The sequence below is a fragment of the Pseudoxanthomonas kaohsiungensis genome (genome assembly GCF_010211765.1).
Classification (GTDB): Bacteria; Pseudomonadota; Gammaproteobacteria; order Xanthomonadales; family Xanthomonadaceae; genus Pseudoxanthomonas; species Pseudoxanthomonas kaohsiungensis.
The window spans coordinates 455,140-544,566 of sequence record NZ_PDWO01000001.1 but is presented as its reverse complement, the minus strand read 5'-3'; the positions used below and the strand labels follow the sequence as shown (position 1 = coordinate 544,566).

78 protein-coding genes, 1 tRNA gene and 1 pseudogene (1 of these 80 only partly in view) are annotated in these 89,427 nt (G+C 70.1%); 40 read left to right on the top strand and 40 right to left on the bottom strand.

Going from position 1 to position 89,427, the window contains the following annotated elements; all coding sequences use genetic code 11:
* Positions 1-851 precede the first annotated feature (851 nt).
* The 7 genes from CSC66_RS02450 to CSC66_RS02420 form a co-directional block, all read right to left on the bottom strand.
* The gene (locus tag CSC66_RS02450; RefSeq protein WP_162375768.1) at positions 852-2,075 is read right to left on the bottom strand and encodes an MFS transporter; all 1,224 of its coding nucleotides are present in this window, start codon (positions 2,073-2,075) and stop codon (positions 852-854) included.
* 85 nt (positions 2,076-2,160) lie between these two features.
* Positions 2,161-2,415 carry a hypothetical protein gene (locus tag CSC66_RS02445; RefSeq protein ID WP_162375767.1) on the bottom strand — a complete coding sequence of 85 codons (255 nt, stop codon included), beginning with the start codon at positions 2,413-2,415 and terminating at the stop codon, positions 2,161-2,163.
* Positions 2,416-2,490: 75 nt separating this feature from the next.
* Entirely contained in the window at positions 2,491-3,135 is a 645-nt protein-coding gene (locus CSC66_RS02440) for a hypothetical protein (protein ID WP_162375766.1), read from the bottom strand.
* An 11-nt stretch (positions 3,136-3,146) separates the two neighbouring features.
* Entirely contained in the window at positions 3,147-3,785 is a 639-nt protein-coding gene (locus CSC66_RS02435) for a HupE/UreJ family protein (RefSeq protein ID WP_379655899.1), read from the bottom strand.
* A gap of 95 nt (positions 3,786-3,880) precedes the next feature.
* Positions 3,881-7,051, bottom strand: coding sequence for an efflux RND transporter permease subunit (locus CSC66_RS02430; protein WP_162375764.1), 3,171 nt, complete (start codon positions 7,049-7,051; stop codon positions 3,881-3,883).
* 9 nt (positions 7,052-7,060) lie between these two features.
* A complete protein-coding gene (locus CSC66_RS02425; protein WP_162375763.1) occupies positions 7,061-8,296 on the bottom strand; it encodes a biotin/lipoyl-containing protein in 1,236 nt (411 codons plus the stop codon).
* A complete protein-coding gene (locus CSC66_RS02420) occupies positions 8,293-9,543 on the bottom strand; it encodes a TolC family protein (RefSeq protein WP_162375762.1) in 1,251 nt (416 codons plus the stop codon). Before CSC66_RS02420 ends, CSC66_RS02425 begins: the two co-directional genes overlap by 4 nt.
* A gap of 276 nt (positions 9,544-9,819) precedes the next feature.
* Between CSC66_RS02420 and CSC66_RS02415 the strand changes: the two genes are divergently transcribed.
* From CSC66_RS02415 to CSC66_RS02390, 7 genes are all read left to right on the top strand, one after another.
* On the top strand, positions 9,820-9,972 hold the full coding sequence (locus tag CSC66_RS02415; RefSeq protein WP_162375761.1) for a hypothetical protein: 153 nt from the start codon (positions 9,820-9,822) through the stop codon (positions 9,970-9,972).
* A gap of 475 nt (positions 9,973-10,447) precedes the next feature.
* Positions 10,448-10,573 (top strand): hypothetical protein, encoded by a 126-nt coding sequence (locus CSC66_RS17680; RefSeq protein WP_274381848.1) that lies wholly within the window; start codon positions 10,448-10,450, stop codon positions 10,571-10,573.
* An 88-nt stretch (positions 10,574-10,661) separates the two neighbouring features.
* Positions 10,662-13,190: a bifunctional aspartate kinase/homoserine dehydrogenase I gene (gene thrA, locus CSC66_RS02410; RefSeq protein ID WP_162375760.1), complete on the top strand. Its 2,529-nt coding sequence runs from the start codon at positions 10,662-10,664 to the stop codon at positions 13,188-13,190.
* Positions 13,187-14,125, top strand: a complete 939-nt coding sequence (locus CSC66_RS02405; RefSeq protein ID WP_162375759.1) for a homoserine kinase — start codon at positions 13,187-13,189, stop codon at positions 14,123-14,125. The genes thrA and CSC66_RS02405 overlap by 4 nt, the downstream gene beginning before the upstream one ends.
* Positions 14,126-14,510: 385 nt before the next feature.
* Positions 14,511-15,800 (top strand): threonine synthase, encoded by a 1,290-nt coding sequence (gene thrC, locus CSC66_RS02400; RefSeq protein WP_162375758.1) that lies wholly within the window; start codon positions 14,511-14,513, stop codon positions 15,798-15,800.
* Positions 15,801-15,977: 177 nt separating this feature from the next.
* Positions 15,978-17,078 (top strand): L,D-transpeptidase, encoded by a 1,101-nt coding sequence (locus tag CSC66_RS02395; protein ID WP_162375757.1) that lies wholly within the window; start codon positions 15,978-15,980, stop codon positions 17,076-17,078.
* Positions 17,079-17,225: 147 nt separating this feature from the next.
* Positions 17,226-17,933, top strand: coding sequence for a murein L,D-transpeptidase catalytic domain family protein (locus CSC66_RS02390; RefSeq protein ID WP_162375808.1), 708 nt, complete (start codon positions 17,226-17,228; stop codon positions 17,931-17,933).
* 174 nt (positions 17,934-18,107) lie between these two features.
* Here the strand turns inward: CSC66_RS02390 and CSC66_RS02385 are convergent, their stop codons facing one another.
* Positions 18,108-19,511, bottom strand: coding sequence for a GntP family permease (locus tag CSC66_RS02385; RefSeq protein WP_162375756.1), 1,404 nt, complete (start codon positions 19,509-19,511; stop codon positions 18,108-18,110).
* Positions 19,512-19,681: 170 nt separating this feature from the next.
* Between CSC66_RS02385 and CSC66_RS02380 the strand changes: the two genes are divergently transcribed.
* The 3 genes from CSC66_RS02380 (at position 19,682) to CSC66_RS02370 (ending at position 26,009) form a co-directional block, all read left to right on the top strand.
* On the top strand, positions 19,682-21,892 hold the full coding sequence (locus tag CSC66_RS02380) for a TonB-dependent receptor (protein ID WP_162375755.1): 2,211 nt from the start codon (positions 19,682-19,684) through the stop codon (positions 21,890-21,892).
* Positions 21,893-22,011: 119 nt separating this feature from the next.
* Positions 22,012-25,374 carry a PAS-domain containing protein gene (locus tag CSC66_RS02375; RefSeq protein ID WP_162375754.1) on the top strand — a complete coding sequence of 1,121 codons (3,363 nt, stop codon included), beginning with the start codon at positions 22,012-22,014 and terminating at the stop codon, positions 25,372-25,374.
* A 146-nt stretch (positions 25,375-25,520) separates the two neighbouring features.
* On the top strand, positions 25,521-26,009 hold the full coding sequence (locus tag CSC66_RS02370; RefSeq protein ID WP_162375753.1) for an NUDIX hydrolase: 489 nt from the start codon (positions 25,521-25,523) through the stop codon (positions 26,007-26,009).
* Positions 26,010-26,311: 302 nt separating this feature from the next.
* Here the strand turns inward: CSC66_RS02370 and CSC66_RS02365 are convergent, their stop codons facing one another.
* Both CSC66_RS02365 and CSC66_RS02360 read right to left on the bottom strand, forming a co-directional pair.
* A complete protein-coding gene (locus tag CSC66_RS02365; RefSeq protein WP_162375752.1) occupies positions 26,312-26,977 on the bottom strand; it encodes a response regulator transcription factor in 666 nt (221 codons plus the stop codon).
* 12 nt (positions 26,978-26,989) lie between these two features.
* The gene (locus CSC66_RS02360) at positions 26,990-27,748 is read right to left on the bottom strand and encodes a 3-hydroxybutyrate dehydrogenase (protein ID WP_162375751.1); all 759 of its coding nucleotides are present in this window, start codon (positions 27,746-27,748) and stop codon (positions 26,990-26,992) included.
* Positions 27,749-27,882: 134 nt separating this feature from the next.
* Between CSC66_RS02360 and CSC66_RS02355 the strand changes: the two genes are divergently transcribed.
* From CSC66_RS02355 to CSC66_RS02320, 8 genes are all read left to right on the top strand, one after another.
* Complete coding sequence (locus CSC66_RS02355; protein ID WP_238394213.1) at positions 27,883-29,745, top strand: D-(-)-3-hydroxybutyrate oligomer hydrolase; 1,863 nt, start codon at positions 27,883-27,885, stop codon at positions 29,743-29,745.
* 918 nt (positions 29,746-30,663) lie between these two features.
* Positions 30,664-31,278: a CDP-alcohol phosphatidyltransferase family protein gene (locus CSC66_RS02350; RefSeq protein ID WP_162375750.1), complete on the top strand. Its 615-nt coding sequence runs from the start codon at positions 30,664-30,666 to the stop codon at positions 31,276-31,278.
* Between the two features lie 60 nt (positions 31,279-31,338).
* Positions 31,339-32,877, top strand: coding sequence for a poly(R)-hydroxyalkanoic acid synthase subunit PhaE (locus CSC66_RS02345; protein WP_162375749.1), 1,539 nt, complete (start codon positions 31,339-31,341; stop codon positions 32,875-32,877).
* Positions 32,874-33,959 (top strand): class III poly(R)-hydroxyalkanoic acid synthase subunit PhaC, encoded by a 1,086-nt coding sequence (locus CSC66_RS02340; protein ID WP_162375748.1) that lies wholly within the window; start codon positions 32,874-32,876, stop codon positions 33,957-33,959. Before CSC66_RS02345 ends, CSC66_RS02340 begins: the two co-directional genes overlap by 4 nt.
* Positions 33,959-34,384: a YfeK family protein gene (locus CSC66_RS02335; protein ID WP_162375747.1), complete on the top strand. Its 426-nt coding sequence runs from the start codon at positions 33,959-33,961 to the stop codon at positions 34,382-34,384. Before CSC66_RS02340 ends, CSC66_RS02335 begins: the two co-directional genes overlap by 1 nt.
* 31 nt (positions 34,385-34,415) lie before the next feature.
* Complete coding sequence (locus CSC66_RS02330; RefSeq protein ID WP_162375746.1) at positions 34,416-34,625, top strand: PspC domain-containing protein; 210 nt, start codon at positions 34,416-34,418, stop codon at positions 34,623-34,625.
* Positions 34,626-34,678: 53 nt separating this feature from the next.
* Complete coding sequence (locus tag CSC66_RS02325; protein ID WP_162375806.1) at positions 34,679-35,107, top strand: hypothetical protein; 429 nt, start codon at positions 34,679-34,681, stop codon at positions 35,105-35,107.
* Positions 35,108-35,258: 151 nt separating this feature from the next.
* Positions 35,259-35,492, top strand: a complete 234-nt coding sequence (locus CSC66_RS02320; protein WP_162375745.1) for a hypothetical protein — start codon at positions 35,259-35,261, stop codon at positions 35,490-35,492.
* Positions 35,493-35,565: 73 nt separating this feature from the next.
* Here CSC66_RS02320 and CSC66_RS02315 read toward each other — a convergent pair whose 3' ends face one another.
* The 14 genes from CSC66_RS02315 to CSC66_RS02250 form a co-directional block, all read right to left on the bottom strand.
* Entirely contained in the window at positions 35,566-35,853 is a 288-nt protein-coding gene (locus CSC66_RS02315) for a DUF3247 family protein (protein ID WP_162375744.1), read from the bottom strand.
* Between the two features lie 117 nt (positions 35,854-35,970).
* Positions 35,971-36,056: transfer RNA gene (locus CSC66_RS02310), tRNA-Leu, on the bottom strand.
* Between the two features lie 37 nt (positions 36,057-36,093).
* Positions 36,094-36,687 (bottom strand): cysteine dioxygenase family protein, encoded by a 594-nt coding sequence (locus tag CSC66_RS02305; protein WP_162375743.1) that lies wholly within the window; start codon positions 36,685-36,687, stop codon positions 36,094-36,096.
* 75 nt (positions 36,688-36,762) lie between these two features.
* On the bottom strand, positions 36,763-37,902 hold the full coding sequence (gene metX / locus CSC66_RS02300) for a homoserine O-acetyltransferase MetX (RefSeq protein ID WP_162375742.1): 1,140 nt from the start codon (positions 37,900-37,902) through the stop codon (positions 36,763-36,765).
* 189 nt (positions 37,903-38,091) lie between these two features.
* Positions 38,092-39,156, bottom strand: coding sequence for a tetratricopeptide repeat protein (locus tag CSC66_RS02295; RefSeq protein ID WP_162375741.1), 1,065 nt, complete (start codon positions 39,154-39,156; stop codon positions 38,092-38,094).
* On the bottom strand, positions 39,150-39,575 hold the full coding sequence (locus CSC66_RS02290; RefSeq protein ID WP_162375805.1) for a cytochrome c-type biogenesis protein: 426 nt from the start codon (positions 39,573-39,575) through the stop codon (positions 39,150-39,152). Before CSC66_RS02290 ends, CSC66_RS02295 begins: the two co-directional genes overlap by 7 nt.
* Positions 39,576-39,655: 80 nt before the next feature.
* Positions 39,656-40,246 (bottom strand): DsbE family thiol:disulfide interchange protein, encoded by a 591-nt coding sequence (locus CSC66_RS02285; RefSeq protein ID WP_162375740.1) that lies wholly within the window; start codon positions 40,244-40,246, stop codon positions 39,656-39,658.
* Between the two features lie 10 nt (positions 40,247-40,256).
* Positions 40,257-42,179: a heme lyase CcmF/NrfE family subunit gene (locus CSC66_RS02280; protein WP_162375739.1), complete on the bottom strand. Its 1,923-nt coding sequence runs from the start codon at positions 42,177-42,179 to the stop codon at positions 40,257-40,259.
* A 99-nt stretch (positions 42,180-42,278) separates the two neighbouring features.
* Positions 42,279-42,758 carry a cytochrome c maturation protein CcmE gene (gene ccmE, locus CSC66_RS02275; protein ID WP_162375738.1) on the bottom strand — a complete coding sequence of 160 codons (480 nt, stop codon included), beginning with the start codon at positions 42,756-42,758 and terminating at the stop codon, positions 42,279-42,281.
* The gene (gene ccmD, locus CSC66_RS02270; protein WP_162375737.1) at positions 42,755-42,931 is read right to left on the bottom strand and encodes a heme exporter protein CcmD; all 177 of its coding nucleotides are present in this window, start codon (positions 42,929-42,931) and stop codon (positions 42,755-42,757) included. Before ccmD ends, ccmE begins: the two co-directional genes overlap by 4 nt.
* On the bottom strand, positions 42,928-43,677 hold the full coding sequence (locus CSC66_RS02265) for a heme ABC transporter permease (RefSeq protein WP_162375736.1): 750 nt from the start codon (positions 43,675-43,677) through the stop codon (positions 42,928-42,930). Before CSC66_RS02265 ends, ccmD begins: the two co-directional genes overlap by 4 nt.
* Before the next feature lie 330 nt (positions 43,678-44,007).
* Positions 44,008-44,712, bottom strand: a complete 705-nt coding sequence (gene ccmB, locus CSC66_RS02260) for a heme exporter protein CcmB (RefSeq protein ID WP_162375735.1) — start codon at positions 44,710-44,712, stop codon at positions 44,008-44,010.
* The gene (gene ccmA / locus CSC66_RS02255) at positions 44,709-45,347 is read right to left on the bottom strand and encodes a heme ABC exporter ATP-binding protein CcmA (protein WP_162375734.1); all 639 of its coding nucleotides are present in this window, start codon (positions 45,345-45,347) and stop codon (positions 44,709-44,711) included. The genes ccmB and ccmA overlap by 4 nt, the downstream gene beginning before the upstream one ends.
* Before the next feature lie 142 nt (positions 45,348-45,489).
* Positions 45,490-45,987: a DUF3293 domain-containing protein gene (locus CSC66_RS02250; protein ID WP_162375733.1), complete on the bottom strand. Its 498-nt coding sequence runs from the start codon at positions 45,985-45,987 to the stop codon at positions 45,490-45,492.
* A gap of 70 nt (positions 45,988-46,057) precedes the next feature.
* On the opposite strand from CSC66_RS02250, the gene CSC66_RS02245 reads away from it, so the two are divergent.
* The 5 genes from CSC66_RS02245 (at position 46,058) to CSC66_RS02225 (ending at position 49,780) form a co-directional block, all read left to right on the top strand.
* Positions 46,058-47,215 carry a pyridoxal phosphate-dependent aminotransferase gene (locus CSC66_RS02245; protein ID WP_162375732.1) on the top strand — a complete coding sequence of 386 codons (1,158 nt, stop codon included), beginning with the start codon at positions 46,058-46,060 and terminating at the stop codon, positions 47,213-47,215.
* An 88-nt stretch (positions 47,216-47,303) separates the two neighbouring features.
* Positions 47,304-48,104 (top strand): amidohydrolase, encoded by an 801-nt coding sequence (locus tag CSC66_RS02240; protein WP_162375731.1) that lies wholly within the window; start codon positions 47,304-47,306, stop codon positions 48,102-48,104.
* A 178-nt stretch (positions 48,105-48,282) separates the two neighbouring features.
* The gene (trxC, locus tag CSC66_RS02235) at positions 48,283-48,729 is read left to right on the top strand and encodes a thioredoxin TrxC (protein WP_162375730.1); all 447 of its coding nucleotides are present in this window, start codon (positions 48,283-48,285) and stop codon (positions 48,727-48,729) included.
* 17 nt (positions 48,730-48,746) lie between these two features.
* Positions 48,747-49,247 (top strand): OsmC family protein, encoded by a 501-nt coding sequence (locus CSC66_RS02230; protein WP_162375729.1) that lies wholly within the window; start codon positions 48,747-48,749, stop codon positions 49,245-49,247.
* Positions 49,248-49,333: 86 nt separating this feature from the next.
* The gene (locus CSC66_RS02225) at positions 49,334-49,780 is read left to right on the top strand and encodes a hypothetical protein (RefSeq protein WP_162375728.1); all 447 of its coding nucleotides are present in this window, start codon (positions 49,334-49,336) and stop codon (positions 49,778-49,780) included.
* A 167-nt stretch (positions 49,781-49,947) separates the two neighbouring features.
* Here CSC66_RS02225 and CSC66_RS02220 read toward each other — a convergent pair whose 3' ends face one another.
* The 3 genes and pseudogenes from CSC66_RS02220 to CSC66_RS02210 form a co-directional block, all read right to left on the bottom strand.
* Positions 49,948-51,537 carry a pseudouridine synthase gene (locus CSC66_RS02220; RefSeq protein ID WP_162375727.1) on the bottom strand — a complete coding sequence of 530 codons (1,590 nt, stop codon included), beginning with the start codon at positions 51,535-51,537 and terminating at the stop codon, positions 49,948-49,950.
* Between the two features lie 29 nt (positions 51,538-51,566).
* A pseudogene (gene scpB, locus CSC66_RS17775) lies at positions 51,567-52,460 on the bottom strand (SMC-Scp complex subunit ScpB); the annotation flags it as partial.
* The gene (locus tag CSC66_RS02210; RefSeq protein WP_162375725.1) at positions 52,432-53,346 is read right to left on the bottom strand and encodes a segregation and condensation protein A; all 915 of its coding nucleotides are present in this window, start codon (positions 53,344-53,346) and stop codon (positions 52,432-52,434) included. The gene CSC66_RS02210 and the pseudogene scpB, both read right to left, overlap by 29 nt.
* A 632-nt stretch (positions 53,347-53,978) precedes the next feature.
* On the opposite strand from CSC66_RS02210, the gene CSC66_RS02205 reads away from it, so the two are divergent.
* The 8 genes from CSC66_RS02205 (at position 53,979) to CSC66_RS02170 (ending at position 67,146) form a co-directional block, all read left to right on the top strand.
* Entirely contained in the window at positions 53,979-55,022 is a 1,044-nt protein-coding gene (locus tag CSC66_RS02205; protein WP_162375724.1) for a LacI family DNA-binding transcriptional regulator, read from the top strand.
* Positions 55,023-55,080: 58 nt separating this feature from the next.
* The gene (locus CSC66_RS02200; RefSeq protein ID WP_162375723.1) at positions 55,081-58,062 is read left to right on the top strand and encodes a TonB-dependent receptor; all 2,982 of its coding nucleotides are present in this window, start codon (positions 55,081-55,083) and stop codon (positions 58,060-58,062) included.
* A gap of 136 nt (positions 58,063-58,198) precedes the next feature.
* Entirely contained in the window at positions 58,199-59,830 is a 1,632-nt protein-coding gene (locus tag CSC66_RS02195) for a glucoamylase family protein (protein WP_379655900.1), read from the top strand.
* Between the two features lie 47 nt (positions 59,831-59,877).
* Positions 59,878-61,128 carry a sugar ABC transporter substrate-binding protein gene (locus CSC66_RS02190; RefSeq protein WP_238394226.1) on the top strand — a complete coding sequence of 417 codons (1,251 nt, stop codon included), beginning with the start codon at positions 59,878-59,880 and terminating at the stop codon, positions 61,126-61,128.
* A complete protein-coding gene (locus CSC66_RS02185) occupies positions 61,125-62,003 on the top strand; it encodes a carbohydrate ABC transporter permease (protein ID WP_162375722.1) in 879 nt (292 codons plus the stop codon). Before CSC66_RS02190 ends, CSC66_RS02185 begins: the two co-directional genes overlap by 4 nt.
* Before the next feature lie 25 nt (positions 62,004-62,028).
* Positions 62,029-62,865: a carbohydrate ABC transporter permease gene (locus tag CSC66_RS02180; protein WP_162375721.1), complete on the top strand. Its 837-nt coding sequence runs from the start codon at positions 62,029-62,031 to the stop codon at positions 62,863-62,865.
* Positions 62,866-63,301: 436 nt separating this feature from the next.
* Positions 63,302-66,382: a discoidin domain-containing protein gene (locus CSC66_RS02175; RefSeq protein WP_379655902.1), complete on the top strand. Its 3,081-nt coding sequence runs from the start codon at positions 63,302-63,304 to the stop codon at positions 66,380-66,382.
* 83 nt (positions 66,383-66,465) lie between these two features.
* Complete coding sequence (locus tag CSC66_RS02170; RefSeq protein ID WP_162375719.1) at positions 66,466-67,146, top strand: hypothetical protein; 681 nt, start codon at positions 66,466-66,468, stop codon at positions 67,144-67,146.
* A 98-nt stretch (positions 67,147-67,244) separates the two neighbouring features.
* Here CSC66_RS02170 and eda read toward each other — a convergent pair whose 3' ends face one another.
* The 5 genes from eda to zwf all read right to left on the bottom strand — a co-directional run bounded on the left by eda (position 67,245) and on the right by zwf (position 73,257).
* Entirely contained in the window at positions 67,245-67,904 is a 660-nt protein-coding gene (eda, locus tag CSC66_RS02165) for a bifunctional 4-hydroxy-2-oxoglutarate aldolase/2-dehydro-3-deoxy-phosphogluconate aldolase (RefSeq protein ID WP_162375718.1), read from the bottom strand.
* Positions 67,905-68,176: 272 nt separating this feature from the next.
* Positions 68,177-70,090, bottom strand: coding sequence for a phosphogluconate dehydratase (gene edd, locus CSC66_RS02160; protein ID WP_162375717.1), 1,914 nt, complete (start codon positions 70,088-70,090; stop codon positions 68,177-68,179).
* A gap of 4 nt (positions 70,091-70,094) precedes the next feature.
* On the bottom strand, positions 70,095-70,823 hold the full coding sequence (pgl, locus tag CSC66_RS02155) for a 6-phosphogluconolactonase (protein WP_162375716.1): 729 nt from the start codon (positions 70,821-70,823) through the stop codon (positions 70,095-70,097).
* A complete protein-coding gene (glk, locus tag CSC66_RS02150; protein ID WP_162375715.1) occupies positions 70,820-71,809 on the bottom strand; it encodes a glucokinase in 990 nt (329 codons plus the stop codon). The genes pgl and glk overlap by 4 nt, the downstream gene beginning before the upstream one ends.
* Before the next feature lie 2 nt (positions 71,810-71,811).
* Positions 71,812-73,257 (bottom strand): glucose-6-phosphate dehydrogenase, encoded by a 1,446-nt coding sequence (gene zwf, locus CSC66_RS02145; protein WP_162375714.1) that lies wholly within the window; start codon positions 73,255-73,257, stop codon positions 71,812-71,814.
* Positions 73,258-73,668: 411 nt separating this feature from the next.
* Between zwf and CSC66_RS02140 the strand changes: the two genes are divergently transcribed.
* Positions 73,669-74,748: an ABC transporter ATP-binding protein gene (locus CSC66_RS02140; RefSeq protein WP_162375713.1), complete on the top strand. Its 1,080-nt coding sequence runs from the start codon at positions 73,669-73,671 to the stop codon at positions 74,746-74,748.
* 101 nt (positions 74,749-74,849) lie between these two features.
* Here the strand turns inward: CSC66_RS02140 and ygfZ are convergent, their stop codons facing one another.
* Positions 74,850-75,728, bottom strand: coding sequence for a CAF17-like 4Fe-4S cluster assembly/insertion protein YgfZ (ygfZ, locus tag CSC66_RS02135; RefSeq protein ID WP_379655903.1), 879 nt, complete (start codon positions 75,726-75,728; stop codon positions 74,850-74,852).
* A gap of 41 nt (positions 75,729-75,769) precedes the next feature.
* On the opposite strand from ygfZ, the gene CSC66_RS02130 reads away from it, so the two are divergent.
* From CSC66_RS02130 to CSC66_RS02110, 5 genes are all read left to right on the top strand, one after another.
* Positions 75,770-75,946, top strand: coding sequence for a DUF1674 domain-containing protein (locus CSC66_RS02130; protein WP_162375711.1), 177 nt, complete (start codon positions 75,770-75,772; stop codon positions 75,944-75,946).
* Between the two features lie 54 nt (positions 75,947-76,000).
* The gene (gene sdhC / locus CSC66_RS02125; protein ID WP_162375710.1) at positions 76,001-76,393 is read left to right on the top strand and encodes a succinate dehydrogenase, cytochrome b556 subunit; all 393 of its coding nucleotides are present in this window, start codon (positions 76,001-76,003) and stop codon (positions 76,391-76,393) included.
* Positions 76,390-76,791 (top strand): succinate dehydrogenase, hydrophobic membrane anchor protein, encoded by a 402-nt coding sequence (gene sdhD, locus CSC66_RS02120; protein ID WP_162375709.1) that lies wholly within the window; start codon positions 76,390-76,392, stop codon positions 76,789-76,791. Before sdhC ends, sdhD begins: the two co-directional genes overlap by 4 nt.
* A 24-nt stretch (positions 76,792-76,815) precedes the next feature.
* Positions 76,816-78,606 (top strand): succinate dehydrogenase flavoprotein subunit, encoded by a 1,791-nt coding sequence (gene sdhA / locus CSC66_RS02115; RefSeq protein ID WP_162375708.1) that lies wholly within the window; start codon positions 76,816-76,818, stop codon positions 78,604-78,606.
* Between the two features lie 98 nt (positions 78,607-78,704).
* A complete protein-coding gene (locus CSC66_RS02110) occupies positions 78,705-79,487 on the top strand; it encodes a succinate dehydrogenase iron-sulfur subunit (protein ID WP_162375707.1) in 783 nt (260 codons plus the stop codon).
* Between the two features lie 725 nt (positions 79,488-80,212).
* On the opposite strand, the gene CSC66_RS02105 is transcribed toward CSC66_RS02110, so the two are convergent.
* The 7 genes from CSC66_RS02105 to cyoA form a co-directional block, all read right to left on the bottom strand.
* Positions 80,213-80,758 (bottom strand): response regulator transcription factor, encoded by a 546-nt coding sequence (locus CSC66_RS02105; RefSeq protein WP_162375706.1) that lies wholly within the window; start codon positions 80,756-80,758, stop codon positions 80,213-80,215.
* Positions 80,751-82,106, bottom strand: a complete 1,356-nt coding sequence (locus CSC66_RS02100) for an ATP-binding protein (RefSeq protein ID WP_238394211.1) — start codon at positions 82,104-82,106, stop codon at positions 80,751-80,753. The genes CSC66_RS02105 and CSC66_RS02100 overlap by 8 nt, the downstream gene beginning before the upstream one ends.
* Entirely contained in the window at positions 82,081-82,902 is an 822-nt protein-coding gene (locus CSC66_RS02095; RefSeq protein ID WP_162375704.1) for an SURF1 family protein, read from the bottom strand. The genes CSC66_RS02100 and CSC66_RS02095 overlap by 26 nt, the downstream gene beginning before the upstream one ends.
* Positions 82,903-82,931: 29 nt before the next feature.
* Entirely contained in the window at positions 82,932-83,354 is a 423-nt protein-coding gene (cyoD, locus tag CSC66_RS02090) for a cytochrome o ubiquinol oxidase subunit IV (protein WP_162375703.1), read from the bottom strand.
* On the bottom strand, positions 83,354-83,995 hold the full coding sequence (cyoC, locus tag CSC66_RS02085; protein WP_162375702.1) for a cytochrome o ubiquinol oxidase subunit III: 642 nt from the start codon (positions 83,993-83,995) through the stop codon (positions 83,354-83,356). The genes cyoD and cyoC overlap by 1 nt, the downstream gene beginning before the upstream one ends.
* The gene (cyoB, locus tag CSC66_RS02080) at positions 83,988-85,961 is read right to left on the bottom strand and encodes a cytochrome o ubiquinol oxidase subunit I (RefSeq protein WP_379655904.1); all 1,974 of its coding nucleotides are present in this window, start codon (positions 85,959-85,961) and stop codon (positions 83,988-83,990) included. The genes cyoC and cyoB overlap by 8 nt, the downstream gene beginning before the upstream one ends.
* A gap of 97 nt (positions 85,962-86,058) precedes the next feature.
* Entirely contained in the window at positions 86,059-87,114 is a 1,056-nt protein-coding gene (gene cyoA / locus CSC66_RS02075; protein ID WP_238394210.1) for a ubiquinol oxidase subunit II, read from the bottom strand.
* A 198-nt stretch (positions 87,115-87,312) separates the two neighbouring features.
* Between cyoA and CSC66_RS02070 the strand changes: the two genes are divergently transcribed.
* From CSC66_RS02070 to CSC66_RS02060, 3 genes are all read left to right on the top strand, one after another.
* Positions 87,313-88,656: an MFS transporter gene (locus CSC66_RS02070; RefSeq protein ID WP_162375700.1), complete on the top strand. Its 1,344-nt coding sequence runs from the start codon at positions 87,313-87,315 to the stop codon at positions 88,654-88,656.
* 274 nt (positions 88,657-88,930) lie between these two features.
* Complete coding sequence (locus tag CSC66_RS02065) at positions 88,931-89,200, top strand: FAD assembly factor SdhE (protein WP_202935575.1); 270 nt, start codon at positions 88,931-88,933, stop codon at positions 89,198-89,200.
* A gap of 28 nt (positions 89,201-89,228) precedes the next feature.
* On the top strand, positions 89,229-89,427 hold the 5' portion of the coding sequence (locus CSC66_RS02060; RefSeq protein ID WP_338016010.1) for a hypothetical protein. Its footprint extends 179 nt past the window's final position; 199 of the gene's 378 nt are visible here — the first part of the coding sequence; its start codon is at positions 89,229-89,231; the stop codon falls past the right edge of the window.

The following is an 89,427-nucleotide window of genomic DNA, read 5'->3' as shown; positions in this document are numbered from 1 at the left end:
CGATCTGGAACAAGCCCCCGATCCACTGGACCGCCGCCATGAACCAGTTCGCGATACTGTTCGGTGACCGCATCGAGCGGGCAGTACCTTGATCACTGCCCTGCACACAAAAAATCGGACACCCCCCCAGCCCCCGCCCCCCGGTTCCGTCGTCGAGCTGCCGCGCCCCCGCGCGCAAGCCTCCCAGCCTCGCGATCAAGTCCTTAAGCCTTGAGCACAAGCCTCGAAGCCTTTGCACACGACCTTCAGAGCCGTGCACGCGAGCCGGCGAGCTCCGGCCGTGGGGCTTTCCGGCTTGCGCGCGAGGCAAAAAGGCTTGCGCGCGACGCTCCGGGCCCTGCGCGCAAGCCCCGGAACCTTGCGTTCGCAAGGCAGAAAGCCTCGCGCGCAAGCCAAATTACCTTGCGCAGAAACTGGCGAGCCTTGCGCGCAAGGCGAAAAGCCTTGCGATCGGAGCTCGCCTGCCTTGCGCGCAAGCCAAAGAGCCCCGCCGCCGGAGCTCCAAGCCTTGCGCGCAACGCCGGGAGCGTTGCGCGCGGGCCTGCGAGCCCGCCGTCCGGACCGGAAAGGCCCGCGCTCCGGTGCGGCGACCCCGGACCCGGCGCCCAACCGATTGCGATCGGCGTCCTGCTGGGCGACGGCCCGGACGAGCGCCATGGGTGGCCGCTGTGGAATCAGCCATGGTCTGTGCTGAATGGCCAGACTCTCGCTGACGTCCGAAACACTGTCCGCCCCGCTGGGTCGTTGTAAGGAATGATGCTCGATGTCCGCTTCCGACCCAAAGCAGACATCAGGGACCTGATCGAACGCGGGTTGTTGAGCGCTCCTTTCTTCGGGCCCATCGGCTTGGGTCAGGCCGAGGAAACCCGTTCATCCCCGCGACGCCAGGTAATCGAGGCGAACAGCGTTCCCAGCACTGCCATTGAGGCTAAGCCCAGCAGGGCCACAGCCAAGCCGAATCTGGCGCCGATCCACCCGGCCAGCGGGTACGCGATCAGCCAGCACGCATGCGACAGGGAGAACTGCGCGGCGAACAGGAACGGCAGATCCTCTTCGCTTGCCGACCGGCGAAGCAGCCGGCCACCGGGCGTGACCAGCGCCGCATATGCAAGTCCCAGCGCTGTCCATGTAGGGACTACGAGTGACCAGCGGACATGGCCGCCGGATACGAACCAGTACGACGCTGCCGCCAGCAGGAGTGCCGCCATGGCGGCGCCGCCGACGAGCATCACCTGGCGATCGGAGCGGCGATCGAGCACCCATGGCAACGACAGCGCCATCAGCATCGATCCGATGCCGAAGGCGGCAAGCAGCCACGCGACTTCGCGCTCCCCCCCGCCAAGCTCACTGCGCACGATCACCACCGTATTGACGAACACCATGGCGCCGCCGGCTGCAGCGCAGAGGTTGAGCGCCAGCAGCCCGCGCAGTCGGGGCGTGTGCAGGTAGATGCGCATGCCGCGCAAGGCGCGGTGGTAAGGGCTGCCTGTGCGCGAGGCCGCCTGCGCGACCGGGAAGGCCGTGGTCACGACGAGCACGGCCGACAGGACGAATCCGATCGACGTGCCGGCGAACAGGCCATGGAAACTGACCAGGGTAAGTAGGGCTGCAGCCAGTGCCGGGCTCAGCAGGCTCTCCAGGTCGTAGGCCAGCCGCGACAGGCTCAGGGCGCGGGTGTAGTCGCGTTCCTCCTTGAGGATTTCGGGAATCAGTGCTTGGAATAGCGGGGTGAAGCAGGCTGATGCCGATTGCAGTAGCGCGATGAGCACATAGACCTGCCAGATCTCGGTCACGAATGGCAGGGTCAGCGCTACAGCCGCGCGCACCAGATCCAGAGCAACGAGTACGGGCTTGCGCAGGTTGAGCGGCACCATCGCCCCGGACAGGGGAGACAGCAGGACGTAGACCACCATCTTGATTGCCAGCGCGGTGCCCAGAACTGCACCGGCCGACGGCCCGGCCAGATCGTAGGCAAGCAAGGCAAGGGCGACGGTGGCCAAGCCGGTGCCGACCAGTGCGACGAGCTGGGCGGTGAACAGCCGTCGGAATTGCGGGTGACGCAGCACTTCAAGCATGGTGGCGCTTCCGAAGTGGCATGGTGCGAGCTTGCTGGAATGGTCCGGCCCGATGCCGGGCGGCATTCGCCGCCCGGCAGTTCGATCAGACCGGCTTCTTGGCGTTAGCGGCTTTTTCGCCCGCCTTCTTCTCCGCCTCGCAGCGGGCCTTGAGCTCTTTCACCTTCGGATCGCTGGCGTCCGCCGAGTAGCGCGAGTCGGCGAGCTGGGCGCAGGTGGTGGCCTTGGGCTTGGAGGGGGCCGTTGTCTCGGCCGGATCGTGCAACGCCGGGTCATGAGCTTGAGCGGCGGCAGCGGACAGGCCGAGGGCCATGGCACAAACGAGCATGTTGAGCTTCATGGAACTTCTCCAATAGTGGCGGAACAACCGCCGGACGGGGCCGCTTGTGCGGCAGAACGATGCACTAGATGCGCATCAAGGCTTGTACAGGTCGGATTGAAATCCGCTCACATCCACGGTGACGGTCACCGGTTGCGTGCCACGGTTTTGCCAGAACCAACCATGGGTTCCCTCGAAAGGCGCGATGAAGGTGCCTGCCGATTCGCGTTGCGCGGCTTCCACGGCGTAGGTGGTCCAGGCATTCTTCACCTCTGGGCGTTCGCCATGCATATCGACCGCAACGTCGCCGTTTGCAACCCAGTGGAACACCATGCCGTCACCGGCCTTGAGCTTGGCCTTCACCTCCGCTCCCTTCCCCGGCTCGAGGGTCACGGTGAAGGATTGCTGATGGGGCGTACCGCTGCTGGCGGAGAACGCGGAGGCATCCAGCGTCTGGCCGTCGAAAGCACCAAATGTCGCCTGCGCCCGGGCAGCCAGCTGGCTGTTGAGCTTGGCCTCGTCGGCTGATGCCGGTGCGGCAACGGGAACGACGGCGGCCGGGGCTTCACTCTCACTCAGCGTCGTCAGCCCAAGGCGCTTGCCGATCCCGGTGGGATCGATGCCGAACTCGGCCGGAAGGACGATCGTGACCAGGATCAGGCCAGCCACGATCAGTGACAGGAGCGTGGCCCGCATCAGCTGGCGGTTGGTGGGATGTACGTAGTTAGGAATGGTCGACATGGGTCTCTCGGTCAGGAAGCGAAGAAGCCGGTGATCTGGTAGCCAATCAGCACGAAGCCGGCGGTCATCAGCACGGTGTTGGCGGCGAAGGCCTGCTTGAGGAAGCGCGGACTGCGCCGCCAGAAGGCCATGACGATCAGGATGGCGGCCAAGGCCATCAGCTGGCCGACCTCGACACCGACGTTGAAGGCCAGGATGTTGGTCACCAACCCATCCTCCGACAGCTGCAGGTCCTGCAGTTTGGTAGCCAGCCCGAGCCCATGGAACAGGCCGAACACCAGCACGGCGACCTTGGTGTTGGGTTGGAACCCGAACCACTTGCGGAACGCGCCGAGGTTGTCCAATGCCTTGTAGACGACCGACAGGCCGATGATTGCGTCGATGATGTACGGATTGACGTGGAAGCCGCCCAGCACGCCGATCAACAGCGTGATGCTGTGGCCGATCGAGAACAGCGTGACGTAGATCGCCACGTCCCACATCCGATACAGGAAGAACACCACGCCGAACAGGAACAGGATGTGGTCGTAGCCGGTCACCATGTGCTTGGCGCCCAGGTACAGGAACAGCAAGGGCTGGGGCCCGGAGTTCTGTTCAAGGAAAGCCTGGTCACCACCGCTGACGCCATGCGCCCAAGCCAGCAAAGGCATCAGCGTCAACATGAGGAGGATCAAGGGCGACCATCGCCCGGGTCTGTGCTTGGAAAGCAAGTCGAACTCCTTGGATTGATAGACAGGGTGCGGATTCATGCCATCTCCGCAGCGGATACGGCAGCGGCACTGCGCTCGCGATGGATGAGGCGGTACAGCGCCGGCAGGACCAGCAGGGTGAGAAGCGTCGAGGAGATGATTCCTCCGATGACCACGGTGGCCAGCGGCCGCTGGACTTCCGCGCCGGTGCCGACGTTGATCGCCATGGGCACGAAGCCCAGGCTGGCCACCAGAGCGGTCATCAGCACCGGACGCAGTCGCGTGAGCGCGCCCTCGACGATCGCGTCATGCAGGCCCCGTCCGTCCTGCCAGAGCTTGCGGATGAAGCTCACCATCACCAGGCCGTTGAGGACCGCCACGCCCGACAGCGCGATGAAGCCCACGCCGGCGGAGATAGAGAACGGAATGCCCCGCAGCCACAGGGCGAGGACGCCGCCGGTGAGCGCCAGCGGCACGCCGGTGAAGACAATGGTCGCATCGCGCCCCGAGCCGAAGGCCATGAACAGCAGCCCGAAGATCATCAGCAGGACCACCGGCACGACCACCGTCAACCGTTGGCTGGCCGAGATCAGCTGCTGGAACGTACCGCCATATTCGATCCAGTAGCCTTCCGGCATCTCCACTTCGGCAGCGACGCGCTCCTGCAGTTCCTCCACGAACGAACCCAGGTCGCGGCCACGCACGTTGGAGGTGACGACGACGCGGCGCTTTCCGTTCTCCCGGCTGACCTGGTTGGGACCCAGTTCGATAGCGATGCTCGCGACCGCGTTGAGCGGCACCGTGCGTGGCATGGAGTCGGCGCCTGCGCTCTGCCCGTCCTGCGACGGCACTGCGATCGGAAGTGCAGCCAGCACCTTCAAGTCTTGGCGTTTGCCTTCGGGCAAGCGAACGATGATGTCGAAGCGGCGATCGCCTTCGAACAGCTGCCCGGCATTGGCGCCGCCCAGCGCCGCGGCGACCGTGCCCTGGACATCGGCGACCGACAAGCCGTAACGCGCCAACGCAGCGCGATCCGGGTCGATCACCAGCAGCGGAAGTCCGGTCACCTGCTCGAGCTTGACGTCGGCGTTGCCTTCGATGCGGGCGGCCAGGTCTTCCACCTGCGAGCCGATCGCCTCCAGCTGCTCCATGTCGTCGCCGAACACCTTCACCGCCACTTCGGCACGGACACCGGCGATGAGTTCGTTCATGCGCATCTGGACCGGCTGGGTGAACTCGTAGTTGTTGCCGGGAACCTTGCGGACGGCCTCTTCGAGTTCGGCGACCAGGGTGGCCTTTGACTTGCGCGGATCCGGCCATTCGCTGCGGTCCTTCAGCAGGACGAACGTATCGGCCACTGACGGCGGCATCGGGTCGGTGGCGACTTCGGCGGTACCGATCTTGGCCACCACCTTGTCGACCTCCGGGAACTGCTTGATCCTAGATTCCAGCTGCTCCTGCATCTTGATGGCCTGGGTCAGGCTCGTGCCCGGGATGCGCAGCGCGTGCAAGGCAATGTCGCCTTCATCCAGGTTGGGGATGAACTCGGTGCCAAGACGGGTGGCGAGCAAGCCGCACAGCACCACCAGGACGGCGGCACTGGCCACGACGGCCACGCGCATCGCGAGCACCTTCTCCAGCAGTGGTGCGTACACGCTGGAGAGCGCCCGCATGACCCGGGTCTCCTTTTCCTCCACCTTGCCGGTGACGAACAGCGCCACCGCCGCCGGGACGAAGGTCAGGGAAAGCACCATAGCCGCGGTGAGGGCCATTACCACCGTGATCGCCATCGGGTGGAAGGTTTTGCCCTCCACGCCGGTGAGGGCGAAGATCGGCAGGTATACCGCCGCGATGATGAACAGGCCGAACAGGCTCGGCTTGATCACCTCGGCGCTGGCCACGGCAGTTAGGTCGAACCGTTCCTCGCGGGTCAGCAGGCGACCGAGCTGGTGCTGGCGTTCACCGAAGCGGCGAAGGCAGTTCTCCACGATGATGACTGCACCGTCGACGATCAGGCCGAAGTCCAGCGCACCCAGGCTCATCAGGTTGGCCGAGACGCGGTTTTGGACCATGCCGGTGATCGTCAGCAGCATCGCCACCGGGATCACCGCAGCAGTGATGAGCGCGGCGCGGATATTACCGAGCAGCAGGAACAACACCACCACCACCAGCAAGGCGCCTTCGAGCAGGTTCTTGCGGACCGTGGCGATGCTGCGGTCGACCAGGTTGGTGCGGTCGTAGATGGCCTTGGCGGACACGCCGTCCGGCAACCCGGCATCGATCAGCTTGAGCTTCTCGCCGGCGCGCTGGGCCACTTCGCGGCTGTTCTCGCCGACCAGCATGAACACCGTGCCCAGGACCACCTCGTGCCCATCCTTGGTCGCAGCACCAGTCCGCAGCTCCGAGCCTTCATGGACATCGGCCACGTCGCTGACGCGAAGCGGCAAGCCGTCGCGCATCGCCACGACCACCTCGCGTAGCCCAGCCTCATCGCCGATCTGGCCCGGGATGCGGATCAGGTTCTGCTCACCACCCCGTTCGATGTAGCCAGCGCCGGTGCTTGCGTTGTTCCGCTCCACCGCCGACAGCAGGTCATCCACGGTCAGGTCGAACGCAATGAGCTTGGCCGGATCGGGCGTGATGTGGAACTGGCGGACGTTGCCGCCGATGGTGTTGACCTCGGTGACGCCCTTGAGGTTGCGCAACTGTGGCCGGATCACCCAGTCCTGCAACGTGCGCAGGTCGGTCGGCGTCCATGGCGTGCCATCGGCCTTGAGTGCACCGGCATCCGCTTCCACCGTGTACATGAAGATCTCGCCCAGGCCGGTGGCGACCGGTCCCAGCGAGGGCTTCACGCCAGCCGGCAGCTGCGATGCGGCTTGTTGCAGCCGCTCGCTAACCTGCTGTCGGGCGAAATAGATGTCGGTTCCATCCTCGAACACCACCGTGACCTGGGACAGGCCATAGCGCGAGATGGAGCGTGTGTACTGCATGCCGGCCATGCCGGCCAGGGCGGTTTCGATGGGGAAAGTCACCCGCTGTTCGGCCTCCAGGGGCGAATAGCCGGGTGCTTCGCTGTTGACCTGCACCTGGACATTGGTGATGTCCGGTACCGCGTCGATCGGCAGCCGGCCGTAGCTCCACACGCCCAGTGCCGATACCGCCAGCACCAGCAGCAGAACCAGCCAGCGATGCGCGATCGCGGCTCGTATGATTCGTTCCAGCATGTCGGATCCTCAGTGGTCGTGGCTGGCGCCGGACTTGTCGACGTCGGCCTTGATCAGGAAGCTCTGCTCGGAGACATAGGCAGTGCCCGGCTTCAGGCCACCCAGCACTTCGGCGTACTCTCCGTCGCGCGCGCCCAGCTCCAGCATTCGCACCTCGTAGGTGTCATCGACCTGGGCGAACACCACGGTGAAATCGCGGAACCGCTGCAATCCGGATTCCTTCACCGCCAGCGGCACTTCTTTCGAGTCCACCGTGACCTCGGCCGAGACCGCCATGCCTGGCCTCCAGCGTCCGTCCGGATTGGGAATGCTGGCGCGGGCGACCACGCTCTGGCCCGACGCGAGCGGAAGCAGGCTGGCCAGGGTGCCGTCCACGCTCTTCTCGCCGGTGGCCGAGGTGATCCGGACGGGTTGACCGGCCGCGATCTTCTCCGCATCGGCGCCGATCGCGCGCAGTTCCACCCACACGTCCGCAAGGTTGGCGACTTCGACCAGCGTGTTGCCGTCGGCCACGTCGCCGACATTGGTGAAGCGGTTGAGGACCACGCCATCGAACGGGGCGGTGACCGGATAGGTCCGCATGCTGTCGTTGCCCTCGACCGTCACCAGCGTCTGGCCGCGCTTGACCGCGTCGCCCTGCTGGACGTGGACCGACCTGACGACACCGGGAAAGCGTGCCTTCACCTCGGCCAGGCGGTTGGCATCGACGGCGACATTGCCCATCAACTGGACGGTCTCGCGGATGGTCGCCGCGCCGGCCGGCTCGACCACCACGCCGGCCTGGCGGGCGGCGTCGGCGGCGATAGACGTCCGGCCTTCGTAGGAAGCGTAATCCCAGCGATGCTTCTTGCCGGCATGTTCGGCGGTGACTTCCACGTCGAACGAATGCGGCTCGGTGACCGTGCCGCTGCCGGTCAGGAACTCGCCTTCGGGCTTGAAGGTGAACACGTTGTTCTCACCATCGAGACGCTTGAGGGTGATGGTCGGCACGACACTGTCGGCCGGCAGGGGCTTGCCGTCCTGATAGGCGTAGAGGCGGAACTGCGGCGGCACGTTGGTTTCGAAGATGGTGACCTCGAGGGCGAAATCGCCATCGCGCAGCATCCGGCCACGGTGCGGGCCGCGTTCGTAATCGCCGGCGGGCGCGGCGGCGGCGGTTCCCTCACCACCCTCGGCGGCGGGCGTATCGCGCTGGCAGGCCGCCAGTGAAAGGGTGAGCAGCAGGGCTGTGATCAGACGGTTCATGGAGTGGTGTCCTGCGGGATGGCGGTGAGGCGGTCCACCTCGACCATCAGGGTGTGGTAGCGGGCGTAGGCTTCGACGAGTCGCCCACGCAGTTCGAAGAGGGTCTGCTGCGCCTGCGAGAGCGACAGGAAGGAGAATCGGCCGGCTTCGAAGCCACGCCGGGTCAGTGCCAGGGCCTGCTCGGCCTTGGGCAGCATCCGGCTGGTAAGGGCTTCGACCTCGGTCCGCGCGTGCCGCAGCTCCTGGTAACGCTCGAACAGCTCCTGCCGGCGCTCGGACTGGCCGGCCTGCTGGCGCGCTTCGACCGCCGCGAGCTGGGCGTCGGCTTCGGCGATGGCCAGGTTGGCGCGTGGCCGGCTACCGAGCGGGACCGCCACCGACATTACCAGGCCCTGGTCGTCGAACGCCTCGAGCCGGCGCACGCCGAGCGAGACATTCACGTCCGGACGGGCACTGGCCTCGGCGACTTTGCGACGGGCGGCAATGGTGCGTGCTTCCAGCTGCAGCGCATGTTGCTCGTCGGTATCGGGCAGCCGGGCGGCCAGCGCTTCGAACTCCGGCAGCGGCGGCAGTGCTTCGAGTTCGCCCTGGGCTTGCCCGAAGTCGGCGGCAGTGCCTCCCCAGGTTGCCGCCAGGGCATTACGCGCACTGGCCAACTCGTGTTCGGCGTGTTCGCGTTCGAGTTCGGCCGTGGCCAGCGCGATGTCGGCCGCGGCCAGGTCCGACTCCGGATTGCGCGCGGCCTGGACCCACGAGGCTACCTCGCGGCGGGTACGCTCGGACTGGGCCACGCGCTGCTCGGCAAACTCCAGCCGCTTCTGGTCCAGCACGACCTCGATGAACCGCCCCGCGGTGCGCTGGGTCATGTCCAGGCGCGCGCTCCAGATGGCGTTCTGTTGCTGGTCGACTTCGGCTGCGCCGAGTGCCTGCCGGGCTGCGCGCTTGCCGCCCAGCTCGATGATCCGGCCGATGCGCAGGGTGGATTCGGCCGAATCCATGCCGCTGAGCGTGCCGGTACCGGCGACGTTTTCAAGCTCGCCGCCAAGAGTGAACTGGGGCGCCATACCTTCGCGGCGGGCACGTGCTTCCACGGCCTGCAACTGGGCCGACTCGGCCGCCACCAGGGGATTGGAGTCCAGAGCGCGGGCAATCGCCTGCTCCAGACGCAAGGGTTCAGCGGCGCGTGCGCACGGCACCGCGCCGCAGGTCCCGGCCAAGGCCAGGACCCACAACAGACGCAAAGTCACGGAGGACCTCCATGTGATCGACAGGACGACAGCAATGGACAGGCCCGCACGGGGCCTGCACGGGCGTCAGACGATCGGAGGTCGGAACGGAGAGCTGGGTTGCTTGGAGGGTGGGGCCGGCCTTTCCACAGCCGCCGGCGCGATGCCAGAAGACCGCTCGTCAGCCATGTGCCAGCTGGCCAGGATGCCGCTCGCACTGCCGGCATCGGCCTGGTGCATCAAGCCGTGGGCACCCTTGGTATGGTCCGTATCCGGCTGCGGGTCAGAGTCACCCGAATGGCCGTGATCGTGGCCGTGATCGTGGGCAAGGCCGTGGTCGGCAGCTTCAGACGCCGCGTGCACAAGGCTATGCACACCCCCGATCTGGTTGAGCACAGGCCGCACCAACAGCCCCAATACCAGCAGTGCCAGGAAACCGGCACGCAGTAGGGAGGCGATTGAGGGCGCGGAAGGGCTCACTACATCAGGCTAGCGCCATTGTGGCGGCCTGTCGAATGACAAGATGTCCCAGCACGCGGAGAGCCACCGTGTCCTTTTGCCGAAAGCAGACATTACTTACATCTCGATCTGACGTTAAAGAGCGATCGACGCCAGGGTGCAAGGTGTGCGTCGCGATGGGCCGAGTCGACGCCTGGCAGTTCCTCTACGCCCATGCGGTCGTTCCTTACGGTTCAGCAGTGGGCACCTCGGACGAAGCCTCACGAGCGTCCCGATCCCGACGGCTGGTCGGAAACACTTCCACGACATAGCGGCGCATTCAAGGCGTCCGAGCGCCGCCGCGCACGCCGGCTTTCCCCGTCCCGCCGCTAACTGTTTCTTTCGCAACGTAAAAAATCCGCGCATGTGGCGCCGCAACACTTGACAGTCCCCCGTGCGGTCGTGTCCTCTTGGCAGCATGTCGAAGATGAATGCCAACGCCAGCCAGCGTCCGCCCAAGGGGCCGCGGCAGGCGTGCGCATCGATCATCGGCATTACCACCATCACCGCCACCGGTATTACCCGCCCGGTGCGGTCCGTCGTCTTCGTGTAACCCGCGAAACCACGGCCCCGCACCTGGATCAGGTAGCGGGGCGACCCGCCACCGGATGCGCGCGGGGCCTCCCTGACCGAGGTCCTCCATGCCGTCGCATGCCGTAGAAGCACAAGCCCGTCCCGCCGCAGGCGCCGTCGCACCGGCGCGTACCGTCGTGCACAAGTTCGGCGGTACCTCGGTGGCCGACGCCGAACGCTACCGCCATGTCGCCCAGCTGCTGCTGGCGCGCGGCGAGTCGGTGCAGGTCGCCGTGGTGTCGGCGATGAAGGGCGTGACCGATGCGCTGATCGAACTGGCCGAGCTGGCCGCGGCCACCCCGGTCGGCGCGACGACCCCGGAATGGCGCGAGCGCTGGCACGAGCTGCGCGCGCGCCATCGCGGCGCGGCCGTGGCGCTGCTGGCCGAGCACGCCGGGCCGGCGGTGGAGTGGCTGGACCAGCGCTTCGACGAACTGGCCCAGGTGCTGGGCGCGCTGAGCGTGATCGGCGGGCTGCCGGGCGAGGTCCTGCAGCGGGTGCAGGGGCAGGGCGAGGTGTTCTCGGCCAGGCTGCTGGGCGAGCACCTGCGCTCGCTGGGCGAGGACTGCGCGGTGCTCGACGCGCGCGAGGTGCTGGTGGTCAGCCATGGCGAGCTGGGCGTGGACGTGGACTGGGAGCTGAGCGCGCAGCGGCTGGCGCGCTGGCGCCAGCTCAACCCGCAGGCGCGGGTGGTGGCCACCGGCTTCGTCGCCCGTGATGCGCAGGACCGGATCACCACCCTGGGCCGCAACGGCAGCGACTACTCCGGCGCGATCTTCGCCGCGCTGTTCGAGGCCGACGAACTGCACATCTGGACCGACGTCGACGGCGTGCTCTCGGCCGACCCGCGGGTGGTGCCCGAAGCGGTGCAGCTGGAATCGCTCAGCTACGACGAGGCCTGCGAACTGGCCTACTTCGGCGCCAAGGTCGTGCACCCGCAGACCATGTCGCCGGCGATCGAGCGCGGCCTGCCGATCATCATCCGCAACACCTTCCAGCCGGAGCACCCCGGCACGCGCATCACCTCCGAGCGCGATTTCAGCGGCCCGGTGAAGGGCCTGACCCTGAGCCCGAACCTGGCCCTGGTGAACCTGGAAGGCACCGGCCTGATCGGCGTGCCGGGCACGGCCGAGCGCGTGTTCGCCGCGCTGCGCAACGCCAAGGTGTCGGTGGTGATGATCTCGCAGGGCTCCTCGGAGCATTCGATCTGCTGCGTGGTCAAGCAGGAGGATGCCGACCGCGCGCAGGCCGCGCTGGTCAACGCCTTCGCCCACGAACTCACCGTGGGCCAGGTGCAGCGCGTGCAGCAGGTGCCGGGGATCAGCGTGCTGGCCGCGGTCGGCGACGGCATGGCCGGCCAGCCCGGCGTGGCCGCGCGCCTGTTCGAGTCGCTGGGCCGGGCCCAGGTCAACATCCGCGCGATAGCCCAGGGCTCCTCGGAGCGCAACATCTCGGTGGCGATCGACAGCGACCATGCCACCCGTGCGCTGCGCGCGGCGCATGCCGGCTTCTACCTGTCGCCGCAGACCTTCGCGGTCGGCGTGATCGGCCCGGGCAACGTCGGCGCGACCCTGCTGGACCAGCTCCTGGCCGCGCGCGGTGGCCTGCTCGAGCGCGCCAACCTCGACCTGCGCCTGCGCGCGATCGCCTCGCGCGGGCGCCAGCTGCTGGACCCGCGCGGCATCGAGGGCGACTGGCGCGGCCGCTTCCAGGCCACCAGCGAGCCGGCCGACCTGGACCGCTTCACCGCGCACCTGCTCGACTCGCACCTGCCGCACGTGGTGATCGTCGACTGCAGCGCCAGCCCGGAGGTCGCCGACCGCTACCCGCAATGGCTGGCCGCCGGCATCCACGTGGTCACCCCGAACAAGCAGGCCGGCGCCGGGCCGATGGACCGCTACGCGGCGATCCGCGAAGCGGCCGCGGCCAGCGGCGCGCGCTTCCGCTACGAGGCCACCGTCGGCGCCGGCCTGCCGGTGATCTCCACGCTGCGCGACCTGCTCGACACCGGTGACGCGGTGACCTCGATCGAGGGCATCTTCTCCGGCACCCTGGCCTGGCTGTTCAACAAGTACGACGGCAGCGTGCCGTTCTCGCACCTGGTGACCGAAGCGCGCGCGCTGGGCTACACCGAGCCGGACCCGCGCGACGACCTGTCCGGCACCGACGTGGCGCGCAAGCTGGTGATCCTGGTGCGCGAGGCCGGGCGCGCGCTGAGCCTGGAGGACGTGGAGGTCGAGAGCCTGGTGCCCGAATCGCTGCGCCAGTCCAGCGTGGAGGACTTCATGGCGCGGCTGCAGGAAGTGGACGCGGCGTTCGCCGCGCGGCTGGCCTCGGCCCATGCCGCCGGCCAGGTACTGCGCTACGTGGCCCGGCTCGATGCCGACGGCCGCGCCAGCGTCGGCCTGGTCGAACTGCCGCGCGAGCATGCGTTCGCCAACCTGCGCCTGACCGACAACATCGTCCAGTTCACCACCCGCCGCTACTGCGAGAACCCGCTGATCGTGCAGGGCCCCGGCGCCGGGCCGGAGGTCACCGCTGCCGGCGTGTTCGCCGACCTGCTGCGGGTGGCGGCCGGGCGCGGGGCGCGCCTGTGAGCGCAGCGACGGGCGCGCAGCGGCAGGCGAGGGCGTTTTCGCCGGCCTCGGTCGGCAATGTCGCGGTGGGGTTCGACATCCTCGGCCATCCCTTGGCCGGGGTCGGCGACACCGTCACCGCGCGGCGCATCGACGAGCCGCAGGTGCGGATCGCGGCGATCCGCGGCGCGCCGTTCCCGTTGCCGCTGGAGGCCGAACGCAACACCGCCGGTGCCGCATTGCTGGCGATGCGCGAGGCGCTGGCGCTGCCGTTCGGGTTCGAGATCGAGATCGACAAGGGCATCGCGCTGGGCTCGGGCATGGGCGGCTCGGCCGCCTCGTGCGTGGCCGCGCTGGTGGCGGCCAACGCGCTGCTCGATGCGCCGCTGCCGCGGCAGGCGCTGTATCCGTTCGCGCTGGCCGGCGAGGCGGTGGCCAGCGGCGGCCGCCACGGCGACAACCTCGGGCCGATGCTGCTCGGTGGGCTGGTGCTGGCCACGGCCGACCGCCTGGTGCGGATTCCCGTGCCTGAAAGCTGGCACAGCCTGCTGGTGCATCCGGAGGCGGTGCTGGAAACACGCCGCGCGCGCGAGGCGCTGGCCGGCAGCTACGAGCTGAAGGAGTTCGTGGCGCAGAGCGCGAACCTGGCCCTGGTGCTGGCCGGCTGCCATGCCGGCGATGCGCATTTGGTGCGCGCCGGCTTGCGCGACGTGCTGGTGGAGCCGCGGCGTGCGCCGTTGATCGCCGGGTTCGACGCGGCCAAGGCGGCGGCGCTGGAGGCCGGGGCGATGGGCGCGAGCATTTCCGGCGCCGGGCCGAGCGTGTTCGCGTGGTTCGAGTCGCGGGAGCGGGCGGAAGCGGCCGCGCCGGCGGTGCAGGCGGCTTTCGCGGCGGCCGGGTTCGAGAGCCAGGCATGGGTGTCGGCGGTGGATAGTGCGGGGGCGGTGTTGTTGTGAGGGTTTTTGCGTGGCCGCGTGGCCGCGTGGCTGCGTAAGGCGGGGTTCGCGCTGCCGCGCGAGTTACTTTTCTTTGTTTGTGCAAAGAAAAGTAACCAAAAGAAAGCACAGCCGGGGACGCGGTCCGCCCGGCTGCGCCGGCCGGTTCCCTGTGCTTCTCGGACGACGGGGCACGCTGCCCAAACTCGCTGCGCTCAGACAAGGGCAGCTCTTCGGCCCCGTCGTCCTGCGATGCTCGGCTCGCTTTACCGGCGGGGAAGGTCAAGAGCGAAGATCAACGGCAACGGCAACGGCAACGGCGAGTGCGACTGTAAGTGCATAAGTGGATGCAACATCGACGGCGCTCGATCAAAGGCCTGTCGAACCTTCAAACCGATGGGACGCCATGAACTTCATTTCCACCCGCAACAATTCCCCCGCCAGTTCGCTCAGTGACGCCATCGCTGCCGGGCTGGCGCCCGATGGCGGGCTCTACGTGCCGGAGAAGCTGCCGGTCGCGCGCAACCTGGAGGCCGGCGCGGACCTGGCCGCCACCACTGCCACGTTGCTGGCGCCGTTCTTCGAGGGCGACGCGCTGGCGCCGGAGCTGGAGGCGATCTGCCGCGAGGCGTTCGACTTCCCGGTGCCGCTCGAGCCGCTGGCCACGCCGGGCGACCACGTGCTGGAGCTGTTCCACGGCCGGACCGCGGCGTTCAAGGACGTGGGTGCGCGCTTCCTCGCTGCCTGCCTGGCGCGCATCCGCCGCGGTGCCCCTCGGCCGCTGACCATCCTGGTTGCCACCTCCGGCGATACCGGCGCGGCGGTGGCCGCCGCCTTCCACGGCCAGCCGGGCCTCCGCGTGGTGGTGCTGTACCCGGACGGGCGCGTGTCGCCGCGGCAGGCGCACCAGCTGGGCTGCTTCGGCGGCAACGTCACCGCGCTGCGGGTGGCCGGTTCGTTCGACGATTGCCAGGCGCTGGTCAAGCGCGCGCTCAACGACGCGGAACTGCAGGCACAGGTGCCGCTCAGTTCGGCCAACAGCATCAGCCTGGGCCGGCTGCTGCCGCAGATGAGCTACTACGCGCACGCGGCGCTGTCGCATCGCGCCGCGACCGGCCGCGAGCTCAACTTCGTCATCCCCACCGGCAACCTGGGCAATGCGATGGCCGCGATCCTGGCCCGCGCGCAGGGCGTGCCGATCGGCCGGATCGTGCTGGCGACCAACGCCAACACGGTGCTGCCGGACTACTTCGCCGGCGACGACTACGCGCCGCGCGCCAGCGTGGCGACCCTGGCCAATGCGATGGACGTGGGCGCGCCGAGCAACTTCGAGCGCCTGCGCTGGCTCTACGCCGGCGACGATGCGGCATTGCGCGCCGCATATACCGCCATTGCCGTGGACGACGAGACCATCCGCGCCACGATCCGCTCGCGCTGGCAGCAGTACGGCGAGGTGTTCTGCCCGCACACCGCCACTGCCGTGCACGTGCTGGAGACGCTGCGCGCCGACGGCGTGGACGGCGACTGGGCGGTGGCCGCCACCGCGCATCCGGCCAAGTTCGAATCGGTGGTCGAGCCGCTGGTCGGCCATGCGGTCGAAGTGCCGCCGGCGTTGGCCGAGCTGCTCGCCCGGCCAGCCCAGGCCACGCCGGTGCCGCCGGAGTACGCCGCGCTGCAGGCGCACCTGCTGGGCTGAGGCCGGCCGCGCTTGCGGCCCGCGAGGGTGATGGCCCGCAACCCGGGCACGGACGAGGGGGGCGAGGTGACCAGGCACCCATGGCCTGCCCGCGCCGCCTGCACTAGGATCGCCGTCAGCCACGCCGCCCGCAGCGCACGCACCTCGTGCCCCCGGGCGGCACACTCCGGAGGACGCATGGCACCACGGTCCGGCAGCACGTTCGAACCCACCCGCACGCGCCGCCTGCTGCGTGCCCTGGCCGCCTCGCTGCTGCTCGCCGCCACCATGGCGCTGGCCCAGGACGCGCCGCGCGGTCCGCTGGACCTCAAGCCCGGCGAATTCCTCTGGCATCCGGAGATCGCGCCGGAGGGGCCGGTGGTCCTGGTGGTCAGCCTCGACGAGCAGCGCGCCTACGTCTACCGCAACGGCATCGCCATCGGCGTGTCGACGATCAGTTCGGGCAAGCAGGGCAAGGACACGCCGACCGGCGTGTTCACCATCCTGCAGAAGAACAAGGACCACAAGTCCAACCTCTACAACAACGCGCCGATGCCCTACATGCAGCGGCTGACCTGGGACGGCATCGCCCTGCATGGCGGCGCGCTGCCGGGCTACCCGGCCTCGCACGGCTGCGTGCGCCTGCCGCATCCGTTCGCAGCCAAGCTGTTCGGCATCACCCGCAACGGCGACACGGTGGTGGTATCGGACGCGCGCGCCGCGCCGACCACGCTGGTGTATCCGGCGGTACTGGCGCCGGTCTCGGCCAAGGGCCTGCCGCTGGCGGTGCCCGAAGCGGGCGGCCCGGGCTACAGCTGGGACGACACGCTCGCCCCGGCCGGCCAGGTCGGCGTGGTCGTGAGCCTGTCGGACAAGCGCGTCTACGTGCTGCGCGGCGGCGTGCCGATCGGCGAGGCGCCGCTGGAGCTGCTGGACGGGGACCTGGGCTTCCACGGCACGACCCTGTTCGTGATGGGCGAGGGCATGGGCGCCAATGCCAGCGTGCTGGATCCGGCCCGCCCGGGCCACCGCTGGACCGCGTATCCCATCCTCGCGGATGCAGGTCCGCAGAGCGCGGGCGCGGGCAGCGCTGCCGCTGCGTCCGCGGCTCCCGTCGACCTGCTCGAGCGGCCGAGCCTGCCGGTGCGGCTGCCGCCGGACTTCGGCCGGCGCCTGTACGACGTCCTGGTCCCCGGCACCACGGTGCTGGTCACCGACCTGCCGGCGATGCGCCCGCTGGACGCTGAACAGCAGCCGCAGCCGGTGTTGGAATCGGACGGGGATGGTCCAAACTCCTGAGTGCGGGTCGGGCATGCGTCGGGCCGGTGCCTGTTTCCCTGGACGTGCGTGCGCATGAAGTCGACCCCGGTTCCCGCGGCCCGCTGGCTGGCCCTTGTTCCCCTGCTGGTGCCGGCCGCCGGCAATCCGTCATCCCACCGATCGGCCATGCCGCCCCCGGCGACCGTGGCCCACGTTCCGACGCCCGACCGGGCCGTCCCCGACCACCTGGCCGGCGTGCTGGCGGAAGCGGCGCCGGCGGCCAGCCGGGAGGTCCTGGCGCTGGCGGCACGGGCGATGTCCTGCGCCTTGCGCCACCCGGAGTTCGGCGTCGATCCGCAGCGGCTGGGCGTCATCGACTACTCGCGACCCTCGACCGAGCCGCGGCTGTGGATCTTCGACCTGGCCCGGCAGAAGCTGCTGTTCGAGGAGTGGGTGGCGCACGGGCGCAACAGCGGCGAGAACCTCACCGCGCGCTTCTCCAACCGCGACGGCAGCTACATGACCAGCCTGGGTGGATTCACCGCGCAGGAGACCTACATGGGCGGCAACGGCTACTCGTTGCGGTTGCGTGGCCTGGAACCCGGCTTCAACGACCGCGCCCGCGACCGCGCCATCGTCATCCACGGCGCGCCCTACGTGAATCCGGCCGCGGCGAAACTGCAGGGCCGGCTGGGCCGCAGCCTGGGCTGCCCGGCGGTGCGACCTGCGGTGGCGCGGCCGCTGATCGATTCGCTCCGCGACGGCACGTTCGTCTTCGCCTACTACCCGGACCGCGACTGGCTGCAGCGCTCGCGCCTGCTCAGCGGCGATTGCGGCGGTGGGCCCGCGCCGGCCGTGCACGCCGCATCGAACGCGCCTGCCAGCGCGCATTGACGGCTTATTCCGAAGGCTCTTGTAGAGCGGGGCTTGCCCCGCTGCCGTTGATCTCGCACGAACGCAGCGGGGCAAGCCCCGCTCTACGGGCGTTAAGGCCGAACAGCAGCGGGGCAAGCCCCGCTCTACGTGCGCCGGGGCCGAACAGCAGCGGGGCGAGCCCCGCGTTGCAGGTCAGACCCAGCCGGTGGCGTAGAACACGGCGATGATGAAGAACACCGCCAGGGTCTTGATGATCGTGATGGCGAAGATGTCCTTGTAGGACTGGCGGTGGGTCAGCCCGGTGACGGCCAGCAGGGTGATCACCGCGCCGTTGTGCGGCAGGGTGTCCATGCCGCCGGAGGCCATCGAGGCGACCCGGTGCAGCACGTCCATCGGGATGCCGTAGGCCTGCGCATTGGCGATGAAGGTGTCGCCCATCGCCGCCAGGGCGATGCTCAGGCCGCCGGACGCCGAGCCGGTGATGCCGGCGAGCACGGTGATCGACACGGCCTGGTTGACCAGCGGGTTGGGGATCGCGCCCAGCGCGTCGGCCACCACCAGGAAGCCGGGCAGGGCGGCGATCACCGCGCCGAAGCCGTACTCGGACGCGGTGTTCATCGAGGCCAGCATCGCGCCGTTGACCGCGCTCTTCGTGCCTTCGGCGAAGCTCGCCGCGACCGGCTTCCAGGCGAATGCGAGCACGGTCAGGATGCCGACCAGCAGCGCGCCCTGGACCGCCCAGATCGCGGCGATCCTGGCCACGTCCTGCACCACCGGTGCGGGGTTGCCGATCACCGAGGGCACGAACTCGTGCGAGGCCCCGTACAGCTGCGGGATCCAGCGGGTGAACAGGAAATTGGCCACGCCGACCAGCAGCAGCGGCAGGACCGCGATGAAGGGATGGGCCAGGCGGTCGCCGCGGAACGGTTCGGGTTCGTTGCGCAGCTCCACCCCGCTGGCGTAGCCGTCGCCGTTGCGCACCGCCACCCGCCGGCGCCACTCCAGGTAGGTCATGCCCAGCGCCAGGATGAACACGCCGCCGAGCGTGCCCAGCACCGGTGCGGCCCACGCGGTGGTGCCGAAGAACGCGGTCGGGATGATGTTCTGGATCTGCGGCGTGCCGGGCAGCGCGTCCATGGTGAAGGTGAACGCGCCCAAGGCAATCGTGCCGGGGATCAGGCGCTTGGGGATGTCGCTCTGGCGGAACAGCTCGGCGGCGAACGGGTAGACCGCGAACACCACCACGAACAGCGACACGCCGCCGTAGGTCAGCACCGCGCAGACCAGCACGATCGACAGGATCGCCCGCTGCGCGCCGACCAGCTTGATGGTCGCGGCCACGATCGACTTGGAGAAGCCCGACATCTCGATCAGCTTGCCGAACACCGCGCCCAGCAGGAACACCGGGAAGTACAGCTTCAGGAAGCCGACCATCTTGTCCATGAACAGGCCGGTGAACATCGGCGCGACCAGCGACGGGTCGGTCAGCAGCACCGCACCCATCGCCGCGACCGGGGCGAACAGGATCACGCTGTAGCCGCGGTAGGCCACCACCATCAGGAATGCCAGCGCCGCCAGCACGATCAACAACGACATCGCGGACCCCGCCCGCCTCCCATGGCGGATGCGGGGCAGTATCCGCAGCGATCCGGGCGCGGCCCACTGTACCAACGGACGATGCCGCGGCCGCGGCGCTTCCCGCAGGATGCGCAGCATCGGCGGCATGTGCCCGCCGCCATGTCTGCACTTTGGGAGGAGGGGACAGAATGAAGCGCAAGTATCTGAGCCTGGCGATCGGTGTCGTGCTGGTGGCCCCGGCCATGCCGGCCTGGTCGCAGGAGGAAACGGGCGGGAGCCCGGCCGAGGTCAAGGCCACCCAGCTGGACACGGTCACGGTGACCGCGCGCAAGCGCGAGGAAACCCTGCAGGACGTCCCGGTCGCGGTGACCGCGTTCACGCCCGAGGCGCTGGACACCCTCAACATCAAGGACTTGGGCGACCTGGACAGCCAGGTGCCGAACCTGACCATCTACGCCGCCCGCGGCTCCACCAGCACGGTCACCGCCTACATCCGCGGCATCGGCCAGGCCGATCCGCTGTGGGGCGTGGACCCCGGCGTGGGCATCTACCTGGACGACGTCTACATCGCCCGTCCGCAGGGCGCCCTGCTGGACGTGTTTGACGTGGAGCGGATCGAGGTGCTGCGCGGCCCGCAGGGCACGCTGTACGGCAAGAACACCATCGGCGGCGCGATCAAGTACATCTCGCGCGGCCTGCGCGAGGAGACCGCGGGCTTCGCCTCGCTCACCGTGGGCAACTACAACCAGCTGGACGCCAAGGCGGGCATCGGCGGCTCGATCGGCGACGGCGTGCTGCGCGGCCGGATCGCGGTGGCGAGCATGACCCGCGACGGCTTCGGCGAGAACCTGGCCAACGACCAGCCGGTCAGCGACAAGGAGATCAACGCGGTGCGCGCCCAGTTCGGTGCTTTCGCCAGCGAGGACTTCGACGTGCAGTTCTCGCTGGACTGGATGGACGACCAGTCCGGCGTGCGCGGCGCCAAGATGCTGGCGCCCAACCCGCTGGCACCGGCGTACCCGCCGCTGGACGACCGCTACGACATCCGCAGCGGCATGGGCAACGTCAACGACACCACCATGAAGGGGGCGTCGATGACGGTGAACTGGCACCTGGACGAAGACTGGGCGCTGAAGTACGTGATCGCCAAGCGCGAGTCCGACACGCATACGATGATCGACTTCGACACCACGCCGCTCAAGCTGGTCGACGTGGAGGCGTTCTACTACGACGAGCAGGTCAGCAACGAGCTGCAGGCCAACTTCGACGCCGGCGGCCGCGCCCGCGGCGTGATGGGCCTGTACTGGTTCAACGGCGACGCCGGTGGCCAGGTGCTGAACTATTTCTCGAACCCGCTGGCGCCGCCGGCGCTGACCAACCCGCTGTTCGGCGACACCCAGGGCTACGTCAATACCAGCAGTATTGCCGCGTACGCCGACTGGACCTTCGACCTGACCGACCAGCTGAAGCTCGACGTCGGCGCGCGCTACACCGACGAGGACAAGCACGCCGTGGCGCTGAACCGGTTCTACACCACCCCGGAGTACACCACCGCCTGGGGCACGGCCGCCAACTTCGACAAGACGGTCAACTTCAAGAACTTCTCGCCCAAGGCCTCGCTGGACTACCAGTTCACGCCGGACATCATGGGCTACCTGTCCTTCAGTCGCGGCTTCAAGTCCGGCGGCTACAACATCCGCGCCAACACCACCGCGGTGCCGCGTTCGGGCGAGCCGTTCCAGGACGAGCAGGTCGACAGCTACGAGATCGGCAGCAAGATGTCGTTCCTCGACCAGCGGATGTTCCTCAACCTGGCGTACTTCTACAACCAGTACGAGGACATCCAGCTGTCGGTGTTCACGTCGTACACGCTGCCCAACGGCAGCCAGAGCTTCTTCGGCGACTTCACCAACGCCGGCAAGGGCACGGTCCAGGGCGTGGAGGTGGAATACCAGTTCCTGCCGACCGAGCACTGGCTGATCAGCGGCAACCTGGCCTGGCTGGACGCCGAGTACGACGAGTTCATCAGCGGCGGCGTCAACATCGCCGACTCGCAGTACTTCACCAACGCCCCGGAGTTCTCCGGCGCGCTCAACGCCGAATGGCGGACCGCGCTGGACAATGGCGGCAACCTCTCGGCGCGGGTGACCTACGCCTACCAGAGCGAGGTCTGGCCGACCACCGACCTGAGCCCGGCGATCAAGCAGGACGGCTACGGCCTGGTCAACGCGGGCGTGATCTGGAACGTCAACGACGCCTGGACGCTGTCGCTGCAGGGCACCAACCTGGCCGACGAGGAGTACCGGACCACCGGCTACAACATCGCCGCCTATGGCGTGCTGACCGGCTTCTACGGGCCGCCGCGCCAGTACAGCCTGATGGCGCGCTACGACTTCTGACCGCGGCGTCCCCTCTCCGCTACAGGGCACGGCGGCGGGCTTCGGCCCGCCGCCGTCGCGTTATGCTGGGGACCAGGGTTTTCGACGGGGATCCGAGTGCACCGCGACGCTGAGGCGCCATGCTGAGCCTGTGGCTGGTGGCACTGGCCGGCCTGCTGTGGCTGGCGCTGATGTTCGGCACCGCGCTCTACGGGGAGCGGCATCCGGCGCTGTTCGCGCGCCGCTGGCGCCATGTCTACGCGCTGTCGCTGGCGGTGCACTGCACCAGCTGGACCTTCTACGGCACCGTCACCCAGGCCGCGCGCTACGGCTGGCCGCTGCCGCCGACCTTCGTCGGCGCGATCCTGTTCTATGCCCTGGCCATGGCCTTCATGGTCCGGCTGGTGCGGCTGGCGCGCGAGACCAACGCCACCTCGCTGGCCGACCTGATCGCCACCCGGCTGGGCAAGGACGCGTGGCTGGCGGCCACGGTCACCGCGGTGGCCGCGCTGGGGCTGATCCCGTACATCGCCCTGCAGCTGAAGGCGGTGACGATGAGCTTCGCCACCCTGACCCGCAGCGCGGCCGAGGGTGGTCCGATATGGCGCGATGGCGCACTGTACGTGGCCCTGGCCATGGCCCTGTTCGCGATGCTGTTCGGCACCCGCCGCGCCAGCGCGGCCGAGCACAACCGCGGCCTGGTGCTGGCGATGGCGTTCGAGTCGCTGTTCAAGCTGGCGGCGATGCTGGCCCTGGGCGCGTTCGTCTGGTTCGGGCTCGACGCCCTGCCGGCCGCGAACGTGCCGCCGCCGCCGGCCTCGCCGGCCGGGGGCTTCCTGCCGCTGGTGCTGCTCGGTGCGCTGGCGATGTTCATCCTGCCGCACCAGTTCCATGTCGGCGTGGTCGAGTGCCGCGACGAGCGCGACGTGCGCACCGCGCGCTGGCTGTTCCCGCTGTACCTGCTGCTGATCGCCGCGCCGACCCTGCCGCTGGCCCACGCCGGCCGCGCGCTGCTGGGCGACGCGGTGCCGTCGGACATGTACGCGCTGGCGCTGCCGTTCTCGCAGGGGCACGAAGGCGTGGCCCTGTTCGCCTTCCTCGGCGGGCTCAGCGCCGCTACCGGCATGGTCGTGGTCAGCACGCTCACCCTGAGCCTGATGATCGGCAACCACTGGTTCGCGCCGGGCCTGCTGCGTGGCGCGTGGGCGCGCGGCGAAGGCGGCGACCGGCGCGGCGACCTGCTGCTGCTGCGCCGCGCCGGCATCGCCGCGATCATGCTGCTGGCCTGGGCCTACAGCCGGCTGGTGGCCGGCAGCGAGGCGCTGGCCGATGTCGGCGCGCTGTCGTTCTCGGCGCTGGCCACGCTGGCGCCGGTGCTGGCATTCGCGGTGTGGCGCCCACAGACCTCGCCGCGCGCGGCGATCCTCGGCGTGGTCGGCGCCTTCCTCACCTGGGCCTGGGTGCTGCTGGCGCCGACCCTGGCCGCCGCCGCCGGGCTCGACGCGCACTGGCTCGAGCACGGGCCGTTCGGCCAGCGCTGGCTGGCGCCGAACGGCCTTTTCGGGTTGACCGGGTGGAGCCCGCTGGGACGCGCGGTCGGCGCGAGCCTGTTCGTCGGCACCCTGGCCACGGTGCTGGCGATGGCCTGGCGGCGCGAGACGCCGCACCGGGCCAGCCGCAACCTCGACGCCGATGCGCTGCGCGACGCCGGCCGCCGCTTCCTGTCCGGCGAGAAGGTCGCCGAACTGCTGGCCCAGGCGCCGCGCAGCGGCCCGGTGCCGGCGCTGGTCGAGGCGCGGGTGGAGCGCGAGCTGTCGGCGGTGCTCGGCGCCGCCTCGGCGCGCCTGCTGCTGGACGCGGCGCGGCGCGAGAGCGGCGACCTGGAAACGGTGGCGGCGATCGTCGGCGAGGCCTCGCAGGACCTGCGCTTCAACCAGCAGGTGCTGCAGGCGGCGCTGCAGAACATGAGCCAGGGCATCAGCGTGATCGACCGCGAGCAGCGGCTGGTGGCCTGGAACCGGCGCTACGCCGAACTGTTCGGCTTCCCCGACGAACTGCTGCAGGTGGGGCGGCCGATCGCCGACCTGACCCGCTGGTCGCTGCAGCGCATGGCCGCGCCCGGCGGCGACGAGCGGCAGCTGGCGCGGTCGGTCGAGAGGCGCCTGGCATTCATGCGCAGCGGCCATCCGCACCTGACCGAGCGCGTGTTCCCGGATGGCGGAATCGTCGAGATCCGCGGCAACCCGATGCCCGGCGGCGGCTTCGTCGCCACCTTCACCGACGTCACCGCGTTCCGCCGCGCCGAGCAGGGGCTGCTGCGCGCCAACGAGACCCTGGAGCAGCGCGTGGCCGAGCGCACCGCGCTGCTGGAGTCGGCCAAGCAGGAAGCCGAGCACGCCAACGACGCCAAGAGCCGCTTCCTGGCCGCGATCGGCCACGACCTGCTGCAGCCGCTGCATGCGGCGCAGCTGTTCGTCGATTCGCTGTCGCAGCAGCTGTCCACCGCGCCGGACCCGCGGGCGCCCGTCGCCCCGCCGCGGGAAACCCTGCGCCAGCTCGGCGGCGCCCTGGATTCGACCACCGACCTGCTGACCGGCCTGCTCGACATGTCGCGGCTGGAAGCCGGCGGGCTGGTGCCGGCGCCGCGCGCGTTCCCGCTCGACGAGGTGCTGGCGCCGCTGGCCGAGCAGTTCCGCGCGCTGGCCGGCGAGCGCGGGCTGCGCTTCGCCTACCGGCCGACCACCGCCTGGGTGCACAGCGATCCGCAGCTGCTGCGGCGCGTGCTGCAGAACTTCCTCGCCAACGCGGTGCGCTACACCGCGCGCGGCCGGGTCGTGCTCGGCGTGCGTCGCAGCGGCGGGCGGATACGCATCGAGGTGCACGACACCGGGCCGGGCGTGCCGGAAGCGGCGCGCGAGGCGATCTTCGAGGAATTCCGCCGCGGCGAGGACGCGGGCGGGCAGGGTCTGGGCCTGGGACTCTCCATCGCCGACCGCATCGCCCGGCTGCTGCAGGCGCCGTTGACGCTGCGCGGTGGCGAGGGCCGCGGTTCGGTGTTCGCGGTGGACGTGGCGCGCGTGCAGCCGCCGGCCGCGTCCATTCCGGTGAAGGCGGGTGGTGCGCGCGGACTTGCCGGTCGACGCATCCTGCTGGTCGACAACGACGCCGACGCACTGGCGGCACTGGCCCAGCTGCTGGCCGGCTGGGGCTGCGAGGTCGCCACCGCCGCCGAGGGCGAGGGCGCGGCCGCTGCGCTGGCCCGGCAGCCGGCCGACCTGTGGCTGTTCGACTACCACCTCGACCGCGGCGACACCGGCGTGGCCCTGGCCATGCGCCTGCGTGGCCGCTACGGCCCGGCGCCCTGCCTGATCCTCTCGGCCGATGCGGGCGAGGCGACCCGCAGCGCCGTGCACGAGGCCGAGCTGTCCCTGCTGCCCAAGCCGGTGCGACCGCTGGCGCTCAAGTCGGTGCTGGACCGGATGCTCGCCGCCACGCGCCTGTAGGAGCCGATTCATCGGCGACCCTTCGTCGCTGGCCGTGCGATGGGTCGACATCCCGGACGCCTCGGGTCGCCGATGAATCGGCTCCTACAAAAAGGCGGGGTGCCGTGGGCCCGGTAGAATCGCGGTCTTTCGCTGCAGGCCATCCCATGCCCTACACCCCCATTGTCGCCACCCTCGGCTACGTGCTCTCGCCCGATCGCAAGCGGGTGCTGATGGTCCACCGCAACGCGCGGCCGGACGACCACCAGCTGGGCAAGTACAACGGCCTGGGCGGCAAGATCGAGCGCGACGAGGACGTGGTCGCCTGCATGCGCCGCGAGATCCGCGAGGAGGCCGGGATCGAGTGCGAGTCGATGCAGTTGCGGGGCACGATCAGCTGGCCGGGCTTCGGCAGGAACGGGGAGGACTGGCTCGGCTTCGTCTTCGTCATCGATGCCTTCAGCGGCACGCCGCTGGAGCGCAACCCGGAGGGCACGCTGGAGTGGGTCGAGGTGGAGCGGATCCTGGAGCTGCCGCTGTGGGACGGCGACCGCCAGTTCCTGCCGCTGGTGTTCGACGCCGATCCGCGTGCATTCCACGGGGTGATGCCGTACCGCGACGGCAGGATGCAGTCATGGCACTGGTCGCGCCTGTGAGTGGATGTTCCACGACCTGAGCGCTTGTCCACACCGGGTGTGGATGAAATCTGGAAAACGGTGTGGATAACCGCCGCGGCGCCTTGCGTGGCAACGCTGTCAAGATGCATGGCGAAAATTTGACCAGGCCATGGCGGGCAGGTGCCCGGGTTCTCCACACCGGGTGTGGATGGCGGCGGGAGAAGCGTGTGGATAACCGCCGGAGCGCCTTGCCTGGCGGGCGCGTCAAGTAGGTTGGCGGAAAAATGACCAGCGCATGACGGCAGCCCTGCATGCCGGCGGAGGTTCCACGCGCCGGAAGTTCAGGCCTCGAGTTGCCGGCTGGGGTCGCTCAGTTCCAGTTCGCGCAGGACCACGCCGGCCTGCGTGCGGTTGCGCACGCCCAACCGCTCGAAGATCGCCGACAGGTGCGCCTTGACCGTGCGCTCCTGCACCTCGAGGCGGTCGGCGATCTGCTTGTTGAGCAGGCCCTGGGCGACCAGGGTGAGCACGCGGAACTGCTGCGGCGACAGGCTGGCCAGGCGCGCGGCCAGTTCGGTGTCCTGGTCCGAGGACTGCGCGCGCGCCACCGCCGCGCGCAGCGACGCCGGCAGCCACTGTTCGCAGGCCAGCACGCTGCGGATCGCATCGCGCAGCTCGTCCAGTCCCGAGCTCTTGGGCAGGTAGCCGGCGGCGCCATGGTCGAGCGCGCGCCGGACCACGCGCGGATCGTCGTTGGCCGATACCACCACCACCGCCACCTCGGGGAACTGCGCGCGGATCGCCGCCAGCCCGGCCAGGCCGTGGTTGCCGGGCATGTGCAGGTCCAGCAGGACCAGGTCCACGTCGCCGCGCGACTCCAGCGCGGCCAGCACGCCGTCGAGCGATTCGGCCTCCAGCACCTGCAGCTGGGCCACGGCGTCGGCCGCGGCACCGCGCAGGGCGGCGCGGAACAGAGGGTGGTCGTCGGCGATCAGCAGGGTCGGCATCGGGCGGCGCGGTTACTGCACCGTCCAGCCGCCGTCCAGCACCAGCGTCTGCCCGGTCATGTTGCGCGCGGCCGGCGAGATGAGGAATGCGGTGGTGCCGGCCAGTTCGTCCATCTCGATGAACACGCCCTTGGGCATCGGCTTGAGCATCACCTGGCTGACCACGTCGGCCTCGGAGATGCCACGGGTGCGGGCCTGGTCGGCGATCTGCCGGTCCACCAGCGGGGTCTTCACGTAGCTGGGGCAGATCGTGTTGATGGTGATGTCGGTGTCGGCGGTCTCCAGCGCGATGACCTTGGAAAAGCCAACCAGGCCGTGCTTGGCCGCGATGTAGGCGCTCTTGTACGGGCTGGCGACGAGGGCGTGGATGCTGCCGATGTTGACGATCCGGCCGAAGCCGCGCTCGCGCATGCCCGGCAGCACCGCGCGGGTGAGGCGGGCCACGCCGACCAGCATCACCTGGACCAGGAAGTCCCACTTGGCAAGCGGGAACTCCTCCAGCGGCGAGACGTGCTGCAGGCCGGCGTTGTTCACCAGCACGTCCACCGGACGCGAGATCGCCGCCAGCGCCGCGGCCACGCTCTGGTCGGAGGTCACGTCCAGCGCCACCGCTTCGGCCGAGTCGCCCTTGCCGCGGATGTCGGCGGCGGTCGCTTCGGCGGCGTCCAGGGCCAGGTCGCTGACGATGACATGGTGGCCGGCGGCGGCCAGTTCATGGGCGATGCCGGCGCCGATACCGCTGGCCGCGCCGGTGATGAGGATGCTGCGCATGGGAGTGTCCGGGCTGGGCGATCTGTCAGGGCCAGCTTAGCAAGCCATGCCCAGCCGGGCTTGGTACCAAAGTACGATGACGGCCGGCCGGCGCGGCCGGTAGCGTGCCAGCATCCCTCATGCCGGGTCCCGCGATGACACGCCTGCCGCGCCTACCGTTCCTGACCATGTTCACCAGCCTGCTCGGTGCCAGCGTGCTGGCCGCCTGCAGCAGTGCTTCCCCCCGCGACAGTGCCGCCGGGTCGGCCCATCCCATGATCGAACCGCAACGCGTCACCGAACATCGCGGCAGCGACGACCTGCTCACCGCCGGCCTGGGGCTGGACGGCCTGCGCGCGATGGCGCCACCGGCGTTTGCCGACGCGGACAATCCGACCGCGGCCGAGCTGCGCCGGCGCGCGATCTGGGCCAACTGGCGCGGCATCGCCGACCTGTCGCCGGCGGGCGGCTACGGCACGGTGTACGGCAGCGTCGCTCCGGTGCCGGGGCGGGAGTATTCGGCGCTGGCCACCTTGCCCGGCGCGACCCAGCCGCACCGGGTGCTGGTGCAGGTGCCGGACGCGTTCCACCCGCAGAGGCGCTGCGTGGTCGTGGCACCGGCCTCCGGTTCGCGCGGCGTGTATGGCGCGATCGCCGTGGCCGGTCCGTGGGCGCTGCCGAAGGGCTGCGCGGTGGCCTACACCGACAAGGGTGCCGGCACCGACTATGTCGACCTGGACGCGGGCATCGGCGTGCGCCTGGACGGCACGCCGGGTCGGATCGGCGAGGCCACCGACCTGGCCTTCGTGCCGCAGGTTCCTGCCGGTGCGAGCGGGGTGGCGTTCAAGCACGCCCATTCGCAGGACAACCCGGAGGCCGACTGGGGCCGGCACGTGCAGCAGGCGGCGCAGTTCGCGCTGTCGTCGCTGGACCGGGCCTTTCCGCACGCGGCGCCGTTCACCTTCGACAACACCCGCATCATCGCAGTCGGCATCTCCAACGGCGGCGGCGCGGTGCTGCGGGCGGCCGAACTGGATGGCGACTGGCTCGACGCGGTGGTGGCGGGCGAGCCGAACGTGTTCGTCGACGCCCATGGCGGCCGTCCGCTGTACGACTTCGCCACCGAGGCCGCGCTGCTGATGCCGTGCGCGCTGCTGCACCTGCCCGCCGACAGCCTGCCGCAGCCGCCGCTGCGGACCCAGGTCGAGCCGCTTTGGGCGCTGCGTTGCGCCACGCTGCAGGCCAGCGGGCTGGTGCAGGGCGGCGACACCGCCGCCCAGGCGCGCTCGGCCTACGAGCGGATGCGGGCCACCGGCTGGACGGACGAGGCCTTGAAGGCCGGCGCGCTGAGCGTGGGCTTCGACCTGTGGCGCTCGGTGGCGGTGACCTATGCCTCGGCCTACGGTCGCCATGGGGTGGGTGCGCATCCGTGCGGCTTCGCGTTCTCGGCGCAGAACCCGGACTTCAGTCCGCGCGCGGCCACTGCGGCCGAGCGTGGCGTGTGGTGGTCCGATGCGGCGGGCATCCCGCCGGGCAATGGCGTGGGCATCGTCGACGTGAAGCTGGCGCCGCCGGACTTCACCCGCGCCGGGCTGCAGTGCCTGCGCGACCTGTACGACGGCAAGGGCCAGGCCGCCGACGGCGTGCGCGCGGGCATCGCCGCCACGCGTGCGTCGATGCCGCGCGCCGACGTGCCGGTGCTGGTCGTGCATGGCACCGACGACGGGCTGGTGCCGCCGGCGTTCACCAGCGCGCCCTATGTGGCTGCCGCGCGCGAGGCGGGCCGCACGCAGGTGCGTTACTGGCAGGTGCGCAACGGCGAGCACTTCGATGCGTTCCTGGGACTGCCGGCCTACGGTGCGCGCTACGCGCCGATGCTCCCGTACGTGTACGCGGCGCTGGACCGGGTTGCGGCGCACCTGGACGGGGAGGGCGGCTTGCCTGCCGATGCGGTGATCGAGGCGCGCGGTCGTGGCGCCGGCGCGGTGGAGGCCGCGCAGCTGCCGATGCCGCGCTGAGCGCCGGATGCGCCTGCGGGCTCGCGGGTGCCTCATCGGGTGGGAGCAAAGCGCACCGGCACCGGTTTCCGTGACGCTGTGCTTGCCGGGCGAGGGTCGAGGCAAAAGCGCCGCGCGTGGTCGGCTTCGGAGGGAGCCGCGCCAGGCCGGGGGGATTGCGGTCGGCGCGACGGCACCTCCCTGTGCCGACGCGCCGACGCGGACATCCCTGTCCGCTGCCGCAATCCCCCGGCCTGACGCGTCTTCGGGCGCGTCCGGATTGTGGCTCCGCTTAACAGCCCCACGGTCTGGCTCTTTGTAGGAGCGGGCATGACCGCGGCACCGACGCCGTCGGCCCAGGCGACGCCCTCATGATCCCGACGCCCGTGTCGCGGTCATGCCCGCTCCTACAGGAAAGCAGCCGGCGGCGAAGGCAGCCGGCCGCCAGCGACGTGCGGCGCTTTGCCCCTCCCTTTCGCCGCAGGCTAAGGGAGGGCTGGGAAGGGGGCTTTTGTCTTTGCGGTTTTCGTTGCGGTTGCTGTTGCGGTTGCGGTTGCCGTTGCCGTTGCCGTTGCAGTTGTCGTTGCCGTTGCTGTTGCTGTTGCTGTTGCTGTTGCCGCTCCGATCGCAGCCACGCACTCCAAGCCGCGAGGCCGCCGTGTCCCGGGGGTATGGCGCAAGTGGCACAGGGATGTGCCACGGCCCCTCGTAAAGGCAGGATGCCGTCCCGAGGGGTAAGCCATACCCCCGGGGCACGGCGGCCCCGTCCGGAGCCAACGACGCTTGCCTCTGCCTCTGCCTCTGCCTCTGCCTCTGCTTCTGCCTGGCTGTTGTGCCTTCAGCTTCCCGAAGTGCGGAAGGCCCGGGCAGTCCCAAGCCCACTCCGCCTCCACGCCGCCGCTGGGTATCCTGTCCCCGACCTCCGACCCGGGCGACCGCATGAACCGCCACTTCTCGATGCTGCGCGACTTCCAGCTGGCCGACTGGTTCACCCTGGCCAATGCCTTCTGCGGCACCGGCGCGATCTTCGCAGCGATGCGCTTCCTGCACGAGGGGCGGGTGGCGGACCTGCTGCTGGGCATGGCGCTGATCCCGCTGGCCTTCATCTTCGACGCGCTCGACGGGCGCATCGCGCGCTGGCGCAAGTCGTCCTCGACCCTGGGCCGGGAGCTGGATTCGCTGGCCGACGTGATCTCCTTCGGCGTGGCCCCGGCCGCGCTGGCCTACGCCTGCGGCATGCAGGGCGGCTGGGACTGGCTGGTGCTGTCGTACTTCGTCGGCTGCGGGGTCAGCCGGCTGGCCCGCTACAACGTCACCGCCGAGCAGCTGTCCGTCGGCGAGGACAAGGTGAAGTACTTCGAAGGCACGCCGATCCCGACCAGCCTGGCGCTGGTGGTGGTGCTGGCCGTGGCCGCCTCGCTGGGCCGGATCGGCGAGGACCTGTGGTGGGGCTACTGGCAGCTCGGTCCGTGGCGGCTGCACCCGCTGGTGCTGCTGTTCGCGCTGTCCGGCTCGCTGATGATCAGCAAGACCCTGCGCATTCCCAAGCCCTGAGCCGGGACCACGCCCCGCGACGGCGCGGGGCGCTAGAATCCTCCGCGTACGGGAGGATTCATGGCCAACGCACCCTTCGGGCAGTTTCCCGGCGACTTCGAGTCGCTGGCCCGGCAGTACTGGAACACCTGGAACGAGCTGCTCGGCCGGGGCGGGATGCCCGATGCCTGGGGGCTGGCCGGGGCCATGCCGCCGGGCCTGGGCGCCATGGGCATGGGCGCCGGGACCTACGACTGGTACCAGCGCATGCAGCGGCTGGCGGCCGACTTCAGCGGCGGCGGCAGCGCGGCGGACGTGGCCGGCGCCTGGCGCGAGATGATGGGCGGCCAGGCCGCCGATCCGTTTGCCGGCATGTTGCGTTCGATGCACGGCGGGCTGGCCGGTGGCGACTGGCTGGAGCAGATGCGCCCGCTGCTGGACATGCTGCTCAAGCCGCTGCGCCAGCAGGGCGCGGAGTGGCTGCAGCGGCCGGCCTTCGGCCCGGCGCGCGAGCACCAGGAACGGTTGCAGGCGCTGGCCCTGGCCTGGCAGCAATGGGAGCAGAGCAACGAGGCCTTCAACGCGCAGCTGGCGCAGGCCGGGCAGGCGGCGTTCGCGCGCTTCGAGCGGCTGCTCGAACAGCACGACGCCCCCGGCAAGCGGCTGGAGTCGGCGCGTGCGCTGTTTGACCTGTGGATCGACGCGGCCGAGGATGCCTGGGCCGACGTCGCGTTGTCGGCCGAGTACCGGCACGCGTACGCGGAGATGACCAACGCGCTGATGCGGCTGCGCTTGAAGCTGCAGCAGGAAGTCGAACAGTTCGGCGCGCTGCTGGGGCTGCCCGGACGCAGCGAGCTCGATGCGCTGCACCGCAAGGTCGCCGAGCTGGATCGCGCGCTGCATGCCGCGCGCCGGGCCAATGCGGCGCCACGCGCGGCGCAGGCCCCGGCAGGCCGTGCGCCCGCCGAGGCTGCCGAGGCCGCCGCGCAGGTGGCGCCGGCACGCACGACGAAGCCTGCTCCACGGCGAGCCGCCAAGCCGGTAGCGAAGGCGGCTGCGCCGGCCAAGACGGCGACAAAGCCGATCAGGTCAGCAAAGAAGGCGACGCCGACGGCGAAGGCGAATCCGGCTGCGAAGAAGCCGGGCAAGGCCACGGCCACACGCACATCCGTTACGGCCAAGCCAGCCGCGACGTCCCGGCGCAAGCCGGCAGCCGCCGCGCGCAAGCCGACATCGGCGGCCAAGGGGAAGGCACTTCCCGCGACGCCTGCCGACATGCCGCGCACGAACGAAGCGACGCCCGCGGTCGCCGCCGCGGCACGCAAGCCGGCGGGCACGGCGTCGCGCCGCGCGCCGGCCAAGGCGGCCGCCAAGCGGGTGCCGCAGGCATCGACCTCCACCGCGCGCAAGGCACGCGTGGCCAAGGCCGGAAGCGCGCGTGGGGGTAGTGCGACCGCCGGGACAGCCAAGCGCGGCAGCGTCCGCAAGGCCCAGCCGGCGACGGTGCCGGCTGCGGCCGGCAAGGTCGTGTCGATGAAGGACTGGGTCAGCCGCAACCTGGCCGCCACGCCTGCCGGCAGCGACGCGGGCGGCGGCAAGCGCAAGGGGCGTAGCCGATGAGCGCCGGATCGTTCGGGCCGTTGCAGTTCAATCCGCTGGACCTGGCCACCGAGGCCTGGGAGTTCCAGAAGCACCTGGCCGAAGGCACGCGGGTGCTGGGACAGGTCGAGGACGTGGAGTACGGCGCCACCGCCCGCGAGGAAGTGTGGCGCGACGGCAAGACCGTGCTGTACCGCTTCGTCGGCGACGCGCCGGCGAAGGCGAAGGGCCCGCCGCTGCTGATCGTCTACGCGCTGGTCAACCGGCCGTACATGGTCGACCTGCAGGCCGACCGCTCGCTGGTCAAGGGCCTGCTGGCGCTGGGCCTGGACGTGTACGTGATCGACTGGGGCTATCCGGACCGCTCGGACCGCTACCTGACCCTGGACGACTACATCAACCGCTACATCGACGGCGCGGTCGACCACCTGGCCGCCACGCGCGGCGGCCCGGTCAACCTGCTGGGCGTGTGCCAGGGCGGGGCCTTCTCGCTGTGCTACGCCGCGCTGCACCCGGAGAAGGTGCGCAACCTGGTGACCATGGTCACCCCGGTCGATTTCCAGACGCCCGACAACATGCTTTCCAGCTGGGTGCGCGAACTGGACGTGGACCTGTTCGTCGACGCGCTGGGCAATGTCCCGGCCGACCTGATGAACGCCAGCTACCTCATGCTCAAGCCGTTCCGGCTGAACCTGCAGAAGTACGTAGGCCTGGTCGACACGCTCGACAACCCGAAGGCGGTCGAGGATTTCCTGCGCATGGAGAAGTGGATCTTCGATTCGCCCGACCAGGCCGGCGAAGCCTTCCGCGACTTCATCAAGCAGTTCTACCAGGGCAACGCCTTCGTCAACGGCACCGCCCAGGTCGGCGGGCAGAAGGTGGACCTGGGCTTCGTCGGCATGCCGGTGCTGAACATCTACGCCGAGCAGGACCACCTGGTGCCACCGGACGCCTCGCGCGCGCTGGCCGGCCTGGTGGGCAGCGAGGATTACACCGAGCTCGGCTTCAAGGGCGGGCATATCGGCATCTACGTCTCCAGCCGCGCCCAGCGCGAGGTGCCGGCGGCGATCCACCGCTGGCTGTCCACCCGCGGCGGCACCTGATGCGCTCGCGCCCGGCGCCGCGCGCTCGCGGCGCCCGCGCGCTCGCGGCGCTGCCGTGGCTGCTCGTCGCCTGCCTGCCGGCAATGGTGCATGCGCAGCCAGCGGTGCCGACTCCCGCCGCGGTGGCCGACAGCGAGGTCCGCGCACTGATCGCCGCGATCGGCCAGTCCGGCTGCCGCTTCCAGCGCAATGGCCACTGGCACGATGCCGCACGCGCCCAGGCGCACCTGCAGCGCAAATACGATTACGCCCGACGCAGGCAGCTGGCCGGCGACGCGGAAACGTTCATCGACCAGGCCGCCACCCGCAGCAGCTTCAGCGGACGGCCCTACCGGGTGGCCTGCCCGGGCCAGCCGGAGGTCGATGCCGGCGACTGGCTCCGCGCGCGCCTGGATTCACTGCGTGGCCGGCCAGCGCCGCGCTAGACTGGCCACGCCAGCCCGACGGAGACCGCGCATGAACGCAAGCAACGCCAGTCCCGGACTGTCCCGCTCGCTCAACGACCGCATGATCGCCGGGGTGATGGGCGGCATCGCCCACCGCTATGGCTGGAGCTCGACCTGGCTGCGGATCCTGTACGTGATCGGATCGCTGCTGTCGGCCGCCTTCCCGGGCATCCTGGTCTACCTCGTGCTGTGGTTGCTGATCCCCAACGAAGCCGACTGACCGGCGACGGCGCAGGGGTGCCGCGGCGCCGGCACTGGCTGTTCTGGCCGGGCATGGTCGCCGGCATCGCCTGGGCTTCGCCGTGGACGCTGCTCGGCCTGCTGGCGGGCCTGGCCGGCATGCCCGCCGGTGCGAGGCCGCGCTTCAGCGTCCGCGATCGCGCGCTGGTATTCGTCCGCTGGCCCTGGGGGCCGGGCGGGGCGATGACGCTGGGCAACGTGGTGCTGGCCACCGGCCATGACCTCGAAGCCACCTGCCTGACCTACGAGCATCGCGCTGGCCGCTGCTCGCATCCGCAGGTGCGGCTGGGCGACCACGAGCGCGCGCATGTCTACCAATACATGTTGCTGGGCCCGCTGTTCGTACCGGTGTACTTCCTGTGCGGCGGCATCTCGGTGCGCAATCCGTTCGAACGCGCGGCCGACCACTACGCGATCCACGGTCGCGGCTGGTGGCCATGGACGCCGCGCTCACTGGTCTGAATCGCGCCTGATCGCGGACAACCGAAACCTGCGCGTCAGCGCGGCGAAACATGCGGTTCCTATCCTCTGTTGCACATGGTGCTAACGGCGCATCCGGCACACTGCCGCGCATCGACCGACAGCAACTAACAAGAACAAGAGGAACGGCCGAATGAGCATCGTCCTTTACGTGGGTGGCAGCAAGGATGGCACCCGTGGCTTCATGCCGCACGGCTTCACCAAGTCGATGCTGGAAACCGTCGAATACGGACGCGAGATCTACGTCGAGCGCATCGTCCGCCTGGCCCGTTACGGCACGGTGCGGATCATGGCGCTGGAGTCGCTGTGCGAGGACCTGATCGCCGGCCTGGTCTCCAGGCACTACGACGCGGCGGCGGCTGCCTGAGGAACTGCAGCGCCGGGCTGGGACGCGGTCGCCCGCGACCGGCCAGCGAAGACGTCCCCGCGAACCGGGGTAATCACGCGCTGCCCAGCCTGGATACCGCCTGGATGCGATCCAGCCACAGGTACCGCGGCGGCGCATCGCCAGCCAGTGGCTCCAGCCGCAGCAGGGCGGTGTAGCCTTGGCTGCCGTCGCGCTCGCGGAACACCTGCAGCGACGGTCGCACCGCGACCACGCCCTCGACCAGCTGCCCATCGTCCAGCGTCAACCGGACCTGCTCCTCGTCGTCCAGGGCCAGGATCAATGCGTTGAGGTGGGCCACGGCGGCGTCGCCGGCGAGCAGGCGTTCGGGGTGCTCGTTCATGCGCATCTCCGTGTCGGCGGATGCGGCAACGATGCACCCGCGGGCGCAAGGGCCGCGTGAGGGGCCGCGCAGAAAAACAGAAGGCCAGGCTGCGAAGCCTGGCCCTTTGCCCTTGCGTGGTGCCGAAGGTGGGACTCGAACCCACACGGTTTTAAGGCCGGCGGATTTTGAGTCCGCTGCGTCTACCATTCCGCCACTTCGGCGCGGGCCGGCAGTATAGCGGCCGCGGCGGGGAGGCGGCTATCGGCCCGCGTCTGTGCCCAGCAGGCGCTCTTCCCGGCGCATCCAGCCGCCATCGCCCGCGCAGGGAGCGTCGGCGTCCTCCGGCACGAACACGTGGCAGCGCAGCAGCGGGCGCTGGTAGACGTGCAGGGAGACGGCGATGCCGGCGTCGCTGGGGTTGCGGATCGCGTGGTACTCGTGCGGCGGGATCAGGCTGCCGGCGCTGCCGGGCCCGGCCTCGATGTCGCCCATGCGGATGAAGCGCCAGCGTCCGTCCCGGCGCTCGCGCGGTTCGTACTGGGTGATCGCCAGACGGCCATGCCAGACGCCTTCCACGCACCAGGCGCCATCGTGGTCATGGATGCGCGTGCCCTGGCCCGGCCCCCAGGTCATGGCGACCACGCTGTAGCCCAGCTCCGGGCTGACGTGCAGTTCGCGGCGCGCATAGTGGTCGGCGATGGGTTCGAGCACGCTGCGCGGCAGGCCGACTTCGCGGTCGGCGAACAGGGCGACCAGGGCCTGCCGCAGGGCGGTGGTGATGGCGTGCTCCTCGTCCAGCCGCACCGCCGCATCGAGCGCCGCGACCAGTTTTTCCTTGCCGGTGAAATGCACGGGACGGGTCTTGTCGGGACAGGCGGGCAGGGTAGCGGCGCGTCCGTTAGCGAAATGTTTCCCGTGCAACCGTGCTCAGAGGCGGTCGAGGAACCCGCGCACCGCCGGGCCGAAGCGTTCGAAGTCGACCAGGAACGCGTCGTGACCCTGCGGCGAATCCATGCCGATGAACTCCGCTTCCGCGCCACCGCGGGCCAGTCCTTCGGCCACTTCCTGCTGCTGCTGGACCGGGAACAGGATGTCGGTGTTGGCGCCGATCGCCAGCGCCTGTTCGACGCCGTTGCCGGCCAGCGCGGCCAGTGCGGCCAGGGTGTCGCCCCCGGCCTGGTCGGCCAGGTCGAACCAGTCCATCGAGCGGCTCAGGTAGAGGTAGGAGTTGGGGTCGTACCGCCGGACGAACCGGCGCGCGTGGCCTTCCAGGTAGCTTTCCACCTGGAATTCCAGGCCGAACGGATCGTCCTCGGCGCTGGCGGATTCGTCCAGGCGCACGCGGCCGAAGCGGCCGTCCCATTCCAGCGCCGAGCGGTAGGTGATCACGCCCAGTTTGCGTGCGATGCGCATGCCCGATTCGGGGTAGGTGGCGTCGTCGTACTCGCCGCCGTTCCAGTTCGGATCCAGGCGGATGGCCTCGCGCTGCAGCGAGCGCACGGCGATGGAAAACGGCAGCGCGCGCGCGCTGCCGGAGATGTTGATGTGCGCGCGCGCGATGCGCCGGTGGCGCGCCAGCAGCGACAGCGCGGTCATCCCGCCCATCGAATTGCCGATCACGCAGGCCAGCCGCTCGATGCCCAGCCCGCGCACCACTTCGGCGGCCGCGTCGGCGATGTCCTCGATCGACAGCTCGGGGAACGAGAGCAGGTAAGCCTGGCCGGTGGCCGGGTCGATCGAGGCCGGGCCGGTGGAGCCCTTGCAGCTGCCCAGCGAGTTGACGCAGACCACGAACCAGCGGTCGCTGTCGATCGGCTTGCCCGGTCCGAGCATCGCCTCCCACCAGCCGGGCGTCGGGTCGGCCGCGCTCGACGCCGCGTGCGCGTCGGGCGACAGCCCGGTCAGTATGAGCACCGCGTTGTCGCGCGCCGGCGACAGCGTGCCCCAGGTTTCATAGGCGATCCGAGCGCCATGCAGCACGCCGCCTCGCTTCATCGGGAACGGCGAAGCCAGCGCGTGGAAGCGGCTGCCGGGCGGAATGAACTCGTGGGGGTGAGCCGGGGACATAGGGGCCGGAGTGTACCGGCATCGGCGCGCTTGTCGCAGCGGAGCGGCGGGAAGGTGAGTCCCGCAAGCGGTGGCCGGCGGATGCGGAGCGGGGCTCGGCCTTCGTAGAGCGGGGCTTGCCCCGCTTTGGAGGCGACGAAGCCGGGATGGAGAGATAGCGGGGCAAGCCCCGCTCTACGATGCGTCGTGTTACGGGTGGGCGGTGCCGATCACCAGGTCCACCGGCTGTGCGGCGGGCAGGGTCACGCGCACCGGTTCCGATTCCAGGTCGCCTTCACCGCGGTTGGCGCTGCCGCTGGCCGACACCCGGGCCAGCACCTCCACTTCCTGCAGCGACGACAGCTTCTGGGTCGGCATCGGGCTGTCGGCATCGTCCAGCAGCACTTGCAGCGGCAGGTCCTGCAACGCGTGGCGTTCCACCGCCACCGGCATCGGCGGGCCGCCGGGCACGCGCGCGATCACGAACACGGTGGCGTCGCCGCGCAGCCGCACGCGTTCGGCGAACGCCGGGTCCAGCGAGACCTTCACCGCCAGCCCGTGCGGCGGGGCCGCGGCCCCGCCGGTATCGGCGCCAGCGGCAGCGATGCCGGCGTCGCCGGCGGCAGGCAAGGGCGGCAGCCCGGCTTCGGCGCGCGCCTGGTCGATCTGCACGCGCAGGCTGGCGGCGGTGGCCGCGTCGACCGAACCGAGCAGGGACTCCCAGGTCCGGGCCGCTTCCGCGTTCTGGCCGGCCTGGCGCTGCGAGACGCCCAGGAACCAGGTTGCGCGCGAGGTGCTCGGGTCGCGCTCCAGCGCACGGCGCAGCCAGGCCACCGCCTGTTCGTCGAAGCGGCGCTGCGGATCGGCCAGGGCGCGCGATTCGGCCGCGTCGACCAGCAGCGCGGGCTCGTCCGGCGCCAGCTGCACGGCACGCGCATACGCGTCGCGCGCGGCGATCGGGTTGCCCAGCGCGGCCTGCGAGCGGGCCAGCAGCGCCCAGCCCTCCGGCTGGTTCGGGTTGCGCTCCAGTTCGGCCTGCAACTCCAGCACGGCGTCTTCCAGGCTCTGCGAGGGCGCGGTGGCCGCGGACTGCTGCAGCGCCGCCGGCGTACCGACCAGCCGGTAGAGGGCCAGCACGCCCACGCCCAGCACGAGCACGATCGCCGCCCAGGCCAGCGCGCGCTGGCGCCGCAGCGGCCACAGGACCCAGGCCAGCACGCCCAGGATGACGGCGGTGGCCAGCGCGGCGAATACCGCGGTCGTGGGGATCACCATTCCTGGTCTCCGTCGCCCTGCTGCGGACCGTGCGCGTCGCGCGCCTGCGCGGGGGGGGCGGCCGAGCGCCGGCGAACGATCCACCACACCATTGCCGTGCCGCCGAGCAGCACCAGGCCCGGGCCGAACCACAGCAGCCAGGTGCTGGCGGCGACCTGGGGGCGGTACAGCACGAACTGGCCGTAGCGCTCGACCAGGAATGCCTTCACTTCCGCGTCGGACTTGCCCTGGCGCATCAGCGCCAGCACTTCGCGGCGCATGTCCTGGGCGATCTGCGCGTTGGAATCGGCCAGCGACTGGTTCTGGCACATCACGCAGCGCAGCTCGGCGGTCAGTGCGTGGAAGCGGGCTTCCTCGGCGGTGCTGTCGAACACCAGTGGCGCGGCGTCGCCGGCCGGCTGCGCCCGCGCGCCGTCCATGCCCGCTGCGCAGGCCAGGACGATGAATGCGGCCAGGACGCCCTCGAGTACGGCCGCAGGCAGCGCGAGCACGCGTCGGGTCACTGCGCGCGCTCCACCTGTTCCAGCGCCGGCAGCAGCCGGGTGGCGACGACCTCGTCGGTCAGCGGCCCGGTGTGCTTCCAGCGGACGATGCCGCTGCCGTCGACCAGGAAGGTCTCCGGCGCGCCGGCCACGCCCCAGTCCAGCGCATAGCGGCCTTCCTGGTCGGCGAGCACGACGAAGAACGGGTTGCCGAACTGCTCCAGCCAGCGCAACGCATCGGCCGGTTCGTCCTTCCAGTTGTAGCCGACCACGCGCACGCGGCGGGTCTCGGCGAACTTCGTCAGCACCGGGTGCTCGTCGCGGCAGGCCGCGCACCAGCTGCCCCACACGTTGAGCAGGTAGGGTGCGCCGCGCAGGTCGGCGGCGGCGATCGTCACCGATGGGTCATGCAGGACCGGCAGCACGAAATCCGGCGCGGGACGGTTGATCAGCGCCGAGGGCAGCACGTCGCGGTCGGCATCGCCCGAGCGCATCACCCCGTAGGCCATCAGGCCGAGCAGGCCTATGAAGAACAGGGCGCCGATGACCACGGCGACCACCGGCAGTCCCTGGGGCTTCTGGGCGTCGCCGCCGTGCGGTGCGTTCATGCGCAGGTCCTCATGTGGCGGTCTCCTGGGGGAGCCGGCGGAAGCGGCGGTCGGCCGCGGTCAACAGGCCGCCGAGCGCCATCAGCAGCGCGCCGGCCCAGATCCAGCGGATGAAGGGCTTCAGGTGCACCCGCACCGCCCAGGCATCCTCGCCCAGCGATTCGCCCAGCGCCACGAAGACATCGCCGGTGAAGCCCGGACGGATGCCCGCTTCGGTCAGCACCTGGCCGCCGCTGGCGTAGGCACGCTTTTCCGGGTGCAGCAGCTCCAGTTCGCGGCCGCCGCGCAGCACCTGCACGTGGCCGCGGTCGGACAGGTAGTTCGGCCCCTGGGTCTGGTCCACGCCCTGGAACACGAACGTATAGCCACCGACCTGCAGCGACTGGCCCGGCTTGAGCGCGACTTCGCGCTGCACGTTCTGCGCCTCCACCAGGAGCGCGCCGGCCAGGAACACGCCGATGCCGAGGTGGGCCAGGGTCATGCCCCACATCTCGGCGGTCATGCGGCCGCCATTGCCCAGCCGGCTCCAGACGAAACGCAGCGTGCCCAGCCCGATCCAGGCCGCGCCGGCCACGCCCACCGCGGTCTTCCACGGACCCTGCGGCGCGGTGAAGTACGCGGCCACGCCCAGGCCCACGGCGACGCCCAGCCAGGGCAGCAGCATCGCCAGCACCCGCGAGGGCTGGTCGCGCTGCCAGCGGGTCAGCGGGCCGAACGGCACCAGTGCCACCAGCGGCGCCATCAGTACCAGGAACAGCATGCCGAAGTAGGGCGGCCCGACCGAGATCTTGCCCAGGCCCAGCGCATCGGCGATCAGCGGATACAGCGTGCCCAGCAGGATCATCGCGCAGGCGCAGGTCAGCAGCAGGTTGTTGAGCAGCAACAGGGTCTCGCGCGAGGCGGGCTGGAATCCGGCGCCGGCCTGCAGCCGGCCGGCGCGCAGTGCGTACAGCAGCAGCGAGCCGCCGATGACCAGGCTGAGGAAAACCAGGATGAACAGGCCGCGCGAGGGGTCGGCGGCGAACGAGTGCACGCTGGTCAGCACGCCCGAACGCACCAGGAAGGTCCCCATCAGCGACAGCGAGAACGCGGCGATCGCCAGCAGCAGGGTCCAGCCGGCGAAGCTGCCGCGCTTCTCGGTCACCGCCTGCGAGTGGATCAGTGCCGCGCCGACCAGCCAGGGCATGAAGGCCGCGTTCTCGACCGGATCCCAGAACCACCAGCCGCCCCAGCCCAGCTCGTAGTAGGCCCACCAGCTCCCCAGGCCGATGCCCACGGTCAGGAACGCCCAGGCCACGTTCGTACACGGCCGCGTCCAGCGCAGCCAGCGCGCGTCCACGCGTCCGTCCAGCAGCGCGGCGATGGCGAAGGCGAACGGCACCGAGAAGCCGGCCCAGCCGATGTACTGCATCGGCGGGTGGATGATCATCCCCGGGTCCTGCAGCAGCGGATTGAGGTCCTGACCCTCCAGCGGTGCCGGCAGCAGGCGCACGAACGGGTTGGAGGTGAAGATCAGGAACGCCAGGAAGCCGAAGCCGACGATGCCCAGCGTGCCCAGTACGCGCGCCACCACCGGCTGCGGCAGGCGTTGCGAGAACAGCGCCACCGCGCCGTTCCAGCACGCCAGGATCAGCGTCCACAGCAGCAACGAACCTTCGTGCGAGCCCCACACCGCGGTGTAGCGGTAGACCATCGGCAGCAGCGTGTTGGAGTTCACCGCCACGTAGCGGACCGAGAAATCCTGGACCACGAAGGCCCAGGTCAGGATCGCGTAGGCGCCGCCGATGAGCAGCAGCTGCGCATAGGCGGACGGGCGGGCGACGGCGATCCAGGCCGGGTTGCCGCGATGGGCGCCAGCCAGCGGCAGCACCGCCTGCAGCAGCGCCACCAGCAACGCCAGCGCCAGCAGTACCTGGCCGAGCTCAGGCAGCATCCGCGCCTCCCCCGACACCACGGCCATCGGCGCGGCCCGTCACCGCATGGCGGACGGCGCGCGCACCGCCACGGCCGCTTCCGGCCCGCATCGCGCCGGTCAAGGCGCGGACCCCGCCGCCGGCGCCTGCACGTCGTGCTTCTGGTGGGCCTTGCCCATCTTGTCGGCCACTTCCTTGGGCATGTAGGTCTCGTCGTGCTTGGCCAGCACGTTCTCGGCGACGAACACGCCATCCCGCATGCGCCCGGTGGCCACCACCGCCTGTCCTTCGCGGAACAGGTCGGGGAGGATGCCGGTGTAGACCACCGGCAGTTGCGCGTCGCCATCGGTGACCTTGAAGTGCGCATCCATCGAGCCGGGCGCGCGCTGGAACGAATCCTTCTCCACCATGCCACCCAGGCGGAAGCGGGCCTGGCCTGAGGCGACTTCGGCGCCGGCTTCGCCGCGCAGCACCTCGGCCGGCGTGTACAGGTAGGCCACGTTGCGTTGCAGGGCCATGGCCACCAGCGCGGTGGCAACGCCGGAGGCGAGCACGAGCAGGGCGACGAAGGCCAGGCGGCGGCGTCGGGTCGGGTTCATCGCTTCAGCTCCGCGGCCGGGTCGGCACGCGTGGCCGGCGTGCGTTCGCGGCGCGCACGCAGGCGCACCGCGCGCAGTTCGCGCCGCAGCTGCAGCCGCGGCGCCAGGAAATCCCACAGGAACACCAGCGCGAACACCGCATACGCGCCGACCAGGTAGGGCAGGTAGCTCACGCGGCCTCCTCGGCCAGCTTGCGCACCCAGTCCTTGCCCGCCTCGCGGCGCAGGTTGTCGGCGCGGGCGCGCGACAGCAGCGAACCGGCGAACCAGAACTTGGTGCCGGCCACCATCCACCATAGCGGCGCGACCATGCTCGGGTCCATGCTCGACTCGCCGAACACGCGGATCGTCTGGCCCTGGTGCAGCGAATCCCACCACTCCACCGAATAGCGGATCACCGGCAGCAGGGCGACGCCGACGATTGCCAGCAGGCCGGCCATGCGCGCCGAGGCGCGGCGGTCGTCGCCGGCGTGGTAAAGGCCGATCACCCCAAGGTACAGGAACAGCAGGATCAGCTCGGTGGTCAGGCGCGGGTCCCAGTCCCACCAGGTCCCCCACATCGGCTTGCCCCAGATCGAACCGGTGGCCAGGGTGATCACGGTGAAGGCCGCGCCGACCGGGGCGCAGGCCATGGCCAGGACCTCGCACAGCTTGATCCGCCAGACCAGGGCGATGGCCGCGTACAGCGCCATCAGCGCGAACACGAACATGCTCATCCAGGCCGCCGGCACGTGGATGTACAGGATCCGCGCGCTGTCGCCCTGCTGGTAGTCGGCCGGGACCACGAACAGCGCCTGCCACAGGCCCACCCCCATCACCAGCACCGCCGCCAGCCAGCACCACGGCGCCCAGCGCGCGGCGAAGCGGTCGAAGTACGGCGGCGAGCCGAGGAGGTGGAACCAGCGGATCACCGGGTTCATGGGAGGTATTGCATCGCTCGCGGTTGGCGCCGGCAGGCCACGGGGGCCGGCCGGACAGGCTGGACGTGCTGGTGTCCGGGGCATTTTTCCAGACTCCGCCCCCCGGGCCAAGCGAAACGCCTGGTCAAAGTGTCCGACCCGTTCAGGGCGGGCTGGCGCGGGCCAGGCGCACGGGAGCGTCCGGCTGCCGTCCGTCCGGTGGCAGCCATGGTGCGCCGGCGTGCCGGCAGTCGCATTGATCGCACGCAATCTCCCGGCTACCTGCCGTGCGGGCGACACGGCGGAAGGCACGCCTTTCCCGTAGAGCCGGGCTTGCCCGGCTGAGCCGCCTCAGCCCTGCGCGATCCGGATCGCCGCCGCGGCCGCCAGCGGCGCCAGCGCCGCCGAGGCGACCAGCATCGCCGCCATCAGCAGCAGCGAGCCACTGGCATCCAGTCCCTGCGCGGCCGCCGCCACGCTGCCGGCCCCGAATACCAGCACCGGCACGTACAGCGGCAGGGCCAGCAGCGCCACCAGGATGCCCGAGCGCTTCAGGCCCACGGTCAGCGCCGCGACCACCGCGCCGAGCAGGCTCAGCACCGGCGTGCCCAGCAGCAGGGTCAGCATCAGCAGCGGCAGCTGCGCATGCGGCAGGTACAGGAATTCGCCCAGCGCCGGCACCACCAGCAGCAGCGGCACCGCGGTGGTCAGCCAGTGGCCGAAGGTGCGCACCGCCACCAGCCAGGCCAGCGGCACCGGCGCCAGTACCCACTGCTCCAGCGAGCCGTCCTCGGCATCGCCGCGGAACAGGCTGTCCAGCGAGAGCAGGCCGGCCAGCAGCACCGCCACCCAGATCGCGTAGGGGGCGACGAAATCGCGCAGCACCTGGCGGCCGCCGCCCAGCGCCAGGGCGAACATCACCACCACCAGAAGCGCGAACAGCGCCGGCTGCAGCGCGTCGCCGCGGCGGCGCCAGACCAGGCGCAGGTCGCGCAGCAGCAGGGCGCGGCCGGCCTGGAGCAGGGAGGGGCTGGAATCCGCCGGGGCCGCGCTCACCCAGCCACCCCGAGTTCGAGCATGCGCGTGCGCACCGGCGGGGCGGCGTAGGCGCCGTGGGTGGTCACCAGTGCGGCGCCGCCCTCGCGCAGGTGCGCGGAGATCATCCGGTTGACCAGGTTGATGCCGTCCAGGTCCAGGTTCGCGTAGGGCTCGTCGAGCAGCCACAGCGGCGCCGGCGCCAGCCACATCCGGGCCAGGCTGACGCGCTTCTTCTGCCCGGCCGACAGCTGGCGCGCCGGGGCGTCCTCGTAGCCGGCCATGCCGACGATGGCCAGGGCGTCAGCAGGATGCTGGTCCGGCCGGCGGCCATGCAGGCCGCACAGGAAGTCCAGGTTCTCCAGCACCGACAGCTCGCCCTTCAGCGCCGGCAGGTGGCCCAGGTAGGCGATCGCGTGGGCGCGCAGCGACGGTGCGGCGCGGTGGCCCTCGATCTCGATCCGGCCGGCGTCGGCGCGCAGCAGCCCGGCCAGCACCCGCAGCAGGGTGGTCTTGCCGCTGCCGTTGCTTCCCTGGACCAGCAGCGCCTCGCCGGCATCGACGGCGAAATCGAGCGGACCGAACACCGGCTCCTCGTTGCGGGCGAACGCCAGGCCATGGGCGGCCAGCAGCGGGGAAGGGGTCGAATCGGTCATCGGCGCGCATTGTAGCGGTGCACCCTGCGACGCAGGGCGCCCGGCCGGCGCCAGTGGCTGGACACACTTGTCGGATGCTGCTTCCCCGTACGCGCCGTCCCGATGGGGTCGCATTCGGTGGTGCGACGGCGCGGCGGCCGCCTCAACGCGGCCGCTGCACCCAGTCGACCCAGCCGGTGCGGTTGCCGGGCGGACGCTCGCGGTACATGCGAAGGCGCACGGGCGCGCCCCGTGGCCAGTGGAGGATGCCGGCCTGGTCGTGGCGGCGGGCCAGGGCGTCGGCGGTGGCCGCCTCCAGGCCGGCCACCAGCCAGCCGTGTTCTTCCCATTGCCCGTCGACGCTGCCGCCCACCGCAGGCCATGCCCGCAGTCCCCGGGCCCGCAGCCAGGCGTGCAGCGCGGCGTCGGCGGTCGCGTTGGCGCCTGCGTCCTGCGGTCGCGACTGCGGATTCCATGCGGTCACCAGGGTCCAGGTTGCGACGGCGCCGGGCGCGGCCGGCACCGCCGCGTCCAGCGCCGGGGCGGGCTCGCCGACGCGCAGCGGCAGCGACGCGCCCTCCACCTGCGCGCGGTAAACCGCGGCGAGGTAGGCCTCGAGCAGCGTCGTGGTGTCCACCGGCGGGATGCCTTCCTGTGCCATGCACCATCATCGCCGGCCATCGCCATTGCGTACACTCGGCCGTCCCGCTCCCACGCACTCCGGAACCGCGATGCCGCTGCAGATCCCGCCGACCAAGCTGCCCAGGGTGGGCACCACCATCTTCACCGTGATGTCGCAGCTGGCCGCCGAGCACGGCGCGGTGAACCTGGGGCAGGGCTTTCCCGACTTCGCGGTGCCGCAGCGCCTGGTCGACGAGCTGGACGCGGCCATGCGTGCCGGCCACAACCAGTACGCGCCGATGACCGGGGTGCCGGTGCTGCGCCAGGCCATCGCCGGCAAGGCGCTGCGCTGCTATGGCGCGCAGGTCGACCCCGACTCCGAGGTCACCGTGACCAGCGGCGCCACCGAGGCGATCTTCAACGCGATCCACGCGGTGGTGCGCCCGGGCGAGGAAGTGGTCGTGCTCGACCCCGCCTACGACTGCTACGAGCCGGCGATCGACCTGGCCGGCGCGCGCGCGGTGCACGTGCCGCTGGATCCGCTGACCTTCGCGGTGGACTGGGACCGGGTGCGCTCGGCGATCACGCCGAAGACCCGGCTGCTGATGGTCAACAGCCCGCACAACCCGTCCGGGGCGATGTTCTCGGCCGACGACATGCGCGCGCTGGCCGACCTGCTGCGCGGCACCGGTATCCTGCTCATCTCCGACGAGGTGTACGAGCACATCGTGTTCGACGGGCGCCGCCACGAGTCGGTGCTGCGCTGGCCGGAACTGCGCGAGCGCGCGTTCGTGGTGTCCAGCTTCGGCAAGACCTACCATTGCACCGGCTGGAAGATCGGCTACGCGATCGCGCCGGCCGCGCTGACCGCCGAGTTCCGCAAGGTCCACCAGTACAACGTGTTCTGCACCTTCGCCCCGGCCCAGCACGCGTTCGCCGCGATGATCCGCGACGAGCCCGAACACGATGAGCAGCTGGGCGCGTTCTACCAGGCCAAGCGCGACCGCTTCCGCGGGCAACTGCTCGGCACCCGGCTCAGGCCGCTGCCCGTGCCGGGTGGCTACTTCCAGCTGGTCGACTATTCGGCGGTCAGCGACCTGCCCGACCACGAGTTCGCGAAGTGGCTCACGGTGGAGAAGGGCGTGGCCGCGATTCCGCTGTCGCCGTTCTACGAAAGCCCGCCGCCGGGCCAGCGGCTGGCGCGGCTGTGCTTTGCCAAGAACGAAGCGACCCTGGACGCGGCGATCGAGCGGCTGCGGGAACTGTAGAGCGGGGCTCTGCCCCGCTGCTTCTTCTGGTCTTTTACAGCTCCGGTCACCGGAGCAGCGGGGCAAGCCCCGCTCTACGGAGATTGTCATGCAGGACTTGCGCATTTCCCTCGTCCAGGGCGACACCCGCTGGCACGACCCGGCGGCCAACCGCGACTACTACGGCGCGCTGGTCGCGCCGTTGGCCGGCGCGACCGACCTGGTGGTACTGCCCGAGACCTTCACCAGCGGCTTTTCCAATGACGCCATCGACAAGGCCGAGGGCATGGACGGACCGACCGTGGCCTGGATCCGCGGGCAGGCCCGCCTGCTCGATGCCGTGGTCACCGGCAGCGTCCAGTTGCGCACGGCCGAAGGCGTTTTCAATCGCCTGCTATGGGCCGCGCCCGACGGCGCCCTGGCGCACTACGACAAGCGCCACCTGTTCCGTTACGCCGGCGAGCACAAGCGCTATGCCGCCGGCCGCGAGCGGCTGTGCGTGGAGTTGAAGGGCTGGCGGATCAATCCGCAGGTCTGCTACGACCTGCGCTTCCCGGTGTTCTGCCGCAACCGCTACGACGTGGAGCGGCCGGGCGCGATGGATTTCGACCTGCAGCTCTTCGTCGCCAACTGGCCTTCGGCGCGGGCGCACGCATGGAAGACCCTGCTGCGCGCGCGGGCGATCGAGAACCTGTGCTACGTGGCGGCGGTGAACCGGGTCGGCACCGACGGCAACGGCCTGGCCTATGACGGCGACAGCGCGGTGATCGACTACCTCGGCCTGGCGCAGGTCGAGGCGCACGGGCGCGAGCAGGTGCTGACCACCACGTTGTCGGCCTCGGCGCTGGCCGCGCACCGCGAGCGGTTCCCGGCGATGCTGGACGCCGATGCGTTCGAGCTGCGCCCGTAGAGCGGGGCTTGGCCCGCTGCGGGTTGCCCACGTCGGTTCGCAAGCGGGGTAGCGGGGCAAGCCCCGCTCTACGCGGTGCGATATGCAAGCGGGATCGCGGGGCAAGCCCCGCTCTACGTGGTGCAATATTGATGGCCGGTCGCCGATGCCGGCCCGGTCGATCCGAGGAGACCTCGCCATGACCACGCCCGATCCGCTGCAGCTGGCCTGCCCGCAGTGCAACACGATCAACCGCGTGCCGGCGGCGAAGGTCGGCGACGACCCGGTCTGCGGACGCTGCCGTTCGCGGCTGTTTCCGGGCGCGCCGTTCGTGTTGGGGGCCGCCGGATTCGATGCCCATGCGCAGCGCTCGGACCTGCCGCTGCTGGTCGACTTCTGGGCGCCATGGTGCGGTCCCTGCCGGACGATGGCGCCGGCCTATGCGCAGGCCGCCGCCCTGCTCGAACCGCGGCTGCGCCTTGCCAAGGTGGACACCGAAGCCGAACCAGCGCTCGGTGCGCGTTTCGCGATCCGCAGCATTCCCACCCTGGCCCTGTTCCTGCGCGGCCGCGAGCTGGCGCGCCAGGCCGGGGCGTTGCCGCTGCAGGCGATCGTGCAGTGGACCCGCCAGCACCTGCCCAGTTGATGCCCCGGAGCACCGCCATGGACCAGATCCAGCAGTTCAGCCTCACCCTCCGCCAGGAAGCCGATGACCGTTCCGGCTACCTGTTCCGCGTGGCCTTCGACGACACCGCCATCCCCGACCTGCTGACCGACGAGCTGCCGCCGCTGGGCGCGGGCGCCGGTCCCAATCCCGCGCGCCTGCTCGCCGCCGCGGTCGCCAACTGCCTCAGCGCCAGCCTCCTGTTCGCGATGCGCAAGTTCCACAACGCGCCCGGACCGCTGACGACCCGGGCCACCGCGACCCTGGCCCGCAATGCGGGCGGCCGCTGGCGGGTGGCGCACATCCAGGCCGACCTGCAGCTGGCCGAGGCCGCCGCCGGGCATGAGCGCCTGGACCGGCTGCTGGCCCAGTTCGAGGACTTCTGCCTGGTCACCGAAAGCGTGCGCCAGGGCGTGCCGGTGACGGTCAGCGTCAGCGACGCGGACGGCGCGCTGCTGCACGGCACGCGCGCGGCGCCGGAGACGGCGACGGGCGCCTGAACGCCGGAGCGGATCCTCACGATGCAGCCGCACCTGGCTGCTATATCCTCGGCCCACCTTCCGCCGTTACCCAACGCGAGGCCGCCATGTCCACTCTTTCCCGCCAGACGATCCTGTGCGCCGCACTGCCGTTCCTGATCGCGCTCGCGCCGGCCGCGCAGGCCGCCGGCAATGTCGACTGCAAGCTGCGCTTCAACCTCGAGGGCTGGTCGGCCTTCTACAAGACCGCCAAGGGCACCGGCACGATCACCTGCGACGACGGCAGCAGCCTGCCGGTGAGCATCAGCGCCAAGGGCGGCGGCATCACCTTCGGCAAGTCCAAGATCGAGAACGGTGTCGGTGAGTTCTCCGGCGTGTCCAGCATCCGCGAAACGCTCGGGACCTATGCCGCGGCCGAAGCGCATGCCGGCGCGGTCAAGTCGAGCAAGGCCCAGGTGATGACCAAGGGCGAGGTGTCACTGGCCCTGGCCGGCACCGGGCAGGGCTGGGACCTGGGCGTGGCCTTCGGCAACTTCGTGATAGAGCCACGCTGATCGTGGCAGAGCGGGGCTTGCCCCGCTGAAACAACCAGCCCCGCTTGTTGCGGGGCTGGGTGGCGTCGCCTGAAGGGAGAGGAGCAGCGGGGCAAGCCCCGCTCTACGCGTTGAGCGTGGCCTGGCCGGCGCAATGCACCGGGTCGGCCGGTATTGTCGGCGAGGCCTCAGCCCTGGCCGCGCGGACCGCGGTTGCCGCCGCGCGGCGCCCCACCGGGACGCCCTCCGGGGCGGGCACCGCCACCGGGACGCGCATTGCCACCGCCGCCGGGACGACCGCCCGGGCGCGCCTGGGCGTTGCCGCCGCCGGGACGGGGACCGCGCGGGCCACGCGCAGGGCCCGGATGGGCACCGGGCGTGGCATGGTCGGACGGGAAGTGAGGGGCGTTGCCCGGATGGCCGTAGGGGCGGGGCTTGCGCGCGCCGGCACCGGCGCCTTGGCCCTGACCCTGGCCGCCGCCAGCGTATCCGCCGCCGCCGCCGCCGGAGCGGCCACCCGGCTTGCCGCCGGGCTTGCCATAGCGTGGCTTGCCGCCCGGACCGGCGTTGCGATGGCCGCTCGGGCCGGTATCCACGCCCTCGGGTACGTACCAGGTGCGGAACGCGGCGGGATTGCCCTCGGGCAACGCCCGCGCGCCCTTGTCCTTGCGCTGCTTGAACGGCTTCTGCGACTGCTTGGCCGCCATTTCGCCGCTGACGGTCAGCCCGCCGTGCGGCTTCTTGTTGCCGCGGCCGCCACGCCGGTCCTCGCGCACATGGTCGAAGCGACGCAGTTCGCGGCCTTCGTCGGCGGTGTTGTGGCCGTTGACGTAAGCCTGGCCGGGGCCGCGCTCGCGGCCCACGTGCACGGTCGCCTTGGCCGCGCGGCGCTGGCCGATCACCGGCTGCAGGGTGAGGGTGGAGTCGCTGTTGTCCTCCAGCGCCAGTTGCTTGCGCAGCGCCTCGACCTGGGCCTCCGGCAGCTCCTGCGACTGGCCGCGCAGCAGTTCGCGCGGCAGCGACACGCTGCCATAGCGCACGCGCTTGAGGCGGCTGACCTGGCAGCCCTGCGATTCCCACAGGCGCCGCACCTCGCGGTTGCGGCCTTCCTTGACGACCACGCTGAACCAGTCGTGGCGGCCCTCGCCGGACGCGCTGGTGCCGCCGATGCGCTCGATCCTGTCGAACTTGGCCGGGCCATCCTCCAGCGCGACGCCGCGGGCGAGGCGGTCGACGATGTTGTCCGGCACGCTGTCCTGGCCTTCGGGCGCGCGCACGCGCACCACGTACTCGCGCTCGACCTCGTGCGAGGGATGCATCATCGCGTTGGCGATCTCGCCATCGGTGGTCAGCAGCAGCAGGCCGGTGGTGTTGATGTCCAGGCGGCCGATGGCGATCCAGCGCGCACCCTTCAGGCGCGGCAGCGCCTCGAAGATGGTCGGGCGGCCTTCGGGGTCTTCGCGGGTCGTGACCTCGCCTTCGGGCTTGTTGTAGACGAGCACGCGCGCCGGTTCGGTCAGGGCCGAGGCGACGAAGGCCTTGCCGTCCAGTTCGACGCGGTCGCCGCTGCGGATGCTCTGGCCGACCTGGGCGACCTCGCCGTTGACCTTGACCAGGCCGTCGGCGATGCGCTGCTCCAGGGCGCGGCGCGAGCCGAGCCCGGCCTGGGCCAGGACCTTGTGCAGGCGTTCTTCGGCCTTGGCCGCCGGCGCTGCGGTGTCGTCTGCGCGCTTGAGCGAGAGCTTGCCCAGGGGCTTGCGGGGGGTTGGATCAGTCATTGGATCTTGCTCCGGCCGGCGTCTTCTTCGTCGGCCTGTGTTTCGGGATCGCCGGGGGCGTCATCGGCCCCGGGCGCGGTTGAAGTGGGGTGTCCGTCGTCGTCGCCGGAGGCTTCGGCACGGTCGCCCGTGTCGAGGTCGGCGTGATCATCGGTGTCGACCTGGCCGGCGGTGCCGGCATCGGCATCGTTGGCGGCAAGGCCGTCGTCGTCCGCCGGTGCCCGGTCCGCATCGTCGTCCTGGTCCTGGGCGTGGTCCTGGTCGGCGCCGGCAATGCCGGCCTGCGCCGGCGCCTGGTCGGGATCCAGCGGCAGCTGGGGTTCCAGTTCGCCGATGTCCTTCAGCTCGGACAACGGCGGCAGTTCGTCCAGGCGCTTGAGCCCGAAGTAATCGAGGAAGCCGCGGGTGGTGCCGTACAGCGCCGGGCGCCCGGGCACGTCGCGATGGCCGACCACGCGGATCCACTCGCGCTCTTCCAGCGCCTGGATGATGTTGCTGCTCACCGCCACGCCGCGCACCTGCTCGATCTCGCCGCGGGTGATCGGTTGCCGGTAGGCGATCAGCGCCAGCGTTTCCAGGGTGGCGCGGGTGTACTTGGTCTTGCGCTCGGTCCACAGCCGCGCGACCCAGCCGTGCACGTCCGCCTTGACCTGGTAGCGGAAGCCGGAGGCGACTTCCACCAGCTCCACGCCGCGGTCGGCGCAGGCCTCGCGCAGGTGCTCGAGCGCCGCCTCGACGCTGCCCGGCGGCGCCGGGGCGTCCTCGGGGAACAGCGCGTGCAGCTGGGCCAGCGCCAGCGGCTGGTTGGCCGCCAGCAGGGCGGCCTCGACGATACGGTTGATCAGCGCCTGGTCCATGGATCCCGCAGGTTCTGGTGGAAGGGGCGGCCGGGCATCAGCCCGCGGCCGGTTCGTTGGCGGCATCGCCGTCGTCGAACTCGCTGTGGAACTGCAGCGGTTCGTTGGTGTTGCCGATCGCCAGCGACTTGACGTAGATCGGCGCCAGCGGGGCGTCCTGGACGATGTCCAGCAGCTGCTCCTTGGCCAGTTCCAGCAGCGCCAGGAAGGTGACCAGCACGCCGAGCTTGCCTTCCTCGGGGGAGAACAGCGCCTCGAAGCGGTGGAAGCGGCCGTCGTCCAGGCGCTGCAGCACGTCGCCCATGCGCTGGCGCACGCTCAGCGCCTCGCGCTTGATGTGGTGGCCGCTGAACAGCTCGGCGCGCTTGAGCACGTCGTGCAGGGCCAGCAGCATCTCGCGCAGGTCCACCGGGGGCGGCAGGCGGACCACCGCCCGGTCCGGCACGAACGCCTGCACCGGGGTGGTGTCGCGGTCCTGGCGGGGCAGGGCGTCGATGTCCTCGGCGGCCTGCTTGAAGCGCTCGTACTCCTGCAACCGGCGGACCAGTTCGGCGCGCGGGTCGGCTTCCTCGCCGTCCTCGCTCACCGGCCGCGGCAGCAGCATCCGCGACTTGATCTCGGCCAGGATCGCGGCCATGAGCAGGTACTCGGCCGCCAGCTCGAAGCGCAGCTCGCGCATCACGTTGATGTAGTCCACGTACTGCCGGGTGATCTCGGCGACGGGGATGTCCAGGATGTCGAGGTTCTGCCGGCGGATCAGGTACAGCAGCAGGTCCAGCGGGCCTTCGAAGGCATCGAGGATGACCTCCAGCGCGTCCGGCGGGATGTACAGGTCCTGCGGGATCTGCAGCAGCGGCTGGCCATGGACCATCGCCAGCGGCATTTCCTGCTGCTGCGGGTTCGAGGTCGCCTGCACTGTCAAGGTCGCGTCTTGCGCGGGTTCGGAACTCATCTGCTCGAAAGCCATGCCCGGGACGGGGCGCACCAAGACGTGCCCGCGGGCGGGAACGTGGTGCCACCTGCTGGAGGCGGACGTCGCCGGGTCAACGGGACGGGCGCCGCTACATGCACATCAAATACGGGCGCGGCGCCGCGGGGGAGGCGGCGGCCGACAGCCGGGAGGTCGTCTGCGTGTGGCGGGGTGGGGCAGCGATCGGTCGCCGTGGGTGGCTGGCACCCTCTTGGCGGGGTGTCCGGCGGGGTTCCCTTGCCGGCGGGCCGCTGCTTCCGGCCAACGTGTGAAGCAAGGGTAAGCGCTGGCGCACGCGGCTGTCCAGCGGCCCGGGGACATGCGGGATGCGCGGACGGGCGCCGTACAGGCAAGCCGACCGGCCACCCGCCGAACTGGACCGGACATCGACGACAAGTCCGCGAGGGGCGAACGCATGGCCCGTCCACTTCCCGCGCGGCCAGGCTGGCGGCCGTACGTGGATGGCATCGGGATTTGTGCAGCGCAACATCAAGCATGTCGGGTATCGTATTGATCCAAGAGATATTCCCGCGCGCGTTGCGGGCTTTCAAGTCGGGTTGAAAACGATTACAGTGCCGCAGCCGGTCGCCTCCCTGCGATCGGGAGGGAGCGGGATGGGGCGTCAGGCGGTCACGATCCGCGATGTCGCGCGCGAGGCCAATGTCTCCGTGGCGACCGTGTCGCGTGCCCTCAACGGGCACAGCAACGTCGCCGAGCCGGTGCGCCGGCAGGTGCTGGAGGTGGCCAACCGGCTGCGCTACAGCCCCCACGCCGCCGCGCGCAGCCTCAGCAGCCGCAGTACCCAGACCGTCGGCGTGGTCCTGCCGGACGTGCATGGCGAGTTCTTCTCCGAGCTGATCCGCGGCATCGACTCGCTGGCGCGCACCTCCGGCCGCCACCTGCTGCTGTCGAGTTACCACGGCGATCCCGAAGAGCAGGCCGCCGCGCTTCGCGCGATGCGCGGCCGCGTGGACGGACTGCTGGTGATGTCGCCCTACGCCGGGCAGCCGGGCTTCCTCGCCGAGAACCTGCCGCAACTGCCGGTAGTGCTGATCAACACGCAACAGGACGCGCCCGCCTGGCCGGTGTTCGAGGTCGACAACCATGCCGGCGCGCTGGCGATGACCCGCCACCTGCTCTCGCTCGGCCACCGGCACCTCGCCTTCGTCGGCGGGCCGGAACACAACCACGATGCGCGCGAGCGCCTGCGCGGCTTCCGCGATGCGATCGCGGCGCAGGAAGGGGCGCGCGGCAGCGAATTCGACGGCGAGTTCGACGAGGCCTCGGGCCATCGCGCCGGCGGGCAGATCCTGGCGCTGGCGCAGCGGCCGGACGCCGTGTTCGCGGCCAACGACATGATGGCGCTGGGCTGCCTGTACGCGTTCGCGCAGGCAGGGCTCGCGGTACCGGACGACATCGCGCTGGCCGGGTTCGACGACATCCCGCTCGCGCGTTTCGTTCACCCTTCGTTGACCACGATGCGGGTGAGTATCGCCGAACTCGGCGCCAGTGCGCTCAAGCGCCTGCTGGTGCAGATCGACGCCGACGAAGCGGCGGCAGCCGAGCGCCACGTGCTGACGCCCGAGCTGGTCGTGCGCCAGTCGAGCGGCGGGAGGGCGGCAACCGCGCCCGCCAGGAAGAAACGTTCGGACGGATAACCAGAAAAATCGCTCGAAGCCGAGCACCCACGCTGCATCGTCCTGGGAGGGAAGATCGATGAAAGGCAACTACAAGGGCGCACCCGCGCGCAGCCTGCTGGCCATGGCGCTGGCAGGCGGCCTGGCGCTGGGCGCGGCGCCGGCGATGGCGCAGAGCACCGGCGCCACCATCCGCGGCCAGGTGATGGCCGATTCCGCACCGGCGGCCAACGCCCAGGTGATCGTCGTCAACCCGGCCACGGGACTGCGCAGGACCGTGCAGGCGTCGGAGGACGGCCGCTACGCGGTCGCCGGCCTGCCACCGGGCACCTACCGCATCGAAGTGCAGTCGGGCGGGCAGACCACCACCCGCGAGCTGACGGTGCAGGTCGGCCAGACCGCCACCGTGGACCTGGGCGTGGGCGGGGTGGCCGAAACCGCGACGACGGGCGAGGCGACCACGCTGGACGCGGTGCAGGTGGTCGGCGCGGCGGTGGAGACGCGCACCTCCGAGGTGGCCACCTACATCAGCAACAAGCAGATCGAGGCGTTGCCGCAGAACAGCCGCAACTTCCTGGCGTTCGCCGATACCGTGCCCGGCGTGCAGTTCATCACCGACGCCAGCGGCAACACCCGGCTGCGCTCCGGCGCGCAGAGCGCCAACGCGGTCAATGTGTTCATCGATGGCGTGGGCCAGAAGAACTACGTCACCACCGGCGGCATCAGTGGCCAGGACACCAGCCGCGGCAACCCGTTCCCGCAGTCGGCTATCGGCGAGTACAAGGTCATCACCCAGAACTACAAGGCCGAGTACGACCAGCTCAGCAGCGCGGCGGTCGTGGCCGCGACCCGTTCGGGTAGCAACGAGTTCCAGGGCAGCTTCTTCTGGGACTACACGATGACCGACTGGCGCGCGGCCACCGACTTCGAGAAGCGGCCAGGCGCCACCAAGGCCGAGAGCAAGCAGGAGCAGTACGGCGTGTCCTTCGGCGGGCCGATCGTGCAGGACCGCGCGCACTTCTTCCTGGCCTACGAGGCCAAGGAGTTCAGCACCCCCAAGACCTTCCGGATCGGCGGCGGCTACGACGTCGGCGACCTGCCGCCGGAGTTGCAGGAGCAGTTCGGGTCGGGCACCTATACCTCGCCGTTCAAGGAGGACCTGTACTTCGGCAAGATCGACTGGCTGGTGGGCGAGAACCATTACTTCGAACTGACCGGCAAGTACCGCGACGAAAGCGAGACCATCCAGGTCGGCGACGAGCGCCTGCCGCCAGCGGGCACGTACAACACCAACCAAGAGACGCGGGTGGACCTGCGCTACCAGCTGACGGCGGGCGACTGGCTCAACGACGCGCACATCACCTACGAGGACGCTTTCTGGAGCCCGGAGCCGGCCAACTTCGTCCCGGGCTACTACCTGGTCACGGGCAACGGCGGCACCTCGCGCGACGGCACCCTCATCGTCCGCAGCGGCGGTGGCGACAACTACCAGGACAAGGGGCAGAAGGGCTGGTCGTTCCAGGACGACCTGACCTTCACCGGCATCAGCGGCCACACGATCAAGATGGGCGTGAAGTACAAGCGCGTGGACCTGGAGACGCTGGAGCAGAACAGGTACAACCCGCAGTTCTTCTATGACGTCAACGAAAGCCTGACGGTGCCGATCCGGGTGCAGTTCGGTGCGCCGGTCGCCGGCTTCGGCGACGGAACGGCAAGCTCGGACAACAGCCAGTTCGGCATCTACATCCAGGACGACTGGGAGGTCAACGACCACCTCACCCTGAACCTGGGCGTCCGCTGGGACGTGGAAAGCACGCCCGCATACGAGGATTACGTCACCCCGGCCGAAGTGGTCACGGCGCTGCAGAACTCGAACACCAACCTGCCCAACTCGGGCGTCGACATCAACGACTACATCAGCACCGGCGGCAACCGCGACCCGGACCGCAACAACTGGGCCCCGCGCTTCGGCTTCTCCTACGACCTCAACGCCGACCAGCGCCACGTGATCTTCGGCGGCGCCGGCAGGTCCTACGACCGCAACCTGTTCGACTACCTGCAGAACGAGATATCCAAGGCCAGCTGGGGCCAGTACGTCTACGACTTCAACACCGCGCTGCATCCCTGCGACACGGCCACCAGCGCGCCCTGCCGCGAATGGGACCCGCGCTACCTCGACCCGGACTACCTGCGCAGCACCAGCGTCAGCGGCGCCGGTCGCGAGGTGTTCCTGATGGACAACAACCTCGTGGTGCCGTACTCGGACCAGTTCGGCCTGGGCATGCGCAACGCGTTCGAAGTCCTCGGGCATGACTGGCAGACCGAGGTGATGTATTCCTACGTGCGCAGCCACGACGGCATCGCGTTCCTGCTCGGCAACCGTCGCCCGGATGGGCTGTTCTTCCCGCCGACGCCGCCGGACGCGACCGATCCGCCGCCGTGGGGGCAGGGCTTCGCGCCGTTCTCGAACCTGATCCTGGGACAGAACGCGCTGGAGACGAAGACCAACTCGGTGTACGTCAAGCTCGAGAAGCCCTATACCCGGTCGTCCGGCTGGGCGGCGACTTTCGCCTACACCTACACCGACTCCGAGCAGAACAGCCCGATCGACGGGTTTCCCGGTGCGTTCAACGCCGAGCGGATCGAAGACTACGGCTGGTTCCCGGGCAAGGTCCCCAAGAACCGGGTCGTGGCCTCCGGCATCTGGGATGGTCCGTGGGACCTGACTTTCTCCGGCAAGGGCGTGTGGTCCGACGCGACGCCGCGCTACTACCAGAACTGCAACGTCTCGGCCTGGGCCTACTGCTATTTCGACAGCTACACGCCCGACGACGACTTCAAGCAGGTCGACGTGGCGGTCGAGAAGGTGTTCGATACCGGCAGCAACGTGGCGCTGCGGCTGCGCTTCGACGTGCTCAACATTTTCGACTGGACCAACTATTCCGGTTACGAAGACTGGCGCGGCGGTGCGGGCGAGCCGCAGAATCCGCTGTGGGGCACGCCGAACGCCATCGCATTGCCGACGCGTACCTTCAAGCTGTCGATCGGTATCGACTGGTGAGGTCACGACGGCCTGCCGGGTCACCTCTCCCGCCAGGCAGGCCCGTCGCGCTTCACCCCGCCCGTGCGCCGTCAGGCGCCGGGCGGGGGCGGGGCAGGCAAGTGGATCCAGGGGGCGGGTAACAGGGGAGTATGGCGTGAGCGCGCGGCAGCTGAAGATCGGGGCACTGGTGGCGGTAGCAGTCTGGCTGCTGGCCGCGTGCGGCCGGGAGCCGCCGCCCCCGCCGCCGGAGCCGGCCGCGCCCAAGCCCGACGTCGTGCTGATCGAGCCGGTGCTGCCGGAGCGGCCGCCGCGGCCCGAGTTGCCGCCGCTGTTCCGCGACATCGAGAAGCGCACCTTCCAGTTCTTCTGGGACACGACCAACGAACGCAACGGCCTGACTCCCGACCGCTACCCGTCGCGGCCGTTCGCCAGCGTCGCCTCGATCGGCTACGCGCTCACGGCCTATCCGATCGGCATCGAGAACGGCTGGGTCAGCCGCACCCAGGCCGTGGACCGGACCCTGACCACCCTGCGCTTCCTGCGCGACATCCCGCAGGGGCCGCAGCGGACCGGCAAGGGAGGCTACAAGGGCTTCTACTACCACTTCCTGGACATGCAGCAGGGCCATCGCTACGACAGCTGGGTGGAGCTGTCCAGCGTCGACACGGCGCTGCTGATGATGGGCGTGCTCTTCGCGCAGGCCTACTACGACAGCGACGATCCGCGCGAGCGGGAGATCCGGCGCATCGCCGACCAGCTCTACCGCAAGGTGGACTGGACCTGGCTGCAGCAGCGCGAACCGCTGATATCGATGGGCTGGTTCCCGGAGAGCGGTTTCATCGTCCATGACTGGATGGGCTACAACGAGGCCATGCTGCTCTACGTGCTGGCGCTCGGCTCGCCGACGCACGCCGTGAGCCCGGATGCGTGGACCGTGTGGACGCGCACCTACGACCATGACTGGGGCGTTTACTACGGCCAGGAGTACCTGTCGTTCGGGCCGCTGTTCGGCCACCAGTACAGCCATGTCTGGATCGACTACCGGGACATCCAGGACCAGTACATGCGCGAGCGCGGGATCGACTACTTCCTCAACAGCCGCCGCGCGGCGCTGGCCCACCGCGAGTATGCGATCGCCAACCCGATGAAGTGGAAGGACTACGGCGAGAACGTCTGGGGCCTGACCGCCAGCGACGGCCCGCAGAATACCCGCCAGATCTACCGCGGCGAAGAGCGGGAGTTCCGCCATTACTCCTCGCGTGGCGCAGGGCTGCGCGAGAACTTCGACGACGGCACGATCGCGCCGACCGCGGCGATCTCCTCGATCGTGTTCGCGCCCGAGGTCGTGATCCCGGCCACCGAGGAGATGCACCGCCGCTACGGCGACTACCTGTACTCGAGCTACGGATTCCTCGATTCGTTCAATCCCAGCTTCGACTTCGAGATTCCGCTCAAGACCGGCCGCCTGGTGCCGGGCAAGGGCTGGGTGGCCAGCGACTACATCGGCATCGACCAGGGGCCGATCCTGGCGATGATCGCCAATTACCGCAACGAGTTCGTCTGGACCGTGATGAAGAAGAGCCCGTACATCCGCAAGGGCCTGGAGCAGGCCGGGTTCCGCGGGGGCTGGCTCACCCCGGAGGAGGAAGCCGGGCAGGGCGGGTCGTCCGTGCCGGGCGCCGGCGACGCGCGCGCGCTGGGCATGGCCGAATCGCGCGCCGCGGCCGCCGAGGCACAGGCCAAGCAGGAGCAGCCCGCCAGCAACCGGGCGCAGCCGCCCCCGTGAGCGCGAGGCGACGCTGGCGATGGGCGTCCGCCTGCGCGGTCGCCTCCCTGGTCGTGCTATTGTCCGCCTGCACGCGCGACCGGCAGGAGCCACTGCGCTTCTGGGCCATGGGCCGCGAAGCGGAAGTGGTCGCCGAACTGATTCCGGAGTTCGAGCGCGAGACCGGCATCGACGTCGAGATCCAGCAGATTCCATGGACCGCGGCGCACGAGAAGCTGCTGACCGCCTTCGCCGCGCAGGGGCTGCCCGATGTGTGCCAGCTCGGCAACACCTGGCTGCCGGAGTTCGCCGCGCTGGGCGTGCTCGAGCCGCTGCAGCCGTTCGTCGATGCCTCCAGCGTGGTCGACCCGGACGACTTCTTCCCGGGCATCTGGGACACCAGCGTGATCGACGGCCAGCTGCTGGGCATCCCCTGGTACGTGGACACGCGCCTGCTGTTCTACCGCAAGGACCTGCTGCGCGAGGCCGGCGTGCAGCGGCCGCCCCGGACCTGGGCCGAGTGGGAGCAGGCGATGGCCGCGGTCAAGGCCCACGTCGGGCCGGACCGCTACGCGATCCTGATGCCGCTCAACGAATTCGAGCAGCAGCTGTCCTTCGCCCTGCAGCAGGACGATCCGCTGCTGCGCGACCACGGCACGCGCGGCAACTTCCAGAGCCCCGGCTTCCGCCGCGCGCTGGCGTTCTACGCCAACATGTTCGAGCAGGGCTGGGCGCCGAAGATGTCCGAAACCCAGATCTCCAACGTCTGGGACGAGTTCTTCAACGGGTTCTATGCCTTCTACCTGTCCGGCCCCTGGAACATCCGCGAATTCCGCAAGCGCCAGCCACCGGGGCTGGAAGGACAGTGGGGCACGATGCCCTTGCCGGGTCCCGACGGCCCGGGCGCGGGCATCGCCGGCGGCACCAGCCTGGTGATCTTCCGTGATTCGCCGCGGCAGCAGCAGGCGTGGAAGCTGATCGAGTTCCTGTCCCGGCCGGACATCCAGCAGCGTTTCCACGCGATGATCGGCGACCTGCCGCCCCGGCGCAGCACCTGGGAGCATCCGGCGCTGGCGCAGGACGAGTTCGCCCGTGCCTTCCGCGACCAGCTCGAGCGGGTCAAGCCCACGCCGAAGGTGCTGGAGTGGGAGCGGATCGTGCAGGAGATGCGCATCGCCACCGAGCGGGTGGTGCGGGGCGGACAGCCGCAGGAACAGGCGCTGGCGGAACTGGACCGGCGGGTCGACGCGATCCTCGAGAAGCGGCGCTGGATGTACGAGCGCGACCACGCCGATGCCACGGCGGAGCAGGCCCCATGAAGCGCTCGCTCGCAGGCTGGATGTTCGCCGGGCCGGCGCTGCTGGTGATCGGCGTCTTCTTCGGCCTGCCGGTGCTGTCGGCGCTGGCCCTGAGCCTGACCGACTTCGACCTGTATGCCCTGGCGGACCGAAGCAACCTGCGCTTCATCGGCCTAGACAACTACCTGGAGTTGCTGCGCACGCCGATGTTCTGGAAGTCGCTCTGGAACACCACCTACTTCGTGGTGGTCGGCGTGCCGCTGTCGATCGCCGTGTCGCTGGGCGCGGCGCTGCTGCTCAACGCGCCGGCGGCGCGGTTCAAGGCGCTGTACCGCACCGCCCTGTTCGCGCCGGTGGTGACCACCCTGGTCGCGGTTGCGGTGATCTGGCGCTACCTGTTCCATACCAGCTACGGGCTGGTGAACTGGGCGCTGGGCCACGTGGGCATTTCGCCGGTGGACTGGCTGGGCGACCCGCGCTGGGCCATGCCTACGATCATCCTGTTCGCGGTGTGGAAGAACTTCGGCTACAACATGGTGATCTTCCTGGCCGGGCTGCAGGCGATTCCGCAGGACCTCTACGAGGCGGCGCGCATCGACGGCGCCTCGCGCTGGCAGCAATTCCTGCATATCACCCTGCCGCAGCTCGGCCCGGTACTGCTGGTGGTCGGGGTGATCACCGTTTCGGGTTACTTCCAGCTGTTCGCCGAGCCCTATGTGATGACCCGCGGCGACCCGCTGCAGAGCACGGTCAGCGTGCTGTACTTCATGTTCGAGGAAGGCTTCAAGTGGTGGAACCTGGGCCGCGCTTCGGCGGTGGCGTTCCTGCTGTTCCTGATCATCCTGGGCGTGACCACGGCCATGCTGCGCTTCGGCCGGCGCAAGGAGCTGGTATGAGGCGGTGGGCGCGGGAGGAGGGGCGATGAGCGCGCAGGTCGGGCAGTCGCGTTGGCACGGGCTGCTGGTCAACGCGGCGTTGCTGGCGATGGCGCTGGTCAGCATCGCGCCGCTGCTGTGGATGCTGTCGGTATCGTTCATGCCCGCTGGCGAGGCCAGCCGCTTCCCGCCCCCCTTGCTGCCATCCGCGCTGAGCCTGGACAACTACCGCGAGATGTTCGGGCGCACCGGCATGGCGCGCAACTTCGCCAACAGCGTGCTGGTGTCGGTGGCGATCACCCTCGGTTCCCTGCTGTTCAACACCCTGGCCGGCTATGCGTTCGCCAAGCTGCGCTTCGTCGGACGCGAACGGGTATTCCAGCTGCTGCTGGCCGCGCTGGTGATCCCGGCGCAGGTGGCGATGCTGCCGCTGTTCCTGCTGATGAAGCAGCTCGGCCTGGTCAACAGCTACGCCGGCGTGGTGGTGCCGGCGCTGGCCGGCGTGTTCGGCATCTTCCTGGTGCGCCAATACGCGCGTTCGATCCCGGACGAGCTGCTGGAGGCGGCACGGATCGACGGGGCGGGGGAGTGGCGGATCTTCTTCCAGATCGTGCTGCCGATGCTCAAGCCGGTGCTGGTGACGCTGGCGATCTTCACCTTCATGGCCGCGTGGAACGATTTCATGTGGCCGCTGATCGTGCTGACCGACCAGGAGCACTACACGTTGCCGGTCGCGCTGGCCTCGCTGTCGCGCGAGCACATCATGGACGTGGAGATGATGATGGCCGGCGCGGTGGTCACGGTGATCCCGGTGCTGCTGCTGTTCCTGCTGCTGCAGCGCTACTACATCCAGGGCCTGTTGCTGGGTAGTGTCAAAGGGTGAGGTGGGTCTGATGCTTTTCGATGGACTGTCGAGTGGTCGGGGTGACGCGCTGGCTTGCCGGCGCGGTCATGGGCCCGACGCGATGCACCGGGCCGGGACACGCCATGAACCCATCCATGGGGGCTCGATGGCGCCATCCATGACGCCAACGGTCCCGGCCCGGCGCATCGCGCCGGGCCTCCCGATGTCATCGCGACCGGATGTGGAGGGCAACAGCGCTTCCGTCATTCGTGGTCCTGCTGCTTCCTTCAGGTCGCGGCAGGAATGTGCAGGTGCGGCTTGCCGGCCTCTGGCGAAACCGTGCGCGCCATGGATGGCGCGCCCGAGCCTCCATGGATGGATTCACGGCGTGTTTCGCCAGAGGCCGGCAAGCCGCATCCTCCGCCAGGCAGGGGCTTTTGCATTGGCCTTGGCTTCCCAGGCGCCGATGGTGGCAATGGCCCAACCTCGCGTGCTCGATGATTTCGAGGACGCCTCGCCCTGGCGCGTGGTCGTCTCCAACCAGGTCAGCGGCAGCATCCGCCAGGTCGAGGGCGTCGCAGGCAAGGCGCTGTGCCTGGACTACGACTTCAACGGGGTGTCGGGCTACGCCGGCATCCAGCGCGACCTGCCGCTGGAGTATCCGGAGAATTTCCGTTTCGCCTTCCAGCTGCGCGGCGATTCGCCGGCCAACGACCTGCAGTTCAAGCTGGTCGACGCCAGCGGCGACAACGTGTGGTGGGTGAACCGGCCGAAGTACGAGTTCCCGCGCGACTGGAGCGAGGTGCGATATCGCCAGCGGCACATCTCCAAGGCCTGGGGTCCGGACGCGGACAAGGTCCTGCGCCGCAGCGCGAAGATCGAGTTCACCATCTACAACAACGCGGGCGGTGCCGGCTCGGTGTGCTTCGACGGGCTGACCTTCGAACCGCTGCCGGTGGACCCCCCGGCGCCACCCCGGGCCATGGCGGCGGAAGCCACCGCTTCGCCCGATACCGCGGCGCTGGCGATAGACGGCGACCTGTCCACCGCCTGGCGGGCCAGCGGCAGGCAGCGCCTGGTGCTGGACCTGGGCCAGGTGCGCGAGTTCGGCGGCCTGCGCCTGCACTGGTCGGCTGCCGACCGGCGGCCGACGCGTTATGCCGTGCTGCTGGACGATCCGCGCGAGGGCTGGCGCGAAGTGCGGCGCGTCGACGAGGGGCGCGGCGTCACCGACTGGCTGGCCCTGCCTGAAGCCGAGTCGCGTCGGATCGCGCTGGACTTCGATGGTGGAGGTTATGCGCTGGCCGAGGCGCACGTGCAGCCGCTGTCGTTCTCCGCCCACCCGAACGATTTCATCAAGGCCGTGGCGGCCGACCTGCCGCGCGGCTGGTTGCCGCGGGGCTTCAGTGGCGAGCAGCCGTACTGGACCATCATCGGCATCGATGGCGGCCACGAGCAGGGCCTGATCGGCGAGGACGGCGCGGTCGAGGTATCGCGCGCTGGTTTCAGCGTCGAGCCGTTCCTGCTCGAGGATGGCCAGTTGCGCAGCTGGGCCGATGTGCGCACCGGGCAGGGCTTGCGTCCGGGCGGCATTCCGATGCCGAACGTGAGCTGGACCGCCAAGGACGCATCCGGCGATGCGCCAGCGCCGTTGCTGGATGTGCTCGCCTTCGCCCAAGGCACGCCGGGGAATTCGCAGCTGGTAATGCGCTATCGACTGGAGAACCCCAGCGACCGACCGCGCGAGGCCACCCTGGCGTTGGCCGTGCGGCCGCTGCAGGTCAATCCGCCCAGCCAGTTCCTCAACACCGTGGGTGGGGTGAGCCGGATCGAACAGCTCGCGCTGGAAGGAAGCGCGGTCGTCGTGGACGGCAGGCCACGGGTGTTCGCCACCACCGAACCGGACGCGGCATTCGCCACGCCATTCGATGCCGGGCTCGAGGTGATGCGCCTGGCGGGGGGCGATGTCCCCGCAACGCGTTCGGTCGTCGATCCGACCGGACTGGCCTCGGGCATGTTGTTGTATCGCGTGCGCCTGGCGCCGGGTGAAACGCGTGATATCGCGCTGGTGGCGCCGCTGGACGGGCCGGCACGGATACCGGAGGGGTTCGACCTGGCCGCGGCCGAGCAGGCCGCGCAGGCGCAATGGCAGGACCTGCTCGGCCAGGTGCGCCTGCGCCTGCCGCCGCAGGGCCAGGCGTTCGCCGACACGGTGCATACCGCGCTGGCGCACATGCTGGTCTCGAGGGTCGGTCCGCGCCTGCAGCCGGGCACGCGCTCGTATTCGCGCAGCTGGATCCGCGACGGGGCGATGATTTCAGAAGGACTGCTGCGCCTGGGCCGGCCCGAGGTGGTGCGCGAGTACCTGGAGTGGTACGCGCCGTACCAGTTCGACAACGGCAAGGTGCCATGCTGCGTCGACGACCGCGGCAGCGACCCGGTGCCGGAAAACGACAGCCATGGCGAGTTGATCTTCAACATCGCCGAATACTGGCGCTACACCGGCGATCGCGCCTTCCTGGAGAAGATGTGGCCGCACGTGGCCGGCGCGTTCGGCTACATGGAGCAATTGCGCGCCAGCGAGCGTACCGCGGCGAACCGGGCGCTGGATCCGGCGTTCTACGGGATGATGCCGGCGTCGATCAGCCACGAGGGCTACTCGGCCAAGCCGATGCATTCGTACTGGGACAACTTCTGGGCCTTGCGCGGTTACAAGGACGCGGTGGAGATCGCGCGGGCGCTGGGCAAGGACGAGGACGCGCGGCGGATGGCCCGGGCGCGCGACCAGTTCCGCGCGGACCTGGCGGCCTCGCTGCGCGCGGCGACCCGCCGCCACGGCATCGACTACCTGCCCGGCGCGGCCGAACTGGGCGACTTCGACCCGACCTCGACCACGATCGCGCTGGCACCGGGCGGGGAGCAGGACTGGCTGCCGCGCGACCTGCTGGAGAACACCTTCGAGCGCTACTGGCGCGAGTTCGTCCAGCGCCGCGACGGCCAGCGCGAATGGAAGGACTACACCCCGTACGAATGGCGCAACGTGGCCGCGTTCGTGCGCCTGGGCTGGCGCGAGCGTGCCTGGGAGGCGACGGAGTACTTCTTCACGGATCGCGCGCCGGCCGACTGGAACCAGTGGGCCGAAGTGGTCTCGCGCACGCCGCGTAAGCCGTTCTTCGTCGGCGACCTGCCGCATGCGTGGGTGGCTTCGGACTTCCTGCGCTCGGCGCTGGACATGTTCGCCAATACCCGCGAACGCGACGACAGCCTGGTGCTGGCCGCCGGCGTGCCGCTGGACTGGCTGGACGGCGAGGGCGTCGCGATCGAAGGCCTGTACACGCCGCACGGGCGACTGGACTACTCGCTGCGGCGTATCGATGGGCAGTTGCAGCTGGACGTGGCCGCCGACGCAGGCCTGCCGCCGGGCGGGCTGGTGCTGCCCTGGCCGTACCCGGGCACGCCGGGAGCGACCACCATCGACGGCGAGCCGGCGCTGTGGCGCGACGGCGAGCTGCGCATAGCCCGGCCCGGTGCACGCGTGCGCGTCGCTGTGCCCTGACCGCGGCGGCGCGCCGCGTCCGTAGCGGATGCGGTCGGCCTGGAATCGGGTTTGGATCGGGTGCAGGCGAACGGAGCCGGACCATGTCGCGTACCACCATCACGTTGTGGGCATGTCCGCTGGCGATCGCGCTGGTGATGGGGGTGGCCGTGCACCTGGCATGGTGGCTGTCGCTGCAAGGCGGCCACGTCGAGGCCTGCAACCCCTATTGGGATGGTTGTACCTCGATCAGCCGCGCGGCCCGGCACGGGCTGGGCAACCACCTGTTCCGGCTGTTGATGCTTCCGTGCGCGGTGCTGGTGGCGATCCACTGGTGGCTGGCGTCGCGCTGGCTCGAGGCCAGGGGCATGCCGTCACGCACGCTGGCCGTGCTCGGGCTGGCCTGCGCGCTGGCGCTGGGCGTGTACGCGACATTCCTGGGCACCGAGGGCGTCGCCTACGGCTTCCTGCGCCGCTATGGGGTCACCGTGTTCTTCGGCTGCGGCTTCCTCGCCCAGCTGGTGTTCCTGCGGCGCTGGCGCAGCGGCGCGATGACCGGCATGGCGTTGCGGCAGTGGCAGGCCATGGCCGCGATCTGCGTCGCGATGCTGCTGCTGGGAGTGGGCAACGTGCTCGGCGATGCGCTGCTGCAGGATCGCGCGCGCCAGGACCGGCTGGAGAATGCACTGGAGTGGCAGCTGGGACTGCTGCTGGCCGCGTGGTACGTGGTGCAGGCCTGGTGCTGGCGCCATGAACGCCTGCATCTGTCGTTCGAGGCTTCGTAGAGCGGGGCTTGCCCCGCTTGCGCCGTTGGCGATCGATGGCCGGGCCAGAGCAGCGGGGCAAGCCCCGCTCTACGAGGCGCGCAGCGCCCGAGGGGAAGTCAGCGCGCGCGCACGCCGGCGACGATCGCCGCGGCCTTGGCGGCGCTGGCCTCGACCTTGTCCCACTCGCCGGCCTTGAGCCAGTTCTTCGGCACCATCCACGAGCCGCCGATGCACACCACGTTGGGCTGCGACAGGAATTCGGCCGCCGTGTCCTCGGTGATGCCGCCGGTGGGGCAGATCTTCAGTTCGGCCATCGGGCCGGCCAGGCCCTTGAGCATGGCCAGGCCGCCGACCGCGGTAGCCGGGAACAGCTTGCACACGCGGAAGCCGCGCGCCATCAGCGAGAGGAATTCGGTCGGCGTCGCGCCGCCGGGAACCACCGGGATCGGCGCCCGCGCCAGCGCATCGGCCAGCTCCGGCGGCGTGCCCGGGGTGACCAGGAAGTCGGCGCCCAGCTCGATGCACTTCTGCATCTGCTCGATCGTCAGCACCGTGCCCATGCCGACCGCGATGCCCGGCAGTTCCTTCTTCAGCGCGACCAGCGCATCGAGCGCGGCCGGCGTGCGCAGGGTCAGTTCGATCGCGGTCAGGCCGCCCTTGAGCAGCGCGGCCGACAGCCTGCGTGCCTCGTCCACGCTGTCGGCGGTGACCACCGGCAGGATGCCGGACTTGCGCAGCAGCTGTTCGGCCTGGGCCTGGGTATCGGCGATGCTCATGGGGCGTGGGGTCCGTGCGTGTTCGTGCGGACGCCGATTCTAACCGACGCCCCGCGCGCCAACGCTTCGGTTGCCGCTGCATCCAATCTGACCATCCGTCGCGAGACGGGCGTTCCGTAGAGCGGGGCTTGCCCCGCTGCGCCTTCCCCGTCCAGCTCTTTCGTAGAGCGGGGCTCGCCCCGCTGCGCTTTCCCCGCCCGGTCGGAAGCAGCGGGGCAAGCCCCGCTCTACGAGACGCGGGTCGCAAGCCGCGGCGCCGGTGTGCCCCCGGCTCAGGCGTCCTTGGCCTCGTGCGGGGCGAGCGCCGCGTCGGCATCGCAGCCGAGCTCGTATTCGGCGTCGTAGTCCCAGGCGCTGCCATCGTGCGCCGGCGGTCCGCAGGAGATCGACAGCGCGCCCTGGTCGGCCGGGCCGACCAGGGCACGGCTGTTGGCGAACAGGTTGCGGCCGAGGTCGTGCAGCGCGGGGCTGGTGTTGGCGGCGACCTCGCGGGCCGCGAACTCGGCCGCGTCGACCAGCACTTCCAGCGTACCGGCCTCGCTGTCCAGGCGGACGATGTCGCCGTCGCGGACCTTGCCGATCGCGCCGCCACGCGCGGCTTCGGGCGTGACGTGGATCGCCGCGGGGATCTTGCCCGAGGCACCGGACAGGCGGCCGTCGGTGACCAGCGCCACCTTGCGGCCCTGGTTCTGCAGCATGCCCAGCAATGGGGCGAGCGAGTGCAGCTCCGGCATGCCGTTGGCGCGCGGGCCCTGGTAGGTCACCACGGCGACGAAATCCCGTGGCAACACGCCGGCGGCATGCAGCTTGTTGAGCTTCTGCGGCGCGTCGACCACCACCGCCTGCGCTTCGATATAGCGGTACTCGGGCTTGACCGCGGACAGCTTGATCAGGCCGCGCCCGATATTGCCGCGCAGCAGGCGCAGGCCGCCCTGGGCTTCGAACGGCGCGGCCGCGGTGCGCACGACCGACTCGTCGCCGGAAACGGCCGGTGCCGGCACCGAGGTGAGCACGCCGCCTTCCAGGCGCGGTTCGCGGGTGAACGCACGCATGCCCTCGGGCACGACGGTGGCCAGGTCGTGCATCAGTCCGGCATCGAGCAGTTCGCGGAACACGAACGGCACGCCGCCGGCGGCCTGGAAGCGGTTCACGTCCGCCTCGCCGTTGGGATAGACGCGCGCCAGCAGCGGCACCACCTGCGAGAGCTGGTCCATGTCGTCCCAGGTCAGGGCCACGCCGGCGGCGCGCGCCACGGCGATCCAGTGGATGGTGTGGTTGGTCGAGCCACCGGTGGCCATCAGCGCGACCACCGCGTTGACGATGGCGCGCTCGTCGATCAACCGGCCCAGCGGGCGGTAGTCGTCGCCCAGCGCGGTCATCTTCAGCACGCGGTGGACGGCTTCGTCGTCGAGCGCGGTGCGCAGCGGCGTGCCCGGGTTGATGAAGGAACTGCCCGGCAGCTGCACGCCCATCGCCTCGAGCAGCACCTGGTTGGAATTGGCGGTGCCGTAGAAGGTGCAGGTGCCGGCCGAGTGGTAGGACTGCGCCTCGACCTCGAGCAGCTCCTCGCGGGTGGCTTCGCCGGCGGCGTAGCGCTCGCGCACCTCGGCCTTCTTCTTGTTGGGGATGCCGGCGGGCATCGGCCCGGCCGGCACGAACAGCGCCGGCAGGTGGCCGAAGGCCAGCGCGCCGATCAGCAGGCCCGGCACGATCTTGTCGCAGATGCCGAGGTAAAGCGCGGCGTCGAACGCGTCGTGGCTCAGGCCGATCGCGGCGGCCTGGGCGATCACGTCGCGCGAGAACAACGACAGCTCCATGCCGCCGCGGCCCTGGGTGACGCCGTCGCACATCGCCGGCACGCCGCCGGCGACCTGCGCGGTCGCGCCCAGGCTGCGGGCGAGGGCGCGGATGCGCTCGGGGTAGTGCTCGTACGGCTGGTGCGCCGAGAGCATGTCGTTGTAGGCGGTGATGATGCCGAGGTTGGGCGTCGCGTCGGCGCGCAGGCGCGCCTTGTCGGTGTCGCCGCAGGCGGCGAACACGTGGGCCAGGTTGGCGCAGCTCAGCGGCGTGCGGTTGGGCCCGTTGCGGACCGCCTGGTCGATGCCAGCCAGGTAGGCCGCACGCGAGGGGGCGCTGCGCTTGACGATGCGCGCGGTGATGGCTTCGATCTTCGGATGCAGGCTCATGTCTTCACTCGCACCAGTGCACGCGCACCGGTTCCAGGCCGATCCCCAGTGCCGCGCGGATCGGAAGTTCGCGCACGTCGTCGCCTTGCAGCGCGCGCAGGAATACCTCGCGCTTGGTCTCGCCGCGCAACAGCAGGAGCCGGTGGCGGGTACGCGCCAGGCCGGCCGGGGTCAGGGTGATGCGCAAGGGCCAGTCGCCGGCGACCGGGCAGCCGCTGGCGTCCAGCGCCGCGTACGGCAGCGGGCTGGCCAGGGCGCGGTCGAGGTCGGCCGAGCCGGGGAACAACGAGGCGGTATGGCCGTCGTTGCCCATGCCGAGCACGGCCACGCAGGCTTCCTGCGCATGTTCGGCCTCGACGTTGGCGGCGTGGACCGACTCGGCCAGGGTCAGGCCCTCGCGGACCAGCGGCTCGAAGCGGCCGACGTCGGCGCGGTCGAGCAGGCTCTCGCGTACCAGGCGCGCGTTGCTGGCGCTGTCCTGCGGCGACAGCCAGCGCTCGTCGACCAGGCCGACGGTGATCTTCGACCAGTCCAGCGGCGCGACGGCCAGCTGTGCATAGGCGGGGGCCGGCGTGGTGCCGCCGGAGAGCAGCATGCGCGCGCGGCCGCGGATCGCCAGCTCGACCGCGAGCATGCGTTCCATGTCGGCGACGATGCCGTGGATCCAGGATTCCGGATCGCCGTGCTCGATCCATTCCACGCGCGAGTCGCGCACGGGCGGGTTGCGCTTCATGCGGCCTCCCGGCGGAGCAGGTCGACCGCATAGGCGGCCGCACCGAGCAGGCCGGCGCGCGGATGCACCACGGCCAGGGACGGCACCCGGGCCATCGTCGGCGAGAAGCGCCCCTTGTATTCGAAGCGCTGGCGGAAGCCGCTGTGGCGCAGGGAGTCGAGCATTTTCGGCACCAGGCCACCGGTCAGGAACACCCCGTCCCAGGCACCCAGGGTGAGCACCAGGTCGCCGGCGATGGCGCCGAACACCGCGCAGAACACGTCGACCGCGCGCATCCCCAGGGCATCGCCCTGGGCGGCGCGTGCGGTGATGTCCTTGGGCTCCAGCAGGCCCGGGTCGAGGCCGGCGAGCTCGCACAGGGCGCGGTGGATGTTGACCAGGCCCGGACCGCAGATCAGCCGCTCGTTGGACACACGGCCGAATTGCGCCGACAGGATCTCCAGGATCCGGATCTCCTCCGGCGTGCCCGGCGGGAAGCTCACGTGGCCGCCTTCGGTCTCAAGCGGGTAGCAGCGGCCGTCGCGGACCACCAGGCCGCCCACGCCCAGGCCGGTGCCCGGGCCCAGCACCGCATAGGTGCGTGGCTGGTCGGCCGGCGCCGGGTTCCAGGCCACGCCGCCGATGGCGACCAGGTCTTCAGGCCGGTACAGGCTGATGGCCATCGCCTGCGCGGCGAAGTCGTTGAGCAGGTGCACCTGGTCGAAGCCGAGCATCTCGCGGGTGCGGCTGCGCGAGATCACCCAGGGATGGTTGGTGATGCGGGCCTCGTCGCCATCGACGCGGCCGGCGACCGCGAACACGCCGCGGTCGGCGTGCGCGCCGGCCTGGTCCAGGTAGTGGCGCGCGGCGTCGGCCAGCGACGGGAAGTCGGCGACCGCGAACTCGCGCACGCTGTCGTCGAGCAGCGGCGTCGCCGCGTGCGGGTCGGCCAGGGCGAAGCGGGCATTGGTACCGCCGATGTCGGCGATCAGCAGCGTGGCGGACATGGTCAGGTCCCGCGGCTGGCCGGGCGCCCGACCGCGTCGAACTCGGCCGGCAGGTAGGCGTTGGCGTCGTGCGGGCCCCAGGTGCCGGCGGGGTAGTACTGCATGGGCACGTGGCCGCTCTTCCAGGCGTCGACCACGCTGTCGGTCCAGGCCCAGGCCGCCTCGACCTCGTCGTTGCGCACGAACAGGGCGTGGCTGCCGTGCAGTGCGTCCAGGAACAGGCGCTCGTAGGCGATGCGGCGGTTGTGGCCCGGCTGCGAGGACAGCTCCAGCTCCAGCGGATGCAGCTCCAGCGTGCCCCATTCGGGGCCGGCCAGGCTGCTCATCAGGCCCAGCTCGATGTCCTCCTGCGGCTGCAGGCGGAAGGTCAGGCGGTTGGGCGCGGCATGGGCGCCGTCGGGGCGCTCGAACAGCCAGTGGGTGACCGGCTTGAGCGTCACCGTGACCACGGTCGACCGCTCGGCCATGCGCTTGCCGGTGACCAGGTGGAACGGCACCCCGGCCCAGCGCCAGTTGTCGATGTGGGCGGTGACGCCGACGAAGGTTTCGACATCGCTGTCATCCGGAGGCGTGTAGGCCTGCACCGGGGCGCCATCGATCGTGCCGGCGATGTAGCGGCCGCGCACGCTGTGGCGTTGCGCCTCGGCGGCGCTGAACGGACGCATCGCGCGCAGCACCTTGACCTTCTCGTCGCGGATCCGGTCGGCGCCCAGCGAGGCCGGCGGTTCCATCGCCACCAGGCACAGCAGCTGCAGGATGTGGCTCTGGACCATGTCGCGCAGCGCGCCGGAGCGCGCGTAGTACGAGTTGCGCCCGTCCACGCCCTCGGTCTCGGAGACCAGGATGTTGACCGAGTCGATGTAGTTGCGGTTCCACACCGCTTCCAGCAGCGTGTTGCCGAAGCGCAGCGCCAGCAGGTTCTGCACCGCCGCCTTGCCCAGGTAGTGGTCGATGCGGAAGATCCGGTCCTCGTCGATCAGCCGGCCGATGGTGGCATTGATCTCGCGCGCCGAGTCCAGGTCGTGCCCGATCGGCTTCTCCAGCATCAGCCGGTTCGGTGCCTTGAACGCGCCGCCCAGGGCCAGGCCTTCGCAGGTGCTGATGTACAGGCCCGGCGGGATCGACAGGTAGCTCACGCAGGGACGGTCGACCATGTCGCGCACCGCGTCGGCCACCGATTCGGGCGTACGCATGTCGACGGAGCGGTAGTCCACGCGCGCCAGGAACTGCTCGACCTGCTCGTCGCTGGGCGAGTAGTGGGCCAGGTTGGCGAAGCGCTCGCGCAGGATCTCGCGGAACTTGCCGGTGTCGTGCGGCGACAGCGCCAGCGCGCGCACGCGGAAGTCCTCCGGCAGCAGCCCGTCGCCCTGCAGGCGCAGCAGCGAGGGGAACAGGTAGCGCTGCGCCAGGTCGCCGGTGGCGCCGAACAGCAGCAGGGTGTCATGCATCCGGTGGGCTTCCGTGGCGTGTGGCATCGGTTCCGTGGCTTCTTTCGGTGGGGGCGTGCCCGGGGGACGGGCGTGGTGGCGGGGCGTCCGGGTGCTCCGTGCGGCCGTGCCTTAACTTGGGAAATATGGCGGTCCGCCGCGCTTCTTGTCCAGTGGTCAAAACCGTGTCCACGGAAACGGTAGCCAACATCCTGCCGCGCATGGTCGCCGGTGCCCTTCGCGGGCCCGTAGCGCGCCGCCGCAGGATGGGTCGTCGATGCGCAGGCGTTGTCGCGCGGGCCGGCGGCGGCAGCTCGCCATTGCGCCTGCCAGGCGCGTCCGGTCGCCAGCGGATGCTGCCGCGTGACATCATCGGAGCGGCCGGGCGGAGGTCGCGCGCGGGCCATGCATACGTATTCCCGGGAGGTCACGATGGCGGGTCTTCAGCTGGACCAGGTCCGCAAGGTCTACGGCAACGGCCAGGTGGCGGTGCACGGCGCCACCTTCGAGATCGCCGATGGCGAACTGATGGTGCTGGTCGGTCCGTCCGGCTGCGGCAAGTCGACGCTGCTGCGGATGATCGCCGGGCTGGAGGAGATCACGTCGGGCACCCTGCGCATCGGTGAGCGGGTGGTCAATGACGTGGCGCCGAAGGACCGCGACATCGCCATGGTCTTCCAGAGCTATGCGCTGTATCCGCACATGACCGTCGCCGAGAACCTGGCCTTCGGACTGAAGCTGCGCGGCACCCCGCGCGCCGAGCTGGACCGGCGGGTAGCCGACGCGGCGGCGATGCTGGGCCTGCAGGACATGCTCGGCAAGCGCCCGCGGGAAATGTCCGGCGGCCAGCGCCAGCGCGTGGCGCTGGGCCGGGCGCTGGTGCGCGAGCCGTCGGTGTTCCTGCTGGACGAGCCGCTGTCCAACCTCGACGCGAAGCTGCGCCATTCCACCCGCACCGAGATCGCGCGGCTGCACCAGCGCCTGGGCACCACCATGGTCTACGTCACCCATGACCAGGTCGAGGCGATGACCCTCGGCCAGCGGATCGTGGTCCTGGACGCGGGCCGCATCCAGCAGATCGATACGCCGATGGCGCTGTACGAGCGGCCGGCCAACCTGTTCGTGGCCGGCTTCCTCGGCAGCCCGGCGATGAACGTGCTCGAGGGCGAGCTGCGCGCGGCCGACGGCCTGCGCCTGGTGCTGGACGGGCAGGGCGACGTGCCGCTGCCGGGCGCGGAGGTCCCCGGCGCCTGGCTCGGTCGGCGCGTCACCCTGGGCGTGCGCCCGGAACACCTGCTGCCGGCGGCCGGGGAGGGGCTGCAGGCGCGGGTGGACGTGGTCGAGCCGGTCGGCAGCGAGGCCTTCCTGCACCTGGATTTCGCCGGCCGCGTGCTGGTCTCGCGCCTGCCGCCCCAGGGCCTGCCCGAACCCGGCACCCGGCTGAGCCTGCGCGCCGATCCGGCGCACCTGCACTTCTTCGATCCCGGCAGCGGCCTGCGCCTGGCGGCCTGAGCCTGTCCAAGGCGCCGCGCACTGGCCGGGTTGGCGCCGCCGGCTTCCGACGCGTAGAGCGGGGCTTGCCCCGCTGCTCCGACGTCATTGCACACTGACGCTCAGCGGGCGAACCCCTCCACGAACGGCTCGACCCGCACCGGCGTATCGGCCACCTTCAGCGGACCGTCTGCGCGCTCCAGCGGCACCACCGCCAGGGCGTAGCGGGGCGACCGGCCCGCCGCGCTGGCCAGGCTTCCGATCGCCTGGCCGGCCTGGAGCACCGCGGCGCCCGGCTCGGCGGCGTCGGCCACCTGCAGCAACAGCAGCTCACGCTTGGCCCGGCCCAGGAAATGGGTGCGGGCGACGATCTCCTGGCCCGGATAGCAGCCCTTCTTCACGCTGAAGGCCGCCAGCCTGTCCAGGGCCAGCTGCTGCGGGGTCCATTGTTCGCGCTGCGACGGCGGCAGGCGCGGCAGGCCCAGGCGCAGGTCGGCGACCGACCAGGCCTCGGTCGACGCTGGTTCGATGGCGCCAGGTCCGCCCGCCAGGCGCAGCGTACGCGGCAGCGCGGCCGTGCCGTAGTCCAGCTCCAGGCCGTTGGCTTCGTCGCCGGCCAGCAGCGGTCCGCGCGCCTGCGCGGGCGCGGCGAATGCGCCGGTCACGCGCAGGTCGGGCCGGGCGGCGAGCGTGACCTTGCGCCGGAACACGTAGCGACGAAGCGCATCGGCCAGCTCCGCCGCATCGACGTCCGGCAGCACCAGCCGCAACGCATGCTCGCCGGTGCGCAGCAGCGCGAATACGGCCAGGACCCGTCCCTTGGCGGTGAGCCAGGTGCTCCATTGCCAGTGCCCGACGGCCAGCGCGGTCACGTCGCTGGAAAACTGCGCGTGGGCGAACGCAATCGCCTCCGGACCCTCCAGCGCGAGCACCGAATGGTCGTCGAGCGGGAAAAAACCCGGCGGATTCAAGGGGGATACGAAAGGCTGGTTGTCAGGCACGTTGACCGGGGCTTAAAATTTTGTGCGTTGCAAGGAGTCCCATGATAGGTCAAAGCCCCGCGGTTCCCGAGCCTGCCGGCGCGCCGGAGGATGGAACACAGCCGCCCGCCGACCGCGACGCGGGCAAGTCCAGGCCGCGGGAGTTCGGCGGGCGCGACGGACCGGAGCCGACCCGCTACGGTGATTGGGAAAAGAACGGACGCTGCGTCGATTTCTGACGCCGCGCCAACAGCCACGCGGCCGCGTGCCGCACAGCCGAGACGAACCTGCCGATGAGCAGCCGCGAACGCCCCCTGTCACCGCACCTGCAGGTGTACCGCTGGCAGATCCAGATGGTGACCTCGATCCTGCACCGCGCCACCGGCATGGTCCTGGCCGCCGGTGCGCTGGTCATCGCCGCGGGCCTGCTGTCCCTGATGCTCGGCCCCGATGCCTGGGCCTGCTTCACCGGCGTGGCCGGCGCCTGGTACGGCAAGGTGTTCCTGTTCGGCTGGAGCTGGGCGTTCAGCTACCACATCTGCAATGGAATCCGCCACCTGGTGCAGGACTTCGCCATCGGCCACAGCATTCCGGCCTTCGTCCGCAGCAGCTGGCTTGCGGTGGTCGGCAGCCTGGTGATCACCGCTGCGATCTGGACCCTTGCATTGAACGGAGGTGCCGCATGAATGCCGGCAACAGGGGCAACCGTTACCGCACGCCGCTGAAGGACGTGCGCGGCCTGGGGTCGGCCAAGACCGGCACCGAGCATTTCATCCACCAGCGCCTGACCGCCACCGCACTGGCGCTGCTGGGCCTGTGGTTCGTCTGGTTCGTCATCGGCCTGGTCGGCAGCGACTACCTGACCGCCGCCGACGCGGTGTCGCGGCCGTGGAATGCCGTGCTGCTGGTCGGCTTCCTGGTGGCGATGTTCTGGCACGCGCAGCTCGGCCTCCAGGTGATCCTCGAGGACTACATCCACCATTCGCTGCTCGCCCTGGTCCTGCAGACCGGCGTGAAGTTCATCGCGGTGCTCGGCGCGATCGTCAGCATCTTCGCCGTCGCCCGCATCGCGCTGGCCGGCTGAGCCGCGCAAAGGAATACAGACCCGATGTCCGCCTACAAGATCACCGAACACAAGTACGACATGGTCGTCGTCGGCGCCGGTGGCGCCGGCCTGCGCGCCACCTTCGGCCTGGCCCAGAAGGGCCTGCAGACGGTGTGCCTGACCAAGGTCTTCCCGACCCGCTCGCACACCGTCGCCGCGCAGGGCGGCATCTCGGCCGCGCTGGGCAACATGGGCGAGGACGACTGGCGCTACCACTTCTTCGACACCATCAAGGGTTCGGACTGGCTGGGCGACCAGGACGCGATCGAGTACATGTGCCGCGAGGCGATCCCGGCGATCATCGAGCTGGAGCACTACGGCGTGCCGTTCTCGCGCACCGAGGAAGGCAAGATCTACCAGCGCCCGTTCGGCGGCATGACCACCCGGTTCGGCGAGGGCCCGCCGGCGCAGCGCACCTGCGCTGCGGCCGACCGCACCGGCCACGCCATGCTGCACACGCTGTACCAGCAGTCGCTGGCGCACGACGCGCGCTTCATGATCGAGTACTTCGCGCTGGACCTGATCTTCGACGAAGAGGGCGCCTGCCGCGGCGTGCTGGCGCTGGACATGGCCGAAGGCTCGCTGCACCTGTTCCGCGCCCAGGGCGTGGTCCTGGCCACCGGCGGCTACGGCCGCGCGTACTTCAGCGCGACCTCGGCCCATACCTGCACCGGCGACGGCGGCGGCCTGGTGATGCGCGCCGGCCTGCCGATGCAGGACATGGAGTTCGTGCAGTTCCACCCCACCGGCATCTACGGCGCCGGCTGCCTGATCACCGAGGGCGTGCGCGGCGAAGGCGGCATCCTGCGCAACTCCAGCGGCGAGCGCTTCATGGAGCGCTACGCGCCGCACTACAAGGACCTGGCCTCGCGCGACGTGGTCAGCCGCTCGATGACCATCGAGATCCGCGAAGGCCGCGGCGTGGGCGAGCACAAGGACCACATCCTGCTCGACCTGACCCACCTGGGCCCGGAAGTGATCAACGAGAAGCTCCCGGGTATCGCGGAAAGCGCGCACATCTTCGCCGGCGTGGACGTGGCCAGGGAGCCAATCCCGGTGATCCCGACCGTGCACTACAACATGGGCGGCATCCCGACCAACTACCACGGGGAAGTCGTGCGCAAGGTCGGCGACAACCCCGATGCGGTCGTGCCGGGCCTGTACGCGATCGGCGAGGCGGCCTGCGTGTCGGTGCATGGCGCCAACCGCCTGGGCTCCAACTCGCTGCTGGACCTGGTCGTGTTCGGCCGCGCGGTGGCCAACCGCTGCGCCGAGACGATCAGGAAGGGCGCGCCGCACAAGCCGCTGGCATCCGACGCCTGCGACAAGGCGCTGGCGCACCTGGACAAGCTGCGCCATGCCGACGGCGACACCCCGACCGCGGTGATCCGCGACCGGATGCAGCGGACCATGCAGTCCGACGCGGCGGTGTTCCGCACCAGCAAGACCCTGGCCGAGGGTTGCGCGAAGATGAAGGACATCTTCGCCAGCTTCGAGGACGTGAAGGTCTCCGACCGCTCGCTGGTGTGGAACTCCGACCTGATCGAGACCTACGAGCTGCACAACCTGCTGCTCAATGCCGTGGCCACGATCAACTCGGCCGAGCAGCGCCACGAGAGCCGCGGCGCGCACGCGCACGAGGACTTCCCCGAGCGCGACGACGCCAACTGGCAGAAGCACACGCTGGTCACGGTCGACGACAAGGGCGGTTGCAGCTTCGACTACCGGCCGGTGCACATGTACACGCTCAGCGACGACGTGGCCGTGGTGCCGCCGAAGCCGCGCGTGTACTGAGGCCGCGATGCAGCGCCAGACCGCCACCCTCCACGACGCACGCGGCACCGCGCGCGCCACGCTCGCACCGCGGGCCGCCTGAGCCAACGAGATCAGCCATGGCAGAGTTCAGTCTCCCGAAGAATTCCACGGTCCGGAAGGGCAAGCACTTCCCGGCCAAGGGCGCGAAGAACCCGCGCACCTTCAAGGTCTACCGCTGGAGCCCGGACGACGGCGCCAATCCGCGCACCGACACCTACGAGGTCGACCTGGCGGCGTGCGGTCCAATGGTCCTGGACGCGCTGATCAAGATCAAGAACGAGATCGACCCGACCCTGACCTTCCGCCGGTCCTGCCGCGAGGGCATCTGCGGTTCGTGCGCGATGAACATCGACGGCACCAACACGCTGGCCTGCACCAAGGCGATCGCCGACTGCGGCAAGGCCGAGGTGCCGATCTACCCGCTGCCGCACATGAGCGTGGTCAAGGACCTGGTCCCGGACCTGACCCATTTCTACGCGCAGTACGCTTCGATCAAACCGTGGATCCGCACCCAGACGCCGGCGCCGCCGGACCGCGAGCGGCTGCAGTCGCCGGAGGACCGCAAGAAGCTGGACGGCCTGTACGAGTGCATCCTGTGCGCCTGCTGCTCGACCAGCTGCCCCAGCTACTGGTGGAACGGCGAGCGCTACCTGGGCCCGGCGATCCTGCTGCAGGCCTACCGCTGGATCATCGATTCGCGCGACGAGGACACCGGTGCGCGCCTGGACGACCTGGAAGATCCGTTCAAGCTCTACCGCTGCCACACCATCATGAACTGCGCGCGGACCTGTCCGAAGGGCCTGAACCCGGCATTGGCAATTGCCGAGATCAAGAAGCTGATGATGGCGCGCCGCGCCTGATGCGCGGTTGATTCGAGCTACTGGAAAAGCCCGGCATCGCCGGGCTTTTTTTTGGCCTTGTTCCGCGCCGCGTGTCGGGCGGGCGACGCTGGAAGCGCGGGCCGGCTTTAGGGGCCGGTTGGTTGAAGCGTCGGCTTCGGAAGGGGCCGCCGTGCCCTGGGGAGAGGGCCCATCCCTCGGGACGACATCCTGTCTTTACTCGGGTCGTGGCACATCCATGTGCCACTTGGACCCTCTCCCCAGGACACGGCGTCCTCGGTGATCTTCGAGGTCGTGGCTTCGATCGATGGGGTGACGGCGGGATGGGATGGTGCTTCGCCGTCACCGTCCCCCGAATCTTTAAGGAACGCCCTATTGCTGAGGTCCCGGCAATGATCGAAGACATGCGCCGAACGGGCCGAAAGGACGCCGTTCTGTCGCCATGGGGGTCGAGCGGCACAGGGATGTGCCGCGGTCGCGAGCTGAGGCAGGGACGCCGGCGCGAGCGACGACCCCCATGGCGGCAGAACGGTGGCCCCGTCCGGAGCTGCGTTCGCCGCCGCTCTTGAGTCCCGGCTACCCACGGATCGGCGCTTCGAGGCCGGCGCATGCACCGCCTTGCACCCGAACGGAACCGCCGACGCCTCCCGTCCTTGACTCATGCAAACTGTCCAATTGGACGACACGCGGTTAGTCGGAGGCAGGAGCTCGCCGCGATTGGGGGGCAGCGCCGCGACGATCGGGCGCTACTTGACCTGCTGCTTGCCCAGCTTGCGCGCCAGCGTGCGCCGGTGCATGCCCAGGCGGCGGGCGGTTTCCGAGACGTTGAAGCCGGTCTCTGCCAGCACCTCGTGGATGCGCTCCCACTCCAGGGTCTTGATCGACGTGGGGCGCTCGCCCAGGCCGACCTGGGCGTTGCCCTCGGCGCGACCGAACGCGGCCTCGATGTCGTCGGTGTTGGACGGCTTGGCGAGGTAGTGGCACGCGCCGAGCTTGATCGCCTCCACCGCGGTGGCGATGCTGGCATAGCCGGTGAGCACCACGATCAGCATCGCCGGATCGTGCGCATGCAGCGCCTGCACGCAGCTCAGCCCGGAGCTGCCGCCGGCCAGCTTCAGGTCGACCACCGCGTAGCCCGGGGCGAAGTCGCGCAGCGCGAGCTCCAGTTCGGCCTGGCCGGTGGCGTGGCGGACTTCGTAGCCCCGCCGTTCGAAGGAACGGATCAGGGTCCGGGCGAACGCTTCGTCGTCCTCGACTACCAGCAGGCGGCGTGGGGCGGTATCTTCAACCATCGATCGATCCGTCCGGTTCTTGCGCGGGCAGGGCCAGCGCGGATAGCGGCAGCTCCAGCACCACCTCGGCGCCGCGCGGGACGCGGTTGGCCGCGTACAGGCGGCCGCCGAAGCTGCGGGCGACGTTGAGCGAGAGGAACAGGCCCAGGCCGCCGCCCGGGCGCCCCTTGCTGGAATTGTAGGGCTTGCCGAAATTGGCCAGGGTCTCGGCGGTGAAGCCCGTTCCGGCGTCGCTCACCTTCAGGCGCAGCGTTTCGCCGTCCTCGCCCTGGCGGCTGACTTCCAGCCCGACCCAGTCCGGCGAGGCCTCCAGCGCGTTGTCCAGGATGTTGCCGATCATCTGCTTGAGCCCGGAGTCGGAGACGATCGGCAGGTCCTGGTCGAGGTGGCGGCGGTAGTCGAGCACGCCGACCGGGCGCGTGGCGCTCCATTCGCTGACCAGCTCGTCCAGGAACACCGCCAGGGTGGTCTGTGCCGGCGCCTCGCCGCGGGTGTCGCCGGCCGACAGCAGGATGCCGGTGACGATCGCCTTGCAGCGCGCCAGCTGGGTCTGCATCTCGTCCAGGTCCTGCTGCAGCTCGGGGTGTTCGGTGAACGGCGCCATGCGCCGCCAGTCGCCCAGCAGCACCGAGAGCGTGGCCAGCGGCGTGCCCAGCTCGTGCGCGGCCCCGGAGGCCAGCAAGCCCATGCGCACGATGTGTTCCTCCTCTGCCGCCTGCTGGCGCAGGTCGGCCAGGCGTGCGTCGCGCACGCGCAGGATCCGCGCGATGCGGCCGATGAACAGCCCCGCCAGCACCGCGGTGAGCAGGAAGCAGGCCAGCAGGCCCTGGACGTAGGCATCGCCGATGCCCTGTTCGGGATTGGCGGCGATGGTGACCGGGCCGGGGAAGACGACCAGTCCGAGCACCCCGGCGCAGCTGGCCGCCACCACCACCCAGGCGGCCCAGCCCGGCAGCAGCACCGCGCCGACCGCCACCTGCAGCAGGAACAGGAACACGAACGGATTGGTGATGCCGCCGCTCAGGTACAGCTGCGCGGTCAAGGCCGCCACGTCGACCAGCAGTGCCGCCAGCAGTGCCGCATCGCCCACGTCCTGGCGCGGGCGCCAGTAGAGCAGGCTGGCCAGGTTGAAGGCGGCCAGGCAGGCGGCGACGCCGAGCATCGTCGCCAGTGGCAGGGCGATCCCAAGCACGAAATGGACGAACAGGATGGTGGCCAGCTGCCCGACCAGCGCGATCCAGCGCAACTGGATCAGCTGCTGCATGTTGCGCACGCCGGCGCCACGGGCGGTATCGGTGCGGGCCGACTCGATCGCCTGGCGCTTATCGGGCACGCGGGTTGTCGCCATCCGCCGCATCGTGGGCCTCCGTGGCCGGTTCCAGCCGCCAGCGCCGGCGGATGCGCGCTTCCTCCAGCGCGAAACGCCACGCGCCGCCGGCCACCAGCAGGGCCAGCGCGAACCAGGTCAGCGCGTAGCCCAGGTGGTTGTCGCGGAACCGTACCACCGTCAGGCCGCCGCGCGGCCAGGGCGTGCCGGCCTGCGCCGCCGAGGCCGCGTCCGCATCGACGAAGTAGGGCGCCGCACCGGCGAGGCCGCGATGGGCGGCGATGGCCGCCACGTCGCGGGAGTACCAGCGCTCCTGCGCCGGCACATTGTCGCGCAGGAATCCACCCGCCGGTTCGGTCAGGCGCAGCAGCCCGGTGACTTCGACCGGACCGTTCGCCGGTGCGGGCGCCTGCCAGTCTTCGGGCACGTAGCCCAGGTTGACCAGGACCACGCTGCCGTCGTCGCGCAGCAACGGGCGCAGCAGCCAGCGTCCGGCGCCGGCTTCGGTCACCGCCTGCACGCGGGTGTCGCGGCCGCCCAGCCAGCGGCCGTGCAGGCGAACGCGCCGGTACTCGTGGTCTTCTGGCGCCGCGGCGGTCCAGGCGGCGGCGTCGGGCGCGGCCACCGGCTCGGCGTGGATGCGCGCCTCCACCCGGGCGACCAGGTCGTGCTTCCACTGCAGGCGCTGCACCTGCCAGGCCCCGAGCGAGGCGAACAGGGCCAGACCGCAGGCGAAGGCGATGGCCAGCAGGGCGAGCGCGAGCGGGCCACGCGGGGCGCGCGGCACTTCGTCGCGACCCTGTCCGGCCCTGGCCATCGGCACCGGTCCGTGGGGAAGGCCCCGGTTCAGGGCTGGACCCGCGCCTCGTGCGGGGACATCGGCATCATGTTGGCGTTGAGGTGGTACATCACCCACAACGAGCCGGACAGCACGATCACCACCAGCACCACGGTGAAGATCAGCGCGAGCATGTTCCAGCCACCCTCGGATCGGGCGTTCATGTGCAGGAAGTACACCATGTGGACCACGATCTGGACCGCGGCGAAGCCGAGGATCACCGCGGCGGTCATGCCCGCGCTGGCGATGACCCCGTTCATCACCAGCCAGAACGGGATCGCGGTGAGGATCACCGACAGGACGAAGCCGGTGACGTAATCGCGCATCGTGCCGTGCGCGGCCTCGACGTGGTGGTCGTGGCCGTGGTCGCCGTGCGCTTGCCCGGCATGGCCGTGGCCGTCGTGCGCGTGCGGGTCGTGGGGACGGCTCATCACAGCACTCCCATCAGGTAGACGAAGGTGAACACGCCGATCCAGACCACGTCCAGGAAGTGCCAGAACATGGACAGGCACAGCAGCCGGCGCTGGTTGGCCGCATGCAGGCCGTAGCGCTGCACCTGCACCATCAGCACCACCAGCCAGACGATGCCGAAGGTCACGTGCAGGCCGTGGGTGCCGACCAGGGCGAAGAACGAGGACAGGAACGCGCTGCGCTGGGGCCCGGCGCCCTGGTGGATCAGGTGCGAGAACTCGTACAGCTCGATCCCGAGGAAGGCCAGGCCGAACAGCCCGGTGATCGCCAGCCAGGCGAGCACCCCGGGCACGTGCCGGCGCTGCATCGACAGCATGGCGAAGCCGTAGGTGATCGAGGAGAACAGCAGCATCGCCGTGTTCACCGCCACCAGCGGCAGGTCGAACAGGTCCGCGCCGGTGGGCCCGGCGGCGTAACTGCGGCCCAGCACGCCGTAGACCGCGAACAGGCAGGCGAAGATGAGCAGGTCGCTCATCAGGTAAAGCCAGAAGCCGAGCAGGGTGCCCTGCTGCGGATGGTGCTCCCCGGACAGGTCGTAGAACTGCACCGGGCGGCTGTCCGGCACGGCGCCGGCGGGGTTCAGGGCGATCGCGTCAGACATGGGCGTTCAGCAGGGCGGTGCGCTGCTCCTCGGTCCGGGCCACCGTTTCGGCCGGGATGTGGTAGTCGCGCTTGTAGTTGAAGGTGTGCACGATCGTGGCGACCACGGTTGCGGCGAACGCGGCGACCACCAGCCACCAGATGTGCCAGACCAGGGCGAAGCCGAGCACCGTGCTCAGGCCGGCCAGGACCACGCCGGCGGCGGTGTTCTTCGGCATGTGGATCGGCAGGAACCCGGACAGCGGGCGCCTGGCACCGCGTTGCTTCATGTCCCACCAGGCGTCGTTGTCGTGGACCACCGGGGTGAAGGCGAAGTTGTATTCCGGCGGCGGCGAGGAGGTGGACCACTCCAGGCTGCGCGCGTCCCACGGGTCGCCGGTGACGTCGCGCAGCTGCTCGCGCCTGCGGAAGCTGACGAAGATGCAGATCAGGAAGCAGGCGATGCCGATCGCCACCAGCACCGCGCCGAAGGCGGCGATCTGGAACCAGATCTGCAGCGAGGGATCGGTGAAGTGGCTGACCCGGCGGGTCACGCCCATCAGGCCGAGCACGTACAGCGGGGTGAAGGCGAACCAGTAGCCGGCCAGCCAGAACCAGAACGACATCTTCCCCCAGAAGTCGTCGAGCTTGAAGCCGAACGCCTTCGGGAACCAGAAGGTCATGCCGGCGAACAGGCCGAACACCACGCCGCCGATGATCACGTTGTGGAAGTGGGCGACCAGGAACAGGCTGTTGTGCAGCACGAAGTCGGCCGGCGGCACCGCCAGCAGCACGCCGGTCATGCCGCCGACGACGAAGGTGACCATGAACCCGACCGTCCACAGCATCGGCACCTCGAAGCGGATGCGGCCGCGGTACATGGTGAACAGCCAGTTGAAGATCTTCGCGCCCGTGGGGATCGAGATGATCATCGTGGTGATGCCGAAGAACGAGTTGACGCTGGCGCCCGAGCCCATGGTGAAGAAGTGGTGCAGCCACACCAGGTAGGACAGGACGGTGATCACGACGGTGGCGTAGACCATCGAGCTGTAGCCGAACAGGCGCTTGCCCGAGTAGGTGGCCACGATCTCCGAGAACACGCCGAATACCGGCAGGATCAGGATGTAGACCTCCGGATGGCCCCAGATCCAGATCAGGTTCACGTACATCATCGGGTTGCCGCCGAGGTCGTTCGTGAAGAAGTTGGTCCCCACGTAGCGGTCCAGCGCCAGCAGCGCCAGCACCGCGGTCAGCACCGGGAAGCTGACCACGATCAGGACGTTGGTGCACAGCGCCGTCCAGGTGAACACCGGCATGCGCATCAGGGTCATGCCCGGCGCGCGCATCTTGACGATGGTCACGATGAGGTTGACGCCCGACAGCAACGTGCCCAGGCCCGCTATCTGCAAGGCCCAGATGTAGTAGTCCACGCCCACGTCGGGGCTGTAGTCGATCCCCGACAGCGGCGGGTAGGCCAGCCAGCCGGTCTTGGCGAACTCGCCCACGAACAGCGACAGCATGACCAGGGCCGCGCCGGCGGTGGTCATCCAGAAGCTGAAGTTGTTGAGGAACGGGAAGGCGACGTCGCGGGTGCCGATCTGCAGCGGCACCAGGTAGTTCATCAGGCCGGTGACCAGCGGCATGGCCACGAAGAAGATCATGATCACGCCGTGGGCGGTGAACACCTGGTCGTAGTGGTGCGGCGGCAGGTAGCCCAGGTTGTCGCCGAAGGCCATCGCCTGCTGCAGGCGCATCATCAGCGCGTCGGCGAAGCCGCGCAGCAGCATCACCAGGCCCAGCACCATGTACATGATGCCGATCTTCTTGTGGTCGATGCTGGTGAACCAGTCGCGCCACAGCGTGCCCCACAGCTTGTAGCGGGTGATCAGCGCCAGCACGGCGATGCCGGCCAGCAGCGTGCCGACGAACGCCGACAGGATCACCGGGTCGTGCAGCGGGAACGATTCCCAGCCCAGGTAGCCGGTCAGCGGGTTGTAGGGCGCGGAAGTGGAGTGGGGGGAGGACATCGCTTGCAGTTTCCGTCGTCAGGCCGCCGGCGCGGGCGCGGGCGGCGGCGTGGTCCGCTCAGGGAGCGAGGCGGGAAAGGGAGGTGTTCAGGCCGGCGGCCGGGGCGTCGGTGGAGGCGCACATGGCCGACTGCACGTAGCGGCGGCCGCGCAGGTCGCCGGTGCGGCGCGCCTCCAGGCCTTCGATCCCGGTGCGGCCGGGGCCGTTGCCGGCGTCGATGGCCATCATCTCGTGCATGCACATCCGGCGCGGGTCGACGCAGCGGTTGAGGATGGCGTCGAACATGCCGTCCTCGACGCTGCCGAAGTGCCGCACCGGCTCGCGCTCGCTGGGCTTTTCCAGCGCCAGGTAGGCCTCGCGGTCGAGCTTGCCGCCGGCGCGCGCGCGGGACACCCAGTCGTCGAAGCCGGCACCGTCCAGCGCATGGAAGCGGAAGCGCATGCCCGAGAAACCGGCGCCGCTGTAGTTGGCCGAGAAGCCTTCGTACTCGCCGGGCGAGTTCATGACCGCGTTAAGCTCGGTCTGCATGCCCGGCATGGTGTAGATCATGCCGGCCAGCGCCGGCACGTAGAACGCGTTCATCACCGTGGACGAGGTGAGCTTGAACTGGATCGGCCGGTCCACCGGCGCGGCCAGCTCGTTGACGGTGGCGATGCCCTGTTCGGGATAGAGGAACAACCACTTCCAGTCCAGCGCCACCACCTCCACCACCAGCGGCTCGGTGCCTTCCGGCAGCGGGCGGCCCTCGGCGATGCGGTCCAGCGGGCGGTACGGATCCAGGGTATGGGTGCTGATCCAGGTGATCGCGCCCAGGGCGATGATGATCAGCAGCGGCGCGGCCCAGATCACCAGCTCCAGCTGCAGCGAGTGGTCCCAGTCCGGCTTGTAGGTGGCCGCCTTGTTCGAGGCCCGGTAGCGCCAGGCGAAGAACAGGGTCAGGGCGATCACCGGGACGATGATGATCAGCATCAGCAGCGTCGCGACGATGATCAGGTCGCCCTGCTGCCGGGCGATGTCGCCGGGCGCGTTGAGCAGGATGGTGTTGCAGCCGGCCAACGGAGCGACCAGTCCGGCTGCCAGCAGGAGCCGGCGCAGGTGCATGATGGTGGACATCTGAATAGGGGCTGGTGGGGGTCTCAGCGGCCGCCACTTTACTCCTGCCGCGTTAACACGACGATTGGGCGTTTTGTCCTATGGTCGCGGCGGGCCATCGGTGGGAACCTGTGCCGCCGGCCCCGGCCCGGTGGCGCACGCCTCCGCCACGCAACCCGGTGTAGCCTCCCCCCGCAGGCACAGCACACTCCCATCGCGATGTCCTCCATCCCCGCGTCCAGCCCCGCCGCCTCTCCCACGGTTTCCGTCCACGGACAGGATCCGGCGTCCCATGCCCAGGTCGCCCCCGGCGAGATCGCCGTGGGCGTGGTCATCGGCCGCATCTCCGAATACTTCGACTTCTTCGTATACGGCATCGCCTCGGCGCTGGTGTTCCCGAAGGTGTTCTTCCCGTTCGCCGAGCCGCTGCAGGCCACGCTGTACTCGTTCATGGTGTTCGCCCTGGCGTTCGTCTCGCGGCCGCTGGGCACGGTACTGTTCCTGTGGATCCAGGACCGCTGGAGCCGCGGCACCAAGCTGACCGCCGCGCTGTTCCTGCTCGGTACCAGCACTGCCGGCATCGCCTTCGTGCCCGGCTACGAGAAGGTGGGTGCGCTGGCCATCGTCCTGCTGATCCTGTTCCGCACCAGCCAGGGCGTGGCCCTGGGCGGTTCCTGGGACGGCCTGCCGTCGTTGCTGGCGCTCAACGCCCCCAAGCACCGCCGCGGCTGGTACGCCATGCTCGGCCAGCTCGGCGCGCCGGCCGGCTTCATCGTCGCCGCCGCGCTGTTCGCGTTCCTGTATTCGAGCCTGTCCAACGCCGACTTCTACGACTGGGGCTGGCGCTATCCGTTCTTCGCGGCCTTAGCGATCAACGTCGTGGCGCTGTTCTCGCGCCTGCGCATCGTGGTCACCCAAGAGTACGAGCAGCAGATGGGCGAGCGCGAGCTCGAGCCGGTGCCGGTGTCGGAGCTGTTCCGGGTCAAGGGCCGGCACGTGGTCATCGGTGCGTTCGCCGCGCTGGCCAGCTACGCCATCTTCCATGTCGTCACGATCTTCCCGCTGTCGTGGATCCAGCTGTACACCGAGCAGAACATCAGCCGCTTCCTGATGGTGCAGGTGGTGGGCGGGTTCCTGGCGATGGGCGGCGTGCTGGCCTCCGGCGTGATCGCCGACCGGGTGGGCCGGGTGCAGACCCTGGCCGCCACCGCGGTGGCGATCGCGGTGTTCAGCGGCTTCGCCCCGACCCTGCTGGGTGGCGGTCCGGGTGCGCAGCAGCTGTTCGTGCTGATCGGCTTCGTCCTGCTCGGGCTGTCCTACGGGCAGGCCTCCGGCGCCGTGACCCGCAATTTCGGTTCGCGCTACCGCTACACCGGGGCGGCGCTGACCACCGACCTGGCGTGGCTGATCGGCGCGGCGTTCGCGCCGCTGGTGGCGCTGGTGCTGGCGGCCGAATTCGGCCTGCCATACGTGGGCCTGTACCTGCTGTCGGGCGCGCTGGCGACGCTGGCGGCGCTGGTGGTCAACCGCCGGCTCAAGCAGCGCGAGGCGGCGCAGGGCTGATCGCGGGCGAGGCCTAAGCGCCGGACCAGCGGTAACGTGGCCATTCGTGGTGGTACGAGGCGCCGTCGCCGGTGTCCATGCCGGCCGTGCGTGGGTGCGGGCTCGCGCCTGTTGCTTGCCGGCGCGCGACGCGCACGTGCCTGCGAGTCGCCACCCGCAATGATGAAGCGGGCGAATGCGGGTTCGGCGTCGAGTGGTCGCCCATGAAGGCGGGCGCCTACAAAAAACGGCGGTGCCGCCGGCACAATGGTGGCTCGCTTGCAACGCCGCTCCGATGACCGACCTTCCGCCCGACATCGATCCCGCCGCCGACCTGCGTCGCATCCGCTGGCGCTGCCGGCGCGGGATGCGCGAGCTGGACCAGCTGTTCGAGCGCTGGCTCGTACACGCCTATCCGGCTGCGACCGACGCCCAGCGGGGTGTTTTCCTGAGGCTGCTCGATTGCGAGGACGATAGGCTGTGGCGCTGGTTCATGGGCTACGAGGCCTGTCCGGATGCCGAACTCGCCGACCTCATCGCCCGGATCCGCGCCCTGCCGGCTTGAATGGCGCCCTTCGCGCTGGCTGCTGGCATTGCTGGCGCTGATCTCCGGCCTGGCACCGGCGGCGGTACTCGGATCGGACCTGCCGGGTGCGTGGGCCTGGCCACTGGCCGCCGCTGCGGCGTGCCGGGGCTTGTGGCTGCTGCGGCGAGAAGCGGCCAGGCCCCATCGCCGGTTGGTCCTTGCCGGCCATGCAGGCGGGGCGGACAGCCTGGATGGTGAGCACCTGC

What these genes read in the sequence shown, in the direction of transcription:
- CSC66_RS02175 (WP_379655902.1), top strand. Translation starts at nt 63,302, where the DNA reads ATGGCCCAACCTCGCGTGCTCGATGATTTCGAGGACGCCTCGCCCTGG.
- CSC66_RS02320 (WP_162375745.1), top strand. Translation starts at nt 35,259, where the DNA reads ATGAGCATCGTCCTTTACGTGGGTGGCAGCAAGGATGGCACCCGTGGC.
- CSC66_RS02325 (WP_162375806.1), top strand. Translation starts at nt 34,679, where the DNA reads ATGGTCGCCGGCATCGCCTGGGCTTCGCCGTGGACGCTGCTCGGCCTG.
- ccmA (WP_162375734.1), bottom strand. Translation starts at nt 45,347, where the DNA reads ATGACCGATTCGACCCCTTCCCCGCTGCTGGCCGCCCATGGCCTGGCG.
- CSC66_RS02220 (WP_162375727.1), bottom strand. Translation starts at nt 51,537, where the DNA reads ATGACTGATCCAACCCCCCGCAAGCCCCTGGGCAAGCTCTCGCTCAAG.
- sdhA (WP_162375708.1), top strand. Translation starts at nt 76,816, where the DNA reads ATGTCCGCCTACAAGATCACCGAACACAAGTACGACATGGTCGTCGTC.
- cyoC (WP_162375702.1), bottom strand. Translation starts at nt 83,995, where the DNA reads ATGTCTGACGCGATCGCCCTGAACCCCGCCGGCGCCGTGCCGGACAGC.
- CSC66_RS02330 (WP_162375746.1), top strand. Translation starts at nt 34,416, where the DNA reads ATGAACGCAAGCAACGCCAGTCCCGGACTGTCCCGCTCGCTCAACGAC.
- CSC66_RS17680 (WP_274381848.1), top strand. Translation starts at nt 10,448, where the DNA reads ATGAATGCCAACGCCAGCCAGCGTCCGCCCAAGGGGCCGCGGCAGGCG.
- CSC66_RS02395 (WP_162375757.1), top strand. Translation starts at nt 15,978, where the DNA reads ATGGCACCACGGTCCGGCAGCACGTTCGAACCCACCCGCACGCGCCGC.
- CSC66_RS02435 (WP_379655899.1), bottom strand. Translation starts at nt 3,785, where the DNA reads ATGCCTTTGCTGGCTTGGGCGCATGGCGTCAGCGGTGGTGACCAGGCT.
- CSC66_RS02340 (WP_162375748.1), top strand. Translation starts at nt 32,874, where the DNA reads ATGAGCGCCGGATCGTTCGGGCCGTTGCAGTTCAATCCGCTGGACCTG.
- CSC66_RS02380 (WP_162375755.1), top strand. Translation starts at nt 19,682, where the DNA reads ATGAAGCGCAAGTATCTGAGCCTGGCGATCGGTGTCGTGCTGGTGGCC.
- CSC66_RS02280 (WP_162375739.1), bottom strand. Translation starts at nt 42,179, where the DNA reads ATGCTGCCTGAGCTCGGCCAGGTACTGCTGGCGCTGGCGTTGCTGGTG.
- edd (WP_162375717.1), bottom strand. Translation starts at nt 70,090, where the DNA reads ATGAGCCTGCATCCGAAGATCGAAGCCATCACCGCGCGCATCGTCAAG.
- ccmE (WP_162375738.1), bottom strand. Translation starts at nt 42,758, where the DNA reads ATGAACCCGACCCGACGCCGCCGCCTGGCCTTCGTCGCCCTGCTCGTG.
- sdhC (WP_162375710.1), top strand. Translation starts at nt 76,001, where the DNA reads ATGAGCAGCCGCGAACGCCCCCTGTCACCGCACCTGCAGGTGTACCGC.
- trxC (WP_162375730.1), top strand. Translation starts at nt 48,283, where the DNA reads ATGACCACGCCCGATCCGCTGCAGCTGGCCTGCCCGCAGTGCAACACG.
- CSC66_RS02360 (WP_162375751.1), bottom strand. Translation starts at nt 27,748, where the DNA reads ATGCGCAGCATCCTCATCACCGGCGCGGCCAGCGGTATCGGCGCCGGC.
- CSC66_RS02425 (WP_162375763.1), bottom strand. Translation starts at nt 8,296, where the DNA reads ATGAACCGTCTGATCACAGCCCTGCTGCTCACCCTTTCACTGGCGGCC.
- CSC66_RS02375 (WP_162375754.1), top strand. Translation starts at nt 22,012, where the DNA reads ATGCTGAGCCTGTGGCTGGTGGCACTGGCCGGCCTGCTGTGGCTGGCG.
- CSC66_RS02210 (WP_162375725.1), bottom strand. Translation starts at nt 53,346, where the DNA reads ATGAGTTCCGAACCCGCGCAAGACGCGACCTTGACAGTGCAGGCGACC.
- CSC66_RS02390 (WP_162375808.1), top strand. Translation starts at nt 17,226, where the DNA reads ATGCCGCCCCCGGCGACCGTGGCCCACGTTCCGACGCCCGACCGGGCC.
- CSC66_RS02430 (WP_162375764.1), bottom strand. Translation starts at nt 7,051, where the DNA reads ATGCTGGAACGAATCATACGAGCCGCGATCGCGCATCGCTGGCTGGTT.
- pgl (WP_162375716.1), bottom strand. Translation starts at nt 70,823, where the DNA reads ATGAAGCGCAACCCGCCCGTGCGCGACTCGCGCGTGGAATGGATCGAG.
- CSC66_RS02265 (WP_162375736.1), bottom strand. Translation starts at nt 43,677, where the DNA reads ATGAACCCGGTGATCCGCTGGTTCCACCTCCTCGGCTCGCCGCCGTAC.
- CSC66_RS02065 (WP_202935575.1), top strand. Translation starts at nt 88,931, where the DNA reads ATGACCGACCTTCCGCCCGACATCGATCCCGCCGCCGACCTGCGTCGC.
- CSC66_RS02230 (WP_162375729.1), top strand. Translation starts at nt 48,747, where the DNA reads ATGGACCAGATCCAGCAGTTCAGCCTCACCCTCCGCCAGGAAGCCGAT.
- CSC66_RS02385 (WP_162375756.1), bottom strand. Translation starts at nt 19,511, where the DNA reads ATGTCGTTGTTGATCGTGCTGGCGGCGCTGGCATTCCTGATGGTGGTG.
- CSC66_RS02070 (WP_162375700.1), top strand. Translation starts at nt 87,313, where the DNA reads ATGTCCTCCATCCCCGCGTCCAGCCCCGCCGCCTCTCCCACGGTTTCC.
- CSC66_RS02110 (WP_162375707.1), top strand. Translation starts at nt 78,705, where the DNA reads ATGGCAGAGTTCAGTCTCCCGAAGAATTCCACGGTCCGGAAGGGCAAG.
- CSC66_RS02240 (WP_162375731.1), top strand. Translation starts at nt 47,304, where the DNA reads ATGCAGGACTTGCGCATTTCCCTCGTCCAGGGCGACACCCGCTGGCAC.
- zwf (WP_162375714.1), bottom strand. Translation starts at nt 73,257, where the DNA reads ATGCATGACACCCTGCTGCTGTTCGGCGCCACCGGCGACCTGGCGCAG.
- CSC66_RS02140 (WP_162375713.1), top strand. Translation starts at nt 73,669, where the DNA reads ATGGCGGGTCTTCAGCTGGACCAGGTCCGCAAGGTCTACGGCAACGGC.
- thrC (WP_162375758.1), top strand. Translation starts at nt 14,511, where the DNA reads ATGAACTTCATTTCCACCCGCAACAATTCCCCCGCCAGTTCGCTCAGT.
- CSC66_RS02100 (WP_238394211.1), bottom strand. Translation starts at nt 82,106, where the DNA reads ATGGCGACAACCCGCGTGCCCGATAAGCGCCAGGCGATCGAGTCGGCC.
- cyoD (WP_162375703.1), bottom strand. Translation starts at nt 83,354, where the DNA reads ATGAGCCGTCCCCACGACCCGCACGCGCACGACGGCCACGGCCATGCC.
- CSC66_RS02095 (WP_162375704.1), bottom strand. Translation starts at nt 82,902, where the DNA reads ATGGCCAGGGCCGGACAGGGTCGCGACGAAGTGCCGCGCGCCCCGCGT.
- CSC66_RS02345 (WP_162375749.1), top strand. Translation starts at nt 31,339, where the DNA reads ATGGCCAACGCACCCTTCGGGCAGTTTCCCGGCGACTTCGAGTCGCTG.
- glk (WP_162375715.1), bottom strand. Translation starts at nt 71,809, where the DNA reads ATGTCCGCCACGCTGCTGATCGCCGACATCGGCGGTACCAATGCCCGC.
- CSC66_RS02440 (WP_162375766.1), bottom strand. Translation starts at nt 3,135, where the DNA reads ATGTCGACCATTCCTAACTACGTACATCCCACCAACCGCCAGCTGATG.
- CSC66_RS02130 (WP_162375711.1), top strand. Translation starts at nt 75,770, where the DNA reads ATGATAGGTCAAAGCCCCGCGGTTCCCGAGCCTGCCGGCGCGCCGGAG.
- CSC66_RS02365 (WP_162375752.1), bottom strand. Translation starts at nt 26,977, where the DNA reads ATGCCGACCCTGCTGATCGCCGACGACCACCCTCTGTTCCGCGCCGCC.
- sdhD (WP_162375709.1), top strand. Translation starts at nt 76,390, where the DNA reads ATGAATGCCGGCAACAGGGGCAACCGTTACCGCACGCCGCTGAAGGAC.
- CSC66_RS02200 (WP_162375723.1), top strand. Translation starts at nt 55,081, where the DNA reads ATGAAAGGCAACTACAAGGGCGCACCCGCGCGCAGCCTGCTGGCCATG.
- CSC66_RS02335 (WP_162375747.1), top strand. Translation starts at nt 33,959, where the DNA reads ATGCGCTCGCGCCCGGCGCCGCGCGCTCGCGGCGCCCGCGCGCTCGCG.
- CSC66_RS02445 (WP_162375767.1), bottom strand. Translation starts at nt 2,415, where the DNA reads ATGAAGCTCAACATGCTCGTTTGTGCCATGGCCCTCGGCCTGTCCGCT.
- CSC66_RS02105 (WP_162375706.1), bottom strand. Translation starts at nt 80,758, where the DNA reads ATGGTTGAAGATACCGCCCCACGCCGCCTGCTGGTAGTCGAGGACGAC.
- CSC66_RS02295 (WP_162375741.1), bottom strand. Translation starts at nt 39,156, where the DNA reads ATGGTGATCCCCACGACCGCGGTATTCGCCGCGCTGGCCACCGCCGTC.
- CSC66_RS02450 (WP_162375768.1), bottom strand. Translation starts at nt 2,075, where the DNA reads ATGCTTGAAGTGCTGCGTCACCCGCAATTCCGACGGCTGTTCACCGCC.
- CSC66_RS02245 (WP_162375732.1), top strand. Translation starts at nt 46,058, where the DNA reads ATGCCGCTGCAGATCCCGCCGACCAAGCTGCCCAGGGTGGGCACCACC.
- cyoA (WP_238394210.1), bottom strand. Translation starts at nt 87,114, where the DNA reads ATGTCCACCATCATGCACCTGCGCCGGCTCCTGCTGGCAGCCGGACTG.
- thrA (WP_162375760.1), top strand. Translation starts at nt 10,662, where the DNA reads ATGCCGTCGCATGCCGTAGAAGCACAAGCCCGTCCCGCCGCAGGCGCC.
- CSC66_RS02180 (WP_162375721.1), top strand. Translation starts at nt 62,029, where the DNA reads ATGAGCGCGCAGGTCGGGCAGTCGCGTTGGCACGGGCTGCTGGTCAAC.
- eda (WP_162375718.1), bottom strand. Translation starts at nt 67,904, where the DNA reads ATGAGCATCGCCGATACCCAGGCCCAGGCCGAACAGCTGCTGCGCAAG.
- CSC66_RS02285 (WP_162375740.1), bottom strand. Translation starts at nt 40,246, where the DNA reads ATGAACGCACCGCACGGCGGCGACGCCCAGAAGCCCCAGGGACTGCCG.
- CSC66_RS02250 (WP_162375733.1), bottom strand. Translation starts at nt 45,987, where the DNA reads ATGGCACAGGAAGGCATCCCGCCGGTGGACACCACGACGCTGCTCGAG.
- CSC66_RS02350 (WP_162375750.1), top strand. Translation starts at nt 30,664, where the DNA reads ATGAACCGCCACTTCTCGATGCTGCGCGACTTCCAGCTGGCCGACTGG.
- metX (WP_162375742.1), bottom strand. Translation starts at nt 37,902, where the DNA reads ATGTCCCCGGCTCACCCCCACGAGTTCATTCCGCCCGGCAGCCGCTTC.
- CSC66_RS02290 (WP_162375805.1), bottom strand. Translation starts at nt 39,575, where the DNA reads ATGGACGGCGCGCGGGCGCAGCCGGCCGGCGACGCCGCGCCACTGGTG.
- CSC66_RS02225 (WP_162375728.1), top strand. Translation starts at nt 49,334, where the DNA reads ATGTCCACTCTTTCCCGCCAGACGATCCTGTGCGCCGCACTGCCGTTC.
- CSC66_RS02205 (WP_162375724.1), top strand. Translation starts at nt 53,979, where the DNA reads ATGGGGCGTCAGGCGGTCACGATCCGCGATGTCGCGCGCGAGGCCAAT.
- CSC66_RS02355 (WP_238394213.1), top strand. Translation starts at nt 27,883, where the DNA reads ATGACACGCCTGCCGCGCCTACCGTTCCTGACCATGTTCACCAGCCTG.
- CSC66_RS02170 (WP_162375719.1), top strand. Translation starts at nt 66,466, where the DNA reads ATGTCGCGTACCACCATCACGTTGTGGGCATGTCCGCTGGCGATCGCG.
- CSC66_RS02370 (WP_162375753.1), top strand. Translation starts at nt 25,521, where the DNA reads ATGCCCTACACCCCCATTGTCGCCACCCTCGGCTACGTGCTCTCGCCC.
- CSC66_RS02315 (WP_162375744.1), bottom strand. Translation starts at nt 35,853, where the DNA reads ATGAACGAGCACCCCGAACGCCTGCTCGCCGGCGACGCCGCCGTGGCC.
- CSC66_RS02185 (WP_162375722.1), top strand. Translation starts at nt 61,125, where the DNA reads ATGAAGCGCTCGCTCGCAGGCTGGATGTTCGCCGGGCCGGCGCTGCTG.
- CSC66_RS02415 (WP_162375761.1), top strand. Translation starts at nt 9,820, where the DNA reads ATGGCCGTGATCGTGGCCGTGATCGTGGGCAAGGCCGTGGTCGGCAGC.